Source organism: Reyranella sp., assembly GCF_030651995.1.
In the GTDB taxonomy this organism is placed as follows: domain Bacteria; phylum Pseudomonadota; class Alphaproteobacteria; order Reyranellales; family Reyranellaceae; genus Reyranella.
Genome location: NZ_JAUSBN010000056.1, coordinates 1 through 108,285, shown reverse-complemented (window position 1 = coordinate 108,285; position 108,285 = coordinate 1). Strand labels below are relative to the sequence as shown.

114 protein-coding genes and 2 tRNA genes are annotated in these 108,285 nt (G+C 66.8%); 57 read left to right on the top strand and 59 right to left on the bottom strand.

Annotation, left to right across the window (positions count from 1 at the left end):
- Nucleotides 1–157: 157 nt before the first annotated feature.
- Together Q7V45_RS18130 and Q7V45_RS18125 are read right to left on the bottom strand one after the other, a co-directional pair.
- On the bottom strand, nt 158–739 hold the full coding sequence (locus tag Q7V45_RS18130) for a YoaK family protein (protein WP_304854545.1): 582 nt from the start codon (nt 737–739) through the stop codon (nt 158–160).
- A 35-nt stretch (nt 740–774) separates the two neighbouring features.
- A complete protein-coding gene (locus Q7V45_RS18125) occupies nt 775–1,794 on the bottom strand; it encodes a ferredoxin--NADP reductase (protein ID WP_304854540.1) in 1,020 nt (339 codons plus the stop codon).
- Between the two features lie 145 nt (nt 1,795–1,939).
- On the opposite strand from Q7V45_RS18125, the gene Q7V45_RS18120 reads away from it, so the two are divergent.
- Nucleotides 1,940–3,007 carry a ferritin-like domain-containing protein gene (locus Q7V45_RS18120; protein WP_304854538.1) on the top strand — a complete coding sequence of 356 codons (1,068 nt, stop codon included), beginning with the start codon at nt 1,940–1,942 and terminating at the stop codon, nt 3,005–3,007.
- 203 nt (nt 3,008–3,210) lie between these two features.
- Here Q7V45_RS18120 and Q7V45_RS18115 read toward each other — a convergent pair whose 3' ends face one another.
- From Q7V45_RS18115 to Q7V45_RS18105, 3 genes are all read right to left on the bottom strand, one after another.
- Entirely contained in the window at nt 3,211–3,870 is a 660-nt protein-coding gene (locus Q7V45_RS18115; protein ID WP_304854537.1) for a hypothetical protein, read from the bottom strand.
- Between the two features lie 12 nt (nt 3,871–3,882).
- A complete protein-coding gene (locus Q7V45_RS18110; RefSeq protein WP_304854535.1) occupies nt 3,883–4,548 on the bottom strand; it encodes a hypothetical protein in 666 nt (221 codons plus the stop codon).
- A gap of 80 nt (nt 4,549–4,628) precedes the next feature.
- Nucleotides 4,629–4,704, bottom strand: a tRNA-Ala gene (locus Q7V45_RS18105).
- A 115-nt stretch (nt 4,705–4,819) separates the two neighbouring features.
- On the opposite strand from Q7V45_RS18105, the gene Q7V45_RS18100 reads away from it, so the two are divergent.
- From Q7V45_RS18100 to folD, 6 genes are all read left to right on the top strand, one after another.
- Nucleotides 4,820–5,212, top strand: coding sequence for a RidA family protein (locus Q7V45_RS18100; protein ID WP_304854533.1), 393 nt, complete (start codon nt 4,820–4,822; stop codon nt 5,210–5,212).
- Nucleotides 5,199–5,456: a hypothetical protein gene (locus Q7V45_RS18095; RefSeq protein WP_304854531.1), complete on the top strand. Its 258-nt coding sequence runs from the start codon at nt 5,199–5,201 to the stop codon at nt 5,454–5,456. Before Q7V45_RS18100 ends, Q7V45_RS18095 begins: the two co-directional genes overlap by 14 nt.
- A 3-nt stretch (nt 5,457–5,459) precedes the next feature.
- Entirely contained in the window at nt 5,460–6,113 is a 654-nt protein-coding gene (locus Q7V45_RS18090) for an FHA domain-containing protein (RefSeq protein ID WP_304854529.1), read from the top strand.
- Nucleotides 6,114–6,191: 78 nt separating this feature from the next.
- Nucleotides 6,192–6,485 (top strand): YggT family protein, encoded by a 294-nt coding sequence (locus tag Q7V45_RS18085; protein ID WP_304854527.1) that lies wholly within the window; start codon nt 6,192–6,194, stop codon nt 6,483–6,485.
- A gap of 58 nt (nt 6,486–6,543) precedes the next feature.
- Nucleotides 6,544–6,816 carry a DUF167 domain-containing protein gene (locus tag Q7V45_RS18080; RefSeq protein ID WP_304854524.1) on the top strand — a complete coding sequence of 91 codons (273 nt, stop codon included), beginning with the start codon at nt 6,544–6,546 and terminating at the stop codon, nt 6,814–6,816.
- Nucleotides 6,809–7,711 carry a bifunctional methylenetetrahydrofolate dehydrogenase/methenyltetrahydrofolate cyclohydrolase FolD gene (gene folD / locus Q7V45_RS18075; RefSeq protein ID WP_304854522.1) on the top strand — a complete coding sequence of 301 codons (903 nt, stop codon included), beginning with the start codon at nt 6,809–6,811 and terminating at the stop codon, nt 7,709–7,711. The genes Q7V45_RS18080 and folD overlap by 8 nt, the downstream gene beginning before the upstream one ends.
- A gap of 7 nt (nt 7,712–7,718) precedes the next feature.
- On the opposite strand, the gene Q7V45_RS18070 is transcribed toward folD, so the two are convergent.
- The 3 genes from Q7V45_RS18070 to Q7V45_RS18060 all read right to left on the bottom strand — a co-directional run bounded on the left by Q7V45_RS18070 (nt 7,719) and on the right by Q7V45_RS18060 (nt 10,953).
- Complete coding sequence (locus Q7V45_RS18070; RefSeq protein ID WP_304854521.1) at nt 7,719–9,446, bottom strand: GSCFA domain-containing protein; 1,728 nt, start codon at nt 9,444–9,446, stop codon at nt 7,719–7,721.
- An 83-nt stretch (nt 9,447–9,529) separates the two neighbouring features.
- Complete coding sequence (locus Q7V45_RS18065) at nt 9,530–10,441, bottom strand: metal ABC transporter solute-binding protein, Zn/Mn family (protein ID WP_304854520.1); 912 nt, start codon at nt 10,439–10,441, stop codon at nt 9,530–9,532.
- 17 nt (nt 10,442–10,458) lie between these two features.
- Nucleotides 10,459–10,953 (bottom strand): prolyl-tRNA synthetase associated domain-containing protein, encoded by a 495-nt coding sequence (locus tag Q7V45_RS18060; protein ID WP_304854519.1) that lies wholly within the window; start codon nt 10,951–10,953, stop codon nt 10,459–10,461.
- A 111-nt stretch (nt 10,954–11,064) separates the two neighbouring features.
- Here Q7V45_RS18060 and Q7V45_RS18055 point away from each other — a divergent pair.
- Nucleotides 11,065–11,139, top strand: a tRNA-Gly gene (locus Q7V45_RS18055).
- A 164-nt stretch (nt 11,140–11,303) separates the two neighbouring features.
- Complete coding sequence (gene panC / locus Q7V45_RS18050; protein WP_304854518.1) at nt 11,304–12,167, top strand: pantoate--beta-alanine ligase; 864 nt, start codon at nt 11,304–11,306, stop codon at nt 12,165–12,167.
- 161 nt (nt 12,168–12,328) lie between these two features.
- On the opposite strand, the gene Q7V45_RS18045 is transcribed toward panC, so the two are convergent.
- Nucleotides 12,329–13,213, bottom strand: a complete 885-nt coding sequence (locus Q7V45_RS18045) for a TauD/TfdA family dioxygenase (protein ID WP_304854516.1) — start codon at nt 13,211–13,213, stop codon at nt 12,329–12,331.
- A 54-nt stretch (nt 13,214–13,267) separates the two neighbouring features.
- On the opposite strand from Q7V45_RS18045, the gene Q7V45_RS18040 reads away from it, so the two are divergent.
- Nucleotides 13,268–14,263 carry a D-2-hydroxyacid dehydrogenase family protein gene (locus tag Q7V45_RS18040; RefSeq protein WP_304854515.1) on the top strand — a complete coding sequence of 332 codons (996 nt, stop codon included), beginning with the start codon at nt 13,268–13,270 and terminating at the stop codon, nt 14,261–14,263.
- Here the strand turns inward: Q7V45_RS18040 and Q7V45_RS18035 are convergent.
- Complete coding sequence (locus tag Q7V45_RS18035; protein ID WP_304854514.1) at nt 14,250–15,188, bottom strand: hypothetical protein; 939 nt, start codon at nt 15,186–15,188, stop codon at nt 14,250–14,252. The two genes, Q7V45_RS18040 and Q7V45_RS18035, sit on opposite strands and share 14 nt — an antisense overlap.
- A 22-nt stretch (nt 15,189–15,210) precedes the next feature.
- Complete coding sequence (locus tag Q7V45_RS18030) at nt 15,211–16,461, bottom strand: bifunctional 2-polyprenyl-6-hydroxyphenol methylase/3-demethylubiquinol 3-O-methyltransferase UbiG (RefSeq protein WP_304854512.1); 1,251 nt, start codon at nt 16,459–16,461, stop codon at nt 15,211–15,213.
- An 83-nt stretch (nt 16,462–16,544) separates the two neighbouring features.
- Between Q7V45_RS18030 and Q7V45_RS18025 the strand changes: the two genes are divergently transcribed.
- Nucleotides 16,545–17,111: an RNA methyltransferase gene (locus Q7V45_RS18025; protein WP_304854510.1), complete on the top strand. Its 567-nt coding sequence runs from the start codon at nt 16,545–16,547 to the stop codon at nt 17,109–17,111.
- Nucleotides 17,112–17,164: 53 nt separating this feature from the next.
- Nucleotides 17,165–18,313 carry a 23S rRNA (adenine(2503)-C(2))-methyltransferase RlmN gene (gene rlmN, locus Q7V45_RS18020; RefSeq protein WP_304854508.1) on the top strand — a complete coding sequence of 383 codons (1,149 nt, stop codon included), beginning with the start codon at nt 17,165–17,167 and terminating at the stop codon, nt 18,311–18,313.
- 132 nt (nt 18,314–18,445) lie between these two features.
- Here the strand turns inward: rlmN and Q7V45_RS18015 are convergent, their stop codons facing one another.
- Nucleotides 18,446–19,474 carry a class I SAM-dependent methyltransferase gene (locus tag Q7V45_RS18015; RefSeq protein WP_304854507.1) on the bottom strand — a complete coding sequence of 343 codons (1,029 nt, stop codon included), beginning with the start codon at nt 19,472–19,474 and terminating at the stop codon, nt 18,446–18,448.
- A 109-nt stretch (nt 19,475–19,583) separates the two neighbouring features.
- On the opposite strand from Q7V45_RS18015, the gene Q7V45_RS18010 reads away from it, so the two are divergent.
- The 9 genes from Q7V45_RS18010 (at nt 19,584) to Q7V45_RS17970 (ending at nt 27,790) form a co-directional block, all read left to right on the top strand.
- On the top strand, nt 19,584–20,840 hold the full coding sequence (locus Q7V45_RS18010) for an argininosuccinate synthase (RefSeq protein WP_304854506.1): 1,257 nt from the start codon (nt 19,584–19,586) through the stop codon (nt 20,838–20,840).
- A 56-nt stretch (nt 20,841–20,896) separates the two neighbouring features.
- Nucleotides 20,897–21,556, top strand: a complete 660-nt coding sequence (locus Q7V45_RS18005; protein ID WP_304854505.1) for a rhomboid family intramembrane serine protease — start codon at nt 20,897–20,899, stop codon at nt 21,554–21,556.
- Between the two features lie 17 nt (nt 21,557–21,573).
- The gene (locus tag Q7V45_RS18000; protein ID WP_304854503.1) at nt 21,574–22,968 is read left to right on the top strand and encodes an ATP-binding protein; all 1,395 of its coding nucleotides are present in this window, start codon (nt 21,574–21,576) and stop codon (nt 22,966–22,968) included.
- Between the two features lie 79 nt (nt 22,969–23,047).
- A complete protein-coding gene (locus tag Q7V45_RS17995; protein WP_304854502.1) occupies nt 23,048–23,266 on the top strand; it encodes a hypothetical protein in 219 nt (72 codons plus the stop codon).
- A 181-nt stretch (nt 23,267–23,447) separates the two neighbouring features.
- A complete protein-coding gene (gene phnC, locus Q7V45_RS17990; protein WP_304854501.1) occupies nt 23,448–24,260 on the top strand; it encodes a phosphonate ABC transporter ATP-binding protein in 813 nt (270 codons plus the stop codon).
- 46 nt (nt 24,261–24,306) lie between these two features.
- Complete coding sequence (gene phnD, locus Q7V45_RS17985) at nt 24,307–25,245, top strand: phosphonate ABC transporter substrate-binding protein (protein ID WP_304854499.1); 939 nt, start codon at nt 24,307–24,309, stop codon at nt 25,243–25,245.
- Between the two features lie 30 nt (nt 25,246–25,275).
- Nucleotides 25,276–26,163, top strand: a complete 888-nt coding sequence (phnE, locus tag Q7V45_RS17980) for a phosphonate ABC transporter, permease protein PhnE (protein ID WP_304854497.1) — start codon at nt 25,276–25,278, stop codon at nt 26,161–26,163.
- Between the two features lie 50 nt (nt 26,164–26,213).
- Nucleotides 26,214–27,035, top strand: a complete 822-nt coding sequence (phnE, locus tag Q7V45_RS17975; RefSeq protein ID WP_304854495.1) for a phosphonate ABC transporter, permease protein PhnE — start codon at nt 26,214–26,216, stop codon at nt 27,033–27,035.
- Nucleotides 27,032–27,790, top strand: a complete 759-nt coding sequence (locus tag Q7V45_RS17970; RefSeq protein ID WP_304854494.1) for a DUF1045 domain-containing protein — start codon at nt 27,032–27,034, stop codon at nt 27,788–27,790. Before phnE (Q7V45_RS17975) ends, Q7V45_RS17970 begins: the two co-directional genes overlap by 4 nt.
- Here the strand turns inward: Q7V45_RS17970 and phnN are convergent.
- Genes phnN through phnG form a run of 8 tightly spaced genes read right to left on the bottom strand, consistent with a single transcriptional unit; the run spans nt 27,738 to nt 33,979 of the window.
- The gene (gene phnN / locus Q7V45_RS17965) at nt 27,738–28,313 is read right to left on the bottom strand and encodes a phosphonate metabolism protein/1,5-bisphosphokinase (PRPP-forming) PhnN (RefSeq protein WP_304854492.1); all 576 of its coding nucleotides are present in this window, start codon (nt 28,311–28,313) and stop codon (nt 27,738–27,740) included. The two genes, Q7V45_RS17970 and phnN, sit on opposite strands and share 53 nt — an antisense overlap.
- A 14-nt stretch (nt 28,314–28,327) precedes the next feature.
- Complete coding sequence (locus Q7V45_RS17960) at nt 28,328–29,473, bottom strand: alpha-D-ribose 1-methylphosphonate 5-triphosphate diphosphatase (RefSeq protein ID WP_304854491.1); 1,146 nt, start codon at nt 29,471–29,473, stop codon at nt 28,328–28,330.
- Nucleotides 29,470–30,189, bottom strand: coding sequence for a phosphonate C-P lyase system protein PhnL (gene phnL / locus Q7V45_RS17955; protein WP_304854489.1), 720 nt, complete (start codon nt 30,187–30,189; stop codon nt 29,470–29,472). The genes Q7V45_RS17960 and phnL overlap by 4 nt, the downstream gene beginning before the upstream one ends.
- 7 nt (nt 30,190–30,196) lie before the next feature.
- Nucleotides 30,197–30,970 carry a phosphonate C-P lyase system protein PhnK gene (phnK, locus tag Q7V45_RS17950; protein WP_304854486.1) on the bottom strand — a complete coding sequence of 258 codons (774 nt, stop codon included), beginning with the start codon at nt 30,968–30,970 and terminating at the stop codon, nt 30,197–30,199.
- The gene (locus Q7V45_RS17945) at nt 30,967–31,824 is read right to left on the bottom strand and encodes an alpha-D-ribose 1-methylphosphonate 5-phosphate C-P-lyase PhnJ (RefSeq protein WP_304854484.1); all 858 of its coding nucleotides are present in this window, start codon (nt 31,822–31,824) and stop codon (nt 30,967–30,969) included. Before Q7V45_RS17945 ends, phnK begins: the two co-directional genes overlap by 4 nt.
- Before the next feature lie 3 nt (nt 31,825–31,827).
- Nucleotides 31,828–32,931 (bottom strand): carbon-phosphorus lyase complex subunit PhnI, encoded by a 1,104-nt coding sequence (locus tag Q7V45_RS17940; RefSeq protein ID WP_304854481.1) that lies wholly within the window; start codon nt 32,929–32,931, stop codon nt 31,828–31,830.
- A gap of 2 nt (nt 32,932–32,933) precedes the next feature.
- Nucleotides 32,934–33,524 carry a phosphonate C-P lyase system protein PhnH gene (gene phnH, locus Q7V45_RS17935; protein WP_304854479.1) on the bottom strand — a complete coding sequence of 197 codons (591 nt, stop codon included), beginning with the start codon at nt 33,522–33,524 and terminating at the stop codon, nt 32,934–32,936.
- Nucleotides 33,521–33,979, bottom strand: coding sequence for a phosphonate C-P lyase system protein PhnG (gene phnG / locus Q7V45_RS17930; protein WP_304854477.1), 459 nt, complete (start codon nt 33,977–33,979; stop codon nt 33,521–33,523). Before phnG ends, phnH begins: the two co-directional genes overlap by 4 nt.
- A gap of 257 nt (nt 33,980–34,236) precedes the next feature.
- Between phnG and pstS the strand changes: the two genes are divergently transcribed.
- The 6 genes from pstS to phoB are packed head-to-tail and all read left to right on the top strand — an operon-like array spanning nt 34,237 to nt 39,552.
- On the top strand, nt 34,237–35,280 hold the full coding sequence (pstS, locus tag Q7V45_RS17925) for a phosphate ABC transporter substrate-binding protein PstS (protein WP_304854475.1): 1,044 nt from the start codon (nt 34,237–34,239) through the stop codon (nt 35,278–35,280).
- 50 nt (nt 35,281–35,330) lie between these two features.
- Nucleotides 35,331–36,347 carry a phosphate ABC transporter permease subunit PstC gene (gene pstC / locus Q7V45_RS17920; RefSeq protein ID WP_304854472.1) on the top strand — a complete coding sequence of 339 codons (1,017 nt, stop codon included), beginning with the start codon at nt 35,331–35,333 and terminating at the stop codon, nt 36,345–36,347.
- Nucleotides 36,348–36,351: 4 nt separating this feature from the next.
- Nucleotides 36,352–37,224, top strand: a complete 873-nt coding sequence (gene pstA, locus Q7V45_RS17915; protein WP_304854470.1) for a phosphate ABC transporter permease PstA — start codon at nt 36,352–36,354, stop codon at nt 37,222–37,224.
- 5 nt (nt 37,225–37,229) lie between these two features.
- Complete coding sequence (gene pstB / locus Q7V45_RS17910; RefSeq protein WP_304854544.1) at nt 37,230–38,054, top strand: phosphate ABC transporter ATP-binding protein PstB; 825 nt, start codon at nt 37,230–37,232, stop codon at nt 38,052–38,054.
- A gap of 32 nt (nt 38,055–38,086) precedes the next feature.
- Nucleotides 38,087–38,812 carry a phosphate signaling complex protein PhoU gene (phoU, locus tag Q7V45_RS17905; RefSeq protein WP_304854468.1) on the top strand — a complete coding sequence of 242 codons (726 nt, stop codon included), beginning with the start codon at nt 38,087–38,089 and terminating at the stop codon, nt 38,810–38,812.
- Nucleotides 38,813–38,859: 47 nt separating this feature from the next.
- Nucleotides 38,860–39,552, top strand: a complete 693-nt coding sequence (gene phoB, locus Q7V45_RS17900) for a phosphate regulon transcriptional regulator PhoB (RefSeq protein WP_304854543.1) — start codon at nt 38,860–38,862, stop codon at nt 39,550–39,552.
- Between the two features lie 188 nt (nt 39,553–39,740).
- On the opposite strand, the gene Q7V45_RS17895 is transcribed toward phoB, so the two are convergent.
- Genes Q7V45_RS17895 through Q7V45_RS17880 form a run of 4 tightly spaced genes read right to left on the bottom strand, consistent with a single transcriptional unit; the run spans nt 39,741 to nt 43,297 of the window.
- Nucleotides 39,741–41,132: an MFS transporter gene (locus Q7V45_RS17895; RefSeq protein WP_304854466.1), complete on the bottom strand. Its 1,392-nt coding sequence runs from the start codon at nt 41,130–41,132 to the stop codon at nt 39,741–39,743.
- Entirely contained in the window at nt 41,129–42,106 is a 978-nt protein-coding gene (locus Q7V45_RS17890) for an adenosine kinase (RefSeq protein WP_304854464.1), read from the bottom strand. The genes Q7V45_RS17895 and Q7V45_RS17890 overlap by 4 nt, the downstream gene beginning before the upstream one ends.
- Nucleotides 42,107–42,122: 16 nt before the next feature.
- A complete protein-coding gene (locus Q7V45_RS17885; protein ID WP_304854462.1) occupies nt 42,123–42,512 on the bottom strand; it encodes a DsrE family protein in 390 nt (129 codons plus the stop codon).
- A complete protein-coding gene (locus tag Q7V45_RS17880) occupies nt 42,509–43,297 on the bottom strand; it encodes a molybdopterin-synthase adenylyltransferase MoeB (RefSeq protein ID WP_304854460.1) in 789 nt (262 codons plus the stop codon). The genes Q7V45_RS17885 and Q7V45_RS17880 overlap by 4 nt, the downstream gene beginning before the upstream one ends.
- Nucleotides 43,298–43,350: 53 nt before the next feature.
- Between Q7V45_RS17880 and Q7V45_RS17875 the strand changes: the two genes are divergently transcribed.
- The 6 genes from Q7V45_RS17875 to Q7V45_RS17850 all read left to right on the top strand — a co-directional run bounded on the left by Q7V45_RS17875 (nt 43,351) and on the right by Q7V45_RS17850 (nt 52,179).
- A complete protein-coding gene (locus Q7V45_RS17875; RefSeq protein ID WP_304854458.1) occupies nt 43,351–44,556 on the top strand; it encodes a Bcr/CflA family multidrug efflux MFS transporter in 1,206 nt (401 codons plus the stop codon).
- Nucleotides 44,557–44,732: 176 nt separating this feature from the next.
- Entirely contained in the window at nt 44,733–45,332 is a 600-nt protein-coding gene (locus tag Q7V45_RS17870; protein WP_304854457.1) for a hypothetical protein, read from the top strand.
- A 206-nt stretch (nt 45,333–45,538) separates the two neighbouring features.
- Nucleotides 45,539–48,673, top strand: a complete 3,135-nt coding sequence (locus Q7V45_RS17865; protein WP_304854456.1) for an AAA family ATPase — start codon at nt 45,539–45,541, stop codon at nt 48,671–48,673.
- Between the two features lie 26 nt (nt 48,674–48,699).
- Nucleotides 48,700–49,386 carry a Crp/Fnr family transcriptional regulator gene (locus Q7V45_RS17860; protein WP_304854455.1) on the top strand — a complete coding sequence of 229 codons (687 nt, stop codon included), beginning with the start codon at nt 48,700–48,702 and terminating at the stop codon, nt 49,384–49,386.
- A 104-nt stretch (nt 49,387–49,490) separates the two neighbouring features.
- A complete protein-coding gene (locus Q7V45_RS17855; RefSeq protein WP_304854453.1) occupies nt 49,491–51,059 on the top strand; it encodes a heme peroxidase family protein in 1,569 nt (522 codons plus the stop codon).
- A gap of 28 nt (nt 51,060–51,087) precedes the next feature.
- Nucleotides 51,088–52,179, top strand: coding sequence for a hypothetical protein (locus Q7V45_RS17850; RefSeq protein ID WP_304854451.1), 1,092 nt, complete (start codon nt 51,088–51,090; stop codon nt 52,177–52,179).
- A gap of 9 nt (nt 52,180–52,188) precedes the next feature.
- On the opposite strand, the gene Q7V45_RS17845 is transcribed toward Q7V45_RS17850, so the two are convergent.
- Nucleotides 52,189–53,232 (bottom strand): WD40 repeat domain-containing protein, encoded by a 1,044-nt coding sequence (locus Q7V45_RS17845; RefSeq protein WP_304854450.1) that lies wholly within the window; start codon nt 53,230–53,232, stop codon nt 52,189–52,191.
- Nucleotides 53,233–53,236: 4 nt separating this feature from the next.
- On the bottom strand, nt 53,237–54,202 hold the full coding sequence (locus Q7V45_RS17840; protein WP_304854448.1) for a GTP-binding protein: 966 nt from the start codon (nt 54,200–54,202) through the stop codon (nt 53,237–53,239).
- Between the two features lie 119 nt (nt 54,203–54,321).
- Between Q7V45_RS17840 and Q7V45_RS17835 the strand changes: the two genes are divergently transcribed.
- A complete protein-coding gene (locus Q7V45_RS17835; protein ID WP_304854446.1) occupies nt 54,322–55,539 on the top strand; it encodes an MFS transporter in 1,218 nt (405 codons plus the stop codon).
- A gap of 71 nt (nt 55,540–55,610) precedes the next feature.
- On the top strand, nt 55,611–56,075 hold the full coding sequence (locus tag Q7V45_RS17830; protein ID WP_304854444.1) for a hypothetical protein: 465 nt from the start codon (nt 55,611–55,613) through the stop codon (nt 56,073–56,075).
- Here Q7V45_RS17830 and Q7V45_RS17825 read toward each other — a convergent pair.
- Nucleotides 56,072–57,331: a UbiH/UbiF/VisC/COQ6 family ubiquinone biosynthesis hydroxylase gene (locus Q7V45_RS17825; RefSeq protein ID WP_304854442.1), complete on the bottom strand. Its 1,260-nt coding sequence runs from the start codon at nt 57,329–57,331 to the stop codon at nt 56,072–56,074. The two genes, Q7V45_RS17830 and Q7V45_RS17825, sit on opposite strands and share 4 nt — an antisense overlap.
- A gap of 62 nt (nt 57,332–57,393) precedes the next feature.
- Complete coding sequence (locus Q7V45_RS17820; RefSeq protein ID WP_304854441.1) at nt 57,394–58,161, bottom strand: TorF family putative porin; 768 nt, start codon at nt 58,159–58,161, stop codon at nt 57,394–57,396.
- Between the two features lie 276 nt (nt 58,162–58,437).
- On the opposite strand from Q7V45_RS17820, the gene Q7V45_RS17815 reads away from it, so the two are divergent.
- The 8 genes from Q7V45_RS17815 (at nt 58,438) to Q7V45_RS17780 (ending at nt 68,725) form a co-directional block, all read left to right on the top strand.
- A complete protein-coding gene (locus tag Q7V45_RS17815; protein ID WP_304854439.1) occupies nt 58,438–58,776 on the top strand; it encodes a P-II family nitrogen regulator in 339 nt (112 codons plus the stop codon).
- Between the two features lie 38 nt (nt 58,777–58,814).
- A complete protein-coding gene (locus Q7V45_RS17810) occupies nt 58,815–60,146 on the top strand; it encodes an ammonium transporter (RefSeq protein WP_370692623.1) in 1,332 nt (443 codons plus the stop codon).
- A 190-nt stretch (nt 60,147–60,336) separates the two neighbouring features.
- Nucleotides 60,337–60,675 (top strand): P-II family nitrogen regulator, encoded by a 339-nt coding sequence (locus tag Q7V45_RS17805; RefSeq protein WP_304854437.1) that lies wholly within the window; start codon nt 60,337–60,339, stop codon nt 60,673–60,675.
- 232 nt (nt 60,676–60,907) lie between these two features.
- Complete coding sequence (locus Q7V45_RS17800) at nt 60,908–62,113, top strand: aminotransferase class I/II-fold pyridoxal phosphate-dependent enzyme (RefSeq protein ID WP_304854435.1); 1,206 nt, start codon at nt 60,908–60,910, stop codon at nt 62,111–62,113.
- A gap of 14 nt (nt 62,114–62,127) precedes the next feature.
- Nucleotides 62,128–64,998 (top strand): DNA translocase FtsK, encoded by a 2,871-nt coding sequence (locus tag Q7V45_RS17795; RefSeq protein WP_304854434.1) that lies wholly within the window; start codon nt 62,128–62,130, stop codon nt 64,996–64,998.
- Between the two features lie 157 nt (nt 64,999–65,155).
- Nucleotides 65,156–66,769, top strand: coding sequence for an intermembrane transport protein PqiB (locus tag Q7V45_RS17790; RefSeq protein ID WP_304854432.1), 1,614 nt, complete (start codon nt 65,156–65,158; stop codon nt 66,767–66,769).
- Nucleotides 66,766–67,356, top strand: coding sequence for a membrane integrity-associated transporter subunit PqiC (locus Q7V45_RS17785; protein ID WP_304854430.1), 591 nt, complete (start codon nt 66,766–66,768; stop codon nt 67,354–67,356). Before Q7V45_RS17790 ends, Q7V45_RS17785 begins: the two co-directional genes overlap by 4 nt.
- Before the next feature lie 4 nt (nt 67,357–67,360).
- Nucleotides 67,361–68,725: a paraquat-inducible protein A gene (locus Q7V45_RS17780; protein WP_304854428.1), complete on the top strand. Its 1,365-nt coding sequence runs from the start codon at nt 67,361–67,363 to the stop codon at nt 68,723–68,725.
- Between the two features lie 248 nt (nt 68,726–68,973).
- Here the strand turns inward: Q7V45_RS17780 and Q7V45_RS17775 are convergent, their stop codons facing one another.
- The 10 genes from Q7V45_RS17775 to Q7V45_RS17730 form a co-directional block, all read right to left on the bottom strand.
- Nucleotides 68,974–69,798 (bottom strand): hypothetical protein, encoded by an 825-nt coding sequence (locus Q7V45_RS17775; protein ID WP_304854427.1) that lies wholly within the window; start codon nt 69,796–69,798, stop codon nt 68,974–68,976.
- Between the two features lie 25 nt (nt 69,799–69,823).
- The gene (gene hisH, locus Q7V45_RS17770) at nt 69,824–70,465 is read right to left on the bottom strand and encodes an imidazole glycerol phosphate synthase subunit HisH (RefSeq protein ID WP_304854426.1); all 642 of its coding nucleotides are present in this window, start codon (nt 70,463–70,465) and stop codon (nt 69,824–69,826) included.
- A gap of 22 nt (nt 70,466–70,487) precedes the next feature.
- The gene (gene hisB / locus Q7V45_RS17765; RefSeq protein WP_304854424.1) at nt 70,488–71,117 is read right to left on the bottom strand and encodes an imidazoleglycerol-phosphate dehydratase HisB; all 630 of its coding nucleotides are present in this window, start codon (nt 71,115–71,117) and stop codon (nt 70,488–70,490) included.
- An 8-nt stretch (nt 71,118–71,125) separates the two neighbouring features.
- Nucleotides 71,126–72,043 (bottom strand): DMT family transporter, encoded by a 918-nt coding sequence (locus Q7V45_RS17760; protein ID WP_304854421.1) that lies wholly within the window; start codon nt 72,041–72,043, stop codon nt 71,126–71,128.
- A gap of 214 nt (nt 72,044–72,257) precedes the next feature.
- Complete coding sequence (locus tag Q7V45_RS17755) at nt 72,258–73,529, bottom strand: acyl-CoA dehydrogenase family protein (protein WP_304854420.1); 1,272 nt, start codon at nt 73,527–73,529, stop codon at nt 72,258–72,260.
- A 91-nt stretch (nt 73,530–73,620) separates the two neighbouring features.
- Nucleotides 73,621–74,064 carry a hypothetical protein gene (locus tag Q7V45_RS17750; RefSeq protein WP_304854419.1) on the bottom strand — a complete coding sequence of 148 codons (444 nt, stop codon included), beginning with the start codon at nt 74,062–74,064 and terminating at the stop codon, nt 73,621–73,623.
- 102 nt (nt 74,065–74,166) lie between these two features.
- Nucleotides 74,167–75,294 (bottom strand): glycosyltransferase family 2 protein, encoded by a 1,128-nt coding sequence (locus Q7V45_RS17745; protein ID WP_304854418.1) that lies wholly within the window; start codon nt 75,292–75,294, stop codon nt 74,167–74,169.
- Between the two features lie 30 nt (nt 75,295–75,324).
- Nucleotides 75,325–75,597, bottom strand: coding sequence for a hypothetical protein (locus Q7V45_RS17740; RefSeq protein ID WP_304854417.1), 273 nt, complete (start codon nt 75,595–75,597; stop codon nt 75,325–75,327).
- Between the two features lie 13 nt (nt 75,598–75,610).
- Nucleotides 75,611–76,327: a hypothetical protein gene (locus Q7V45_RS17735; RefSeq protein WP_304854416.1), complete on the bottom strand. Its 717-nt coding sequence runs from the start codon at nt 76,325–76,327 to the stop codon at nt 75,611–75,613.
- 107 nt (nt 76,328–76,434) lie between these two features.
- The gene (locus Q7V45_RS17730; RefSeq protein WP_304854415.1) at nt 76,435–76,689 is read right to left on the bottom strand and encodes a PqqD family protein; all 255 of its coding nucleotides are present in this window, start codon (nt 76,687–76,689) and stop codon (nt 76,435–76,437) included.
- 82 nt (nt 76,690–76,771) lie between these two features.
- Here Q7V45_RS17730 and Q7V45_RS17725 point away from each other — a divergent pair, with 82 nt between their 5' ends.
- The 3 genes from Q7V45_RS17725 to Q7V45_RS17715 are packed head-to-tail and all read left to right on the top strand — an operon-like array spanning nt 76,772 to nt 80,314.
- Nucleotides 76,772–78,295 carry a hypothetical protein gene (locus Q7V45_RS17725; RefSeq protein ID WP_304854413.1) on the top strand — a complete coding sequence of 508 codons (1,524 nt, stop codon included), beginning with the start codon at nt 76,772–76,774 and terminating at the stop codon, nt 78,293–78,295.
- Nucleotides 78,210–79,058, top strand: a complete 849-nt coding sequence (locus tag Q7V45_RS17720) for a hypothetical protein (protein ID WP_370692622.1) — start codon at nt 78,210–78,212, stop codon at nt 79,056–79,058. The genes Q7V45_RS17725 and Q7V45_RS17720 overlap by 86 nt, the downstream gene beginning before the upstream one ends.
- A 32-nt stretch (nt 79,059–79,090) precedes the next feature.
- Nucleotides 79,091–80,314, top strand: a complete 1,224-nt coding sequence (locus Q7V45_RS17715) for a glycosyltransferase family 4 protein (RefSeq protein WP_304854410.1) — start codon at nt 79,091–79,093, stop codon at nt 80,312–80,314.
- A gap of 12 nt (nt 80,315–80,326) precedes the next feature.
- Here the strand turns inward: Q7V45_RS17715 and Q7V45_RS17710 are convergent, their stop codons facing one another.
- The 3 genes from Q7V45_RS17710 to Q7V45_RS17700 form a co-directional block, all read right to left on the bottom strand.
- Nucleotides 80,327–81,580: a HAMP domain-containing sensor histidine kinase gene (locus tag Q7V45_RS17710; protein WP_304854408.1), complete on the bottom strand. Its 1,254-nt coding sequence runs from the start codon at nt 81,578–81,580 to the stop codon at nt 80,327–80,329.
- Nucleotides 81,581–81,701: 121 nt separating this feature from the next.
- Nucleotides 81,702–82,394: a response regulator gene (locus Q7V45_RS17705; protein WP_304854407.1), complete on the bottom strand. Its 693-nt coding sequence runs from the start codon at nt 82,392–82,394 to the stop codon at nt 81,702–81,704.
- A gap of 56 nt (nt 82,395–82,450) precedes the next feature.
- Entirely contained in the window at nt 82,451–82,933 is a 483-nt protein-coding gene (locus tag Q7V45_RS17700) for a Spy/CpxP family protein refolding chaperone (protein WP_304854406.1), read from the bottom strand.
- A 104-nt stretch (nt 82,934–83,037) separates the two neighbouring features.
- Between Q7V45_RS17700 and Q7V45_RS17695 the strand changes: the two genes are divergently transcribed.
- Nucleotides 83,038–83,586: a GNAT family N-acetyltransferase gene (locus Q7V45_RS17695; protein ID WP_304854404.1), complete on the top strand. Its 549-nt coding sequence runs from the start codon at nt 83,038–83,040 to the stop codon at nt 83,584–83,586.
- Here Q7V45_RS17695 and hisN read toward each other — a convergent pair.
- Nucleotides 83,553–84,323, bottom strand: coding sequence for a histidinol-phosphatase (gene hisN / locus Q7V45_RS17690; RefSeq protein ID WP_304854402.1), 771 nt, complete (start codon nt 84,321–84,323; stop codon nt 83,553–83,555). The two genes, Q7V45_RS17695 and hisN, sit on opposite strands and share 34 nt — an antisense overlap.
- Nucleotide 84,324: 1 nt before the next feature.
- On the bottom strand, nt 84,325–84,855 hold the full coding sequence (locus Q7V45_RS17685; RefSeq protein ID WP_304854400.1) for a cytochrome c family protein: 531 nt from the start codon (nt 84,853–84,855) through the stop codon (nt 84,325–84,327).
- Between the two features lie 174 nt (nt 84,856–85,029).
- Between Q7V45_RS17685 and Q7V45_RS17680 the strand changes: the two genes are divergently transcribed.
- From Q7V45_RS17680 to Q7V45_RS17670, 3 genes are read left to right on the top strand one after another with little or no spacing between them, the layout of a single operon-like run.
- Nucleotides 85,030–85,938: a prephenate dehydratase gene (locus Q7V45_RS17680; protein WP_304854398.1), complete on the top strand. Its 909-nt coding sequence runs from the start codon at nt 85,030–85,032 to the stop codon at nt 85,936–85,938.
- An 8-nt stretch (nt 85,939–85,946) separates the two neighbouring features.
- Nucleotides 85,947–86,609 (top strand): ribulose-phosphate 3-epimerase, encoded by a 663-nt coding sequence (rpe, locus tag Q7V45_RS17675; RefSeq protein WP_304854396.1) that lies wholly within the window; start codon nt 85,947–85,949, stop codon nt 86,607–86,609.
- A complete protein-coding gene (locus Q7V45_RS17670; RefSeq protein WP_304854394.1) occupies nt 86,606–87,529 on the top strand; it encodes a glutathione S-transferase family protein in 924 nt (307 codons plus the stop codon). The genes rpe and Q7V45_RS17670 overlap by 4 nt, the downstream gene beginning before the upstream one ends.
- A gap of 169 nt (nt 87,530–87,698) precedes the next feature.
- Here Q7V45_RS17670 and Q7V45_RS17665 read toward each other — a convergent pair whose 3' ends face one another.
- The gene (locus Q7V45_RS17665; RefSeq protein WP_304854392.1) at nt 87,699–88,592 is read right to left on the bottom strand and encodes a sugar phosphate isomerase/epimerase; all 894 of its coding nucleotides are present in this window, start codon (nt 88,590–88,592) and stop codon (nt 87,699–87,701) included.
- A gap of 62 nt (nt 88,593–88,654) precedes the next feature.
- On the opposite strand from Q7V45_RS17665, the gene Q7V45_RS17660 reads away from it, so the two are divergent.
- Nucleotides 88,655–90,340, top strand: a complete 1,686-nt coding sequence (locus tag Q7V45_RS17660; protein ID WP_304854390.1) for a helicase HerA-like domain-containing protein — start codon at nt 88,655–88,657, stop codon at nt 90,338–90,340.
- Between the two features lie 25 nt (nt 90,341–90,365).
- Here the strand turns inward: Q7V45_RS17660 and leuB are convergent, their stop codons facing one another.
- From leuB to ffh, 9 genes are all read right to left on the bottom strand, one after another.
- Nucleotides 90,366–91,484, bottom strand: a complete 1,119-nt coding sequence (gene leuB, locus Q7V45_RS17655; protein WP_304854389.1) for a 3-isopropylmalate dehydrogenase — start codon at nt 91,482–91,484, stop codon at nt 90,366–90,368.
- A 145-nt stretch (nt 91,485–91,629) separates the two neighbouring features.
- Nucleotides 91,630–92,244, bottom strand: coding sequence for a 3-isopropylmalate dehydratase small subunit (gene leuD / locus Q7V45_RS17650; RefSeq protein ID WP_304854387.1), 615 nt, complete (start codon nt 92,242–92,244; stop codon nt 91,630–91,632).
- A gap of 61 nt (nt 92,245–92,305) precedes the next feature.
- On the bottom strand, nt 92,306–92,800 hold the full coding sequence (locus tag Q7V45_RS17645) for an RDD family protein (protein ID WP_304854385.1): 495 nt from the start codon (nt 92,798–92,800) through the stop codon (nt 92,306–92,308).
- A gap of 121 nt (nt 92,801–92,921) precedes the next feature.
- Nucleotides 92,922–94,367 carry a 3-isopropylmalate dehydratase large subunit gene (gene leuC / locus Q7V45_RS17640; RefSeq protein ID WP_304854383.1) on the bottom strand — a complete coding sequence of 482 codons (1,446 nt, stop codon included), beginning with the start codon at nt 94,365–94,367 and terminating at the stop codon, nt 92,922–92,924.
- A 7-nt stretch (nt 94,368–94,374) separates the two neighbouring features.
- A complete protein-coding gene (rplS, locus tag Q7V45_RS17635; RefSeq protein ID WP_304854381.1) occupies nt 94,375–94,860 on the bottom strand; it encodes a 50S ribosomal protein L19 in 486 nt (161 codons plus the stop codon).
- Between the two features lie 16 nt (nt 94,861–94,876).
- Nucleotides 94,877–95,596, bottom strand: coding sequence for a tRNA (guanosine(37)-N1)-methyltransferase TrmD (gene trmD / locus Q7V45_RS17630; RefSeq protein WP_304854380.1), 720 nt, complete (start codon nt 95,594–95,596; stop codon nt 94,877–94,879).
- Nucleotide 95,597: 1 nt separating this feature from the next.
- Nucleotides 95,598–96,137 carry a ribosome maturation factor RimM gene (gene rimM, locus Q7V45_RS17625; RefSeq protein WP_304854379.1) on the bottom strand — a complete coding sequence of 180 codons (540 nt, stop codon included), beginning with the start codon at nt 96,135–96,137 and terminating at the stop codon, nt 95,598–95,600.
- Between the two features lie 16 nt (nt 96,138–96,153).
- Nucleotides 96,154–96,528 (bottom strand): 30S ribosomal protein S16, encoded by a 375-nt coding sequence (gene rpsP, locus Q7V45_RS17620; protein ID WP_304854378.1) that lies wholly within the window; start codon nt 96,526–96,528, stop codon nt 96,154–96,156.
- Nucleotides 96,529–96,599: 71 nt separating this feature from the next.
- Nucleotides 96,600–98,000 carry a signal recognition particle protein gene (ffh, locus tag Q7V45_RS17615; RefSeq protein ID WP_304854377.1) on the bottom strand — a complete coding sequence of 467 codons (1,401 nt, stop codon included), beginning with the start codon at nt 97,998–98,000 and terminating at the stop codon, nt 96,600–96,602.
- Between the two features lie 206 nt (nt 98,001–98,206).
- On the opposite strand from ffh, the gene Q7V45_RS17610 reads away from it, so the two are divergent.
- Nucleotides 98,207–98,800, top strand: coding sequence for a CPBP family intramembrane glutamic endopeptidase (locus Q7V45_RS17610; protein ID WP_304854376.1), 594 nt, complete (start codon nt 98,207–98,209; stop codon nt 98,798–98,800).
- A 9-nt stretch (nt 98,801–98,809) separates the two neighbouring features.
- Here the strand turns inward: Q7V45_RS17610 and Q7V45_RS17605 are convergent, their stop codons facing one another.
- Entirely contained in the window at nt 98,810–99,412 is a 603-nt protein-coding gene (locus Q7V45_RS17605; protein ID WP_304854374.1) for a 2-hydroxychromene-2-carboxylate isomerase, read from the bottom strand.
- 71 nt (nt 99,413–99,483) lie between these two features.
- Here Q7V45_RS17605 and Q7V45_RS17600 point away from each other — a divergent pair, with 71 nt between their 5' ends.
- Genes Q7V45_RS17600 through Q7V45_RS17585 form a run of 4 tightly spaced genes read left to right on the top strand, consistent with a single transcriptional unit; the run spans nt 99,484 to nt 103,010 of the window.
- The gene (locus tag Q7V45_RS17600; protein ID WP_304854373.1) at nt 99,484–100,383 is read left to right on the top strand and encodes a hypothetical protein; all 900 of its coding nucleotides are present in this window, start codon (nt 99,484–99,486) and stop codon (nt 100,381–100,383) included.
- A 6-nt stretch (nt 100,384–100,389) separates the two neighbouring features.
- Entirely contained in the window at nt 100,390–101,238 is an 849-nt protein-coding gene (gene dapF, locus Q7V45_RS17595; protein WP_304854372.1) for a diaminopimelate epimerase, read from the top strand.
- A 9-nt stretch (nt 101,239–101,247) separates the two neighbouring features.
- On the top strand, nt 101,248–102,417 hold the full coding sequence (ftsY, locus tag Q7V45_RS17590; protein WP_304854371.1) for a signal recognition particle-docking protein FtsY: 1,170 nt from the start codon (nt 101,248–101,250) through the stop codon (nt 102,415–102,417).
- On the top strand, nt 102,414–103,010 hold the full coding sequence (locus Q7V45_RS17585; RefSeq protein ID WP_304854369.1) for a septation protein A: 597 nt from the start codon (nt 102,414–102,416) through the stop codon (nt 103,008–103,010). Before ftsY ends, Q7V45_RS17585 begins: the two co-directional genes overlap by 4 nt.
- Before the next feature lie 392 nt (nt 103,011–103,402).
- Here the strand turns inward: Q7V45_RS17585 and Q7V45_RS17580 are convergent, their stop codons facing one another.
- Genes Q7V45_RS17580 through hemC form a run of 5 tightly spaced genes read right to left on the bottom strand, consistent with a single transcriptional unit; the run spans nt 103,403 to nt 107,286 of the window.
- On the bottom strand, nt 103,403–104,017 hold the full coding sequence (locus Q7V45_RS17580) for an NUDIX hydrolase (protein WP_304854368.1): 615 nt from the start codon (nt 104,015–104,017) through the stop codon (nt 103,403–103,405).
- Nucleotides 104,018–104,027: 10 nt separating this feature from the next.
- The gene (gene pgk, locus Q7V45_RS17575; protein ID WP_304854367.1) at nt 104,028–105,233 is read right to left on the bottom strand and encodes a phosphoglycerate kinase; all 1,206 of its coding nucleotides are present in this window, start codon (nt 105,231–105,233) and stop codon (nt 104,028–104,030) included.
- A gap of 45 nt (nt 105,234–105,278) precedes the next feature.
- On the bottom strand, nt 105,279–105,506 hold the full coding sequence (locus tag Q7V45_RS17570; protein ID WP_304854365.1) for a sulfurtransferase TusA family protein: 228 nt from the start codon (nt 105,504–105,506) through the stop codon (nt 105,279–105,281).
- Nucleotides 105,503–106,315, bottom strand: a complete 813-nt coding sequence (locus tag Q7V45_RS17565; RefSeq protein ID WP_304854363.1) for a M48 family metallopeptidase — start codon at nt 106,313–106,315, stop codon at nt 105,503–105,505. Before Q7V45_RS17565 ends, Q7V45_RS17570 begins: the two co-directional genes overlap by 4 nt.
- A 44-nt stretch (nt 106,316–106,359) precedes the next feature.
- Nucleotides 106,360–107,286: a hydroxymethylbilane synthase gene (gene hemC / locus Q7V45_RS17560; RefSeq protein WP_304854361.1), complete on the bottom strand. Its 927-nt coding sequence runs from the start codon at nt 107,284–107,286 to the stop codon at nt 106,360–106,362.
- A gap of 122 nt (nt 107,287–107,408) precedes the next feature.
- Between hemC and Q7V45_RS17555 the strand changes: the two genes are divergently transcribed.
- On the top strand, nt 107,409–108,059 hold the full coding sequence (locus Q7V45_RS17555; RefSeq protein WP_304854359.1) for a TIGR02466 family protein: 651 nt from the start codon (nt 107,409–107,411) through the stop codon (nt 108,057–108,059).
- The last annotated feature ends 226 nt before the right edge of the window (nt 108,060–108,285 follow it).

The following is a 108,285-nucleotide window of genomic DNA, read 5'->3' as shown; positions in this document are numbered from 1 at the left end:
CGGCCCTATTTGTACGCACTTTGTCATCCCGAGCGCAGCGAGGGACCTTTGTCGGTGGCTCTAAAGGTCCCTCGCTGCGCTCGGGATGACAATTTTCCCCTATCCGAAGTCGCGCGTCATTTTCCCCGGACAGCCCTGCATCTGAATGGGGAAGCAATCAGAGAAGAGGCAGCATCAGGATCAGCAACGCGGCCGGCACGAGCAGCGGCCAGGCGAGTACCGGCAGCAGAAGCCCGCCGATCACGGCGCCCACCAGGTAACCCGTCCAGGTCAGCGCCAGCAGCCCGGTGTTCAGCGCCGAGGGCGGAGTGATCGCCGCGCCGCGCCACAGCCGGTCGACGGCGGCGTCGGCGGTGCGCGCCAGGGTGCTGGTGACGACGACGGTACTGACCGAATGACCGGCGAAGCTGGTGATCGTCGAGGCCTGCAGTCCCATCGCGAAAGCGACGATCATCACTGCATTTTCCTCCCCAATGGGCAGGAAGCCCACGGCCGCGAGGAGCGTGGCTTCGAGCAGGATGCCGGCCGCAGGCCCCTTGAAAAGGCGCAGCATCGCGCGGGCGAGCATGGCGCCGGGGAAGAAGGCGACCAGCGGCGTGAGATGGTTCCAGGCGCCGAGATGGTTGCCCTTGGCGATGTCGATGCCGGCCAGCACCGTGTTGCCGGTCATGTTGGCGGCGAACACGCCTCCCATGGTGACGAAGCCCACGGCGTCGGCGATGCCGGCGACCAGGGTCAGGATGGTCGCCTGGGCGAGGGGACGGGCGCTGATCGCTACACCACGTCGTAGGTGATCTCGACCTCGGCCCCGAAACAGTGGCCCTGGCAGGTCAGGATCCAGTCATTGGCGAGATCTTCGGGCGTATAGATATCGTTCTTGGCGAGGATGACCTTGCCCTTGATGCGCTTGGCGGCGCAGGAGGCGCAGAAGCCTTCCTCGCAGGAAGACAGCGGGTTGAGCCCGCCCGCACGCGCGGCCTCGAGGATGGTCTGGCCCTTGGCATAGGCCACCTTGTGCACCTTGCCCTCGAAATGGATCGTGATCTCGCCCGGGATCACGTCGCCTTCCTCGCTGGGTTCGATCGGGACCGCGTCGTTGCCCGAGGCCTCGAACCGCTCGATGCGCACCTTGTCGTGCGGCATGCCGTGTTCGAACAGCGTCTCCTCGACCAGTTTCATGAACGGGCCAGGGCCGCAGAGATAGACGTCGCCCGCCTCGAAGCCCTTCATCGCGGCGACGATCTCCTCGGGCTTGATGATGCCCTGCGTCGAATCGAGATGATGGACGATTTCCAGCCGGCCGGGATGGGCCCCCAGGAGCGCCTCGAACTCGGCGTCGAAGATGACGGATTGTCTGTCGCGGTTGGCGTAGAACAGGCGGATGCGGCGCGGTCCCCTGAGGGCGCTCTTGATCAGCGACATCATGGGCGTGATGCCGCTGCCGCCGCCGAACAGCAGGAGCGGGGCATCGCCCTCGCCCAGCACGAAACGGCCGGCCGGCGGCAGGACTTCCAGCGTGCCGCCCTCCTTCACCGAGTCGTGGAACCAGTTCGAGCCCTTGCCGCCGGCGACCCGCTTGATCGTGACCTTCGGCAACCCGTCGGTCTCGGGGGCGCTGGAGAGGGAGTAGCAGCGGTTGAAGGCGCCGTCTGCGTGGGGGACGCGGAAGGTCAGGAACTGGCCGGCACGGTAGCGGTACTTTTCGGCCAGGTCGGGCGGAATCTCGAGGACGAAGGAGCGGGCGTCCGGCGTTTCCTGGATGATCTTGGCGATGCGCAGCTGATTATAGGACATCAAAAACTCGTCTTCAGAGGCCCGATTTCCGGGCGGACTCTCCTAGCAGACTGTGCTAGCGTCCGCCGAGAAAAATGAGCGGAGCGTCATTGTTCCGACGCTCCTAAGGGATGGGACAGGGTTCAGGGCCAGGAGGCAAGAGCCGATGACGACGCAAAAAATTTACCAGCTGCCGGTCGAAATCACGAACTGGAAGTTCGATGGCGCGACCGAGATCGCCTTCAACTGGGAGTACGAGGACGGCTCCGCCGACCTGCTGAACCTCTATGAGAAGGGCAAGCAGCAGCAGTGGGACACCAGCACCCGTATCGACTGGTCGCAGGAGTTGTTCGAAGGCAACCCGATGGGCATGGCCGACGAGACGATCCCGATCTACGGCTCGCCCTTCTGGGACAAGATGACCGACAAGGAGAAGGACTGGCTGCGCTTCAACCTGCAGTGCCATTCCATCTGCCAGTTCATGCACGGCGAGCAGGGCGCGCTGATCGCCACCGCCAAGATCGTCAACACCGTGCCGGACATGAACGCCAAGTTCTATGCCGCGACGCAGGTGATGGACGAGGCCCGCCACGTCGAGAGCTACAAGCGTCTGATCCACGAGAAGTTCAAGTCGGCCTATCCGATCACGGACTCGCTGAAGAACCTGCTCGAGCAGACGCTGACCGACCGTCGCTGGGACATGACCTATCTCGGCATGCAGGTGCTGATCGAAGGCCTGGCGCTCGCCGCCTTCCAGCGCATCCGCGACACCGCCAAGAACAACCTGGCCGGCTCCGTGAATGCGTATGTCATGCAGGACGAGGCGCGGCACGTCACCTTCGGCCGCATGGCGTTGCGCGAATACTATCCGCACCTCTCCGATGCCGAGCGCGCCGAGCGTGAGGAGTTCGTCGTCGAGGCGCTCTACTTCATGCGCGACCGCTTCAACCAGGGCGAAGTCTGGATGCGGTCCGGCCTGCCGGTGAAGGAGATGCTGGAGCACGCCTATCATTCGGGCGCCATGCAGCAGTTCCGCACCCGCCTCTTCACCCGCATCGTGCCGATCCTCAAGGAGATCGGCCTGTTCGGGCCGAAGGTGCAGAAGGCGCTGGGCGACATGGGCGTGCTGGGCTACGCCGAGATCGACATCGAGAAGCTGATCGGCAACGACCTCAAGGTCGCCGAGGACTTCGACGCCAAGAAGTTCGTGCACGACCAGATCGCCGCCGAGTAGCGCAGCGATCGCAGTTGGAATCGGGAAGGGGGCCTCGCGGCCCCCTTTCTTTTGCCTTCTCCCGTCATCTCGACCGGAGCCGCGCGCCGTGCGGCGGAGTGGAGAGATCTTCTCTCCACGATTTGCCGGCATTTGGTGGATGGAAGGTCTCTCCGCTTCGCGCCTTCGGCGCTTCGGTCGAGACGACGGCTATTTCTGGTTTTTTACCGACACGCCTCGATGCGCGGCGGAGCGCCGAGCACCGTGGCGACTTTCGAGATGTCGAGGCAGCGCGGGCCGATCCAGGCCTTGGTCTGCACGAGGATCGCGAAGCGGGCGAAGGTGTCGGCCTGTGCCTCGGGTGTCGGTCGCTTGCGCGCCAGCAGCCAGGTGAGCGCATAGAGGTTGCCGGTCGCGAAGTCGGCCGATGGGACGTCGGGATCCTTGCCCCAGAGGGCCACGTTCTTCTGCGCCGCACCCGTCGGATCGGCGAGGCCGGCCAGCCAGGCATGGGCGTTGGAGGCCAGCGCATAGGACCCGCCATTCTGGGCGATCAGCGCCTTCACCTGCTCGGCCACGGATATGTAGCCCTGGCCCTCGATCGTGCTGCCGGCGCAGCCGAGGCGGCAGAGCGCCACGAACGTCAGATACTCGGCGAGGATGATCTCGATGTTGCCGTTGTTGTGCCGCCGCCAGGCGCGCGCGAGGTTCCACCCTTGCGTGAGCTCCGCGCCGGTCCACGGCTTGGCGGCCTGCGGCGTGTCGCGTTCCAGCTCGCCGATCACGGCCTGGGCGGCGGCCTGCCATTCGGGAGGGATCTGGGCGGCGGCCGGCGTGGCGGTGCCCAGCAGCATCAGCAGCAGGATCGAGAGGAGTCGTTTCATCGCAGGCTCCCTTCAGTATTTGCGCGCCGTCGTGCGGTCGCGGCTTTCGTATTGGACGAGGTCGTCGGCCCGCAGCACGGTTGCGTCGGGCGGCATCAACCAGCGCCTCTGCGCTGGCCTGATCAGCGGGTAGTGGCGCGCATCGTCGAGCGCGGCGCCGACCTCCCAGCAATCCTCTTCACTGGTGATCCAGGTGTCGGGCGCGAAGCGGCGCAGGTCGATCGAGACCGAATAGGTCCGCAGCGTCTTGCGGCCCTTGGCGAAGTACTCGTGGAAGTACGACATCGCGAGCTCGCGCAGGCTGCGATAGACCGGGTCGCGCCAGCGCAGCCAGACATGGTTGCTCTTGGAGATCGCGCCCCAGCAGCCGTCGCGGCGGAACAGGGTGACGACGTGATCGGCATCCTCGCGCGTGGACGTGAGGTCCATGACCAGGGGCGGCTCGCCCTGCAGCCACAGCGCGCAGGCCGCCACGAACGCCGCCTCGAGGCAGTGGGCCTCGCGATGGCGCAGCACGCCGCGCACGGAACGAAGGCAATCGCCGTCCGGCTCGAAATTGGCCGGCAGGGCCGTGATGTATTCCTGCACACGCTGCGGCGTGCGCAGCGACGTGAGGATACGACCTTCCGCGGCGGTGAGGCCGAGTTCTGCCGGGGTGGGGCGTTTGCGTCTGCGCATCGAGTGCAATTGTGCCGTGATGCGCCGCGACAGGCCAGCGAATGAAGGCCGGATGGCAACGGCAGGGGGTCGGGGGTGGTTGGTGGAGCTGAGGGGGATCGAACCCCTGACCTCCTCATTGCGAACGAGGCGCTCTCCCAGCTGAGCTACAGCCCCCTCCGACCCTTGGAGAACCGCGCGGATAATGGTTGCCGGGCCCCCTGTCAAGCAAACCGGCCTGTGATAGCGTCCGGCCGGCAATTCGACCCGCATTTTCGATGGAGAGTAAACGATGGCCCACGCCAAGAAGGTCGTTCAGACCGACGCCGCCCCCAAGGCGCTCGGCCCCTATTCGCAGGCGGTCGTGGCCAACGGGCTGGTCTTCTGCGCCGGCCAGATCCCGCTCGACCCCGCGACCGGCGAGATCGTCGCGGGCGGCATCGCCGAGCAAACGCATCAGGTGCTGAAGAACCTGCGCGCCGTGCTGAAGGCGGCGGGCAGCGATCTCGGCCATGCGGTGAAGACGACGGTGTTCCTGAAGAGCATGGACAGCTTCGCGGCCATGAACGAGGTCTACGGGCTGCCTGAATATTTCGGCAGCTCGACGCCGGCGCGCTCGACCGTGGAAGTCGCCCGGCTGCCGCGCGACGTGATGGTGGAGATCGAAGTCGTTGCCCTCGTCTGACGTCATGGCCAGCCTGGTGACATGGATGCTGGCCCTGGGCTCCCTCACGGTGGCCTTCATGCTGGTCAGCTACGTGCTGGTGTCCCTCATCCTCATCATCCCGACCTGGCGCATCTGCACGCGGGCCGGCTTCTCCGGGGCGCTGTCGCTCTTCCACCTGGTGCCGTTCATCGGTTCCTTCATCGTCATGGGCATGCTGGCCTTCAGCACCTGGCCCGCCGGCGAAGCGTCGCCGAGGTGCTAGCCGATGGGCGTGGAAATCGCGGCTCTCACGAGCTTCTTCGGCCTGACCGGCGCCTTCGCGCTGGTCGGCACGGTGCTGGCGGCGTGGATGGCGTGGCGCATCGTCGAGAAAGCCGGCCTGCCGGGCTGGACGGGGCTCGGCGCCATCCTGCTCACGCTGACCGGTGTGGGAACGATCGTGCCGTTGATCCTCCTCTGGATCTTCGCCTTCATGCGCTGGCCGCGCGACGAACCTGCGGCCGGGGGCGGGGCTGGTTATGGCTTCACGCCTTCGCCCAGGCCCGCGCCGGCGACCGGGCCGGTCGCTCTGGGTGGCCCGTCGATGGCCCTGCCCGATGCGCGCGGCTGGCGGCTCTCCGGCACGCTCGGCAACGGCGGGACCGTGTCGCTCGCGGTCGCCGGCCCGTCGGGCACCTATGCGCTGACAGGCGCCCCGGGCGGCGCGCCGACCGATCTCAGCGTGCCCGATCCCTCGGTCGGCCGGCCCCATGCCCGGCTGATGCTCTCGGGCCATCGCCTGGGGCTCGAGGATCTCGGCAGCCCGGGCGGGACCTTCATCGACGGCGCCCGGCTGCTGCCCGAGCATGGACCGCGCGACATCAGCGCGGTGCGCTCGATCCGCCTCGGCAGCGTCGAACTCGCCCTTTCGCGGGCCTGAATGGGCTTGTGATCGGCAAGGCCCGCCGAGTAGGGTGCCGCGGCCGGCGGTGGGCCGGCCTTAAGGCGCGGGGGCCAGATGCGGTCGTTGGCGGTGCTGATCGACAATATTATCGACATCTACACCTGGATCGTGATCGCGAGTGCGATCATGAGCTGGCTGGTGGCGTTCGGCGTGGTGAACATTCGCAACCGCTTCATCAGCGTCGTGGTCGACATGCTCTTCAAGTTGACCGAGCCGGTCCTGCGCCCGATCCGCCGCATGCTGCCGAACCTCGGCGGCGTCGACATCTCGCCCGTCATCCTCCTGCTTGGCCTGTTCTTCATCCGCAGCCTGCTGTGGGAGTATGTCTGGCCGGCCTTCATGCACTGACGAACGCCTGAGCCCTCCACCGGCCGACCCCGTCTTCCTGCGCCGAAATCCCGGCGGCGTGACCATTCAGCTGCGCGTGCAGCCGCGGGCCCGCCGGATGGCGCTCGAACGTACGCCCGAAGGGGCGCTCAAGGCCGCAGTGACGGCGGCGCCCGAGGATGGCAAAGCCAACGACGCCGTCGTCGCGCTGCTGGCGCAGGCTTGGCGCCTTCCGAAATCGACCTTCGAGATCGTGCGCGGTGGGACGGCGCGAGAGAAGACCCTCATGGTTGCGGGCGATCCTGCCGTGCTCGCCGACCGGATTGCCGAATGGATGCGCAAGAATGGCTGATGCGAAACTGATCGATGGAAAAGCCTTCGCGGGCGGACTGCGCCAGCGCGTGGGCGCGGAGGTTGCCGACTTCGTGGCCAGGGGCGGGCCGAAACCCGGCCTGGCCACGGTGCTGGTCGGCGACGATCCGGCAAGCCAAGTCTATATCCGCAGCAAGGGCAGGCTCGCGGTCGAGCTCGGCATGGCGAGCTTCGACCATCAGCTGCCCGAGGACACGACGCAGGCCGAACTGCTGGAACTGATCGGGCGCCTCAACGCCGATCCCGCGGTGAACGGCATCCTGGTCCAGCTGCCGCTGCCCAAACATCTCGACACGGCGCAGGTCCTGGTCGCCATCGATCCCGCCAAGGATGTCGACGGTTTCCATCCGGTGAATGTCGGCCGCCTCGGCTCGATCGCCCCGGGGGCCCCGCTCGACTTCCCGGTCCCCTGCACGCCGCTCGGCGTCTCGATGCTGCTGCAGGATGCGCTGGGCTCGCTGTCGGGCCTCAATGCGGTGATCGTCGGCCGCTCCAACCTCGTCGGCAGGCCCGTGGCGCAACTGCTGCTGCGCGCCGATTGCACGGTGACCATCACCCATTCGCGCACGCGCGACCTGCCCGGCATCTGCCGCCAGGCCGATATCCTGGTGGTGGCGATCGGCCGGACCGAATTCGTGAAGGGCGACTGGATCAAGCCCGGCGCGGCGGTGATCGACGTCGGCATCAACCGCATCCCGACGGCCGAGGGCAAGAGCCGGCTGGTCGGCGACGTGGCCTTTGCCGAGGCGCAGAAGGTGGCGGGATACATCACGCCGGTGCCGGGCGGCGTCGGCCCCATGACCGTGGCCTGCCTGATGTTCAACACGCTCCAGGCCGCACGCCACAAGGCCGGATTGGCGATGGCGGCCGCCTGAGCGGCGTTCAGGCTTTTCCGACGGCCCGCCGGATCAACGCGGTCGACCAGCGCACGGCGCTCTGGAGGGGACGTTCTGCGAAAGGCGCCGCAGTGCCGGCCCGGCGCACCGGCAGACGGGCTCTTCTGATCTCGGCGCGCAGGCGCAGGGCGGTGGTTTCGTTCGGGTCGAGGAGCAGGGCCCGGTCGACCCATTCGGCGGCCTCCGGCCAGCGATCGTGGGCCGCCAGGAATTCGGCGAATCCGGCCATGTAGGCTGGAATTTCAACGAGACCGTTGCACTCCCGCCAAAAGGCTTCGGCATCCGCGGGCCGCCCCAGCCTCTCGCAGTATCGCGCCTTCCAGTGAAGCAGCAGCGATTTGCGCTCGAGGGGCCAGCGGATCTTGTCGAGTACGGCGAGGCCCTCCTCGAACCGGCCGAGATGATAGTAGGCCTCGACGCGCTGGAGGGACGCGTCGAGCCGCGCCTTGCCGTGCTCGCACGCCTTCTCGGCGTGCAGCGCGGCTTCCTCGTGGCGGCCGGTCTCGTTGTAGTGGCGCGCGAGGAGAGAGCGCGCGGCCACGTTCTCCTGTGTTTCCAGCTGCTTCAGCAGCAGGCCTTCCGCCGCCGCGCCGCCGCCCGCCCTGAGATGCGCGCGCGCCAGCGCGACGGTGAGGTCTGGACTTGCGGGGTCTGAGGCCCAGGCGCGCTGCAGGCGCTTGAGCCCGGCCGGGAAGCGGCCGGCCGCGGCATCCTCGCGGGCGCTTGCGATCACGTTGGCAACAGTAGCGTCGCCGGTCGCGACATAGCGGTTGATCATGCGGTCGACGTTGAAGCGCACCATCGACGTCTCGATATGGACCTGGTCGTCGACGAAGGCGATCGACCGGTCGGTCAGGACCACACTCTCGTAGGACGGGAAGTACTCGATGTGGGGATGGTCGGCGACGAACGGCTCGACCGCGGCCCGCAGGACCGACTTGCTGTAGCAGTTCGCCACCGCAACGTCGGACGAGGTGAAGGTCGCCTGGAGCGGCACGGGCGACACGGTGAGGATGATGCGATGGTCGCGGGGACAGACCTGACCCAGCAGATCGACCAGGTCGGCGAGCGAGCGCGTCACGTCCTCGTAGTCGAGGACATGAAGCTCGAAGCGCGAGGGATCGGTCCGGACGATGCCCTTGGGCGGCGGGCAGTTGATGTAGAGACCCGAGCGATTGTCGAACCATGCCTCGATCAAGCCGAGGGTGATCAGCACAACATGGCTGCTGGCGAGGTGACGGTAGATCGCACTGATGTCGTCGCGCCGCCTGATCAGCGCTTCGGCCGAGACGGGCCGGAACCCGAGTGTAAGCTGCGGGTCCATGTATCGCCCCGCCGCGACCTCGACCGCATGCCGCTGGATGTCGAATTCGTCCAGGTCGAACGCCCAGCGGATTTGCGGCGCGATCGCCGGCGGCACGTAGTTGTTCAGGATCGTGGTCGGATCACCGCTCCACCCCGTCTTGTCGACCTGCAGGGTCAGGGTGGGGATGTCGAAACCGCGACTGGCGAGCGTCCTTTCGATGCCGCGGGCGAAGCAGGAACCGATGGTGAAGATGCGCTGGCCCGGCTCCAGCATGAAGCGCGGCTTGAACGAGGGGTCGGCGAAGTGGGCGAACCGGTTGGCGGGATCGTCGCGACGCGGCCAGTCTCTGTCGGGGTTGGTCTTTAGCGTGCCATAGGCATCGGCAGCGCTGATCCGGCGAATTGGCATCGTGTCCCTGGCTCCCCCGGACACATGGCTAGCATTCCGGAGCGGCCTGGGGAAAGCCGGCTTCTGTCCGCGACCGCGTGCCGTCAGTTCTTCAGCATGCCCGCGACGAGGGCCGTCACGTTGTGGCGCATCATCTTCTCGTAGGTCGGGGCAGGCCCGTCCGGGCCCGACAGCGCATCGGTGTAGAGGCGCGGGCCGACCACGGCGCCGGATTCGCGCGCGATCTGGTCGATCAGGCCGGGGTTGGTCATGTTCTCGACGAACAGCGCCTTGATGCGCTGCTCGCGCACCTCGCGGATCAGCGTCGCGACGTCGCGCGCCGAGGGCTCGCTGCTGGTGTTGTAGCCGCGCGGCGACTGGAACTTCACGCCGTAGGCGCTCGAGAAGTAGCGGAAGGAATCGTGGCCGGTGATCGCCCGTCTTTTGTCCGCCGGCACCTTGGCGATCTCGGCCTTCACCCAGGTGTCCAGGTCGACCAGCCGGCGATCGAAGGCCTGGGCACGGTCGCGATAGTAGGCGGCGTTGGCGGGATCGGCTTCGGCGAGCCCCTTGGCGATGTTGGCGACGTAGGTGCGGACCCTCTGGACGTCCTGCCAGCAATGCGGGTCCGGCCCGTGGCCGTGCGAATGTCCATGGGAATGGCCGTGGCCCCCGCCGGCCTTGAGGGTGGCGACGCCGGCGGTTGCCACGATAGCCTTGCCCTTGAAGGGCGCCGCCTTGGCCAGCCGGTCGATCCAGCCCTCGAAGCCCAGCCCGTTGCTCACCAGCACCTTGGCATCGGCGAGCGCGCGCGCGTCGGTGGGACGGGGCTGGTAGGCATGGGCGTCTATGTCGGGGCCGACCACGACCGACAGCTCGACCTTGTCGCCGGCCACTTCGGCCAGCAGGTCGCCCAGGATCGAGAAGGTCGCGACGGCCTTCATCGGCGCCTGCGCCGAAGCGGGCAGGGCGACGGCGAAGAGAGTGGGGGTCAGGAGGAATGCACGACGGAGCATTCCGTTATAATATAACGCTATACGGGAAAGTCGAGCCACTCCGGCGTGTGGCCGGTCGTCGCGAAGAAGTGCAGCAGGTCGGGGAGGGCCAGCGCCGTCGTCATGCTGTTGACCAGCGGGTGGGCATTGACCGGCCCGTCGCCCTCGGCGAGGCCCCGGTCGAGGACCAGCCGGACCTGGTGTTCCGGGTCGTTGATGACGGCGAGCGGCGTCACCGAGCCCGGCTCGACCCCGAGATGGCGCCGCAGCCGGTCCGGACTGCCGAACGAGAACTTGCCGGCGCCCAGCCGCTCGCCAAGCCGCTTCAGATCGATGGCGCGATCCTCCAGCGCCACCACCAGCCACATCTCCTCCTTCCGGTTGCGCAGGAAGAGGTTCTTGATGTGGTGGCCGGGCAGGTCGCCGCGCAGCGCCTTGGCCTCCTCGACCGTGAACACGGGGGGATGTTCGACGGTGCGGTGGGCGATGCCGAGCGCGTCGAGGCGGGTGAGCAGTTGCTGCGGATCAAGCATGGTGCGTGACGGCTCTACCCATGAAAAGAGCCGTTCGCCAGCCCCTTGCCAAGGGATCGGAAAAGCCCTATCAACGCCGCCTTCCGGCCACCTACCCAGCCGGATCGGAGCGCGGGCGTAGCTCAGGGGTAGAGCACGACCTTGCCAAGGTCGGGGTCGAGGGTTCGAATCCCTTCGCCCGCTCCAATTTCTACCAAGGTATCTTGCCTGAACCGGTCACCGGTTCGCATCCCGGTCCCGGACCGGGGTGAGGCCTGATGCTTTTGGTCCTCTTCCGATAGATTGCGCGTCCTATTTTCGCCGCTTGCATTGTCTATGCGGTGGGCTCGTCCACGCCTAAGAGGCCTCAAATGAACACATCGACCGATCAGGGGCTTCTCGTCGTCCGCACCGTGGCGGATCTGCGCCGTGCCGTGGCCGACTTCCGCAGGGCCGGCCGCACGATCGGGCTCGTGCCGACCATGGGTGCGCTGCACGAGGGCCATGTCAGCCTGGTGAAGGGTGCGCTCGATCGGGGCGACGTGCCGGTGACCAGCATCTTCGTCAATCCGACGCAGTTCGGCCCGAAGGAGGATTTCTCCGCCTACCCGCGCGACGAGGAGGGCGACTTCGCCAAGCTGCGCGAGGCGGGCTGCCGCATCGCCTACGCGCCGACCAAGGACGAGATGTATCCCGGCGAGCAGCTCACGACCGTGACGGTCGCCGGCATCACCGATGGTCTGTGTGGTCCGCTGCGGCCCGGCCATTTCCAGGGCGTCGCCACGGTGGTGAGCAAGCTCCTGCTGATGGCGATGCCCGACCGCGCCTTCTTCGGCGAGAAGGACTACCAGCAGCTCCAGGTCATCAAGCGCATGGTGCGCGACCTCTCCATGCCGTTCGAGATCGTCGGCATGCCGACGGTGCGCGAGAAGGACGGTCTCGCGATGTCGTCGCGCAACCGCTACATGAGCGCGGACGAGCGCACCCAGGCGCTGGGCATGTACCGGCAGCTCGTGAAGGTCGCCGACACGGTGCGCGACGGAAAGAAGTCATGCGCCGAAGCGACGGCAGCGGCGTCGCAGGCGCTGCGCGACGGCGGGTTCGACATCGTCGAGTATTTCACCGTGGTCGATGCCGAGAGCCTGAAGCCGCTCGAGCGCGTCGCGGGTCCGGCGCGCGTGATCGCCGCCGCCCGCCTCGGCCGCACGCGCCTGATCGACAATCTGGCGGTTTGAAGTAAACAAACCACCTCACCCTGAGGAGACGCGCGAAGCGCGGCGTCTCGAAGGGTGGGCAACAGACATGGTGCTCGTGCCCATGCTTCGAGACGCGCTCCTGCGGAGCGCTCCTCAGCATGAGGTTGGTATTGGTGAACCGATCGTTACTCGGAAAGACCCTAGGCCGCCTGTTCGAGCGTCGAGGCGACGTCGCGTGTCGTCACGCGGCGCAGGTCGCGCACCCGGGTCGTGTCGAACGGCCGGGCGCGATGCATGGTGCAGCGATTGTCCCAGATGACGAGATCGCCCTTCGCCCAGCGATGGGCATGCACGAAGCGCGGCTGGGTCGCGTGCTCGATCAGGTCGAGGATGATCAGGCGCCCGTCGGCCACCGGCATGCCGAGAATGTGCGAGGCGTGGGCGGCGAGATAGAGCGTCTTGCGATGCGAGCCGGGATGGGTACGCACCAACCGCTGTGGCACCGGCGGCAGCGACGCGCGCTCCTCGTCGGTGTACTGCACGACGCCGAGCTGTTCGCGCGAGCGCCAGATCGAATGTTCGGCGATCAGCCCTTCCAGCTCCTTCTTCTTCGCCTCGGGCAGCGCATCGTAGGCCGCGCGCATGTCGGCGAATTCGGTGTCGCCGCCTTCCTCGGGAATGACGTGCGCGTAGAGCATCGACAGGGCGCCGGGTACGGCGCGGAACGAGGCATCGGTATGCCAGAGCCGGTTGGCCAGGCCATCGAGCCGGCGGCGTGCGTCGGGCTCCAGCACCTTGCCGTCGCTGTCGAGGTTGGAGATGTCGGCGACCTCGTCCGAATCGATGCGGTGCTTGATGTCGCGATGCCTGAGCCTGAGCGCGGAGGATGCGACCGGGCCGAAGTTGCGCGCAAAGGCGACCTGTTGCTCGTCGACCAGTTTCTGGTCACGGAACACGACGACCGCATAACGGTCGATCGCATCCTCGATGGCCTGCCGGTCGGACGGGCTCAGCGGCCTCGCCACATCGACACCGCCGATCTCGGCGACGAATTCAGGATGCACTGGCGTTACGGTGATGCTCATGACCGCCTCCCGCGGCTATAGTGCGTTTCCAATCATTGTCCCCCAGGAAACGCCATGCCGCAAACGATGAAGCTCGCTTTGCTCGACGATTACCAGAAGGTCGCCCTGCGCATGGCCGATTGGGATCGCCTGAAGAAACGCGGTGTCGAGATCACGGTCTTCCACGAGCCCTTCGCGTCGGTCGAGGATGCGGCGCAGAAGCTGGCACCCTTCGACATGCTGGGATTGCTGCGCGAGCGAACCGCCTTCCCGCGGGCGCTGATCGAGAAGCTGCCGAACCTCAAGTTCATGGTGCTGACCGGCGCCCGTGCCGCCAGCCTCGATGACAAGGCGGCGGCCGAGCGTGGCATCCCGATCTCGACGACGCCCGGGAGCACCTCCAACGCGCCGACCGCGGAATTGGGTTGGGCGCTGCTGATGATGTGCGCGCGCGACCTCGCCAAGGCCGAGCGGCTGGCACGCCAGGGCAAGTGGCACGACGGCATCGAGCAGATGGTCGTGCTCGAGGGCAAGCGGCTGGGCATCCTCGGCCTCGGCAAGCTGGGCAGCCGCGCGGCGCACTATGCCAAGGCGTTCGGCATGGAGGTCGTGGCCTGGAGCCAGAACCTCACGCCCGAGAAGGCGGAAGCGGGTGGCGCGAAGTACGTGAGCAAGGACGAGCTGCTGGCGACCTCGGACTTCGTGTCGATCCACCTCGCCCTCTCGGATCGCACGCGCGGCCTGATCGGCGCCGCCGACCTCGCGAAGATGAAGAAGACCGCGATCCTGGTGAACACCTCGCGCGGACCGATCGTCGACGAAGCGGCGCTGATCGAGGCGCTGAAGAACCGCACGATCCTGCACGCCGGCCTCGACGTCTACGACAGGGAGCCGATGTCGGCCGACCATCCCTTCACCAGGCTCGACAACGTCACGCTCATTCCTCACCTGGGCTACGTCGTCGAGGAGAGCTACCGGCACTTCTACGAGGGCACGATCAAGGACATCGAGGCCTGGCTCGACGGCACGCCGATCAACGTCCTCAACCCGGACGCGCTCAAGAAGGCGTAGGCGTCCGCACGCGTGCGACGATCAGCCAGACGGCGCCGGCGAGGATCACGCCGGCGGCCAGCCATTCATGGGTCGTCAGGGCCGCCGGGGTCAGCCAGCCGAGCTGAGCGAACACGGCTTCCAGCGCGATGGCGAAGAACGGCATCGCGGTGAGGGCGATCAGGTAGGTCTGCACGCCCGAATGGTTGATGGTCCAGAAGCCGAGCCAGGTGCCGGGCGCGCGGAACAGCAGGCCCGCCAGGATCGCATAGAGCCAGAGTTCGATCCGGCCGAAGGCGTCGCCGCCGCCCGCCCAGGGCGAGGCCATCGCGCCTACCAGCCCAGCCAGCGTCCAGACGAAGATCAGCGCCAGCGACGCGGCAACCAGAATCTCGCCGGTGAAGCGGCTGCGCGCCGCCGGATCGGCCGCGCGATTGCGCGGATGGTAGGCGATCATCCACGAGGCCGCGACCGCCACCGCCTCCGAGGCGACCAGCCAGGCGACGCCGCGCCAGGCCGTCTCCGATCCCAGCGCGGCGGCGAAGGCCGCGATGCCCAGCGCCAGCAGCGCGAGGCCCGGCCAGTCGCGCCGTGACGGCGCCTGGCGCGTCAGGGCCCAGCCCGCGCCCGCGCCGATCAGCACGCTCATCGTCGAGAGCAGCGTGCTCTGCGTGACGGCCAGCCAGACGATGGCGGCGGCCGTACAGCCGTTGATGATCACGCGCATGAAGGCGTAGCAGACCGTCCAGGGGACCAGAAGATCGGCCCAGCTTCCCGGTGTGCGGCGGCCGACCCAGAGCATGGCGAGGCCCGCGCTCAGCAGCTGCACCAGCGTATAGGCCCAGGCGTCGAGCTGCGCGCCGCTCACGACATGGCGGGTCAGCAGGAGATAGACCGACCAGAGGAGGGAGTTGCCGAGCGCGATGATCAGGACGTGGCCGCTCATTGCGGATCCTGCAAGCTTGGTTTCAGGTGCGGAAGCGCAGCAGCAGGTGATTGACGCCGTTCAGCTTGACGTAGAGGTCCTCGAACTGCGTGTAGAAATCCTCCCATCGCGGCAGGCCGCCCTGGCTGCCGAGCGAGGTATAGATTTCCGCGACCGTCCGGCGGCCGTCGATCTGCGAGATGATGCGCGGCGCCAATGCCGGTAGCTGGGCCCGCCAGGGAAAGCCGTCGAGGTTGGCGACCAGCGGGGAGCCCGGCTGCAGGCCCGCGGCGAACTTCTGCGCATCCATCTCGCGCAGCACCGGGATGGCCGACGTATCCTCGGGCCGCGCCACCGTGTCGAAGCCGGCGCGCGTGGCATAGAAGACGTGGGTGCGCAGGTTGCCGGCCAGGCGCTCGGCGAAGGCCGCCCGCTCGAGCAGCGGCAGCGAGCTCATCTGGCGGGCGATCACGGGATCGCTCATGTAGGTCGCGGGCTCGTAGCGCACCGGCTCGAGGAAGGCCACGACACGCAGGCCGGACGCGGCGGCCATGCTGCCGATCTGGGGTACCGTGAAGGCGCGGTCGCAGCTGTGCAGCAGCAGGTCGTAGAGGCCGGCGTCGCCCCCCGTCACATGGTCGTTGAGATAGGGATTGCGGCGGAACAGGTTGGTGGTCGGCAGGAAGCGGATCAGGCGCTTGGCCATCGCCAGCCGGTCCTCGATCGCCATCGACGGCGGCGCCAGGGTCTGCAGCATTTCCTGGAGGGGGTAGACGCCGCTGCGGCCATATTCGCCGTAGAGCATGACGCCCATGCCGCCCTCGGCGTGCAGCACGCTCGCCAGGGCCTGCATGCCGGCCGTCGGGTCGGGCAGGTGATGCAGCACACCGGTGCAGTCGATGTAGTCGAAATGGCCGATGTTCATCGTCGGCAGGTCGAGCAGCGAGCCGGTCAGGAACGTGATGTTGCGCAGGCCGCGCGCCTTGGCGCGGGCCTCGCAGATCTGTCGCGAGGCCGTCGACAGGTCGAGATAGAAGACCTCGCCGGGACAGCGGCGATCCACGAGCTGCTGGGCCAGCATGATGCAGGCATCGCCCGTGCCGCCGCCGGCGACCAGTGCGCGGAAGGGCCGGATGAAGTTCAGCCGGCCGGCGTACAGATAGTGGTTGATCTCGAGGACGTGGCTCGGCGTGCCCGTGATCAGGCGGATCGCCTCGTCGCGCGGGTCTCGGGAAGGATAGGGCAGCGCCTCGTACTGGGCGCGAACACTGTCCAACGGCGAGGAAACGGTCATCAGGGCCTTGTTTGACGGCAGGCTGGGCGCTACCGGAGGGATGGCAACGCCTGCCAATCATTTCTGCAACAAATCGAAGGGCCATGAAAGGCTATTTCGGCATCGGCATCGAGGGTCCGAGCAAGTCGATGAACGTCGGCACCCTGTTCCGGACGGCCCATGCGTTCGGCGCCTCGTTCGTCTTCACCCTGCGGGCCCAGTACGACGCGCGGGCCGGCGCGCTCGCCGACACGTCGGACACGCCCCTGTCGGTGCCGACCTACCGGTTTGCCGACCTGGAGAGCTTCCGCCTGCCGCTGGGCTGCCGGCTGGTCGGCATCGAGATCACCGACGAGGCCATCGAGCTGCCCAGCTTCCGGCATCCGCGCCAGTGCGCCTATATCCTGGGCTCCGAGCGGGAAGGCCTGTCGCCCGAGGTTCAGTCGACCTGCGACTACGTCGTGAAGATCCCGACACGGTTCTCGGTCAACCTGGGCACCGCCGGGGCGCTGGTCATGTACGACCGGCTGATCAGCCTCGGACGCCACGCTCCGCGGCCGGTCGGCGAGGGCGCTCCGACCGAGGCGCTGGAACTGCCGGTGTTCGGCGAGCCGCTCTACAAGCGCAAGGAGCGGCGGCGGCTGCGGCAAAAAGAGCAATCAAAACAATAGATTGGCCCAGCGCGGTTGCGCAGACCGAGTGCGACGACTATCTCGGGCGCTCCATGTCCGTTCTGCCCACCGAACCGCTGCAGATCCTCGAGCCCGGCGCCCCCGCGCACGGCCGCAACGACCTGCGCCGCAACCTGATCGGCCTGTCGCGCGACGGGCTGAAGACGGCGCTGGCCGAGGCCGGGCTGGAGCCGTTCCGCGCGGCGCAGATCTGGCAGTGGATCTACTGGCACGGCGTCACCGACTTCGGGCGCATGACCAACATCGCCAAGAAAGCGCGCGATCGCCTGGCCGACCAGTTCGTGATCGAGCGGCCCTCGATCGTGACCGAGCAGCGCTCGGTCGACGGCACGCGCAAGTGGCTGCTGCGTTTCGCCGACGGCAACGAGGCCGAGACGGTCAACATCCCGGAGACCGATCGCGGCTCGGTCTGCGTCTCCAGCCAGGTCGGCTGCACGCTCACCTGCACCTTCTGCCACACCGGCACCCAGCCGCTGGTGCGCAACCTCACGCCCGACGAGATCGTCGGCCAGTTCATGGTGGCGCGCGACAGCTACGGCGAATGGCCGACGCCGACCGCCGATGCCCAGCGCATGCTCAGCAACATCGTCATGATGGGCATGGGCGAGCCGCTCTACAATTTCGACAACGTGGTGACGGCGCTGAAGATCGTCATGGACGACCAGGGCATCGCGCTCAGCCGCCGCCGCATCACCCTCTCGACGTCGGGCGTCGTGCCGATGATCGCGAAGGTGGGCGAGGCGCTCGACGTCAATCTCGCGGTATCGTTGCACGCGGTCAGCGACGAGGTGCTCGACACGCTGGTGCCGATCAACCGGAAGTGGCCGATCGCCGAGCTGTTGAAGGCCTGCGCCGACTATCCCGGCGCGCGCAACAGCCGGCGCATCACCTTCGAGTACGCGATGCTGAAGGGCGTCAACGACAGCGATGCCGATGCGCGCGAGCTTGTGCGAATCCTGACGCCGATCCACGCCAAGGTGAACCTGATCCCGTTCAATCCCTGGCCGGGCGCGCCCTACGAGTGCAGCTCCAACAACCGCATCCACCGCTTCGCCGAGATCGTGAACGATGGCGGCCTGAGCGCCCCGGTGCGCACGCCCCGCGGCCGCGACATCTCGGCGGCCTGCGGCCAGCTCAAGAGCGCCAGCCTCCGCCAGCGCGGTGTGAAGGTCGCGCTTTAAGACCCGCACCACCTCATCCTGAGGAGCGCGCGCAGCGCGCGTCTCGAAGGATGTGCAACGGACGTGGTGCGTGTAGCCCATGCTTCGAGACGGCTGCTGTGCAGCCTCCTCAGCATGAGATTGGGTGTGGTTCTACCTCGTGAAGGCGGCGATCTTCGACAGGAAGGCGAGTTCCGTCGAAACGGGCTGAAGCCCGGCCGCGCGGAAGCAGTCTTCGAGGCTGCCTTCGGTGTATTCCGCGTAGTACGGCTCGTGGAAGTAATGCGGGAAGAGGTCGAGCAGGCCGTTCCATTCCGGCCGGTCGCCCTTCTGCAGCGATTCGACGATCACGACCAGGCCGCCGGGCTTCACGACTCGCACCATCTCGGCGATCGCCTTTGCACGGATCTCTTTGGGCAGTTCGTGCAGCAGGAACGAGGAGATGACGAGGTCGAGGCTCGCGTCGGCGAACGGCAGCGATTCGGCTGCCGCTTCGTCCAGCTTGACCCGCGCCGTGCGGCCGATCAGGCGGCGCGCCTCGTCGAGATAGGGGCGGCTGAGGTCGATGCCGGTGAGCCTCATCCCCGGCCAGGCGCCGTGCAGGGCGGCGAGCAGGCGGCCGGTGCCGCAGCCGACATCGAGACCGCGCACCTCGCGCTGGTTGCGGTCCGCCAGCCAGGCGGCGATCGGCGCCAGGGCCCGGCGGCGCATGACGTCGGCGGCGCCGGTGAACAGGACCTCGACCTGCGTGTCGTACAGGGCGGCCGAATGGTCCGAGAGCCAGCCGTCGCTCTGGAAGTGGAAGTTCTGGCGGTAATAGTCGGGCAGGCCGTCGGCCTGGGTGCCGGGCGGCATCTCGTCGTCGAGCTGGCCGTGCCGCCGCAGGTCGACCTGCGGCAGGTCGCGAAAATAGAGCAGGCTGCGGCGCAGGAACTCGGCGGGTTCGGGGCCCAGCAGGCGCGGGGCCGGGAAGAGGCCGGCGGCGACGTCCCGCCATTCGCGCTGGAACAGGGCGCGCATGTCGGCGGTCAGCTCGGCCCGGCCGGGGGTCGGCCCGATGGCAAAATCGGGCTTGGGCATGGGCTTCAGCAGGCGGCGGCCGGCGGCATAGTGGCCGGCATACCAGGCGACCCGGGCGGTCTGGCGGGCGGCGTAGGAGAGGCGATCGAGGGGGGAAACCATGGGATGCTATTCTCGCCCCGATTATAGCGTCTTTGCGGCGCCCTTGCCCCGGTGGGGTCGACCGCTATATTCCGCGCGCCTTTACAGAATTGACACGAAAGCGGCCAGCATGAGCGTTTCTTATACCGGGCCCTACAAGAAGGGCGACATCAAGAAGGTCGTCCTGGCCTATTCGGGCGGCCTCGACACCTCGGTCATCCTGAAGTGGCTGCAGACGGCCTATGGCTGCGAGGTGGTGACCTTCACCGCCGATCTCGGCCAGGGCGAGGAACTGTCGCCGGCCCGCAAGAAGGCCGAGCTGTTGGGCATCAAGCCCGAGAACATCTACATCGAGGACGTGCGCGAAGAGTTCGTGAAGGATTTCGTCTTCCCGATGTTCCGCGCCAACGCGCTGTACGAAGGCCAGTACCTGCTCGGCACCTCGATCGCGCGGCCCCTGATCTCCAAGCATCAGATCGACCTCGCGCTGAAGACCGGCGCCGACGCCGTCTGCCATGGCGCCACCGGCAAGGGCAACGACCAGGTCCGCTTCGAGCTCTCCTATTACGCGCTGAAGCCGGACATCAAGGTGATCGCGCCGTGGCGCGAATGGGAACTGACCTCGCGCACCAAGCTGCTCGAGTTCGCCGAGGAGCACCAGATTCCGATCGCCAAGGACAAGCGCGGCGAGGCGCCGTTCTCGGTCGACGCCAACCTCCTGCACTCCTCCAGCGAGGGCAAGATCCTCGAGGATCCGTGGGAAGAGGCCGACGAGATGGTCTACCAGCGCACGATCTCGCCCGAGGCCGCGCCCGACAAGGCGACCTACATCGAGATCGAATTCGAGAAGGGCGACGCCGTCGCCATCGACGGCGTCGCGATGTCGCCCGCGACCCTGCTCACCAGGCTCAACGAGCTGGGCAAGGCCAACGGCATCGGCCGTCTCGATCTGGTCGAGAACCGCTTCGTCGGCATGAAGAGCCGCGGCATCTACGAGACGCCGGGCGGCACGATCCTCTACGCCGCCCATCGCGGCATCGAATCGATCACGCTCGACCGCGGCGCCGGCCACCTCAAGGACGAGGTGATGCCGAAATATGCCGAGCTGATCTACTACGGCTTCTGGTACTCGCCGGAGCGCGAGATGCTGCAGGCGCTGATCGACAAGAGCCAGGAGAACGTCACCGGCACGGTGCGGCTCAAGCTCTACAAGGGCAACACGACCGTCGTCGGCCGCAAGTCGCCCGTGTCGCTCTACTCGATGCAGCACGTGACCTTCGAGGACGACCAGGGGGCCTACAACCAGCGCGATGCCGAGGGCTTCATCAAGCTGAATGCGCTCAGGCTGCGCCTGCGCGCCCTGGGCCAGGGCGGTCCCAAGAGATAGCGGCCCGAAGAGCGGAGCCACCCGACCTGCCTCACCTGACCTGACGGGAACGGCGCATGCCATTCGACGACGACGAGCGCCGCCTCCCCGGAGGGCGCGGAACGGGCGAGCGGGCGATCAACCTGCCGCCCGCCGTGCTGTGGCTGATCGGCATCAACGTCGCCGTCCATCTGCTGCGCCAGATGCTCGGCGAGCAGGCCGACCTGGAGATCATCCTGCAGTTCGGCCTGGTGCCGGCCGCCTATACGACCGACAGCGGCCAGGATCTCTTCTCCCTGCTCGTGGCGCCGGTCACCTACCAGTTCCTGCACGGCGGCTGGATGCATCTGGGCATCAACATGCTGACCCTGGCGGCGTTCGGCGCGCCGGTCGAGCGGCTGCTGGGCGTGCGCCGCTTCGTGCTCTTCTATCTCCTGTGCGGCGTCGTCGCGGGCTTCGTGCACATCCTCGTCTATCCCGATTCGCCCGATCCGGTGGTCGGCGCGTCGGGCGCCATCAGCGGTGTCTTCGGCGCCGTGCTGATGCTGATGCGCTATGTCGGCAGCCTGACCTCTCTGCTGCCGGTGGCCGGCATCTGGATCGGCCTCAACATCTTCTTCGGCATCTTCGGCGGCACGCCGGGCGCCGGCGGCGAATCGGTCGCCTGGGTCGCACACATCGCCGGCTTCGTGTTCGGCATCGTGAGCATACGCTTCTTTGCGCCACGGATGAGCTGAGCCGCTATAGTCGGCGCATGGCCGACAACGCGATCCCCCTTCGTCGCACGCTCGTCGCCAACGCCGTGGCGTTGGCGCCGTCCTGGGGGGCGCTCGCCATTCTCTTCGGCCTCGGCGAACTGTCGGGCCGGACGACGCTGATCGCGATGGCGGGCATCGCCGCCGTCACGACCCTCCTGATCCAGCGCTATCTCAGCTCGCTGGCGAGCTTCGCCCGTTTCGTCGGCGAGCTTTCCGACGAACGCGAGCCGTTGATGCCGCGGCTCTCCTTCGCGCCCGCGACCGAGGAACTGGCGAGCGCGGCCGCGACTCTCTCGATCGGCTGGCGGCGCCAGCGGGCCTCGATCGACAATCTGGCCGCCTCTGCCCAGGCGATCGTCGACGGTCTTCCCGATCCCCTCGTGTGCCTCGACCGGCAGCGCCGCATCGTGCGCACCAACCTCGCCGCCGCCCTGCTGCTGGGCAGTCCCGGCGGTTCCGAGCGCGACGTCTCGACGGTGCTGCGCCACCCGCAACTCCTCACGGCCATCGATGCGCTGCTCGAGACCGGTCCCGACGGCAACTTCGCACGGCCCGACCAGAGCGTGGTCGAACTGGTGCTGGCCGGGCCGCCGGAGCTCGACATGGTGGCCCATCTGCGACGCCTGCCGCGGGCCGCCGCCGACGGCTCGCTGGCGCTGATCGTGCTGCACGATACGACGGCGCTGCGTCGTGCCGAGCGCATGCGCGCCGACTTCGTGGCCAATGCCAGCCACGAGCTGAAGACGCCGATCGCGGGCCTGGCGGGATTCATCGAGACGCTGCGCGGCCCGGCGCGGGAGGATTCTGCGGCGCGCGAGCGCTTCCTGGGTATCATGGCCGAGCAGGCCGACCGCATGCGCCGCCTGGTCGACGACCTGCTGATGCTGTCGCGAATCGAGCAGCACGAGCACGCGAGGCCCGCCGCCGCCGTCGATCTCGACAAGGTGCTGCGGTCGGTGCTCGACCTGCTGCAGCTCAAGGCCTCCTCGCGCAAGGTGAGGATCGAACTCGACCTGCCGCCCGATCTGCCGCGTGCCATCGGCGACCACGACGAGCTGATCATCGTTTTCCAGAACCTGATCGACAATGCGGTCAAGTATGCGCGCCCGGCCACGTCGGTCCGCGTCGAGGTGCGTCCGTCGGGCAAGGACCGCGTTGCAGTCGCGGTGAGGGACGAGGGCGACGGCATTCCCGCCGCACACCTGCCGCGGCTCACCGAGCGCTTCTACCGGGTCGACACCGCGCGCTCGCGCCAGCTCGGCGGCACCGGCCTCGGTCTCGCCATCGTAAAGCATGTGGTCAACCGCCACCGTGGCCGGCTCGACATTCAGAGTGTGCCGGGCAAGGGCTCGACCTTCACCGTGACCCTGCCGGCTTTGGACGTGGCCTGAGGAGCGCGTCGGTCGTGGCGAAAGCGCGCTGTAAGGATTCTGCCGCATAGTCCCGGGCACCGAGTGCGAGTGCAGGCCCATGACGTCCAAAGCCAGCGAACCGAGCGAAATCGTGGTGACAGCCCAGATGATCCGGGCGGGTCTCGCGGTCGTGAAATCGTGGCCGTCGCCCGCGGACGGCGTGGCGCTGGCCATGGCCTACCGGGCCATGGCGGCGGCGGCGCCTCCCGAAAGCCTCGCCCTCGGCATGCCGACGCCGACGATGCTGCAGGCCCTGCGGATGCTCGGCCACAAATAGGCGACGACCGGCAGAATCACCGGGTACCTGGGCGATGATCCGTCCCTGGAGACGCGCGGCACGAACACGGGTTCGCGGGATGTGACGTTCTTCTCCACCGCTGTCTTCGGCCTGTAACCCAAACGTCGCACGGAAGAAGCCTGCAGCCGGTACCGAGCCTCCCGTGGGAATCGGAGGCGGGATGCTACGACTGGAAGGCGTTACCAAGAGCTTCGGGGGCAACAAGGCCGTCGACAGCGTCTCGCTCGTCGTGCCGACGGGCCAGATGGTCGGCGTGATCGGCCGTTCCGGCGCCGGCAAGTCGACCCTCCTGCGCATGATCAATCGCCTGGGCGATCCGACCACGGGCCGTATTCTGTTCGGCGACACCGACGTCACCGCGCTGCGGGGACGGCCGCTGCGGGCCTGGCGCGCCCGTTGCGCCATGATCTTCCAGCAGTTCAACCTCGCCGGCCGCCTCGACGTGCTGACCAACGTCATGATGGGCCGCCTCAGCTATGTCGGCACCTTGCCGGCCCTCCTCAATCTTTGGAGCGAGCACGACCGCGCGATTGCGCTCTCCAGTCTCGATCAGTTCGACATGGCGGGTCTGGCGGCTCAGCGAGCCGACACATTGTCGGGCGGCCAGCAGCAGCGCGTCGCGATCGCGCGGGCGCTGGTGCAGGAGCCCGACATGATCCTGGCAGACGAGCCCATCGCCTCTCTCGATCCGCGCAACACCAGGATGGTCATGGATGCGCTGCAGCGCATCAACAAGCAGTTTGGAATCACGGTGATCTGCAACCTGCACTCCCTCGACACCGCGCGGGCCTACTGCGATCGGCTGATCGGCATGGCTCAGGGGCGTGTGGTTTTCGACGACGTGCCGCAGGCCCTCACCGACGAGGTCGCCCGCGGACTGTACGGGCTGGATGCCGGAGAGATCATGGATACGGCGGGCACGGCGTTGCCCGCTCCGGCCGCCCCCTATCAACCCTCGCTCGCGGTCGCCTGAAGCTGCGACACCGCGCCAAATCACGCTTTCCAGACGGAGTGACATCATGATCAAGCGTCGTTCAGTTCTCGCCTCTGCGGCGGGTGTGCTTCTTGCCGTCCCCTTCGCTGCGAATGCGCAGGACTGGAAAGCCAAGTATCCCGAGATCGTCATGGCGATCGTTCCCGCCGAGAATGCGGGCGGCGTCGTCGACCGGTTTGGACCGTTCGTCAAATATCTCGAGAAGGAACTCGGCACGAAGGTCACTCTGCGCGTTGCCAACGACTACACGGCGGTGATCGAGGGGCAGAAGAACCGCCAGATCCACATCGGCTTCTACGGTCCCGGCTCCTATGCCCGGGCCTATGCCGTCTCGGGCGGCAACACGGTGGCTTTCGGAACCACGCAGAACCAGGACGGCTCGATCGGCTACTATTCGGTCGTCTATGTGAAGGCTGACAGTCCCTACAAGAACCTCGACGACCTCAAGGGCAAGAAGCTCGGGCTGGTCGATGTCGAATCGACATCAGGCTACAAGGCGCCGGTCTTCTTCATGAACCGAGAAGGCAAGGCGCCCGACAAGTTCTTCTCGGTGGCGCAGGTGACCGGCAGCCATGAGAACGCGGTGCTCGCCATGACCCAGGGCACGGTCGATGGGGCCACCAACTGGTGGAATTCCGATACCGACTCAAACCTTACGCGCATGATCAACAAGGGCATGCTCAAGAAGGCCGACGGTTCGCCGATGAAGTACGAGGACTTCCGCATCGTGTGGAAGTCGCCACTGCTTGCCGGATCCCCCTTCGCCTATCTCAACGACATGCCCGACGACCTCAAGAAGGCAATCGCCGACGCCTTCTACAACGCCCACAAGAAGGACAAGGCTGCGTTCGACAAGCTGTCGGACGGCAAGGACCTCGCCTTCGTTCCGGTCGGTCACAAGGACTATCTGGAGTTCATCGAACTCAACAAGTACCTTGAGGAACTGCGCCGCAAGAAGGGCTGATCGTTCGTCGACCGAGATGTGACGAATCAGATGGCGAAAACCCTGGCGATCTTGCCGTCGGCGCAGCTGGCGCCGCTGGCCGATGCCTATCGTGCCGCGATGGCGGTCAAGCGACGCTGGACCATCGGCGGTCTCGTGCTGCTGGCGGTATTCACATTCCTGTCGGCGTGGGCAGGCCAGGTCGACCTGGTGAAATTCTGGGCAGGGCTGCCGCGGTTCGCCAGCTACTTCCACGACATCGTGCCGCGGCTGCGGTTCGAGACGTTCGCCGCCGACATGGTCGAGTGGTTCTGGAACTTCGATGGATGGCTTGCCCTCCTGTGGGACACGCTGCTGGTTGCCTATGTCGGCACGCTGGCCGGGGCGCTGGCGGGATTCGTCCTCTGCTTCCTTGCTTCCGCAAACCTGACAAAGTCGACTCCGGTGCGGTTCATCGCCCGGCGTTCGCTCGAGTTCTGTCGGACTTTCCCTGAGATCGTCTTCGCCCTGATGTTCGTGTACGCCTTCGGCTTCGGTCCGATGCCGGGGGTTCTCGCCATCGCGATCCACACCGCCGGTGCGCTGGGCAAGCAGTTCTCGGAAGTCGTCGAGAATGTCGACATGCACCCGGTCGAAGGCCTGACGGCGAGCGGCGCGAACTATGTCGAAGCCATCCGCTTCGGCGTGGTGCCGCAGGTGCTGTCGAACTTTGTCAGCTATTCTCTGCTGCGGTTCGAGATCAACGTGCGCGGCGCGACCGTGCTCGGGTTCGTCGGCGCCGGAGGGATCGGCAAGGAACTGATCTCGTCCATCCGTCAATTCTACTACGCCGATGTGAGCGCGATCCTCGTCATCATCATCGGCACGGTCTTCCTCATCGACTGGTTGACCGAGATGCTGCGTCATCGGCTGCTCGGGATCGTAGGAGACGCCCGGTGAGCAAGCCTGCAGGAAAGATTCGTGGCCTCGGAGAGGCCGACAGGTCCGAAATGAGGCGACGTTATCCGCAGGCGTTCCGGGCACCGGTCGTCGAGCGGTGCCTTTCGCTGGCGATCGTCGTCGGCGGAGCCGCTCTCGCGATCTACACGCTGTGGCGCTTCGGCTTCTCGCCGGCGAAGTTCGTCGACGGGCTGGACAAGCTGGGAATCGTCGTCGTGCTGATGATGCCGCCCGATCCCGGCAGCCAGCTCTGGCACTACGCCTCGGCGCTCGCCGAAACCCTGGCCATTGCCTTTCTCGGCACGCTGGGCGCGGCGATTCTCGCCCTTCCCATGAGCATGCTCGCCGCGAAGAACGTCGTTGCCAATCGTATCCTTCATTTCGCGAGCCGACGGTTCCTCGACACGATCCGCGGTGTCGATACGCTGATCTGGGCTCTCATCTGGATCAACGTTGTCGGCCTCGGACCCTTCGCGGGCATCCTGGCCATCATGACTTCGGACTTCGGCTCGTTCGGCAAGCTGTTCTCGGAAGCGATCGAGGCGTCGGATCGCAAGCCGGTCGACGGCGTGCTGTCCGCCGGTGGATCGGAAGTGCACAGCTTCCGCTTCGGCATTCTGCCGCAGGTGATGCCCGTGCTCATGAGCCAGGTCCTCTACTACTTCGAAAGCAACACGCGCTCTGCCACCATCATCGGAATCGTGGGCGCGGGTGGCATCGGTCTCTACCTTGCCAACGAGATCGCCCAGGCGGAATGGCAGAGGGTGGCTTTCATCATCCTGATGATCCTGGTTACCGTCTCCGTCATCGACTGGGTCTCGAGCAGGCTCCGTCTCGCCATGATCGGTCGTCGTGCCGGAGCAACCGCTTGAGCGAACACGTGCACGAGACGCAGGCGCTTCCCCGCTACGCGCTCTATTACGCGCCGCGCGCGGAGGAGCCGCTGGCCGTGGCCGCCAGCCGATGGCTCGGCCGGAATCCGGAGACGGGCGAAGCCCGCGAACTCGTCCCGGTGAGCGGCGTTCCCCATGAGCGTCTGTCGGCGATCGTCGCCGAGCCGCGGCTCTATGGCTTTCATGGCACGCTGAAACCGCCGATCGTGCTCGCCGAGGGCGCGACCGAGCGCGACTTCATCGAAGCCGTCGGCACCTTCGCCGCGACGGAGCGCCAGATCGACGTGCCGGCGCTGGCCCTGGCCGAGGTGCAGGATTTCCTGGCGCTGGTGCCGGCCGCGCGCTGCGCGGCGCTCCAGGATTTCTCGGATCGCTGCGTCGTGGAGTTCGATGAGTTTCGTCGTCCCGCCGACGAGGCCGAGCTCGCGCGCCGGCGCGCGGCCGGCCTGACCCAGAGGCAGGAGGATCTGCTGCTGCGCTGGGGCTATCCCTACGTTCTCGAGCAGGGACGCTTCCACCTGACCCTCACCGGGAGGGTGACGGAGCCGCGCGAACGCGCCGCGATCCTCGACGAGCTGCGCTCGCGCTTCATGGCCGTCGTCGACCGGCCGCTGGCGGTGCGCGACCTCTGCGTCTTCCGTCAACCGGCGCCCGGGCGGCCCTTTTCGGTCGCGGCGCGGTTCAGGCTCGGCGGAGGGCGGCGTCTGGCCACCCAAGTCTGGAGAGCAGCCTGACGAAGGAAGAGGCGGCGTCATCGATCGTGGCGTCGTTCACGATCGTCACGAGCCGCGGGTCGTCGACCTCGTAGGCCTCGGCGCGCTCCAGGCGCTTCGCCGCCTCGATCGTGGATTCGCGACCGCGGCCGGCGAGGCGCTGCTTCAGGCGCTCGGCGGGCGCGGTGATCAAGACCGGACGGGCCTGCGAATCGAGGCCGCCGGTCCTCAGGAAATGGTCGCGCGAGCCGCTCACGACGACGGTCAGGCCGGCCGCCCGCCAGTCGTGGATCTCCCGGCCGACGGCATAGTCATTGCCGTGCGCGTGCCAGTGATAGGCGAACAGGCCATGGGCGCGCCGCATGGCGAACTCGGCGCGCGTCACCGCGACATGGTTCTCGCCCCCGGTGTCGGCCGGCCGCGTGATGTAGCGATGGGCGAACACCACGGGCGCGTCGGGCGGCAGCAGAGCCCGGGCGCGCCCCAGGACCGAATCCTTGCCGGCGCCGGAAGGACCCATGACATAGACGAGAGAGCCTTCCATGACCGGTTCCCGCCTCACACCACGCGTTCGCCTTCGCGCCACACGGCGCGCACGATGGCGGCGCCGTCGACGGTGCGAACGCGCGCGAGGTCGGCGCGGCGATCGGGCGCGATCTCGCCGCGGTCGTGGAGGCCCACTGCGCGCGCCGGATTGAGCGTCGCCAGCCGCACTGCCTGCGGCAGGGAAATGCCGATGCCGGAGGAGGGCAGTCTGAACACGCTCTCCATCAGACTCGCCGGCACATAGTCCGACGACAGGATGTCGACATGGCCGGTGCGCAGCAGGTCGATGGCGGCAATGTTGCCGGAGTGGGAGCCGCCGAGCACCAGGTTCGGCGCGCCGACCAGGACAGCGAGGCCGGCATCACAGGAGGCCTGGGCAGCCTCGCGGGTGGTCGGGAATTCGGCGATGGTCATGCCGTTGGCGACGGCTTCCTGGACGTGGCCGTGGGTCGCATCGTCGTGGCTGGCGATCGGCAGGGCGCGGGCCTGGGCACGGCTCACGATCTCGCTGCGGTGCTTCACGGCATTGCGATGATGAAGCTCGGTGACGCGGGCCGAGAATTCCTCGAACTGCGCATCGGTCATCGCGTACTTGCCCTTGTAGTATTGCTTCAGCTTGTTCGGATCGAGGAACTGGCGCTGGCCGGGCGTATGGTCGTTGATCGACACCAGGCCGACCAGCGGCAGGTCGATCCACTTGTCGACGGCCTCGACGGCATCGTCGGCCGTGATCTCGCAGCGCAGGTGGATGCGGTGCTCCGCCCGCGTCATGCGGCGATCGGTGGCAAGGCACACGGCCTCGATCATGCGTTCGCGATTGCTCACCCGGTCCGACTTGTCGTGGACGTCGCCCAGGGCCATCGAATCGAACACCGTCGTGATGCCGGCGGCGCTGACCTGGGTGTCATGCGCCATCACCGCCGACACGCTCGGCCATTTCACGCCCGGTCGCGGGGCGAAGTGCTTTTCCATGTTGTCGGTGTGCAGCTCGACCAGGCCGGGCACGAGATAGTCGCCTTCGAGGTCGACGGCGCCCGCGGCATGCGAGCGTTCCGTGGCGATCTCGACGATGCGTCTGTCGCGCACGACGACGGTGCCGTCGAACTCCGCGTCGGCGGTGACCACGCGGGCGTTGGTCAGGATGGTCTCGAGGCTCATGGGGAAACTCCGGCCAGCAAGGCAGGGGGAAGGACTTCGTGCACCCGGGTCGCGACCGCATCGCGCACCTCGGTATCGTGGAAGATGCCGACGATGGCGGCGCCGGCATCGCGCCGCTGGCAGATCAGCTCGACCACGCCGTCACGGTTGGCGGCGTCGAGCGACGCCGTCGGTTCGTCGAGCAGGAGGATCGGATAGTCGACGATCAGCGAGCGGGCGATGTTGACCCTCTGCTGTTCACCGCCGGAGAAGGTCGCGGGCGGCAGCGTCCACAGCCGCGCGGGAATGCCCAGCATGGCCAGCAGGAATTCGGCGCGCTGTCGCGCTTCGGCCGGATCGGTGCCCCGCCGCCTGAGCGGCTCGGCCACGACATCGACGGCCGAGACCCGCGGGATCACCCGCAGGAACTGGCTGACGAAGCCCATCGTGCGGTGACGCACGTCGAGCACTGTGCGCGGCTCGGCGCCGACCAGCTCGGTCCAGACATCGTCCTGGCGCACGCGGATCGAGCCGCTGTCGGCGCGATAGTTGCCGTAGAGCGAGCGCAGCAGGGTGCTCTTGCCGGCGCCCGACGGGCCGACCAGCGCCAGGCATTCGCCGGGCGAGACCGCCAGCGCCACGCCGCGCAACACGGGAAGCGACAGGCCGCCCTGGGCGTGGACGGTGAACGATTTGGCGAGGCCGGAGACGCGAAGGGCGGGTTGGGAGGAGGTCATGTTCGCGTCACACCGGCAGGATCGAGGCGACGAGCATCTGGGTGTAGGGATGCTGCGGATCGTCGAGCACCTGGTCGGTGAGTCCCTGTTCCACGACCGTGCCGCCCTGCATCACCATCAACCGATGCGTCAGCAGCCGGGCGACGCCGAGATCGTGGGTCACCAGAACGACCGACAGATGCAGCCCTTCGACCAGGCCGCGCAGCAGGTCGAGGATGCGGGCCTGCACCGAGACGTCGAGGCCGCCGGTCGGCTCGTCCATGAAGACCAGTCGCGGATTGCTCACCAGGTTGCGGGCGATCTGAAGGCGCTGGCGCATGCCGCCGGAATAGGTGGTCGGCCGGTCGTCGAGACGCTCGACGTCGATCTCGACCCGACCCATCCAGTCCGCGGCCTGGCCGCGGATCTCGCCATAGTGGCGCGCGCCCACCGCCATCAGCCGCTCGCCGATATTGGCGCCGGCGCTGACGCCCATGCGCAGTCCCTCGCGGGCATCCTGGTTCACGAATCCCCATTCGGTCCGCGCCAGCAGGCGGCGGCGGGCTTCCGAGAGACGGTGGACGTCGACGCTGCCGGCTGACCGTGTCTCGTAGGTGACGGAGCCGCCATCGGGCAGGAGGCGGCCGGCCAGGCAGTTGAGAAGGGTGGTCTTCCCAGAGCCCGATTCGCCCACGATGCCCAGCACCTCGCCGGGCCACAGGTCGAAGCTCACGTCGCGGCAGGCGACGCGACCGCCGAAGCGCTTACTGACGTCGCGTGCGGAGAGAAGCGGCGTGCTCATCGCCGACTCTCGCAATAGTCCGTGTCGGAACAGACGAACAGGCGCTTGCCGGTGTCGTCGACGATCATCTCGTCGAGGAAGCTCTCCGTCGAACCGCAGAGCTCGCAGCTCTCGGTCCAGGTCTCGACCTCGAACGGATGGTCGTCGAAGTCGAGGCTATTCACCGGCGTGTGCGGCGGCACCGCATAGATCCGCTTCTCGCGGCCCGCGCCGTAGAGCTGCAGCGCGGGGCTGCGGTCGAGCTTGGGATTGTCGAACTTCGGGATCGGCGAGGGGCTCATGATGTAGCGCCCGTTCACCATCACCGGATAGTTGTAGGTCTTGGCGATGCGGCCGTGGCGGGCGATGCTCTCGTAGAGGCTCACCTGCATGACGCCGTATTCCGACAGGGCATGCAGCGTCCGCGTCTCGGTCTCGCGCGGCTCCAGCATCCGCAGCGGCTCGGGGATCGGCACCTGGAAGACCAGGATCTGGCCGTCCGTCAGCGGCGTCTCGGGCACGCGGTGCCGTGTCTGGATGATGGTGGCTTCTTTCGTATGCGTCGTGGTGGCGACCTGGGCCACCCGCGCGAAGAAGCGGCGAATCGAGACGGCGTTGGTCGTGTCGTCGGCGCCCTGGTCGATCACCTTCAACGTGTCTTCGCGACCGATGATGGCGGCGGTCACCTGGATGCCGCCGGTGCCCCAGCCATAGGGCAGCGGCATCTCGCGGCCGCCGAACGGCACCTGGTAACCTGGCACCGCCACCGCCTTCAGGATGGCGCGGCGGATCATCCGCTTGGTCTGCTCGTCGAGATAGCCGTAGTTGTAGGCAGCGTCCTGCGAGGGCGTGTCCTGGATCGTCGCGTCAGGCATGGTTCACTCCGCCGCTTGGGCGAGGGCGGCCTGCTCGCGGCGCTTCTCGACCTCGGCGCGCAGCATCCGCACCACCACCAGCTCGGACTGGAAATCGACGTAGTGCGGCAGCTTGAGGTGCTGCACGAAGCCCGAGCCTTCCACATTGTCGCTGTGGGCCAGCACGAATTCCTCGTCCTGGGCGGGCGAGGTCACGGCTTCGCCCAGCTCGTCGGCGCGCAGGGCACGGTCGACCAGGGCCATGGCCATCGCCTTGCGCTCGGCATGGCCGAAGGCCAGGCCATAGCCGCGCGTGAACTGCGGCGGCACGTCGTGCGAGCCGGCGAACTGGTTGACCATGTCGCACTCGGTCACTTCGATCTCGCCGATCTCGATGGCGAAGCCCAGCTCCTCCGGCACGAACGAGACCGGCACGTGGCCGTAGCGGATCTCGCCGACGAAAGGATGGTTGTTGCCGTAACCGCGCTGTGTCGAATAGCCGAGCGCCAGCAGGAAGCCCTCGTCGCCGCGCGCCAGGTTCTGCAGGCGCAGCGGCCGGCTGGCCGGCAGCACCAGCGGGTCACGCGTCAGGTCGCGCGCTTCGCCGTCATCGTTGGACGGCGGCGGTTCGAGCAGCCCGTCGCGCTGCAGGATGTCGCCGACGCGCGGCAGGGCGTGGGTGGCATCGGCCGGCGCGGTCGGTGCTTCGGGGCGCTCGCCGGACGCGGCCAGCGAGAAGTCGAGCAGTCGGTGGGTGTAGTCGTAGGTCGGTCCCAGCACCTGGCCGCCCGGCACGTCCTTGAAGGTCGACGAGATGCGGCGCTCCGCCACCATGCGGGTGGTGTCGAGCGGTTCCGACGCGCCGAAGCGCGGCAGGGTGGTCCGATAGGCGCGCAGCAGGAAGATCGCCTCGATGAGATCGCCACGCGCCTGCTTGATGGCCAGCGCCGCCAGGCTGCGGTCGTAGCAGGAGCCTTCCGTCATGACGCGGTCGACCGCGAGGCCGAGCTGCTGGTCGATCTGGTCGAGTGACAGCTCGGCGACGTCGCGATCGCCGCGGCGCTTGTCGGCCACCAGATCCAGCGAATGGGCGATGGCGGTCTCGCCGCCCTTGACTGCGACGTACATGGTCAGGCCTCCACGGCGACGCTGCGGGGCAGCGCGATGAGTCGGGATCCGGAGGCGAAGACGAGATCGACGCCGCAGGGAAAGAGCGCATGGTTGGCGGTCCAGGCCGGCCAGAAGCCGTCGCCCAGCCCGTCGATCGCGACCTGGACCTCGCCGTCGACGCCGGGTCCCCGCCAGGTGGTGATCGGACCGCCGTCGAGCGCCGGCACCTCGATCACCAGGGTGGCGGCGCGGTCGGGATAGGTGTCGGTGCCGATGGCGAAGCCGGCGAAAGGCTCGCCGCCGCCGCCGATGATCACGGCGAAGGTCGCGGCCTCGCGGGCCTGGACGAGCGGCGTGCCGGCATGGAAGCGCAGGAAGTCGCGGACCTCCTGCCTGTCGACTCCGGCTTCGAGCCAGAGCGGCGTCTCGCGATCGGCGAAGGTGAGCAGGAAGGCCGAGGCTGCCGGGCTGAGCGTGCCCGGTCCGGCCGGCGCATCCGGCAATTCGACGATGCGGCCGGGATGGGAGAAGGCGTCCAGCACGCCGCGGAACAGGCGCTGCGCATCGTGCGACGGATCGGCGAAGCCAGGGGCGAGGAGCGTCGTGCTCATGCGCCGGCCTCACGCGCGACGGTGAAGAAATCCACCCGGGTGGCGGCGGCGCGGGCGGCGATCAGGCGATGGCGCGCCTCGGCTTCGAGGGCGAGCGGCGTCACGATCGCGGCTTCGAGCTTCTCGACCCAGTCGGCGCGCTGGCCCAGCGCATCCACCGCGGCGACGATCTCGGCGTGCCGTGCATCGCGGCCGCGAACGTAGCCGAAGCCCATCTCGCCGCTGTCGAGACGCACGGCGGCGCGCGTCACCGTCATCTCGCCGGCGCAGAAGGGAGCGCCGGTGCCCGAAATGCGACCCTGCACCATGACGAGCCCGATCTCGGGGCGGCGTAGGACGGTGTACGAGGGTCGCGCCCCGAGCCCCTGCCAGAGGGACGTGAGCCGCGCGCCGGGGGCCTTTGCGAGCACGGAAAGCCAGCGCTGACGGCGCGCGATCATGAGGTCGGAGGACATGGGGTGCTCTCGAAAGAGGCGCACCTTCGGGGCGCTGCGTTACCGTTCCGAGGGCGCAGCGTTAAATTCGTGTGACGCTCGCCGGGCTCCTGCCCTGGCGGCCAACCCCTTGATTTGGATCAAATATTCAAGCCGGGCCGGCAGTTACCCTGCGCGGTGGGCCACCCTGTAACCGGATTGTCATATTTCCGTCATATGAGGGAGACGTACGGCTCCTAGATGACGGGCGCTTCGACATTCAACGAAGGAGAAACCCCGTGAACCTGACCAAGATCGTCCTCGCGACAGCTTTCGCGTTTTCGCCGGCGGCTGCCTATGCCATCGACATTTCCGGTGCAGGCGCCACCTTCCCCTACCCGATCTACGCCAAGTGGGCCGACGCTTACAAGAAGGAGACCGGCAACAGTCTCAACTACCAGTCGATCGGCTCGGGCGGCGGCATCAAGCAGATCAAGGCCAAGACCGTGACCTTCGGCGCCACCGACGCCCCGCTCACGGGCAAGGACCTCGATGATTCCGGTCTCGTGCAGTTCCCGATGGTGATGGGTTCCGTGACCCCGATCGTCAATCTCGAAGGCATCAAGCCCGGCGAGATTGTGCTCGACGGCCCGACGCTGGCCAGCATCTACCTCGGCCAGATCAAGAGCTGGGACGATGCGGCGATCGCCAAGCTCAACCCCAACCTCAAGCTGCCGAAGCAGGCCATCGTGGTGGTGCGTCGCTCGGACGGATCGGGCACGACCTATAACTTCGCCTTCTATCTGGCCGAGGTGAGCCCGGACTGGAAGACGAAGGTCGGCGTCAGCACGGCGCTGCAATGGCCGGTGGGCATCGGCGCCAAGGGCAACGAAGGCGTGGCCGGCAACGTGGCGCAGACCAAGGGCTCGATCGGCTATGTCGAGTACGCCTACGCCAAAGAAAACAAGATGACCTTCACCAAGATGATCAACAAGTCGGGCAAGGCGGTCGCCCCGGGCTCGGATACGGTGCAGGCCGCCGCGGCGAACGCCGACTGGATGTCCAAGCCGGGCTTCGGCGTGATCCTGGCCAACCAGCCGGGCGACCAGTCCTGGCCGATGGCGGCCGCGACCTGGATCCTGATGTACAAGAAGCCGGAGAAGCCGGCGGAGTCGGCCGAGGCGTTGAAGTTCTTCGCCTGGGCCTACGCCAAGGGCGACGCCATGGCGGACTCGCTCGACTACGTGCCGATGCCCCAGAACGTCGTCAACGACATCAAGAAGATGTGGCAGGCCGAGATCAAGGGCGCGGACGGCAAGCCGCTGTACTCGCCGACGAACTAGAATGGTGACGGGGCGGGTGGTGACACCCGCCCCTCTTTCTTGGGGGGCTTATGGCTTCGGGGGAGCGGGACGTGAGTGAAGTTGCATTGAAGGGCGCAAGCGCGCCGGCGGCCGTATCCGCCTCGCGGGCGGCCGTGCTGCGACGCCTGAGATTGACGGACTCCATCTTCCATGGCCTGACACGCGGGGCTTCGCTCGCCGTGCTCGCCCTGCTGAGCGGCGTCATCATCGCCCTCATCTATGGCGCGGCTCCCGCGCTCAGCACGTTCGGCTTCGGCTTCCTGTTCGACGAGTCCTGGAACCCGGTGACCGAGCGGTTCGGCGCCCTGGCGCCGATCTTCGGCACCCTGGTCACGTCCTTCATCGCGATGCTGATCGCGGTGCCGGTCGGCCTGATGGTCGCCTTCTTTCTCACCGAACTCTGCCCGAAGATGCTGCGCCGCCCCATCGGCATCGCCATCGAGCTGCTCGCCGGCATCCCCAGCATCATCTATGGCATCTGGGGCCTGTTCGTCTTTGCGCCGTTCATGCAGGAGCACGTGCAGCCGCTGTTCATCGACACCTTCGCCAATGTGCCCATCCTGTCGACGCTGTTCGCGGGCCCGCCCTACGGCATCGGCATGTTCACCGCCGGCCTGATCCTCGCGATCATGGTGCTGCCCTTCGTCACCTCGATCTCGCGCGACGTGTTCGACGCCGTGCCGCCGGTGCTCAAGGAAGCGGCCTACGGCGTCGGCTGTACGACGTGGGAAGTGTTCCGCTACGTCGTCCTGCCGTTCACGCGGGTCGGCGTCATCGGCGGCTTCATGCTGGGACTCGGTCGCGCGCTGGGCGAGACGATGGCCGTCACCTTCGTGATCGGCAACGCCCATCACATCTCGGCCTCGCTGTTCGCGCCCGGCACGACGATCTCGGCCTCGATCGCCAACGAATTCACCGAAGCGGTGGGCGACCTCTACACATCTTCGCTGGTCGCGCTCGGCCTCATCCTCTTCTTCATCACCTTCTGTGTGCTGGCGATCGCGCGCTACCTGCTGATGCGCCTGCAGCAGCAGGGGGGGAGATAACGTCATGGCTACTACTGCATCCAAGACGGCCGCCCTGGATAGTCCGCTCTACGCGGGCCGCCGCCGCCGCAACGCCATCGCCAAGGGCCTGGCGTTTGCGGCCACGATCTTCGGCCTGGGCTGGCTGATCCTCATTCTCGGCGTCCTGATCTACAAGGGCGTCGGCGGTCTCTCGCTCGCGGTATTCACCGAGAACACGCCGCCGCCGGGTGCTGCCGGCGGCCTGCTCAACGCCATCATGGGCAGCATCATCATGACCGTACTGGCGGTGATAATCGGCACGCCGATCGGCATTCTGGCCGGCACCTACCTCGCGGAGTATGGCCGCCACGACAAGCTCTCGAGCGTCGTGCGATTCATCAACGACATCCTGCTCAGCGCGCCGTCGATCGTGATCGGCCTGTTCGTCTACGAGATCCTGGTCGCCCCGATGGGCCACTTCTCGGGATGGGCCGGCGCCGTCGCCCTGGCCGTCATCGTGATACCCGTCGTGGTCCGAACGACCGAGGACATGCTGACCCTGGTACCCGACACGCTGCGCGAGGCCGCCGCCTCGATCGGCCTGCCGCGTGCCCACATGATCGTGCGCATCGCCTATCGCGCGGCGCAGGCGGGCATCGTCACCGGCATCCTGCTGGCCATCGCCCGCATCAGTGGCGAGACCGCGCCGCTCCTGTTCACCGCCCTGAACAATCAGTTCTTCAGCCTGGACATGGGTGCGCCGATGCCCAGCCTGCCGGTGGTCATCTTCCAGTTCGCCCTGTCGCCGTACGCCGAATGGCAGAAGCTCGCCTGGACCGGCGCGCTCCTGATCACCGTCACCGTGCTGGGCCTCAGCATCCTGGCCCGTTCGCTCACCTCCGCGAGGAAATCCTGATGTCCATGCAATCCACGGAAACGCCCAACGTCGCCGTTCCGATCGCCAGCCACGCCAAGCTCGACGTCTCGAAGCTGACGCCCAAGATCACGCTCAAGAACCTCGATTTCTTCTACGGCGACAGCCGGGCACTCAAGTCCATCACCATGTCGCTCTACGCCAACAAGGCCACGGCGTTCATCGGACCCTCGGGCTGCGGCAAGTCGACCCTGCTGCGCATCCTGAACCGCATGTACGACCTTTATCCCGGCCAGCGCGCGACCGGCGACGTGATGTTCGACGGCGACAACCTCCTGCGCGAAGGCCAGGACATCAATCTGTTGCGCGCGCGCATCGGCATGGTGTTCCAGAAGCCGACGCCGTTCCCGATGACGATCTACGAGAACATCGCCTTCGGCATCCGTCTCTACGAGAACCTGCCCAAGTCGGAACTCGACGGCCGGGTCGAGCAGGCGCTGCGCCGCGGCGCGCTGTGGGAAGAGGTCAAGGACAAGCTGAACGCCAGCGGCCTCAGCCTGTCGGGCGGCCAGCAGCAGCGCCTCTGCATCGCCCGCACCGTGGCGGTGAAGCCCGAAGTCATCCTGTTCGACGAGCCGTGCTCGGCGCTCGATCCGATCTCGACGGCCAAGATCGAGGAGCTGATCGACGAGCTGAAGCAGGACTACACGATCGTCATCGTCACCCACAACATGCAGCAGGCGGCCCGCGTCTCCGACTTCACCGCCTTCATGTATCTGGGCGAGCTGGTCGAGTTCGGCGCGACCGCGACGGTGTTCACCACCCCGACCGACAAGCGGACCCAGGCCTACATCACCGGCCGGTTCGGCTGATCGGCGACGAGAACGAGAAGAAGGGACAAACGATGCCCGAACATACCCTGAAGCGCTTCGACGAGGAGCTGGAGCGGCTGAGCGCTACGATCAGCGAGATGGGCGGCCTGACGGAAAGCCAGCTCGCCCAGTCGCTGCGGGCGCTGCGCGACCGCGACACGGAGATCGCCGAGAAGGTGATCGTCGACGACCCCCGCGTCGACGCGCTGGACGAGGCGGTGCAGGAGCAGACCGTGCGGCTGCTGGCCCTGCGCCAGCCGATGGCGGTCGACCTGCGCGTCATCCTGTCGTCGATCAAGATCGCCGCGGCGCTCGAGCGCATCGCCGACTATGCCAAGAACACCGCCAAGCGCAGCATCGTGCTCAGCCAGACCGCGGCGCCTACTTCGGCCGTCGCCGGCATCGATCGGCTGGGCCGGCTGGTGCGCACGGCGCTCAAGGACGTGCTCGACGCCTTCGCCCAGGGCGACGTCGCCAAGGCCCGCGACGTGTGGGAGCGCGACGAGGAGATCGACCAAGTCTACACCGGCCTGTTCCGCGAGCTGCTCACCTACATGATGGAGGATCCGCGCACGATCACCGGGTGCACGCATCTCATGTTCATGGCCAAGAACATCGAACGCGCCGGCGACCATGTCACCAACATCGCCGAGCTGGTGAGTTTCCGTGCGACCGGCCACGGCTTCGAGGAGGACCGGCCGAAGGGCAGCGCCGCGATGTACGCCACGACCGGCGCTGCGGTGGGTCCGACGCCGTGACGATGGTCGCCACCAGTCCCGCGCGGCGCGACGCGCACACCTCCTCGATGAAGCCTCATGTGCTGGTCGTCGAGGACGAGACGGCGCTGGTCGAACTGCTGCGCTACAATCTCGAACAGTCGGGTTTCCGGGTCGCCGTCGCCTATGACGGCGAGGAGGCGCTGCGCGCCGTGCAGGAGGACGTGCCCGACCTCATCCTGCTCGACTGGATGCTGCCTCTTATGTCGGGCATCGAGGTCTGTCGCCAGCTTCGCCGCCAGACGTCGACCGCCAACGTGCCGATCATCATGCTGACGGCGCGCGGGGAGGAGGGCGACCGCGTGCGCGGCCTCGACGCCGGGGCCGACGATTACGTGCCGAAGCCCTTCTCGCCCACCGAGCTGATCGCGCGCATCCGCGCCGTGCTGCGCCGCATCCGGCCGGCGCTGGCCGACGAGGCGCTGTCCTATGCCGACATCGTCATGGACCTGGTGGCGCATCGCGTGACACGCGGTGGCAAGCCGCTCCATCTCGGTCCGACCGAGTTCCGCCTGCTGCGGCACTTCATGGAACATCCTGGCCGCGTCTTCTCGCGCGAGCAGCTGCTCGACTCGGTGTGGGGCAAGGACGTCTATGTCGAGGCCCGCACCGTCGACGTCCATATCCGACGCCTGCGCATCGCGCTGAACGGCGACAACCACGCCGACGTGATCCGCACGGTTCGCGCCGCCGGCTACGCCCTGGATTCGACGCCGGGCTGATCCGTCACGTCGTTGTATGCCAGTTGTGCTGCCGGGTTTTCCACACACGCAGTAACGGTTTTGTAGCGTCGGGCGCCTAGAGAGAGCTTGCCCGTTCCCTGCAGGCCCCCACGCCCCGCTCCCCGGAACGGGCCGGTTCCCCGGCTCGGAGACGACGACCGCAGCCGAGCCACTGACCCCTCCTTCCGTCAGGAAGGAGGGGTTTCTTTTTCGAAGTGACGGCGCACGATCGCCGCCAGCACGAGTGCGGGCAGGCCGAGCAGCGCGGTGTAGACGAAGAAGATCGCGTAACCGCCGAACTTGTGGGTGGCGGTGAATTCATCCTGCAGCCTGTCCACGACCCATCCCGAGGATCCGCCCAGCAGCTTGCCGGGCAGGGTCATGATCGAGGTGAACAGCGCGTACTGCGTCGCCGTGTAGGCCGTGTTGGTCAGTCCCGACAGGAAGGCGATGAAGATCGAACCGGACATGCCGCCCACCAGGTTGTCGACGCTGATGGCGACCGTGAGGATTCTCAGGTCGGGCTCGCCCACCCAGGCCAGCCAGGAGAAGGTGAGGTTGCTCGCCGCGATCAGGAACACCGCCGGCATCAGCAGCCGCGCCGCGCCCACGCGGAACACCAGCGCCCCGCCCAGCAGCGCGCCCAGGATCGTCATGACGAAGCCGTAGATCTTCGACACGTCGGCGATCTGGTCCTTGCTGAATCCCATGTCGATGTAGAACGGGTTGGCCATGACGCCCATGGCGATGTCCGACAGCCTGAACAGGCCGATGAACAGCAGCAGCAGGACGGCCATCCAGCGGAAGCGCGCGAAGAAGTCGACGAACGGGCAGACGATGGCGCCGTAGACGAAGATCAGCGCCTTGCGAGCCCAGCCGGGCATGGCCCCGAGACCCGCGGCGAAGGCGGCGACCTTGCCTTCGAGCTCGGTCGTTCCTGCTGTGGTGAGACGCTCCGGCTCCGAGATCAGGAGGGTCGTCAGGATGCCGACGAGGCCGAGCGCCGCCATCGTCTGATAGGCCGCCGTCCAGGAAACGAACTGCGCCACGTACAGGGCGCCCGCACCGGCGGCCAGGACGGCGATGCGGTAACCGAGCTGATAGGTCGCGGCCGTCGCGCCCTGCAGGCTCGCATCGGTCGCTTCGATGCGGCAGGCATCGAGGGCGATGTCCTGGGTGGCCGAGGAGAAGGCGACGACCAGCGCGAACACGACCATCCACCACAGGTCGGTGCGCGGGTCGCAGAACGCCATGGCGAGCAGGCCGCCCGCGATCCCGCTTTGGGCCAGCAGCATCCAGGAGCGGCGTCGCCCCAGCCACCGTGTCAGCAGTGGCAGGGGGACGCGATCGACGACCGGCGACCAGACGAACTTGAACGAGTAGGTGATGCCGATCCAGCTGACGAAGCCGATCGCGGTGCGGCTGATGCCGTACTCGCGCAGCCACGCCGACAGCGTCGAGAAGACAAGCAGGAAGGGCAGCCCGGCCGAGAAGCCGAGAAACAGGAACTGGACGACGCGCGGATGGCGGTAGGTCGCGAGCGACTCCCGCCATCCCCTCGCCGGAGCGTCAGCGCTCAAACCAGGCCCTTCAGCGCCTGTTCCGGCCGCGCGCCGACATGGGAGATCACCTCGGCGGCGGCGATGCCGCCCAGACGCGCGCATTCGGCCAGCGGCTTGCCGTGGGTGAGGCCGAACAGGAAGCCCGCGGCGTAGAGATCGCCGGCACCGGTCGTGTCGACGACCTTCGAGACCGGGGCCGCCGGGACCTCGTGGGTCTCCTCGCCCTTGATCACGACCGAGCCCTTCTCGCTGCGGGTGAGGGCGGCGATCTTGGCCTCCTTGCGCGCTTCGGCGAGCGCCTGCTCGAAGGTCTCGACCTCGTAGAGCGCTTTGATCTCGGCCTCGTTGCCGAACAGGATGTCGACCTTGTTGCGGATCAGGTCGCGGAACTCGTCGCGATAACGATGGACGCAGAAGGAATCCGACAGCGTGATCGAGACCTTGCGGCCTGCGGCGCGGGCGGCGTCGAAGGCCTTGAGCACCGCCTGCTTGGCGGCCGGCGCATCCCACAGATAGCCTTCGACATAGGTGACCTGGGCCGAGGCGACGAGTTTGGCGTCGATGTCTGCCGGGCCGAGGCCGGTGCAGGCACCCAGATAGGTGTTCATCGTCCGCTGCGCGTCGGGCGTCACGAGGATCAGGCAGCGTGCGGTCGCCGGTCCGTCGGTCGCGGGCGGCGTTTCGAACGACACGCCGGTTGCCTTGAGATCGTGGCCGAACACGCCGCCGAGCTGGTCGTTGCGCACCTTGCCGATATAGGCGCCCTTGCCGCCGAACGAGGCGATGCCGGCCATCGTGTTGCCGCAGGAGCCGCCGGATACCTCGATGCCGGGGCCCATGCCCGCATAGAGCTGCTCGGCGCGCTCCTCGTCGATCAGCATCATGCTGCCCTTCACCAGGCCGTGCTTGCCGAGGAAAGCTTCGTCGGAGCGCGAGATGACGTCGACGATGGCGTTGCCGATTCCCAGCACGTCGAAGGGGGCGGATGTCATGAAGTCTCCCACAAGGTCACAATGAAACCAGGTGCATGCCCGGCTTGGTTTCTTCCAGCAAGGTCACGATGCCGGCGACCGTAAACGGCACGTCGGCCCGCAGGCTCGCGCGATCGATGTCGAGCGACCGCAGGCCCATTTCGCACACGATCAGCCGCGCGCCAAGCTCGACGCAGGCCTGCAGCAGCGTCTCGAAGTCGCCGACGCCGCGTGCGCGGTTGAGGGCGTCGCGCTCCCAGTCGCGCAGTGCCGGCGGAGAGCCCTGCAGGGCGCGGATGCCGCCCATGGTGAGGAACAGGACGGCCGGCTTGTTGACGGCCAGCGCGGCCGCCGCGAGGGCCAGCCCGTAGTGGGCGCTCTCGTAATCGTCGGAGCGCAGGATGACGGAGACGCCGCCTTCGCTCATGGGCTCGCCCTCGACGACTCGCCGCAGGTCGGACACCCGGGTCGCTTGGTGACCGCCAGCGTCTCGAAGGAGGCGTTGAGCGCGTCGTACATCAGGAGCGACCCCGAGAGCGAGCGGCCGACTCCCAGGATCTCCTTCACGACCTCGGTGGCCTGCAGCGTGCCCAGGGTACCGGCCAGGGCTCCCAGCACGCCGGCCTGGGCGCAGCTCGGTACGGCGTCTTCCGACGGCGCTTCGGGAAAGAGGCAGCGCAGGCAGGGATGTCCCGCGCCCTGCCACGCCTTGTAGGTCGAGATCTGGCCGTCGAAGCGCAGGATCGCCGCCGAGACCAGCGTCTTCTTCAGTTTGAAGCAGACGTCATTCAGCAGATAGCGCGTGGCGAAGTTGTCGCTGCCGTCGGCCACCAGGTCGTAGCTCTCGATGACACGCCGGGCATTCGCCGCCGTGAGGCGTTCGTCGTGCGTCTGCACGCGCACGTCCGGGTTGATCTCTTCCAGCGCACGGCGTGCGCTTTCGACCTTGGAAACACCCACGTCGGACGTGCGGTGAATCACCTGGCGCTGCAGGTTCGAAAGATCGACCGTGTCATGGTCGATCACACCCAGCGTGCCGATTCCGGCTGCCGCCAGATACTGCAGGAGGGGTGCGCCGAGACCACCGGCGCCGACGACCAGAACTTTCGCCGCGATCAGCTTCGACTGACCGACGCCGCCGATCTCCGCCAGCACGATATGTCGCGCGTAGCGGCGGATCTGCGTTTCCGACAGGTCAGGCAGGGACGTCATGGTCCGCTTATAGCATGGCGAGATGGCATGGATGCCTGTAGAGCCACCGCGCAATGAACACCACGACTCGTCCGACCCTGACGCCGCTCCTGCTGGCGGTGCTCGCGCTGTTGTCGGCCTTCACCCCGCTTTCGATCGACATGTACCTGCCGGCCCTGCCGGCGATCGCGGTCGACCTCCAATCCTCGGCCGGCGACATCCAGCTCACCCTGTCGGCCTTCATGATCGCCTTCGGCGTGGGGCAGGTCTTCTACGGCCCCGCGGGGGACCGGTTCGGCCGCCGCCCGGTGATCCTGATCGGCCTGGCGGTCTACGTGCTGACCAGCATCGGTTGTGCGTTTGCCGCTGCGGCAGGCCATCTCATCACCCTGCGTTTCCTGCAGGGCCTCGCCGCCTGCGGCGGCGTCGTGCTGGCGCGCACGATGGTCCGCGACCTGGCTGAAAAGGATCACGCCGCGCGCGCCATGTCGCTCATGATGGCCTGCACCTCCATCGCGCCGATGCTGGCGCCGGTGATCGGTGGCCAGGTGATGTGGTTTGCCGGTTGGCGTGCCATCTTCTGGGTGCTGGCAGGCGCCGGTGTGATTGCCTTCGTCGTCGCATGGTTCCAACTGCCCGAGACGCTGAAGCCGGAGTATCGCCAGCCGCTGGTCTTCACCCAGATCCTGAAGCGCTTCGGCGAGTTGCTTGGCACGCGCACCTTCATCGGCTACGCCCTGACCTCGTCCTTCATGTTCGCCGCCCTGTTCTCGTACATCTCGGGATCGCCGTTCGTCTTCATCGAGCGCTACGGGATTTCGCCCCGCTTCTACGGCGTGGTGTTCGGCGGCATGGTGGTCTTCATGACCATCGGCAGCCTGCTCAATGCGCGGTTCGTGCGCCTCCTGGGCGCCGGGCGCATCCTGCGCGTCGCGGTGATCGTTCCGGCCGTGTCGGGCGCGGCGGCGATGGTCATGGGCTGGATCGAGGCACGCTACGGCACGATCGGCCTGTGGCCCTTCCTGGTTTGCATGGTCTTCCAGATCGCGACGCTGAGCCTGATCGCACCCAATTCGACGGCGATGGCGATGCAGCACTACCCGCACATGGCGGGCACGGCGTCGTCGCTGATGGGCGTCATGACGTTCGGCGCCGGCGCGATCTTCGGCGCCATCGTCGGGCAGACCTTCGATGGCACCATCGCGCCGATGACGACCGCGATGGGCATCGCGGGCATCCTCTGCCTTGTTTCTCACCGCACGCTGGTGCGGCGAGGGTAGGGCCGGAAGCAGATGGTTAAAGGCGGGATGGACGACGGGCTGGCCTAGTCGCGCCTAGTGTATTGAGTGGACGCTCATTTTAAGAATCGATCGCGGCCAGCCAAATGTGCATGTGCCGTGTGGATGACGCTCGAATACGTTGATAAGATCGAGTAATCCACACGGGGAGGGCGAACATGAGCACAGGCCACTCAGAACTCGAAATTCTCAAGAGACTCGCGTTCGGAGGACAAACTCGCGCGGAAGCGATCAAGCAGGTCGAAAGCGCGCCGATGCCGGCGCGGCTCAGAACGTTCCTACTCGAAAGCCTTGGGAATCCAACCTTGGAAATTCTGGGCGCGAGACATGCACAAGTGACTCACGAACTGAACACCAAATTTGATGCCCAGCACATCAAAGCTACGATCGAAGTGCTTCGCTGTAAGTTTGGAAAAGATTTGGAGTGTTACGAGTTCTCCGGTTTCGTGGCGCCGGCGGAGGGCGATGCGAACAACCCGTACTTCCCCGATCCAAAGCAGAGTACGCCCGGACAATTCAGGCAGGACGCCGCCGAGTTTCCCGCCGACGAGAGAAGACAGTTCAAGGCGGGAATGCAGGAAAACTGCGCAGAGACTTTCAACGGCAAGCCTGGGCTCGGCTGGCCGATGGCTTTCTTTATTTGCGTCAAGGTGAGCGAGGACGAAAAGGGAGCCCATCTCTATATCCATAAGGACGAGGCCCAGCAGCTTTGGTACGGCAAAGCCCTTTGCTTCGTGCCGCCAAGCACAAAGCCGTGATCTCGCAGCGTCCGATATGCAGGACGCGGTAGCGCGTCGTGCGTAATCCGGAAGCTCACGGCGTCACTACACCGCATTCGGTGTTGCGCTGCCCATCGTGCGCGAAGGAGGCATCCTCTGATGCCAATTTCTGCTCGCAGTGTGGGATCAGGCTGAACCCGGGGCAGATCGGCAGATCCGCCCAGAGGCCGCAACAGCCGGTCGGCATGCAGATCCGCGAAATCCTTGCGGCGCAGGCGGCGGCAAACCCCTTCGCGGGAGACTACGAATGGAAGTTCGTCACCATCTTGTTCGTGGATATCGTGGGTTCGACCGCGATGATCGACGGACTCGATCCTGAAGACGCTTGGGATCGATTGGCGCCGCCACTCACCGTCATGAGGCAGGTCGTCCGCCGATTCGGCGGTACCTTCTGTAAGGAGCAGGGCGACGGGGCGATGGCATTGTTCGGTGCCCCTGATGCGGACGACGATCACGCTGTTCATGCCTGCTTGGCAGCGCTTGAAATCGTCGCTTCGCTTCGGCGGATGGCTCCCTATACGTCACGCGCGGGATTGCATTCCGGCGAGGTCATGGTGCGGCCCGTGGCGACTGATTTCTCCGTCGTATACGACGCGGCGGGACCCGCCGTGCATCTGGCAAGCCGTCTGGAATCCTTTGCGGAACCAGGCACCGTTCTTATCTCCGGAGAAACGCAGAAGCTCGTATCGGCCTACTTCGACTTCTCGCCGCCGGTGATGCACGTTCCGAAAGGCGTGTCGCAACCGGTGCGGACCTTCGAAGTCACGGGTCGTCGTCGCGTAACTCGCTGGTTCGCGCGTCGAAATCGGAGAGCCAGGCAATTCGCTGGACGCACCGGCGAAATCGAAAGACTGCGGGGCCTTGCCGATGAGGTCATAGGCGGCGCCCGTCGGGCGCTGACAGTGGTCGCACCGCCGGGAATCGGGAAATCGCGGTTGGTCAGGGAATTCGTGTCGGAGCTCCTCGCGGCGGATTGGTCTGTCGTGGAAGCTGAATGTGAGTCGATCGATCGCACCACGCCCTACAGCACCCTCAAGACGCTCGCCACCTCTGCACTGAATCTCGGGGATGCGGATCCGCCCGATGCCATTCGCGGCGCGATCGCTTGTGTACAGGCGAGCGTGCCTGAGATGCCAAAGTTCTTCGTCGAGGCATTGAGTACGTTGCTCGATCTTTCCGTAGAGACACCGGAGTGGCGCGACGCGGAGCCCCTTTTCAGGCGGCGACGCACAATCGAGGCGTTGACGTGTTTGTTCGCCGCCGCCGCCCAGCGTCCTTTGGTCGTTCTCGTCGAAGACTTGCATTGGATTGATGCAGAATCGGCAAGTGTTCTGGAAGGCGTTGCGAGGGCGCTTTCCGGGCGGTGCCTATTCTTCATTGGCTCGACGAGGCCCGAGCACATCTCGCCATGGGCCAGTGTCCCCGGCGCTACCGATCTCGTTCTCGGCCCTCTCGATCACGAAGCGACGAACACGATCCTGGCGTCGCTCGTCGGCACCGATCCCAGTCTCCTCAACTTGAAGCAGAGAATAGTCACTCAAACCGGTGGTGTGCCGTTGTTCGTGGAAGAGATTGTCCGGCGTTTGGTCGAGTCTGCGGCATTGGCGGGCGACGAAGGCGACTATCGGCTCGTCGTGGATGTAAAATCTGTGGGTATCCCGTCGACCGTTCAGGCGATCATTGCGGCCCGCATTGATCGGCTCCCGGCGCCAGCCAAGAAACTGCTCCGCTCGGCCGCTGTCATAGGCGAGCGTGTCACGCGCCCTCTTTTGTCGGCCATGAGCGATGCAGGTGCTTCGGAAATCGCCGAGGCTCTGAGTTCACTCGACGCCGCTCAATTGCTGTTGAACTCCTCCAATTCGGACGAAATGGCCTTGGAGTTCCCCCATGATCTCGTTCGGGAGGTTGCATATGGCTCCTTGATACGGGATCACCGGCGGCAGTTGCATGGGCGAGCGTTGAGAGCCCATCTGGCACTACTTGCCGACCACACGCGTGAGCATTCGGAAGTCCTAGCTCATCACGCGACTGAAGCACAGGAATGGCGAGAAGCGATTCTCTATTCCCGTATCTCCGGTGCCAGGGCGCTGGATCGCTCTGCTTATGCAGACGCCGAGACGTTCTTGAAGAAAGCAATTTCGTTCCTTGACTATGTCCCTAGAGATCGGGAAGCCATCGAAACTTCCATTGATCTCAGACTTCAGCTCCGGACAGTCTTCAGCGCCACTTCGCAACTAGCCAAATGGATTGCTCATGCCGTCGAAGCCGAGGCAATTGCCGAGGAGATCGGCGATGAACGCCGCCGCTTGATGTCCAGCCTGTTTCGAGCAGCCGCACTCAACTTCGCCGGATCGCCCTCGGAATCCATTGCCATTTGCAAGCCCGCCCTTCCGAAAGTCACTGCAACCAGTTTCGAACCGCTGCGTGTTCTCGCTGAGTATACGCTCGGCCAAGCGTATTACGCCGGAGGCGATTTTTCCAATGCCGCAAGAATTCTGACGATCCCTTGCGATCGGTTGCGCGGGCGACATGCTTTGACCCGCTTCGGTACGCCCGGCACGACGCGTGTGATGTGCTTGAGCATGTTAGCGATTTCACAGGCCTCGCTGGGACGCTTTGACGAGGCAGGCAGCTGCATCGCGGATGCCGAGCATAGTTCGCTTCTGACAAAGCACGCATACGATGACATCGCCACGGCCTATGCAAAGGGACTAACCGCGCTGTACCGGGGGGCAACAGACTCCGCGATCGGCAGTCTGGAAGTCGGTCTCGGCCGGTGCCGCGATCATGCTGTAGACATTTATGTGCCCGTGGTCGGCGGCCAGTTGGGTTGCGCACTCGCAATTGCCGGTCGTTATGAAGAAGCCGCTGCGTTGTTGGACCCTTTGGTCGACCAAGCGACCCATTTGGGCCAGGGAGCAGCGACCAATGCGGCTAGAGCGTATCTAGCGATCGCGCTATCGGGGCTGGGTCGTCACGCAGCGGCGGAAGCGGAGGCGGAGGCCGCTTTGCAGGCGGCTCAGTCGCGTGGATATCGCGGCGTTGAGCTGATGGCGTTGAGGGCTCTGGCGGTGGTGGAAATGGCGAAAAGTCCGAAGGCCTTCTCGAAAATCCATCGCCTGCTCGCTGCGGCGCTGGCGCTTGGCCGAAAGCTCGGGGCGAAGCCTGCGCTGGCGCAGACCTACAGAATGTTGGCGGAAGTAGCGATGTGGAAAAGCGATCATGCGGAAGCAGCGAGGTTCAAGGGTAAGGCGGAAAGCCTCCTTCCCGCAATCTCCGGCGACGGTTTCGCCGGATCCACCTCCCCCCATTCCCACTAAGGACTTCCAAAGAGGGGGCACAGCGCGTGGATCCGGTCCCAACATTCCGCATCATCTCTCTGTTCGAGGACATGCCGGAGAGTGAGTTGAGACACATTGCCTCAATGTGCACGGTGCGCGCCTATCAGCGACACGCACAGATATTGAGTGAGCACGAGGAGACGAACGACATATTCTTCGTCTTCTCCGGCAATGTCCGGATCGCCAGTTACACGGAAGGGGGGCGTGAGGTCATCTTCCATGACATATCCGATGGTGGAATCTTCGGAGAGTTCTCGGCGATTGACCGGCTTCCCCGTTCGGCGACTGCGGTAGCTCAGACCGATTGCCTTCTGGCGCGGATGCGTGCGGCCCAGTTTCATGAAGCTCTCGTCAGGAACAACGGTCTCGCCATCAGTCTGATCGAGCTGCTCGTGGCAAAGATGCGTGCGATGTCCGAGCGAGTCGTGGAAGTGAGCGCTCTTGCCGTCAGGGAACGGGTGCGACGGGAACTCCTGCGCCTCGTGACGACGCGGGGGGTTGTCGTGCATGGAGGCGTCACGATCAGTCCGGCTCCGACGCACTACGAGATCGCGTCGCGAATAGGATCGCATCGAGAGGCGGTGACGCGCGAGTTCAGTCGCCTGGAAGTAGAGAAAGTCATCGAAACAAGTCGTCGCCAGATCCGTATTCTCAATATCGCGCAGTTGAAGGCAGAAGTCGTCGGTCAATAGTTTTGTGCGTCCGAATGTGGGAAACGCCACATATCCAAGACGCGTACTTCTGGAAACTCCCCCTGCTCGCACACTCTTGGCGGGCACAACTGAGGGGAAGGTCCATGCCCGATACCAAGCCAGGCACTCACGGTCATCAGCCACGACACGATGTGGTTCCGCCGCTAGGCACGTCGTTCCGAGCCGGTCGATTCGGCCGCATGGTTCCGGAATTAACATCGCCATTCGCCGCGCCCGACGACGCGCTGATCGACCTCGGACTCGCAATGGTGGACAAGAAGAAAAGCGACCCCGCGAGAGATAACGCCAACATTCCGGCGTGCTTTACCTATCTCGGCCAGTTCATCGATCATGACATCACGCTCGATACGACCACACTGGCGGAGGTTTCTCAGGATCCGACGGCGATCATGAACTTTCGCACGCCGCGGCTCGATCTTGACAGTGTTTACGGCCTGGGGCCGCGAGTGCAACCGTCGCTTTACGACCGGCATAGCCCGGGCCATGCGAAGCTCTTGCTCGGCAGGACCACCATTGGAGGGAAGGAAGCCATCAAAGCGGGGCTGCCGCACGACCTGCCGCGAAATCCGCAGGGCATGGCGATCATCGGTGACGAGAGAAACGACGAGAATTTGCTTGTGGCACAGACGCATGTTGCCTTCCTGCGGTTCCACAACGCGATCGTCGACCGGTTGGCGGGCACCGTCGCCGAAGACGACCTCTTCGATACGGCACGCCGCGCTGTGGTCGACCTCTACCAGGCAATGGTGATTCGCGACTTCCTGACGAAGATCTGCGACGTCAACGATGTCGAGGCGGTGCTGCGCGATGGCCGCCACTTCTTCCGGTTTGAGACTTTCGGAAGTTGCGGCCAGCCTTATATGCCGGTCGAATTCTCAACCGCCGCCTATCGCCTTGGGCATTCGATGGTGCGCGAGGAGTACAGCCACAACCGGATCTTCGATCCGGCGACTTTCGATTTGCTGTTCCTGTTCACGGCGAAGTCCGGCGCGCTCGGGACGGATGGTGTCGGGCCGGCCAACAAGCCGACATTGCCGTCCGACTGGATCATCGATTGGCGGCGCTTCGCAGATTTTGGCGCTACCGGTGTGCCACTCAATCTCAGCCGCAACATCGATCCATACCTTACGCCCGCACTGCATGATATCGGTCCGCCGCCCCCGGTGCCGCCCACGACCCCGCAGGAAAAGGCGATGCGCAGCCTCGCGGTCATGAACTTGCGGCGTGGCGTGAAGATGATGCTGCCGTCGGCGCAGGATCTCGCGAATTTCATGGGTATAGCGTCGCTCACACCCGCACAGATCGGCGATCCCGGTAGCGACGACGGCAAGGCCGCGAAAAAGCATGGCCTGCACGTGAGCACGCCGCTCTGGTACTACATCCTGAAGGAAGCGGAAGTGCTCCATGGCGGCGCGCATCTCGGTCCGCTCGGCAGTCGGCTGGTCGCAGAGACGTTCATCGGCCTGCTCCAGGGCGACCCCGAAAGCATCCTGTCCCGGAACAAGCATTGGCGCCTCGGGCAGCCCCTCCATGGGCTCATCTTGCCCGGCGCAGACGAGTCGTTCGGGTTCAGCGACTTGCTGGAGATTGCCGCCGGCGGCACTGCCACGGGCGAGCTCAGCCCTGTCGACGATCCGGCAAACCAGCCCTGAACCTTCATCAGATCGGGAGGAGTTCCAAATGCGGATGATAGCGTTTGCGATTAGTCTCGTCGCGACTGGTTGCGCGGCGGTTTCCAGCGGTCCATTCGAGACACCGAGGCCAGGGCAGCTGGCGTTGGCGGGTCTCCCCTATTCGCTACCCAAGGCGGTCGTGCCAGTGAAGGTCTTCAAGGGAAGGGGGGACGTCGTCGGTCTGGCGATCGAAGAACCGCAGATTGTCGCCGATCCGGCGGTCGGGATGTTGGTCGCCCGCTTGCAGCCGTCACCCTTCAACAAGGAGAACATGAAGCTGACGGCCAATCCGGCGACCGGCCTTCTGATCTCCGTGTCGTCCGAATCGGAGGCGAAGCTGTTGGCCATCATCGAGGAACTCGCCAAGACCGCCGGCCGGGTTGGCGTGAAGGGTGGCATGAGGTCATTCCTCGAGGAGAATCCCGCGATCTTCGAGGATACTTTCGATCCGCTGTCCAGGGACGACACCCTACGTGTCGATAAAGCCATAAATGCCGCCCTGGCACGGGCGACGGCCGCTCGTCCGGCTGTGACCGGCGGTCATGCGATCAGCCTGACGGTTCAGATGGCTGACGAAGACTGGCTGAATCCGAGCCCCCTCAGGAAGAGACAGGAAACGCAGCCGGCCAGTTTGGCGAACTGCCAAACCGGCGTGTGTGTCCGCGCGATGACCTCGCGCGTGATCCGCGTGTCATCGGCCGACGGGGCAACGCTCGCCACCAAGCCAATCAGTGTGCCGTCCCGGGAGGCCATTGCCGTTCCTGTCCCGCAGACGATTTTGGCAAATCAGAAGGTCACGATTGCCATAAAGGACGGCATCGCAAGCGGCTACGATTTGGAGCGCGATTCCGAGCTACTGGGCATCGCCAAGATAGCACCCGCCATTCTGAGCGGTGTCGTAGCCGGCGTGACCCAGGGATTGACCGACCAGAAGAGCATTGCCGATCAGCTCAAGGCCCTTGCTGATGCCGAAGCCGCTCTCGCCGACGCGGAGAAGAAGCGGCGGGACGCTGTCGACAAGAGAGACGATTCTGGTCCGGCTGCCTTGCCAGCGTCGACGACGTTGGTCTATCCGTTCGGCGCTCCACCTCGCCGATGAGGCCTGAATCTACCGCCGCAGATCGATCGTCAGCAGATCGCCGCGGTCGTTGCCGACGGCCAGCTTGAAGCCGTCGGGCGACCAGGCGAGGCAGGTGATGGCCGCGCCGTCGGCCATCTTCAGCACGACCGAGCGTCTCGTCCTGATGTCGCCGAGCTGCAGCTCTCCCGAATCGTAACCGCCCGCCACGAATTCTGCAGACGGGTGGGCGGCGACCACGGTTATCAGGCCGGCGCCTTCGTCGCCGAACTGCAGCGGCGGCTTGCCTTCCGGTCCCTTCCCCGAGAATGGCCAGGCGGTGAACACCGGCTGAGAGGAGGTGTAGAGCCAGCGCGCGTCGGCGGTCCACGACAGCGACTTCACCTTGGCGGGATAGCCCTGCATGCGCATGTCGGTGGCCTGCGCCACGCGCCAGACATGGATGTCGTTCTCCTGTGTGCCGGTGGCGATGAACTTGCCGTCGGTGCTCCAGCGCAGCGCCACGTGGCTGCCCTGCCAGGCGAAGCGCCGCGGCGGCAGGGCGACGTCCTTGCTCAGGCTCCACACGGTGATGCCGCCGTAATGCGCGCAGGCGACGCGGCTGCCGTCCTTGCTGAAATCGAGGCCGGCCACCGTGCTCGGATGCGGACCGAACTCGCGGACCTCGCCGTCGCGGAACAGGAACATGCTCTTGCCCGCGGAGGCTGCGACCGCGCCCGTCCTGTGGGCGACGAGATGCTCGAACCACTTGCCCTTCAGCGCCAGCAGTTCCGTTGCCGTACCGTCGGCGGCGATGCGCAGCACGCGGCCGTCGTCGCCGCCGCTCACGAACCCGTCGCCTGCCGGATCACCGACCAGCGAGAGCACGACGCCCTTGTGCAGCGGGTCCGCCGCATCGGGCGTGGCCGCCTTGATGTCGGCGGGCAGGAGGCGGACCTGGCCGTCACCCAGCGCGAAGCCGACGATCGTGCCGTCGCGGTTGAAGGCGCAGGCTGCGACGGGCGCGGCGGTGGCGAGGGAGCGGGCCGGCGGCAGCGTCTGCTGCCAGGCCGGATTGGCGAGATCGATTTTCACGGTCCTACTTCAGGCAGTCGTCGAAGCCGCGCTGGAGATTGTCACCGTCGAGGTTGCGGCCGATGAAGACCAGCTTGCTCGAACGCTTGTCGCCGTCTTTCCACGGCGTGCCCCAGTCGCTGTCCATCATCATGTGGACGCCCTGGTAGACGTAGCGGCGCGGGGCGCCGTCGATGGCGAGGATGCCCTTGCTGCGGAAGATGTCGCCGCCCTTGATCTGGAGCAGCGCGCCCATCCACTTCTGGAACCTGTCGGGATCGACCGGCCGGTCGGCGGTGATCGACAGGCTGCGGACCTCGTCCTCGTGGTGATGATCATGGCCGCTGTGCAGGAAGTCGGGCTCGAACTCCAGGATGCGGCCGAGGTCGAACGCGCCCTTGTCGAGGATCGCGTCGAGCGCGATCTGGCTGTTCTGCGTGTGGAAGATCCGGGCGTAGCGGTTGATGCCGCGGATCCTGTCTTCGACCTTCGCGAGTTCGTCGGGGCTCACCAGGTCGGTCTTGTTGAGCAGGATCACGTCGGCGAAGGCCACCTGCTGCTCGGCCTCGCTGCCCTGCTCGAGCTGGCCGAAGAAGTGCTTGGCGTCGATCACGGTGACGATGGCGTCGAGCCGCGTCCTGGCCTTGACGTCCTCGTCGGTGAAGAAGGTCTGCGCCACCGGTCCGGGGTCGGCCAGGCCGGTCGTCTCGACCAGGATGCCGTCGAACTTGTCCTTGCGCTTCATCAGCCCTTCGATGATGCGGATCAGGTCGCCGCGCACGGTGCAGCAGATGCAGCCGTTGTTCATCTCGAAGACTTCCTCGTCGGCATTCACCACGAGATCGTTGTCGACACCCAGCTCGCCGAACTCATTCACGATGACGGCGTATTTCTTGCCGTGCTGCTCGCTCAGGATCCGGTTGAGCAGGGTGGTCTTGCCGGCGCCGAGATAGCCGGTCAGCACGGTGACGGGGACTTGGGACTGCGCCATGTTTTTCCTCGAGTTCGGCCCCTGAAATAGGGACTTTGGCCAGAGGGTGCAACCGCCCGTCGCCGGCACGCTTCGGCAGGGACCGAACCGTCGAGGCCCGGCCTGTGCTAACGAGGACCATGTCCCGCCCCTTCTACGGCTGGCGCATCGTCGCCGTGTGTCTGATCGCGGGCATGTTCGCCAATGCGTTCGGCCTGTTCGGTGCCGGCGTCTATTTGCACGAGCTGGTCTCGATCCGCGGCTGGCCGACCGGACTGGTCTCGGGCGCGATCACGACCTTTTATGTCACGAGTGCATTGCTGCTCATTCCCGTCGGCAGCCTGATCGGTCGCCATGGTGGCCGGCTGTCGACCGTGATCGGTGCCCTTGCGATGGGCGCGGGCATTGCCGCCATCGGTAGGGTCGAAGCGCCGTGGCAGGCCTATGTCGCGTTCTTCGTCATGAGCTTCGGTTGGGCCTGTCTCTCGCTGACGGCGGTCGCGACGACGCTCGCGCCATGGTTCGAGCGCCATCAGGGTCGCGCCGTCTCGATCGCGTCGCTCGGCGCCAGCGTCGGTGGCATGACCGGCGTGCCGGTCCTGCTCTTCTCCATCGGCATCATGGGCTTTGCGGCAACGACGACTGTGGCGGCTGCCGTGATGCTTGTCGTGATCCTGCCGCTCGGCTGGTTTGTGATGCGCCGCCGCCCGCAGGATCTGGGCTTGCTGCCCGACGGGGTGGCGGTCGCAGCGCCCTCGACGGCGGCACGCCCCGCAGGATGGACGCGCCGTGCGGCGCTCGGGACTTGGGCATTGCAGAGCGTGATGCTGGCCTTTGGCCTGGCAATGCTGGTGCAGGTGGGATTCATCACGCATCAGGTGACGCTGCTCTCGTCCGCGCTCGGTGCGGCGGGCGTCTCGCTCGCCGCGTCGGGTGCGGCGCTGGCCGCTCTGCTCGGCCGCCTGCTGCTGGTGCGCTTCGCCGACCAGATCAGCCCGCGCGCGACGGCATGCGCCGTGATGGGGCTTGCCTCCCTGTCGCTGCTCATCCAGGGCCTGCTTCCGACACCTTCTGTCCTGTTCGTCGGCAGCCTGGTGATGGGCCTCACCATTGGCAACGTGACGACGCTCTCGCCCATCATCGTCCGCCGTGAATTCGGGGCAGCGACGTTCGGCGCGGTGTTCGGTGTCGCCTCCTGTGGCATCCAGCTCGCCGCCGCGATGGGGCCGAGCGGCTACGGCCTGCTGTATGACGCGTTCGGTGGCTATCGCATGCCGCTGCTGCTGGCCGCCGCATTGGACGTGGTGGCCGCTTTCATCGTGGTGTCTGGCGCGGCGCCTAAGGCCGCTCGCCTCTAAGAGGTGTTTGGCGGGGTGCACAACCTCGGTTCCCGTGCTAGCCTGTGCAAGTTCACGTGGAGGTTGCGGGCTTGCCGGACACAAACCGTTACAGGGTCCTTGCCAGCTATCACCCGGACTACTGCCGCAAGATCGCGCGCCGGACGGCTGCCGGATGCCTTGCCGTACTCGTTGTCGAGATTCTAATTCTCCTGCTCGTCGATCCGAGTACCAGCCGCTGCCCAGGATGGATTGTACCGCTCCAGGACACGGCGGATTCGCTGTGGACGATGGTGGCGCTAGTCACTGGGCTGCCTACCGCGTGGATATGCTACATCGCGCTCCGCTGGGACCAGAAGTTTTCCGCGGAGATCTACGACAGCATTCTCCGCCCGCGATCCTCGATGTTCGGTCTCGGCAATGTGGTGGAGGCACCCTTGGTTGATTTCGATCATCTGTTTCTGTCGGTGTGCGTTTGCTGGTGCCTGGCGTCGGCCATCCCGTTGGGCGTGATGCTCTTCGGATGCACGAGCCTGCCGAGATATCTTGGGTACTAAGGCCGCTCGCCCCGGATCAGCTTGGGCAGGTCGCCGACCAGCCCCATCGCATGACGCACGAAGAACTTGCGCAGCGCCGGCACGCGGTTCACGGCGGCGAGGCCCATGTCGCGGGCCAGCCGCAGCGGCGCGATATCGTTGGAGAACAGCCGGTTCAGCAGGTCGGTGGCGGCGACCATCGTGAGATTGTCCGCCCGGCGCCATTGGGCGTAGCGCTCCAGCGTATCGGCGCCGCCGACGTCGAGGCCGAGGCGCTTGGCGTCGACCATCACCTCGACCAGTGCCGCGATGTCGCGAACGCCGAGATTGTAGCCCTGGCCCGCGATCGGATGGATGCCGTGCGCGGCATCGCCCACCAGCACCAGGCGCGTGTCGATGTAGCGCTCGGCATGGACCAGGCGCAGCGGATAGGACCAGCGCGGCCCCTCCGCGACGACCGGCCCGAGATGGTCGCCGAACCGCCGCGCGAATTCGGCCTGGAAGCGCGGCTCGTCGAGTTCGAGCAGGCGGCGCGCGAGATCGGACCGTTCGGTCCAGACGATCGACGAGCGGTGCTCGCCGCCGGGACTGTCCGTCATCGGCAGGATGGCGAACGGACCGCCGGGCAGGAATTTCTCCTGGGCGACGCCGCGATGGGGCTGGTCGTGGTGCGCGACCAGGACGATGGCGATCTGCTCGTACGACCAGCTGCGCGCGCCGATGCCGGCCTCCTCGCGCATCGAGCCGAAGCGTCCCTCGGCCGAGGCGATCAGGCGGGCGGCTAGGCGCCGGCCGCTCTTCAGCACGAGACCGGCGCGATCCGGCCCGCGCTCGCTCTCGACCACCTCGTCGGGCGAGACGAGTTCGACCTTCGGGCAGGCGGCGAGCCGGCGCAGCAGGGCGGCGCGGAGGAACCGGTTCTCGACAATCCAGCCCATCGGTGCGGCCGTCTCGGGGTCCTCGGCGGCCTCGCGATGGTCGAAATGGAGGAAGAACGGGCTCGCGCGCCCGTCGTGGCCGGCATCGGAGATCCGGATGTCGCGGATCGGCTCGGCTTCGGGGGCGATCTCGTCCCAGACGCCGAGCGCGGCGAACAGGCGCTGGCTGGTGAAGGCAACGGCGGTGGTGCGGCCGTCGAAGCCCGGCTGGGTCAGGGTGGCGAGCGGGACGCGGTCGATGAGGGCGGTCGACAGACCCGCTTCGCCGGCCGCCAGGGCGAGAAGGCTGCCGTTGAGGCCCGCGCCTACGATGGCGAGGTCGAAAGGATGACTATCCATGGGCCATAGATGGCAGCCGCCCCGAAGGGCGGCAACCCTCTATGGCTGCATGGATCGATTGATCAGAATGTCTTTGAGATACCGACGATGACGCGGCTGGCGCAATTCTGGGTGCCGAGGCAGTCCTGAACGCTGAGGTTCGTGCCGGTGTAGGCGGCGGAGAGGTCGAAGCCGTAGACGGAGACGACGAGGCCGAGCTGCCAGTCCCAGTAGTTGTCGTTGGGAATGCCGTAGTTGGTGAAGCGTTCGACATACTGGTTGCCGATGGTGCCGAAGGCCTTGAACGCCACGTTTTCGTTGACGTGGAGGAACGGCATCGGAACGGTCACCGAGGCCCACTTGTACCAGGCATTGCCGGAGTTGGCGAAGAAGTTGGGGCTGTAGCGGACCGCGGCGGCGACCTGGGCGACGCCGAAATCGTAGCCGGCGACAAGGCCGAACTCGTTGAAGTCGTAGAACAGGTTCGAGGGCGCGCCGAGGTAGTTGTAGCGGATGTAGCCCACGTCGAAGGTGAGCTTGTTGTCCATCAGCTTGAGCTTGAGGCCGGTGAGGACGTCGATCTCGGCCCAGGTGCCGGTGTTGGGGAAGTCGACGTTCGAGCCCCAGGCGCCGACATAGGCGCTGAGCGGAATCTTCTCGCTGACGGTGGGGGTCTCGTAGCCGAGCGAGGCTTGGACGGCGACCTGGCGCTGGGTCTGCGAGATACCGCGGTAGGAGTACTCGTTAAGAACCGCAAAGCCGGCGGTGAAGGCGCCGCCGAACGGAGCCTTCCAGGTTTCCTTCTCCGGCGCTGCCGGCGTGGTCGCCGCATCCGGCGTGCCCTGCGCCACCTGTTGATCGTGCGTGACCGCAACGGTCTGCGGATCTGGCGTGCCCTGTGCATGGGCGGCACTCGCTGCACAAATTGTAATCAGTGCGGTAGCCAGAACGGCGGAATTTTTAAGCAACACGACCACCCCCAAAGACTTATGACTTGTTTCCGCCTCAATCGACGCAAGTGGCGTGCCAAGTCGGTCTGGCGATCATGCGGCGGCACTTGGCACGGTGCTTGCTCTCGACAAATTGAACTTTGGGGGCGGGTGCCGCCCGTTGGAGGACAGGCGCAAATGAAAATGATCGTGGCAATCTTCAAGCCCTTCAAGCTGGACGAGGTCAGGGATGCCCTGACATCGCTCGGCATCCAGGGATTGACCGTGAGTGAAGTGAAGGGGTTCGGTCGGCAGAAGGGCCAGACCGAGATCTATCGTGGCGCAGAGTACGCCGTGAGCTTTCTGCCGAAGGTGAAGATCGAGGTCGTGATCGACGACACCATGGTCGAGCGCGCGGTCGAGACCATCCGCAAGGCGGCGGGCACCGGCAAGATCGGCGACGGCAAGGTGTTCGTCATGCCGGTCGAGCAGGCGATCCGCATCCGCACCGGCGAGTCCGGCACCGAAGCGCTGTGATCCGACACCACAACCAACTCGAGAACCAGGGGACAACGATGAAGTTCAAGACCAACTCGGTGCTTGCCGGCGCGGGGGCGGCCGCAGTGCTGTTCCTGCCGGCGCTGGCGCTGGCCCAGGCCGCCGCGACGCCGGCTGCGGCGGAAGCACCCAAGCTCGATACCGGCGACACGGCATGGATGCTGACTTCGACGCTGCTCGTGCTGATGATGACCATTCCGGGCCTCGCTCTCTTCTACGGCGGCATGGTCCGCAAGAAGAACGTGCTGTCGACGGTGATGCAGAGCTTCGCCATCACCTGCATGGTCTCGGTGCTGTGGCTGATCGTCGGCTACAGCCTGGCCTTCTCGCCGGGCAGCACGATCGTCGGCGGCCTCGGCCGCATCTTCATGTCGGGGCTCACCCTCGACGGCGTGCATGACCTCGCCAAGACGGTTCCCGAGACCGTCTTCATGATGTTCCAGCTCACCTTCGCCATCATCACGCCGGCCCTGATCGCCGGCGCCTTCGCCGAGCGCATGAAGTTCTCGGCCATGATGTGGTTCATGGCGCTGTGGTCGCTGATCGTCTATGCGCCGATCGCCCACTGGGTGTGGGGCGGCGGCTTCCTGGGCGACTGGGGCGTCCTCGACTTCGCGGGCGGCACCGTCGTGCACATCAATGCCGGCGTCGCGGGCCTCGTCTGCGCCCTCGTCATCGGCAAGCGCAAGGGTTTCGGCACCGAGAACATGGCGCCGCACAACCTTGTCTACTCGGTGATCGGCGCCTCCCTCCTGTGGGTCGGCTGGTTCGGCTTCAACGCCGGCTCGGCTGCCGGCGCCAGCCCGAACGCCGGCATGGCGATGGCCGTGACGCAGTTCGCTGCGGCCGCGGCGGCGCTGGCCTGGATGTTCGCGGAGTGGGTCACGCGCGGCAAGCCGTCGGTCCTCGGCATCATCTCGGGTGCCGTCGGCGGTCTCGTCGCCATCACACCGGCCGCGGGCTACGTGACTCCGATGGGCGCGCTGGCCATCGGCATCATCTCCGGTCTGGTCTGCTTCTGGGGCGCCACCGGCCTCAAGAAGGCGATGGGCTACGACGACTCGCTCGACGCGTTCGGCGTGCACGGCATCGGCGGCTTCGTCGGCGCCCTCCTGACCGGCGTGTTCGCCGTCGAAGTGATCGGCGGCGCGGGCAAGAAGGGACTGATCGACGGCAATGCCGGCCAGGTCCTGACGCAGCTCTGGGGCGCGCTGGTCTGCATCGCCTGGTGCGCGGTCGCCACCTTCATCATCCTCAAGATCGTCGATGCCCTGATCGGGCTGCGCGTGACGACCGAGGAAGAGGTCGAAGGTCTCGACATCAACCTGCACGGCGAGACGATCCACTAGGACCGTCTCCTCCTCGAGATCGGGAACCCTCCTCTCCTCCTGGTTCCCTCTCATCCGCCGCACCGTGTCGCGGCGGACCCTCGGGCCCGGCGAGCCTCTCGCCGGGCCCTCTTTCTGTCCGGCGTTTGACGCCGCGAACGCGAGGCGCCAGTCTGTCGGGCAGAGCCGCGAAGGCAGGAGGGGAAAACAGATGAAGCTCGTGTCCGCCATCATCAAACCGTTCAAGCTCGACGAGGTGCGCGACGCGCTGACCGGCGTCGGCGTGTCGGGTCTGACGGTGAGCGAGGTCAAGGGCTTCGGCCGCCAGAAGGGCCAGACCGAGATCTATCGCGGCGCCGAGTATCTCGTGAGCTTCCTGCCCAAGGTCAAGATCGAAATCGTGGTCGACGACGCCCAGGTCGAGCGCGCCGTCGAGGCCATCCAGAAGGCGGCGCACACCGGCAAGATCGGCGACGGCAAGATCTTCGTCACGCCGGTCGAGCAGGCCGTGCGCATCCGCACCGGCGAATCGGGATCCAACGCTCTTTGAGCGAGAGCGCCTGAACGTGGAATGGCCATTTCCGGTGCGCCTGCGACGCCATGACCGGACTAGTGCTTGTGGTTGGCCAGAAACGGGGCGCAAGCCCTCATTTCATCTCAAGAAACAAGCCTATTCCATTGTTGTGATTGGTTAATTTGTTCCCTAGAATGTGGCGATAGGCTGGTCGCTCTCGGCCGGCACCGTGGCATTTTTCCGGCCGATTTGGCCATTGGGAACGAGAATGTTCAATCCGCGCCTGACCGAGACGCTGACCGATTTCCCATTCGCGCGGCTGAACGCCCTCATCGCTCCCATCACGCCGCCGGCGCATCTGTCGATGATCAACATGTCGGTGGGCGAACCCCAGGGGGCGATGCCCGCCTTCGCGCGGCAGATCGTGATCGACGAAGTCGATGGCTGGAATCGCTATCCGCCCAACCAGGGCCTGCCTGACCTCAATCTCGCGATCTGTGAATGGCTGACGCGCCGCTACAAGCTGCCCCAGGGCCTGCTCGACCCGAACCTGCACGTCCATCCGACGGCCGGCAGCAAGGAAGGCGTCTACATCATCTCCACCGTGGCGACGCCGCAGGAGAAGGGTGGGGGCAGGCCGATCGTCGCGCTGCCCAATCCGTTCTACCAGGCCTATCTCGGCGGTGCGGTCCTGTCGGGCGGCGAGCCGCTGCTGGTCAACGCCGAAGCCTCGAACGGCTTCCTGCCCGACTATGAGAGCCTCGACGAAGCGACCTGGCAGCGCCTGTCGGTGGTCTATCTCTGCTCGCCGGCCAATCCGCAGGGTGCGATCGCCAGCAAGGAATATCTGCAGAAGCTGCTGAGGCTCTGCCGCAAGTACGACACCGTGCTGGCCGTCGACGAGTGCTACGCCGAGATCTACACCGGCGCCCCGCCGCCGGGTGCGCTCGAGGCGGCGCTCGAGATCGACGAGACCGGCGGCAAGGACCCGTTCCACAATCTCGCGGTCTTTCATTCGCTGTCGAAGCGGTCGAATGCGGCGGGCCTGCGCTCGGGCTTCATGGCCGGCGACCCGAAGCTCGTTGCGATGGTGCTGCGCTGGCGCAGCTATGGCGGCCCGCAGATTCCCTTCGCCGTCCAGAAGGCGTCGGCCGCGCTGTGGCGCGAGGAGACGCATCCGATCCAGACGCGCGAGTGGTACGTGAAGAACTTCCGGATCGCCGAGCAGATCCTGCACAACCGTTTCTCCTACTACACGCCGGGCGGCGGGTTCTTCCTGTGGCTCGACGTCGGCGACGGCGAGGAAGCCACGCGCAAGCTGTGGGGCGAGGCGCACGTCAAGGTGCTGCCGGGGGCCTATGCCTGCCGCGAGACTAACGGCATCAACATTTCCCAGCGCTACATCCGCGTGGCCCTGGTGCATGACGAGAAGACCACCCGCGAGGGGCTCCAACGCCTCGCGACCGTGTTGTAGGAGCGCCACCGCGCATGGCCATGCTGAGCCTCTCTTCAGCGTTGCAGCCCAGGACCTCCATCCTGCCGGAGGGCGGGCGCGATTTTCTGCGCCGCCGCATGATGGAGATCGTCGGCGTTGCCACGGCAGGCTTCGGCCTCGCGCTGATGATGGCGCTGTTCACCTATAGTCCGGGCGATCCCTCGCTCAATCACGCCACGGCGCGGGCGCCCAACAACCTGCTCGGCCTGCCCGGCGCCTACATCTCGGACCTGCTGCTGCAGACCTTCGGCCTCGCCATCATCCTGGCGCCGGTCGCCTTCATCACCTGGGGCGTGCGCATGGTGCGCACCCATCATCTCGGCTTCTTCGGTCTGCGTCTCTCACTGCTCCTGCTGGCGCTGCTGATGATGAGCGTGGCCTGCGTGGGCCTGGGCGACGTCGGCGGGGCCGCCACCCATGCCGGACCGGGCGGGCTGGTCGGGCTGGCCCTGGTCGGCCGCTTCCGCGAGCTGGTGCTCACCCATTCGAGCGGCGGCGCGCTCACTTTCATCGAGCCTGCCGCGGCAGCCCTCGCCTTCATCGCGATGGCCCCGGCGCTCGGCATGAACCGTACCGACCTGCCGCTGATCTTCCGCATCCTGCGTGCGCCCTTCCTGTGGGTCGTGTGGGGCATGCGCGCGGCCGTGGGCCTGTGGCGCGGCAAGCCGCAACCGCTCGACGAGGAGAACGAGCCGCCGGCGCCTCACATCGGCTATGCCGAGATTCCGGGCGAGATCGATGCCAGCCAGTACGATCCGGCGCGCTTCGAGAACCGCTACGAGCAGATCCCCGACGAAGGCGCGGTGCTGCCGGCGCGCGACTCGCTGATGGTCGATGCGCCCTATGCCCCGATCGAGCGGCCGGCCGACGACATCCCCGAGGCGCCCGGTGGCCTGCGCATGCACTCGCCGGTGCTGGACGAGGCCGCGCCCTCCCGCGTGCAGGAGCGCACCTTCCTCAGTCGCCTGACCGGCGGCCTGCGAATCGAGCCCTTCATGCGGCGCCCGGCGACGGCCACTGCGGCCACGGCGGAACGTATCGAGCCGGGCTTCGGCGGTTACGAGGCCGCGCCGCCGCCTTCGCCGGCGCACTACCGGCAGCCGATTGCCGATGAGGAGTTCGAGGCGCCGGCTGAAGTTGCGCCGCCGCCGCCACCCGTCGCCGAAGAGAGGCCGGACGAAGAGACCGACGAGAATCCGTTCACGCCCGACAATGCGCTCGACGTCGAGCTGCCGTCTGCCGTGCCGCCGACACCTGCGGGCGTGAAGATCGTGCCGCGCAAGTCGGCCGCGCCGCAGGGCAAGCGCGCCGCCAAGGCCGGACAGCGCGAGCTGGCCCTCGGGGCCGAGTACCAGCTGCCGCCGCTCGACATCCTGTCGCTGCCCTCGCGGGTCAATGCCCAGCCGAAGATCGACGAGGAAGCGCTGGAGCAGAATGCGCGCCTGCTCGAGACGGTGCTCGACGATTTCGGCGTCAAGGGACAGATCGTGAAGGTGCGGCCGGGTCCGGTCGTGACCCTCTACGAACTCGAACCGGCGCCCGGCACCAAGTCCAGCCGAGTGATCGGTCTCGCCGACGACATCGCCCGCTCGATGAGTGCGGTCTCGGCGCGCGTCGCCACCGTGCCCGGCCGCAACGTCATCGGCATCGAGCTGCCCAATGCCAAGCGCGAGACGGTGTTCCTGCGCGAGCTGCTGTCGACCAAGCACTACGAGGATGGCCGCCTCGGCCTGCCGCTGGCACTGGGCAAGGATATCGGCGGCGATCCGGTCATCGCCGACCTCGCGCGCATGCCGCATCTTCTGATCGGCGGTACGACCGGCTCGGGCAAGTCGGTGGCGGTCAACACCATGATCCTGTCGCTGCTCTACCGGCTGACGCCGAATCAGTGCCGCTTCATCATGATCGACCCCAAGATGCTGGAGCTGAGTGTCTACCAGGACATCCCGCACCTGCTGACGCCCGTCGTCACCGAGCCGCGCAAGGCCATCGTCGCCCTGAAGTGGGTCGTGCGCGAGATGGAAGACCGCTATCGCGCCATGAGCGCGGTCGCCGTGCGCAACATCGCGGGCTACAACGAGAAGCTCGCCGAGACGGCGCGCAAGGGCGGGGTGCTGACCCGCAAAGTCCAGACCGGTATCGATCCCGAGACGCGCAAGCCCACCTTCGAGGACGAGGAGATGGACTTGAGGCCGCTACCCTTCATCGTCGTCATCATCGACGAGATGGCCGACCTGATGCTGGTCGCGGGCAAGGAGATCGAGGCGACGGTGCAGCGCCTGGCGCAGATGGCGCGTGCCGCCGGCATCCATGTGGTGATGGCCACCCAGCGGCCGTCGGTCGACGTCATCACCGGCACCATCAAGGCCAACTTCCCGACCCGCATCTCCTTCCAGGTGACGTCCAAGATCGACAGCCGCACCATCCTGGGCGAGCAGGGCGGCGAGCAGCTGCTGGGTCAGGGCGACATGCTCTACATGGCCGGGGGCGGCAAGATCGCCCGTGTCCATGGCCCCTTCGTCAGCGACGGCGAGGTCGAGGAGGTCGTCCGCCACCTGCGGGCCCAGGGCGCGCCGGCCTATATCGAGTCGGTCACCGACGATCCCGACGGCGACGGCTCGGGGACCGGGCTGCCGGGCGACGCTGAGGAGGCCGAGAGCGACCAGCTCTACGACCAGGCCATCGCCCTGGTCGCCCGCGAGCGAAAGTGCAGCACGTCTTTCATCCAACGTTACCTCCAGATCGGCTATAACAGGGCCGCCCGCATCGTCGAGCGCATGGAGCGCGAAGGCGTGGTCAGCGCCGCGAACCATGTCGGCAAGCGCGAGGTCCTGGCCCGCGACATCGACGACCGGGAACGCTGAGCGTCCCGTCTGACTGAGGGGCGAACGAGGTACGATGAACGAGCAAGCCCCGCCCGGATCCGCCTCCGGGACCCCAGCCTCGGATAGTCCCGGCGCGCGAAGTGCCGTGGGGGCGGCTTCGGTTCGGCGCCGCCGCCGTTTCCCGCTGGTCTGGCTCGTGCCCATCGTGACCGCGCTGATTGCCGGCTGGCTGGCCTGGGACGCCTTCTCCAAGCGCGGTCCCGTGATCACCGTGTCCTTCGACACGGCCGCCGGCCTCACGGCCGGTCAGTCCCAGCTCAAGTACCGCAATGTCGTCATGGGGACGGTGAAAACCATCACAATCCCGCCCGACCTGTCGAAGGTGCTGGTGACGATCGAGACGGTGAAGGAAGCCGAGTCGCTGCTCACCGACAAGACGATCTTCTGGGTGGTGAAGCCGCAGCTCTTTGCCGGCAACATCTCCGGTCTCGAGACCATCCTGTCCGGCTCCTATATCGGCATGCGTCCGTCCTCCGAACCGGGCGTCGCCAAGCGCGATTTCGTGGGCCAGGAGGATCCGCCGATCCTGCAGGCCTCGGTGAAGGGCACCACGTTCCGGCTCGATTCGCGTCGGCTGGGCTCGATCAGCCTCGGCGCCCCGATCTTCTTCCGCGACATCGAGGTCGGCACCGTGCTGGGTTGGGATCTGCACGATCTCGCCAGCCGAGTCGCCATCCATGCCTTCGTGCGCGCGCCCTACGACCGCTACGTGCGCAACGACTCCAACTTCTGGAACGCCTCGGGCCTGTCGATCTCGCTCGGCGCGAACGGCATCAACATCGAGATGGAATCGCTGCGTGCCATCCTGCTGGGTGGCATCGCCTTCGATACGGCGCACGATTCGACGGCGCCGGTCAGCCCGCCCGGCCAGCGCTTCAAGCTCTACGCCAACATCGAGGAAGCCAAGTCGGCGGGATTCGGCCAGCAGATCAAGCTGATCTCCTATTTTCCGGGCTCGGTCGCCGGCGTGACCGAAGGCGCCGAAGTCAGGTTCCACGGCTTGAAGATCGGCGAGGTGACGAGCGTCGGGCTGGTCTACGATCCGAAGACCGACCGCGTCGTCGCCCCGGTCCACTATCGGGTCGAGGCCGGCAGGGTCAGCAACCTTGCAAAGGCGCAGGGGATGGAGCCCATCAACGTCGCCGAGGAGATGATCAAGCGCGGCCTGCGCGCCACGTTGCAGGCGCCGAGTCTGATCAGTCCGCAGAAGATCATATCGCTGGAGGTCGTGCCCGGCGCCACAGGGGGCGAGCTGACACAGGAAGGCGGCCACTATGTCATTCCGGCCGCGGAAGTCGGCGGCTTCGACAGCATCACGGCGTCGGCCAGCGAACTGTTGAGCAAGATCAACCGCATCGACTTCGACAAGATCGGCAACAGCCTGGTCAGCGCCGCCACCGGCATCGACCAGACGGTCAACGGACCGCAGATCAAGGCGACCCTGGCTGCGCTGGAGAAGGCCATGATCGACGTGCAGGACATCGCCCGAAAGCTCGACGTCGACGGGACGCCGGCGCTCAAGCGCCTGCCCGCGATCGCCGCGCAGTTCCAGGACGCCGTCACCAAGGCCAATCGCCTGATCGGTTCCGTCGAGAAGGGCTACGGCGACACATCGAAGTTTAACCGCGAGCTCGATCGCCTGCTGCCGCAGCTCACCGACGCCGCGCGCTCGATCCGAGCCCTGGCCGATCTTCTGTCGCGTCAACCCGAGGCCCTGATCAAGGGCCGCACCAGCACGGGCAAGGAATGACCAGCACTCGCCTCGGCCGCCGCCAGTTCGGCCTCCTCGCCCTTCCGGTCCTCGCGTCCCCGGCGCTCCAGGCCTGCGGTTCCTCGCCGGAACCCGTGCTCTACACGCTCGCGGTGCGGCCGGGTCCGGTGCTGACGCGCGGACCACGGATCGTGCAGGTCCGCGACGTCGGCCTGCCGGGCTATCTCGACCGCAAGGAGATCGTCCGCTCGACGGACGACCTGAAGCTCGACGTCCGAGCGAACGCCTGGTGGGGCGAACCGCTCGGCGGGATGCTGGGACGGACCATCGTGCTGGAACTCTCGCAGCGTTTGCCCGCCAGCCAAGTCTACAGCGAGTCCGGTTCGATCACGATGGATCCCTACGCTACGGTCGGCATCGACTTCCAGCGCTTCGACGCCGACAAGGCCGGTACCGTCATCCTGCTGGCGCAGGTCGCCATCCAGTTCAACCGGCCGACAAGAACGGCCTCACGCAACTTCTCGATCTCGAAGCCCGTACCGACGGCAGACACGCCGGGCCATGTCGCCGCCATGAGCGATGCGCTCGGCGAGCTGTCGGACGGCATCGCGACGCTGCTTCAGTAGCGCCATGCTGCGGGCCTTCGCCGTCCCACGCGACCCGGGTCCCCTGGTGACGGCGCCGCAGCTGCGCGAATGCCACGGCTGCGGGCTGTTCCAGATCGTACCTGCGATGGCGGCCAACATGGGCTCCGACTGCGAGCGCTGCGGCACGCGGCTGCGATCGACGCGCGCCGACCCGACCGGCCGTTGCCTCGCCCTCACCTTCGCCTCGCTGGTGCTGTTCGCCATCCTGTGGCTTGCGATGCTGATGAAGGTCTCGACCGCCGGCATCGTGCACGAGACCACGATCCTCTCAGGCCCCGCGGAGCTGGTGCGGCACGGACTGTGGCCCCTGGCCATCGCCGTCGCCTTCACCACGGCGTTCGCACCGCTCATCAAGTTCGCCGGCACGCTCTACGTGCTGATCGGCCTGCGCATGCGGACCCTGCCGCCCAACCTGCGCGGCGTCTTCCTCATCGCTCGACGCATGGGGACCTGGGCGATGCTCGAGGTGCTGCTGCTGGGCGTGTTCGTGGCCTACACCAAGCTGGGCGACCTCGTGACGATCCAGCTCGGACCAGCGGTCTATGCGCTGGCGATCCTCACCGTGGTGATCGTCTGGGCCGAGCTGTCTCTGGATCCGCAGGCGGTCTGGGAGGAGATCGAGCGACGCGGCCAGACCCATGCGCCGATGCCGCCGGCCGCGCCGCTGGAGTACAGGCAGGGTGCCGCCGGCTGCGAGGAGTGCAAGCTCGTCTGCGTTCCGGCCGAGCATGACGGGCGTTGCCCGCGCTGCGGTGCGCGGGTCCACGAACGCAAGCCCGACAGTCTCAACCGGACGCTGGCGCTCGCGCTCGCCGGCGCCATCCTGTACATCCCCGCCAACGTCTATCCGGTGCTGACGGTGATTCAGCTGGGCTCCGGCGCGCCCAGCACCATCATGGGCGGCGTCGAAGAGCTGGTCTCGTCCAAGATGTATCCGCTGGCGTTGCTGGTTTTCTTCGCCAGCGTGCTGGTGCCGCTGTTCAAGCTCATCGGCCTGCTCGGCATGATCTCGGTGACGTCGTTGCCCGCCACGGCCGAGACGGCCGGCGTGTTCCTGCGCCAGCGCACGCGTCTCTACTTCATCGTGGCCTGGATCGGCCGCTGGTCGATGGTCGACATCTTCATGGAGTCGTTGCTGGGGGCGCTCGTGCAGTTCGGTCGCGCGGTGACCATCGACCCCGGCATGGGCGCGCTCGCCTTCTGTGCCGTGGTCATCGTCACGATCTTTGCCGCCGAAGCCTTCGATCCCCGTCTCATGTGGGACGCCGCGGCCCGCAATCCTCACCGGCAGGGGCGGCCGTCGGCGGCGAGTCGCACCAGTAACGCGACGGCGATCACTGCGGGTTGAAGTTTGATGTTCGGCGTGATGCAGTCGATGTTGCGGAAGCCGTATCGGTCACGCGATGTCAGGAGCGCGTCGCCTGGCAAGCCGCGCTCCAGGCATCGATCTGACCGTTCGAACCCGCCGCAGGCGCGATTGTCCGCAAAGCCCGGCAGGCAGGCCCGCCCCTTCGGCTCGTCTCCTCGTCGCCGGCCTCGAGCGCTGCACGACAGAAGGGTCCTCGGGACGTTCCGGAGCGGATCAGCGGGCCGTGGTCACTTCGGCGGCCCGAATCCCTGAAGCGTCCAGACGAGCGGGGCGGGATCTATGCGGACCTGGCCGCTCTGCGGCCGGTCGATGTCGATGATCAGCACGATGGCGAGCGTCCAGACGCCGAGCAGCAGCACGGAGAGCCCCGGTTGGCGGCTGTTGACCAAGCCAAACCCGTAACCCACGGCGCCCACGGCGAAAAGCGAGACGGTCAACAGGAGCCGCAGGACGTAGGGCGGCACATGGCTGGTGAAGTTGCGCCGGTTGGTGAGCGACAGGTCGATCATCTCGTTGAGCGAGGAGAGCAGCAGGCCCGAGATCGGCGTCGGCGAGCGCTCGGCGACCGTGCGCGCCAGCTGCCAGAGTTCGTTCTGAAGGCTGTTGCTCCGCTGGTTGAGCCGGTCGGTCTCGGCCGGGTCGGAACTGCCACGGACCAAGGCGATGCGTGTCTCGGTATAGTCGCGCAGCAGGCGCTGCATCGCCTCGCCCTCCGCCCCGGTTGCCACCGCCGCGCGCAGCCAGGCCGTTCCTATGGCGTTGGCTTCGGCCAGGACGGAGTCGCGGCGCTGCTGGTAACGGTCCGAGGCCATGGAGAGGGAGACGCCCAGCAGGAAGGCCAGCAAGCCCATCACGCCGGCGGTCGCGAAGTTGACCGATGATTTCTGGCCGTCGGTCGGCGGGTGAAGGCGCGCGATGAACTTGCCGAGCTGGACGCCGACTTCGAGTGCCACCAGGAGAAGCAGCAGGACGAAGAGTCCGGCGAGGTGGAGATTGCCGCTGGCCAGTCCGTTGAGGGACACGAACAAGGTGTCGAAGGGGCCGAGGGACATGGTTCGATCGCTCGCGGTCGGGGGGTCAGGGCTTCCAGCGCAGGAAGTTGGCGATCAGCCGAAGTCCGGTCGCCTGGCTCTTCTCGGGATGGAACTGCGTGCCCGCGAGATTGTCGCGACCGACGATCGCGGTGACCGGTCCACCATAGTCGGTCAGGGCCAGCACCGTCTCGGGCTTGCTGGCGGCGAGCTGGTAGGAATGCACGAAATAGGCATGGGCGCGCGGCGCGATGCCCTCGAGCAGGGCATGCGGCTTGAGATCCGTCAGCTCGTTCCAGCCCATGTGCGGGATCTTGAGATGGTCCTTGCCGGGTTCGATGCGCACCACGTCGCCCGCGATCCAGTCCAGCCCGGCATGGATGCCGTACTCGACGCCGCGCGTGGCCATCAGCTGCATGCCGACGCAGATGCCGAGGAACGGCTTGCCGCGCTCGATGACCTCGCGCTGCAGCGTGTCGACCATGCCCGGCACGGCGTAGAGACCGGCGCGGCAGTCGGCGAAAGCGCCGACGCCCGGCAGCACGATGCGGTCGGCGGCGGCGACCTCGGCGGGCGACGACGTCACCAGCACGCGCTCATGCGTGCCGGCCTCGCGCGCGGCGCGCTCGAAGGCCTTGGCGGCGGATCGCAGGTTGCCCGACCCGTAGTCGACGATGGCAACAGTCATGGGGCAACGGTCATGTTGAAGCCTAGAGCACGCCCTTGGTGCTGGGCACGGCCGTCGTCTGGCGCGGGTCGATCTCGACCGCGACGCGCAACGCCCGGGCGATGCCCTTGAAGCAGGTCTCGACGATGTGGTGGTTGTTCTCGCCGTAATGGTTCCACACGTGCAGGGTCAGGCCGCCCAGCTGGGCGAAGGCCTGGAACCATTCCTTGAACAGCTCGGTGTCCATCGTGCCGAGCTTGTCCCGGGTGAAATTCACCTTCCAGATCAGGTACGGCCGGTTCGACACGTCGAGCGCGACCTCGGTCAGCGTCTCGTCCATCGGGATGGTGGCGCTGCCATAGCGGCGGATGCCCTTGCGGTCGCCCAGCGCCTTCGACAGGCACTCGCCCAGCACGATGCCGGTGTCTTCCGTCGTGTGGTGGTAGTCGATGTGCAGGTCGCCCTCGGCGCGCAAGGTGATGTCGATCAAACTGTGGCGCGAGAGCTGCTCGAGCATGTGGTCGAGGAAGCCGATCCCGGTCTTGATGTCGTAGACACCGGTGCCGTCCAGGTTGATGGCGGCGGAAATGCGGGTTTCCTTGGTCGCGCGGTCCACGGACGCGCGGCGTCCGCCGCTGCCGGGCGTCTTCAAGGGGATGGTGGTCGTGGCCATGGGGAGGTTCATACAGGAACGCGGGCGGCCCGGTCGAGCGCCACACGCGTCAGAATGACGCCGGCCAGCACGACCAGCCCGCCCAGCACGCGGGCCGCGGTCAGCGGATCGCCGAAGAAGGCGGCCGACAGGCCGACGCCGGCAATCGGGATCAGGTACATGTAGACCATGACCCGGCTGACCCCCAGCCGGTCGAGCCCGGCCGTCAGCCCGAGGAAGGCGACGCCCACCGGAAAGATGGCGGTGTAGAGCCAGAAGCCCAGCAGCCGGTCGTCGAGCCGGGCGAATTCGTCCAGCGATTCGAAGAGGAGGGCGATCGGCACCAGGACCAGGGAGCCGAACAGGGTCGTCCAGGCCATCACCGGCAGCGCCCCGAGGCGCTGATTGTAGGGGGCGCAGCGCTCGACATAGAGGGCCCAGGCGAAGGCCGCGAGCATCCAGAGCAGGGTGCCGTCGAGGCTGCCGAACGACAGCGTGACCGCCGTCAGGCTGTTGTTCACCACCAGCACGACGCCCGCGAAGGCGAGCCCGATGCCGGCCCAGCCCAGCGCCGGCAGCCGGCGCCCGCCGAACCAGGCGAGGATCGCCGAAAAGGCGGTGGTGGTGGTCATGACGATCGAGCCAACGCTCGGCGCCGTGCGTGTCATGGCGAGGCCCCAGCAGGCCTGGAACAGGGTGACGCCGATCAGCGACAGCAGGAACAGCGGCAGCCAGTCGCGCTGCGCCAGCCCGAGCGGCCGGCGCAACAGGGCCATGGCGGCGAACAGGAAGAGGCTGGCGACCAGATAGCGCGAGCCGCTGTAGAGCAGCGGGCTCATGACCTGCAGCACGTCCTTGGCGAAGGGATAGCTCGATCCCATCAGCATGGCCGTGCCGAACATGATGAGGTCGCCGGTGTAGCGGCGACCCGATGACGTTGAAGCCACCTCGCGACTCAAACGTCCTCTCCGCCCGCGCAGCGGGGGGAGAGGAAGGGGACCCGCGCAAAGCGCGGGGTAGGTGAGGTGGGTCTTCGTCCTCTCAACACATGAATCTCGCTTGCGTCAGGCACCACCTCACCTTCCCATTGCTGCGCAATGGGCCCCTTCCTCTCCCCCACTCCGGCGCTGTTTACAGCGCCTGTCGTGGCGGAGAGGAGGTTTAAGACTTCGCCGCCGTCGACGTCTTCTGCGCGCCCCAGAAGCCGAACAGGGCGCCGGCGACGCGGCGGATCTGGATCTCCTCAGAGCCCTCGGTGATGCGGTAGCGGCGGTGGTGGCGGTAGATGTGCTCGAACGGCGTGTGACGCGAATAGCCGATGCCGCCATGGACCTGCATGGCGCGGTCGGCCGCATCGCAGACCAGGCGGTTGGCACGGTAGTTCGACATCGCCACCCATTCGCTGACGTTCATGTGATGCTCGCGGTCGAGATGCCACGCCGTCTTGCGCACGAGGCCGCGCGTCATTTCGGCCTCGGTGTGCAGCTCCGCCAGCGGGAACTGGATCGCCTGGTTGGTCGCCAGCGCCTTGCCGAACACCTTGCGGTTCTTGGCGTAGGCCACCGACAGGTCGATGCAGTATTGCGCCGCGCCGAGGCTGGAGGCGGCCTGGCGGATGCGGTTCTCGTGCACGAAGGTCTGCGCCACGTCGAGGCCGCGGCCTTCCTCGCCCAGCATGGTCGAGCCCGGCACGGTGACGTTGCTCAGCGACACCTCGGCATGGTCGGACGGCATGTTGAACGTCCACCACATGTACTCGATCTTGAAGCCCGGGCTCTTCACCGGCACCAGGAACGCCGAGATGCCGCGCGCGTCGCCGGCCTTGCCGGAGGTGCGCGCGAAGACGAGGTCGACGGTCGCGGTATGCATGCCGGTGTTGAACCGCTTCATGCCGTTGATCACCCAGTCGGAGCCCTGCTTGACGGCCGTGGTCTCCATGAAGGTGGCGTCGGACCCGTGCAGCGGCTCGGTGAGGCCGAACCCGATGCGCTCGGTGCCCTTGAACATGCCCTCTATGTAGCGGTCCTTCTGCTCCTGCGTGCCGAAGCGATGCAGCAGCAGGGCTACCGGGAAGTTGCCGACGATCGAACTCTCGTTCTGCAGGTCGTTGTGCAGGCCGAGCCCCTTGTGCGCCAGATGCTCGCGGATGATCGCCATGGCGAGGTTGGAACCGTCCTTGCCGCCCAGCGCCTTCGGGAGCCCGAAGCGCAGGTGACCGGCCTTGTCGGCACGACGCTTCATCTCGGCCAGCAGCTCTTCCCACTCGTGCCGCGGCTGGCCGTCATTGTCCCAGTCGGTGCGCGCATGCTCGCGGCGATGGTCGAAGAAGCGGATATTGTCGTTCTCGCGCTCCAGCGGCCGGATCTCGCGCTCGATGAACTCGTCGAGCTCGACCAGATAGGCCGCGATCTCCGCGGGAATGTTGAAATCCATGGCGCGCTTCCTCGGTAAACGGTTGTTCACCGCATTCTAGGCCCGCCTCCGGCTTTCGGCATCTCCCCCGTTTCGGAGGACGGTGCCGCGCTCAGCGTGGCGTCGGGCGGGGCCCGCCGGGCTGTCCCAGCGGCGATGCTTCGCGGCAGGTCTGCTGTCCGTTGACCATCATGGTGACGACCGGCTTGACCGCGATGAGTGAGCCCGCCATCGCCGACGACTGGTTCGATATCTGCGGTGCCCACTTGACGATGAGGCGATAGTTGCCGGCGTTGGCCAGGCGGAACGGAACCTCGGTGTTCGGATGGATCAGGCCGAGCGTTCGATCCTGCGCGACCTGCTGGGTCGTGGCTTCGCTGAAGATGAAGCGATAGTGGCCAACGTTGGGCCCCACCTTGACGAGCACGTTGTAGGCTTGGTCGCCTCGGATGAAGCAGCCGCTCTGTACGCCGAGAATCTGCGGGTCGGGCATCTGGGCCAGACTCGCGGTCGGCACCAGGCCGATGATGCACAGGACCGCCGTCCGGTTGAGCACTTTGCGCCCCGGCCATGCGCGACGCGTTTCTGATGTCATGTTTCCCCACACGCCGCTGTCCAATACTGGCGGCCTGAGAATGTTGCACAGCCACTGCGGCGGTCAAAGGTCCAAACGGTGGTGCTTCTGCGTCAGTTGCTCCGCTCGCGCCATTGCGAGTTCGAAGCGGGCACGGAAGGAGAGATTGTCGGGCTCACATGCAACGGCGCGACCGAACCAGTGCGCGGCGTCGCCGTAGCGTTCGAGACGGAAAAGGCACAGCCCGCCTTCCGCCAGCGCACCGGCGCCGAACAGCGCGCGATCGTAGGCGAAGTCGTCGACCAGCGCGTCGGCGTCGATGTTAGCCAGCCTTTCGAAGATCGCCAGAGCCTCCTCCCAGAGGCCCGTTGCGGCGAGAGAACGGGCCTCGAGGCAATCGAGCAGGAAATTGCCGCCTTGCAGGGTGCGGGCCTCGGCGATCAGCGCCAGCGCTTCGCCGTTCCTGCCATCGATCCCGCACTGACGCGCAAGTTCCGCGAAGCACATCGTCTTTTCGGCCAACCGGATGGGCGACCGCCGCGCTGCCTTGATACCCTGCCGCCAGGCCCGCTCGGCCGCCGCCGGGTCGCCGCGCTCGCGCTCGATCGACCCGAGGTGCCACCACAGGTATGTGCGATCCGGCGTGGCCGCGATCTGCCGCTGCAGCAGGCCGAGATCGCGCGTGTGCTTGCGCACCGTTCCCCCGTCATAGCCGAGATGGTCGATGGTCAGGGTCGAGGCGCCGATCGCCTTCCCACAGCCACCGGTCAGTCGGTTGAGCGAGGGAACGATCGTCTCGTGCATCGCGCCCTCGAAGCGGATTTCGGGATGACGGCGAAACAGCCGCAGTTCGCGATAGGCCGTGTATCCCGTCTGCGGATGGAAGCGCACCGTGGCCGCCCGCAATCCCGGCATCGACAGTTCACGCTGGACCGTCGCACGGTCGAGCGGGCGCAGGCGCTCGTCCGCGTCGATGTAGAGAATCCAGTCACCACTTGCCTGATCCAGCGCAAAGTTGCGGGCAGCGGAAAAGTCGTCACACCAGGTGAAGTCATGCAGCCGCGCACCGTGCGCGCGGGCGATCGCCGGCGTTGCGTCGCGCGACCCCGTGTCGACGACGACAATCTCGTCGACCAGAGGCTGAATCGACTGAAGGCAGTCGTCGAGGAAGCGCTCCTCGTCGCGGACGATCAGGGTGGCGGTAACGCGCACGCTGCCCTGGCAGTGAGCGCGCCGCGCGTCTCAGCGCCGCGCTGGACCGGCCGGGTTGCCAGTTCCGGGAATTGTCGTCGGATTGGCGGGTTTGACCGCCCCGTCGGGATTGGTTCGGTGATGAACGTCGCCCGATCCAGTATTGAGGGTCCGCACAGGCGCCTGTGCCTGGGCCAAGGAGTCCATCGGAAACGAAGCGATGGCAGGCAGGACGAAAGCACTGCCGAGAACCAGCCTCCGTACGATGTCGCGGCGAGTTTCGTCGACACTGGTCAGGACGCGCGGATCGACATCGTTGGTCATGCGACGATCTGTATCAAACGCGGTCGGCGACCGCAACGCAGGTTGAGGCGACGTCGCCCATCTCGACACGGAAAGTTCGCGCCGCCTCGACCAGGCGCGTGATGTCGCCCAGCCAGCCGCTGCGTTTGGACGGAGGCGCCGTCGTTTGCGAGAGCAGGCGGCGGGTCATGTCGAGCTTGCCGATCTCGATCACGACGCTTCGTGAGCCGTGGCCAGGCTCCAGCCAGAACACCGATTCAATCGCCGCCGGTCGGATGTCCCAAGGCTGGCCGAATGCGGTCGGATCGGTTGCGAACCACCAGTCGCGCGCCAGCGCCCCGCCACGAGCGACGACCGGCGGCAAGGCACGCAGGGGCGGCAGCAACGCGACGCTCGGCTCGTTGACCATGAAGCGCCACGGAAAGGCCACTGCCTGCCCGTCGCGCAGAAGCACGAGTTCGTCGCCGCTCACCTCGCAGCCCGCTAACAGCAGGCCGAGTGCCAGGGTCGTCTTGCCAGAGCGTCGAGGGCCGACCACCAGGAAGCTGCGCCCTCCGGATCGGCCGATCACCGCACGAAAGCGCACATGGTCAGGCAAGGCGGCCAGCGCTTCACGGTGCATCCGTCGCAGCAGGTTCTCGCCGGCCTGAACCGCGGTCAGCTCGAAGTCGACATCCTGCCCATCGACCGTGAGGCGAATTTCGCCATCGTTGTTCCAGGCGCCCAGCTCCCGATGTCGTTCGATCGCCATGGCCTGGCGGGCCTGCGGCGCGACCTCGCGAACCCGCCGACGTGCGCCGTCGCAATCACCGACGACGGTGAAAGCGCTGGTGAGAAGCTGGAACCGGTCTCCTGCCGTCAGCGGACGAGACCTTCTCGCATCAGCGTTGCGAGGCATTCGGAGACTGCATCGTGCGGTGGCTTGCCGAGATCGAAAGCAAGCTGCAGCAGCGCTGCCAGCTCGTTCGCGTCGTTGCGGCCGTTGCACAATTCGAGGACGACCGCAGCGGTCGCATTGAGATAGTGGATGCGATCACGGTCCGGTTGATAGACGATGTAGCCGTCCGAGACGGGATTTATCTCGAGGCCGGCGGCGCAGGACGGACGGCCCAAGGGAGATCGTGTCATTGTAAACGAGCATGCCCAAGCTCCCGAAGGCGGGCAACAAGAGCCTGTCGCCGGTGCGACGGCGCTCATGAGCCGCAGCGAACTGTCGGCCGCTCTGGCGGAGGCCGCTGCCACTCCCGACGAATTCCCGGAAGCTCGCTTCGACGGCCGCGGCATCGTCATCTGTGCCGGCGGCCCGCGCCTGTTCACGTGCGCCTGGATCTGCATCGGCAGGCTGCGGCAACTAGGCTGTACCTTGCCGATCGAGGTCTGGTTTCTCGGATCACAGGAGATGAGCATGCCGATGCGTGGCCTGCTCACCGACCTTGGCGTCGATATGGTCGACGCCTTCGAGGTAGCGCGGCGCCATCGGGTCCGGCGGCTCGGCGGCTGGGAACTGAAGCCCTATGCGCTGCGCCACTCGCGCTTCCGCGAGGTGCTGCTGCTCGACGCCGACAACGTGCCTGTCAGGGATCCGTCCGACCTGTTCGACCACGCGGCCTTCCGCACGACCGGGGCGCTGTTCTGGCCCGACCTGCTGCGGCTGTCGCGGTCGAACCCGATATGGCGTCTCGCGGGGCTGGAGCCGAGGGATTGCCCTTCGTTCGAATCGGGACAGCTGCTGCTCGACAAGTCACGCTGCTGGCGCGCGCTCGGCCTGGCGCACTGGATGAACCAGCGATCGGACGAGTTCTACCGACTGCTGCACGGCGACAAGGACACGTTCCTGATCGCCTGGCTGATGCTGGCCCAGCCGCACCATCTCGTGGCCCATCCTCCCAAGCAGCTCGAGGCCACGCTGTGCCAGCGTGATCCGTCGTCCGGCGCCGTACTGTTCCAGCATCGCAACGGCGCCAAATGGGTGCTCCAGGGCGAGAACCCCGTCATCGAGGGATTCCGCTTCGAGGCCGAGTGCTTCGCCCTGCTGGCGGCGCTGGGCGAGCGCTGGGACGGGAACGTCTTTCATCCGCCGGCCCGGTCGGCGGCCGCCATCGCGATCGAGCGCGAGCTCGCGCAGACGCGCCGGTTCCTCTACGTGCGCGTCACGTCGGATGAACGGAGCATCGAGTTGCTGCCCGATCATCGCCTTGGCGGCGCCCCCGGCGAGTCGTTCTACTGGCATGTCGCCGAGGATGCGGCCGGGCCCGCCGTGGTGCTTTCGGGCAATGGCGCGATCCACACGCGTCTGCGCCGGGCGAGCGACGGGACGTGGCGCGGCAAGCTTCTGCATCCGCCGTACAGCCCGACCGCGCTGCTTCAGGGGGAGCCTATCGCCGATCCGCGGCCGGCGGCGGCGGTGATCGCGACCGGGTCGCTCGATGAACTGCTCGAACGCACTCTGGCGCACTACGAAATGCTGCCCGGCGATGGCGAGACCCTGCGCGATTTCGCGGGCTTCCTGCGCACCCTCGCGACCCTCGATCCGTCCGCGCGGGAGCGGCTCGATGCCATCGCAGGCAACGCGGCAAGCCCCGGGCGCGCGCGGCTGCTCCAGGTCGCTTTCGACGGCTGGTCTGCACCTTCCGATGGTCCTGCGGGCCACGGCATTGCGCCGGGACATGGCTGGAACCGCCATGCCTTTCCACTTGGCGGCTATGACCCCGCCCTCTAGTCCGCCGGCCATCCTCATCCTCACCCCGGTGAAGGATGCGATGCCCCATCTCGATCGCTACTGGAACAACCTTCATCGCCTGGACTGGCCGCTTGAGGCGCTCTCCGTCGGCCTGCTCGAAAGCGACAGTCTCGACGATACGTTCGGACGATTGGCGCAACACGCCGCCGCAGCCCGGTCGCGCTTTGCGAATGTCGGCGTCTGGAAGCGTGACTTCGGCTTCCACCTGCCGGCCGGCGTGCCGCGCTGGAGCCATCCGTGGCAATTGCAGCGCCGGCGTGTGCTCGCGCGGGCGCGCAACCATCTGCTTTTCCAGGCCCTGGCCGACCACGACTGGGTGCTGTGGCTGGACGTCGACGTCGTCGAGTATCCGACCGACCTGTTGCAGCGCCTGATCGCGGTCGGGCGCGATATCGTTCACCCGCATTGTGTCCACGACTATGGTGGACCGACCTTCGATCGCAATGGCTGGCGCGATCGCGGTACCGTCCACATGGATGCGCTGCGCGGCGGGCCCGACCTGGTGCGTCTCGACAGCGTCGGCGGCACCGTGCTGCTGGTACGCGGCGACATCCACCGCGACGGGCTCATCTTTCCGCCGTTCCCCTACCGGCCGGGCCATCCCGCGGCCCGGCGGCCGGGGCCGTGGGGCCCGCAGATGGAAGGCGAGATCGAGACCGAGGGGCTCGCCCTGCTTGCCGCCGACATGGGCCACCAGTGCTGGGGGATGCCAAACCTCGAAGTTCTCCACGCCCGCGACTGATGCGGCGACGGGTGCTCCTCGTGACGCCGGTCATGCCGCGACACACCGGCAGCGGTCTCGCCCGACGCGCTGCGATGACGCTCGCCGCTCTCGCCCGTGACGACGAGGTCGACTTGATCGTGGTGCCGGTGGTCGGCGGCGAGCTGTCGCCTCCCGACCACGTTCTCCGCGAAGCGGCGCGGGTCCACATCCTGCCGCTTGGGGAGCATCTCGATCCGCATGTCGCACTGATCTCGCGCCTGACCGATCCGCTGGAGAGGGCACGTGCGATGGAGCGCTATCCGAAGCCGTTCCTCGCACGGTTCTGTACGGTGGCCAGCGCAGGAGCGGTGTTCGATTGGGCGCGGATCCGTCCGCCGTCGATGGTCCACGTGATGCGGCTCTACCTTGCACCCCTGGTCGATCCATTCCTGCGGCTTGCCCCTGCGGCGCGCCCGGAAATGGTTCTCGATCTCGACGACGACGAACTGGAGACGCGAACGAGGCTGGCCGATCTTCGCCGCTTGCGCGGCGAGGAAGAGGCGGCGCGGCACGAGGAGTGGGAGCGCGCCAAGTACGAGACCTACGCCCACCGCTACCTGGCGGCGTTCGACCGGGTGTCGCTTGCCAACCCCGTCGATGCCGAGCGGCTCGGCCGTCAGTTCCCCGCTGCGCGAACGGCGGTCGTGCCCAACGGCGTTCTGCCGCCGGACCACGTGCCGCGGCATGAGCCGTCGATCGAGGGTCCGCTTCGCCTCCTGTTCGTGGGCACGCTCGAGTACCTGCCCAATGCCGACGCGGTCGATTTTCTGTGCACGACCATCCGCACGGCGCTGCATCGCCTGTCTTCGTACGAGATCGCCATCGACATCGTCGGTGCGGGTGGCGACCATCTCGCAGGCCGGTTTGGCCGTCTGGAGGATGTGCGGCTGCATGGATACGCGCCCTGCCTCGCGCCGTTCTACGCGGCAGCCGACGTTGCGATCGTTCCGATCCGTGCCGGCGGTGGGACGCGGCTCAAGATACTCGAGGCCTTCGCCCACCGTGTACCGGTCGTCAGTACCGCGCTCGGCGCCGAAGGACTCGGCGCTGCCGACGGTGGGGAGCTGCTGATCGGCGACAGCGCGGCATCGATCGCCCGCGCCTGCCTGAGGATCAAATCCGATCCCGCCCTCGCGCGGCATCTTGCCGGCCGGGCGGGCGTCCTGGTTGCACAGTCCCATGGCCTCGACGCTGTCGCGGCTGCGCTGCGGCGCCTCCGTGGGGCCAAGGTTTGAGGAAGCCGAACTTCACGCCGCCGGCAGATCAACTCTGAAACGGCTGCCACCGCCCTCGGCCTCCAAACACACCACATCGCCGCCGTGGCGGCGGGCAATATCGAGCACCAGCGCGAGGCCGAGGCCGCTGCCGCGGCCGCTCTCCGACGCGCCGGCCAGGCGGTAGAAGGGCTCGAAGATGCGCTGGCGTTCGGCCTCCGGCACGCCGGGGCCGTGATCGATGACGTCGAGCACGGCGCGGTTGCCTTCGCGCGTGACTGAAACCTCGATCGGGGTGCCGCCGCCGTAACGCTGCGCGTTCTCGACCAGATTGCGCACCAGGCGGCGCAGCAGGGTGCGGTCGCCGGAGACGGTGACCGGCTCGCCGTTCACCTCGACGTCGTAGTGCGAGGCTTCCTCGGCGGCCAGCGCCAGCAGGTCGACAGGCTCGTGCTGCTCCAGCGTGGGCAGCGCCTCGAGGCGGCTCGCCAGCAGGATCTGCTCGATCAGCTCGTTGAGTTCGGCCACGTCCCGCTTCAGCGATTCGCGGGTCCTGGGATCGGCGGCATCGCCCAGCAGGGAGGCCGCGACCGAGATGCGGGTGAGCGGCGTGCGCAGCTCGTGACTGGCGTTGGCCAGCAGCAGGCGGTGGGCCGCCACCAGCGCCTCGATGCGCTCGGCCGAACGGTTGAAGCTGGCAGCCAGCGCTGCCACCTCGTCGCGGCCCTCGACCTTCACGCGGGCGCCGAGATCGCCGCCGCCCAGCCGGTCGACGCCGGCCTTGAGCCGCTCCAGTCGTCGGCCGAGCCCGCGCACCACCGGGAAGGCGGCGATCGCGACGGCGACGGCGACCAGACCCAGCGCCGCGGCGATCCAGAAAATCGGGTTGGGCCGTTCGCGCACCTGCCGTGCCACCAGCCAGCGTCCGTCCGGCAGTTGCAGCACGAAGTTCGGCCCGCCGGGCCCGCGCCGCCAGCCGGTGCGCGCGCGGTTGGGATCGAAGCGCGGCGGCGGCTTGCCGGCCATGGCGATCATGTCGCCGTCGGGCTCGTAGAGTGCGATGTCGAAGCGCAGCTTGCGCTGCAGCCCCTCGATCGCGCGCTGCTGCTCGGGACGCGGCGCCGTCGCGTCCGGCAGCAGCGCGCCGGTCAGTTCGGCCGCGACGTCGAGATATTGCGGCGTGCGATTGTCATCGTCGGCCACCCGCCACAGCAACACCGCCGCGCCGACGAACACCGCCAGCACGACGAGGATGGTGACGTAGAACTGGAGGTAGAGGCGCTGCATGGTCAGCGGGCTGCGGGCGACACAAAAATTGTCATCCCGAGCGTAGCGAGGGACCTTTCCTGTGGCCTCAAAGGTCCCTCGCTACGCTCGGGATGACAGGGGGTTCGTTGCGATGACATTCCTAGCGATCCTGATCCCTGGCGAAGACATACCCGGTGCCGCGCAGGGTGAGGATGCGGCGCGGCTTCTTGGGATCGTCCTCGATGGCGGCGCGGATGCGGCTGACATGGACGTCGACCGAGCGGTCGAAGGCTTCGAGCTTCTCACCCTTCAGCACATCCATCAGCGCATCGCGCGAGAGCACGCGGCCAGCGCGCTCGGCCAGCGCCAGCAGCAGCGCGAACTGGTAGGAGGTGATGGGGCGCTCCTCGCCGTCGACGCGGACCACGCGGGCGCCCTTGTCGATTTCCAGGCGGCCGAAGCGCAGCACGTCCGACTTCGGCGCCGACGATCCCTTGCGGCGCAGGATGGCGCGCAGGCGGGCCTGCAGCTCGCGCGGTTCGAACGGCTTGGCGAGATAGTCGTCGGCGCCAAGTTCGAGGCCGACCACCCGGTCCATCGGCTCGCCGCGGGCGGTCAGCATCAGGATCGGCACGTCGCTGGTGGTGCGCAGGCGGCGGCAGAGATCGAGTCCGTCGGCATCGGGCAACATCAAGTCGAGGATCACCGCGTCGAAGGTCTCGCGCTTGAGCTGGGCCTCGCCGTCGCGGCCGGTGTTGGCCACGGTCACGCGAAAGCCCGCCCCGCCGAGATAGTCCGAAACCATCCCGGCGAGGCGGTCGTCGTCGTCGATCATCAGGATGCGCTCGGCCATCGGCTCAGTATCGGACCGGCGCGGTCCCGATGTCATCTTTCGTCAGCCCTTGTCGCTTAGCCCTTCTTGGGGCCGTGCTTGTGATCGCCCCAGCTCTTGTCGCCCCAGGTCTTGAAGAAGGCCTGGCGCTGGCTGGCGTTCAGCACGTTGCCGGCGTCCGTCAGCGCCTTGGTGAAGCGCTTCGAGCTCTCGTCCGCGATCTTCATCTGCTCGACGCGAATCTGCTCGATCTTCGCCGGGTCGATGGTCGGGGCCTCGAGCGCCGCGCGCATCGCGGCGCGGTTCTCGGCGCGCTGGGCGTGCAGCGGCTTCATGTCGGCGAAGACGGTCTTCAGGATGCCCACGATCTGCTTCTTCTGGTCCTGCGTCGCGTCCGTGCCGTTCAGCGCCTTGTCGACGCGCTTCTCGATGCGCTCCTGGAACTTGGCCGGATCGACCGACCCGCCATCCGCCCGCGCAAAGGCCGGCATGCCGGCGGTCGCCGCCAGGCTGCCCGCGAGGAGGGCGGCCAGTGCCGTCTTGATGCTGAGGTTCGTCATGTCTGTCTCCATCTGGTTCGGGTGCTGTCCCCGTGAAGCCAAGATGGTGGGTCCCGGTTTCGCGCCCATCTCGCGCCGGTAAAGTTGTGTAAAGTGCCTCCACAATGACGATCGTGACGACCGAGCGCCTGTCGCTCAGGCCCCTGCTGCCGGCCGACGCCGAAGACTATGCCGCCATGCGCTTTCATCCTGAGGTCGCCAAGTGGCTGCCGCCGGCCCCTGGCAAGGCGCAGGAAGGCGATTTGGTGGCGGCGGCCCATGCCGCGATCGAGCGCTTCGCCGCGTCCTGGCAGCAACGCCGCCTGGCCCCCTGGGGCGTGTTCTGCGAGGGACGGCTGATCGGCCATGCCGGGCTGAATTTCATCGAGCAGTTCGACGGGGTCGAGGTGCTGTGGTCGCTGCATCCCGATGCCTGGGGCCAGGGCTACGCGACGGAAGCGGCGCGCGCGGCCCTTGCCTACGGCTTCGAGACGCTGGGACTCGACTCCATCTTCGCGATCACGCTGGAGGAGAACCGCGCGTCGCGGTCGGTCATGGAGCGGATCGGCCTCACCTACCGCAAGCGCGTCGACTACAAGGGCTTCACCGACATCGTCTGGTACGATGTCGACCGGGCCACCTACGCGGAGAGGATGTCCAGCGCGGCGCGGTGAACCGCGGGGTCGCCGGCGGCGACGACGGTGCCGTCGGACTGCATGTCGAGGGCGTTGCCCTTCCAGTCGGTGATGGTGCCGCCGGCGCCGGTGATGACGGGAATGAGCGCGGCATAGTCGTAGAGCTTGAGATCCGCCTCGACGACCAGGTCGACATGACCCGACGCCAGCAGCCCGTAGGCGTAGCAGTCGCCGCCCCAGCGGAAGAGCTTCACCTTTTCGGTGAGGGCCTGGTGCGGCTTGGCGTAGCCGCCGGCGAACATGGCCGGCGCGGTCGAATACATGTAGGCGCTCGCGATGGCCGCGCAGGCCCGCACCGAGATCGGCTTGCCGTTCAGGGTCGAGCGCTCGCCGTCGACGCCCAGCCAGCGTTCCTGCAGGATCGGCTGGTCGATGATGCCGAGCACCGGCTTGCCGCGATGAAAGAGGCCAATCAGCGTGCCGAACAGGGGCAGGCCGGTGATGAAGGCCTTGGTGCCGTCGATCGGGTCGAGCACCCAGACATACTCCGCGTCGGTGCGGACCGCGCCATGCTCCTCGCCGAACACGCCATGGTCGGGCATGTGGCGGTCGAGCAGCTCGCGCATCGCCGTCTCCGCTTCGCGGTCGGCGATGGTGACGGGGCTTAGGTCGGACTTGTCGTCGACCGTGACACCGGTGCGGAAGTAGCGGGCCGCGATCGGCCGGGCGGCGTCGGCCAGCTGGTGGGCCAGCGCGACGAGATCGGGCGGAACCACCCTAGGGCAGCGGTGCCGGCGTGTCGGCCATGGTGCGCATGTAGGCGATGATGTCGGCGCGATCCTGCTCCTTGGGAAGGCCGGCAAACGCCATCTTCGTGCCGCGCAGGTAGGCGGTCGGCTTGAAGATCAGATGATCGATGTCCTCATAGTTCCAGTCGCCGCCCTTGGCGGTCATCACCGACGAATAGCTGAAGCCTGCATGGCTCGCCTTGGGACGGTTGACGATGCCCCACAGGTTCGGTCCGACCTTGTTGGCGCCACCCTTGTCGATCGTGTGGCAGGCGACGCACTGCTTCTGGAACAGGGCCTTGCCGGCGTCGACATTGGCGCTGGCGAGCTTCGGACCGATCGGCGGAATCTCGATGGCGGCCGGCGCGGCGGCCGTCTGCGTCGGCGCGTCGTCGGTGACGGCGAGCGCCGGCTTGTCCAGCTTGTGCGGATGCACGACGGCATTGGAAACCTTGCCGACCACCATCGCGAAGAGGGCGGAAGCCAAAACGCAGCCTGCAATCGTGTTGAAACTGGCCATGTCAAATCCCGAAGCGGCGAATTCTACGGACGCTGCTGTAGCATGCCCGCACGGCCGCCAGTAGTATTCCATCACGTCCGGAGGATCGCGCGGCGGAACGTCGCAAGTGCCGGATATTACGGGGTTTTTCGCCTATCGATGGGCCTCGGATCGCGGCACGGGAGAGTTCGGCAAATGGCAAAAGGTCGGGGCGAGAAGCGGCAGGGCAAGGCCGCCGCCAGCAATATCATCGCCTTCCAGGGCGAGCCGGGCGCCAATTCCGACATGGCCTGCCGGGCGGCCTTTCCTTACATGACGACCCTGCCGTGTCCGACCTTCGATGCCGCCATGGGCGCCGTCCAGGCCGGCAAGGCGGAGCTGGCCATCATCCCGGTCGAGAACTCGATCGCCGGCCGCGTCGCCGACCTGCACAGCCTGCTGCCGCACACCAAGCTGAAGATCGTGGCCGAGCACTTCCAGCGGGTCGAGCATTGCCTGGTGGCCCTGCCGGGGGCGTCGCTGAAGTCGATCCGGACGGTCAAGAGCCACGTCCAGGCGCTGGCCCAGTGCCGCAACTTCCTGAAGAAGAACCGGCTGCAGCCGGTGGTCCACGCCGATACGGCCGGCGCCGCCCGCGAGATCGCCGAGATCGGCGACCCCAGCGTCGGCGCCATCGCGTCGTCGCTGGCCGCCCGCATCTACGATCTCAAGGTGCTGGCCAAGAACATCGAGGACGCCGACCACAATACGACGCGCATGCTGGTGTTCTCGCGCGAGGAGGCCCATCCCGACTGGCGCACCGTGCAGTGCATGACGGCCTTCCTGTTCCGTGTGAAGAGCCGCCCGGCGGCGCTGTACAAGGCGCTGGGCGGGTTCGCGACCAACGGTGTCAACATGGTGAAGCTGGAAAGCTATCTCTCCGGCGCGCGCTTCGAGCAGGCGTTGTTCTATGCCGAGGTCGAGGGCCATCCCGAACAGCGCAGCGTCCTGCTGGCGCTCGAGGAGCTTGGGTTCTTCTCCGAGGAGCTGAAGATGCTGGGCTCCTTCCCGGCCAATCCCTTCCGCCGCAAGGGCTGGGAAGCCCCGACCCGCCCCGGCACCTGAGGCCCACCATGCCGCAACAGCCCGTTCGCATCGCCCCCTCCATCCTGTCGGCGGATTTCGCCGCCCTTGGCCGCGAGGTCGAGGCGATCACCGAAGCCGGCGCCGACTGGATCCATGTCGATGTGATGGACGGGCATTTCGTGCCCAACCTCACGATCGGCCCGATGGTGGTGAAGGCGCTGCGCAAGCACAGCAAGCAGCCCTTCGACGTCCACCTGATGATCTCGCCGGTCGATCCGCTGGTGCCGGCTTATGTCGATGCCGGTGCCGACGTGATCTCCTTTCACCCCGAGGCCGGTCCGCACGTCCATCGCACGATCCAGCTCATCAAGGGCCTCGGACGCAAGGCGGGCGCGGTCCTCAATCCGGCGACGCCGCTGGCCGCCATCGAGCATGTGCTGGGCGATCTCGACCTCGTCCTGGTGATGAGCGTCAATCCGGGGTTCGGCGGACAGGCCTTCATCGAGAGCCAGCTCGCCAAGATCGCCGCCCTGCGCAAGGCGATCGACGCGCTGGGCAAGCCGATCGATCTCGAGGTCGACGGCGGCGTCAACGTCGAGACCGCGAAGCGCTGCATCCGTGCCGGCGCCGACGTGCTCGTCGCCGGCACGGCCGTGTTCAGCGGCGGTCCCGAGCGCTATGCGGCCAACATTGAGGCATTGCGTTCATGAGCGACATGATCCTGCATCACTATCCGAATTCGCCCTTCTCGGAGAAGGTGCGGGTGGCCTTCGGCGTCAAGCAGGCCGCCTGGAAGTCGGTCGTGATCCCGAACATGCTGCCCAAGCCCGACCTGATGCCGCTGACCGGCGGCTATCGCAAGACGCCGGTGATGCAGGTCGGCGCCGACATCTACTGCGACACGCAGCTCATCATGCTGGAGATCGAGAAGCGCGCGCCGACGCCGCCGCTGCTGCCGAAGGGCAGGGAAGGCGAGGCGCGGGCGCTCGCCATGTGGATCGACCGCAACATCTTCTGGGCCGCCGTCGGCGTCGTGATGGGCGCCCTCGGCGACAAGCTGCCCGAGGCCTTCCTCAAGGACCGCAGCGCCTTTACCGGCCGCTCGTTCGATGCGGCGGCGTTGAAGGCTGCGGCGCCGGTGGCACTGCAACAGACCTACGCCCAGCTCGCGCTGGCCGAACAGATGCTGGCCGACGGGCGGCCGTATCTGCTGGGCGATGCGCCCTGCCTGGCCGACTGCGCGCTCTACAATCCCGTGTGGTTCATCAAGGAGCGGCTGGGTGGCGGCAAGCCGGTTGCGCCGCTCGACCGGCTGCCCCTGATCACGGCCTGGTCGGAGCGCATGAAGGCCGTCGGCAGCGGCAAGCCGAGCGAGATGGGTGCCGCCGATGCCATCGCCATCGCGAAGGCCGCGACACCCGAGGCGACCCGCGTGGAGGCCGACGATCCCAGCGGCCTGAAGGCCGGCCAGACGGTCAGCGTCACGCCCGACGATACCGGCAAGGTGCCGGTGAGCGGGACGCTGGTCGGGCTGACGAACGACCGCGTCTCGATCAGGCGCCATGACGAACAGGTCGGCGACGTAGTGGTCCACTTCCCCCGCGCCGGCTTCATCATCACGCCGGCGTAGCGCACTGAAATAAGCCCGTCGTCTCGACCGGAGCACCGAAGGTGCGGAGCGGAGAGACCTTTTTTCCTGCTCAAGCCGTCAAATCGGGGAAAAAAGATCTCTCCACTCCGCCGAGCTACGCTCGGCTCCGGTCGAGATGACGGAGTACTTTTGTATTCAGGGCATCGTTCTAGACGACCTCGACGCCGATCTCGGCCGCGATCCTGCGCAGCGCGGCGACGGAGCGTGCGGTCGCGTTGCGCGCGTCCTGCGGGCAATGCGTCTCGATGCTGGCGTGGATCTGCCCGATCGGCCTGGGAGCCTTCGCCGCCTCGGTCAGGAGCCGCGTGAGTTCCGCGGCCCAGGGGACGTTGCCGTCGCCCAGGGGCACGGTCCGGTTGGCCGCCGTATCGCGGTCCTTGAGGTGGATGAGATCGACGAGCGGGGCCAGGGACGCGATCTCGGCGTCGGTCGGCGGCGCACCCATCGCCCAGGCGTTGCCGATATCGACCAGGGGGCGCAGCTGGACCGGCAGCGGAATGGGAGCCATGGCCTCTTCCATCGACGTGAAGAACTGGGCGAGGTCGCCGACCGAGCCGATGTTGCAGACCGGCTCGTTCTCGATCTCGACGTTGATCGAATAGGTGAGGGCGAGATCGGCCAGCCGCTCGAAGCGTCCGAAGAGATCGGACGGCCTGTAACCGGGATAGCGCAGGTGACTGAAGACGCGGATCTTCTCGGCGCCGAACACGGTGGCCATGTCGAACGCATGCACCAGTGGATCGTCGGCGGGGCAGTCGGCTGGATCGAAGGCGAAGTCGACCTTGCCGCCTTCGCTGCCCTTGCCGGGCGCGGGCCATTTCAGCAGCGGCGAGACGAAGGTCGGCACGGTGAGACCGGCCTGCTCGATCCGGCGCGCGATCACGCCGCCCTCCTCGAGCGACATGGCGAGCAGGTTCCTGCCTTCCACCGTGCGCATGTCGAGGCGCCGTACCTCGTGTTCGGCGCAGAAGGAGATCATTTCGTCGAGGGAGGGACCGATTTCGTCGCCGATGACGGCGAGCGCGAGACGAGGCAGGAGCATGCGGCTAACCTACTATGGACGGACCTCTTTGGCTAAAGTGGAGGGCGAGCAAGGGAGACGGCATGAGCGACGACGCGGCGATTTTCGTGGGGGCCAGCACCGCCGACCAGTATCTTCTCCTGAAGTATGCCAACCGTCACGGTCTGGTCGCCGGCGCCACGGGAACGGGCAAGACCGTAACCCTGCAGACCATCGCCGAGGGCTTCTCGGCCTACGGCGTGCCGGTTTTCATGGCCGACGTGAAGGGCGACCTGTCCGGCGTCAGCCAGCCCGGCGGCAGCAATCCGCGGGCGCTCGAGCGTGCGAAACAGCTCGGCATCGACGGCTATGGCGGCCGCGCCTTCCCGACGATCTTCTGGGACCTGTTCGGCGAGAAGGGCCATCCGATCCGCACCACGGTGAGCGAGGTCGGGCCGGTGCTGATGGCCCGCCTGCTGCAGCTCAACGAGACCCAGGAAGGGGTGCTCAACATCGTCTTCCGGATCGCCGACCAGCAGGGGCTTCTGCTGCTCGACTTCAAGGACCTGCAGGCGCTGCTGCAGTGGGTGGCCGAGAATGCCGGCTCGCTCACGACTGAATTCGGCAATGTCAGCAAGCAGTCGGTCGGCACCATCCAGCGCCAGCTCCTGACTCTCAGCCAGCAGGGCGGCGAGGGGTTCTTCGGCGAGCCGGCCCTGGTGCTGACCGACATGATCCGCTGCGATCCGTCGGGCTATGGCGCCATCAACATCCTGGCGGCCGACCGGCTGATGCAGAGCCCGCGCCTCTACGCGACCTTCCTGCTGTGGTTGCTGTCGGAGCTGTTCGAGTCGCTGCCCGAGGTGGGTGATCTCGACAAGCCGAAGTTCGTCTTCTTCTTCGACGAGGCGCATCTGCTGTTCGACGACGCGCCCAAGGCGCTCCTGTCGCGCATCGAGCAGGTCGTGCGGCTGATCCGTTCCAAGGGCGTCGGCGTCTACTTCATCACCCAGAACCCGCTGGACCTGCCGGAGACCGTGCTGGGCCAGCTCGGCAATCGCGTGCAGCATGCGTTGCGCGCCTTCACGCCGCGCGACCAGAAGGCCGTGAAGGTGGCGGCCGAGACGTTCCGCCCGAACAAAGGCTTCAATGCCGCGCAGGCCATCACCGAGCTCGGCGTCGGCGAGGCGCTGCTGTCGTTCCTCGATACCAAGGGCGTGCCATTCCCGGTCGAGCGATGCTTCATCGCGCCGCCGCAGGGCCGCATCGGGCCGGCCACGGCGGAGGAGCGTGCGGACGTGATGGCGGCGAGCCCGCTGGCCGGCAGATACGACAAGGTGGTCGATCGCCAGTCGGCCGACGAAATCCTGACGGGTCGGGTTGAGGCGTCGGCAAACCCCGACCCTGCGCCGGCCCCGCGCCGCCGCGGTCAGTACGGCTCTGTGCCGCCCACCGTTCCCGCAACGACCGGACCCTGGGGGCCGCGGACCGATCCGCGACCGGCCGAGGTCGAACAGCCGGTCCCGCCGGCGCCGCGGCCGGAACCGCGTCTGAAGAAGGCACAGCCCCAGCCACAGCCGCCCACGCCGGCGCCGAAGAAGGTGCCGGCAGGCCGTCAGCGCGATTCCGTGGGCATCACGGTCGCCAAGGCGGCCGGCCGCAGCATGGCCACCATTGCCGCGCGCGAGGCGGCGAAGGCCGTGTTCGGCAGGGGCAAGGCCGCATCGATCGGCGCCAGCGTCGGCGGCGCCGTGTTGCGCGGCGTACTGGGCTCGATCCTCAGAGGCTGATCCGCCGGGTCCGGCGGCCGCCCGGTCAGCTCAGGCGGTCGAGTTCCTTGACGATGGCGTCGCCCATTTCCTGGGTGCCGACCTTCTTCACGCCGTCGGTGTTGCCCACCAGCAGGTCGCCGGTGCGGTAGCCCGCCTTCAGCACGTTCTCGACCGCGAGCTCGACCATGTCGGCGTCCTTGCCGAGGTCGAACGAATAGCGAAGCATCATCGCGTAGCTGAGCGTCTGGGCGATCGGATTGGCCAGGCCCTTGCCCGCGATGTCGGGCGCGCTGCCGTGGATCGGCTCGTACAGCGCCTTGCGGCGGCCGGTGGCGTCGGGCGCGCCGAGCGAGGCCGACGGCAGCAGGCCGAGCGAACCGGTCAACATCGAGGCTTCGTCCGACAGGATGTCGCCGAACAGATTGTCGGTGACGATGACGTCGAATTCCTTCGGCGCGCGCAGCAGCTGCATGGCGAGCGCGTCGGCATACATGTGATCGAGCTTCACGTCGGAGTACTTCTCCTTGTGCAGCTTGGTCGCCTCCTCGCGCCACAGGACGCCGGTGTGCATGACGTTGGCCTTCTCCGAGGAGAGGACCTTGTTCTTGCGCTTGCGCGCCAGCTCGAAGGCGACGGCGCAGACGCGGCGGATCTCGGGCGCGGTGTAGCGCTGCGTGTCGAAGGCCTCGACCTCGCCCGCGGCGTTGACGTGGCGGCCGCGCGGCTCGCCGAAATACACGCCGCTGGTCAGCTCGCGGATGATCATGATGTCGAGACCCTTGACGATCTCGGGCTTGAGCGACGAAGCGTCGACCAGCGCGTCGAACACCTTGGCCGGGCGCAGGTTGGCAAAGAGGTCCATCTCCTTGCGCAGGCGCAGCAGGCCGCGTTCCGGCTTCTTGCTGAAGTCGGCGGTGTCCCACTTCGGACCGCCGACCGAGCCGAACAGCACGGCATCGGCCTCGAGGGCGTTCTTCATGGCGTCGTCGCTCAGCGGTACGCCGTGCTTGTCGAGGGCGGCGCCACCCACGAGGTCTTCCTTGATGTCGAAGCCGATCGCACGCTTCTTGCCCATCCAGGCAATGATCTTGCGGACCTCGTTCATCACCTCGGGGCCGATACCGTCGCCGGGCAGCACGAGCAGATTGCGATTGGACGCCATGATGGTCACGTCTTCCGTTGGTTGTATGGCTTGTGGTTCAGGAACCCGCTGTCATCCCGAGCGCCGCGAGGGACCCTTGCTCAGACCCTGGAAAGGTCCCTCGCTGCGCTCGGGATGACACCGTGCGGGCGTTACAGTGTGGCGTTCAGGCGGCGCTGTGCAGCCAGGGCTGCGACTCGCTCTGGCGACGCTCGAAGTCGTCGATGTCCGACTTCTTCTCCATCGTTAGGCCGATATCGTCGAGACCTTCCATGAGGCACTTCTTGCGGAAGGGATCGATCTCGAAATGGACGGTGCCGCCGTCCGGACCCTTGATCTCCTGCTTCTCCAGGTCGATCTCGATGACGGCGTTGGAGCCGCGGCTCGCATCGTCCATCAGCTTGGCGACGATCTCTTTGGGCATCCTGATCGGCAGGATGCCGTTCTTGAAGCAGTTGTTGTAGAAGATGTCGGCGAAGTCCTCGGAGATGATGCAGCGGATGCCGAAGTCGAGCAACGCCCAGGGCGCATGCTCGCGGCTCGAGCCGCAACCGAAGTTGGGGCCCGCCACGATGATCTTGGCGTTCTGGTAGGCCGGCTGGTCGAGGACGAAGTCCTTCTTCTGGCCGTCCGCCGTCCAGCGCATCTCGTAGAACAGGCCTTCCTTCAGACCCGTGCGCTTGATGGTCTTCAGGAACTGCTTCGGAATGATCATGTCGGTGTCGACATTGACCATGGGCAGCGGCGCAGCGACGCCGCTCAGCGTCGTGAATTTTTCCATGAGACCTCCCGGAAAGGCGGGAATAAACGGGCTTTCCGGGCCGGGGTCAAGCCGCCCGATTCTAGCGCGTCTTGATGACCAGCGTATTGGCGATCATGTCGTGCAGGCCGCGCTTGCGGTCGGTGAACGCGATCATGATGAAGCCGATGCAGAAGATGATGGCCGATAGGATCTTGGCGAAGTACCGCCCTGTGGCATTCATGAAGCTCAGGCGCTTGCCGTCGTTGGTCACCACCCGCAGCCCCATCGCCATCTTGCCGACCGTGGCGCCCCGCTCGGAACTCTCCATCAGGGCGAAATAAAGCCACGCGACGGCCAGGGAGAGAAGGTTCACCGTCGGATCGATCTGGCTCATGTCGTCCATGTCCATGTAACTGACGCCGAAGATCGACGTCACGAGGCCCAGCACGAGACTGATCAGGATGGCGTCGATGATGTAGGCCACCACGCGGATCCAGAAGCCACCATAGGCGACCTGGGCCGTGCCCACCGGGTGGGCATCCCAGACGGGCGGCGGAGGCGGGGCGGCGGGGCCTGAATTGGGGACGCTGGCCATGTGTCTCTCCCACGATCGGGTGAAAGTGAACGCTACATTGGCCACGAGCGTTCCTGACTGCAATTGGAAACGGGCGGTGCCTTGCGGCACCGCCCGTCTCTCATCCGTCATGAGACTTCGATTACTGGAAGTCGCGAACGTCGGCGAGCGTGCCGCGGATGGCGGCGGCTGCCGCCATGGCCGGGCTCACCAGGTGGGTGCGTCCGCCGCGGCCCTGACGGCCCTCGAAATTGCGGTTGGAGGTCGAGGCGCAACGCTGGCCGGGCTCGATGCGATCGGCGTTCATCGCCAGGCACATCGAGCAGCCCTGCAGGCGCCATTCGAAGCCGGCCTCGAGGAAGATCTTGTCGAGACCTTCCTTCTCGGCCTGGGCCTTCACCAGGCCGGAGCCCGGAACGACCATCGCCGACACGGTCGAGGCGACCTTGCGGCCGCGCGCGATCTCGGCGGCGGCGCGCAGGTCCTCGATGCGGCCGTTGGTGCAGGAGCCGATGAACACACGGTCGATCGGCACGTCGACGAGGCGCGTTCCCGGCGTCAGGCCCATATAGGCGAGCGACCGGGTCCAGGCCTCGCGGCGGTTCTCGTCCGGCGCGTTGGCCGGGTCGGGAACGACGTCGGTGATCGGCAGAGCGTCCTGCGGGCTCGTTCCCCAGGTCACCATCGGCGGAATGTCCGCGGCGTTGAGGTCGAGCTGCACGTCGAAGTGCGCGCCCTTGTCCGACGGCAGGCGGCGCCACTGGCTGAGCGCCAGGTCCCACGCACCGCCCTTGGGCGAGAACGGACGACCCTGGAGATACTGGAAGGTCGTCTCGTCGGGGGCGATCAGGCCGGCGCGGGCGCCCGCCTCGATCGACATGTTGCAGACCGTCATGCGGCCTTCCATCGTGAGCTCGCGGATGGCGCGGCCGGCATACTCGATCACGTAGCCGGTGCCGCCGGCCGTGCCGAGCTTGCCGATGATGGCCAGGATGACGTCCTTGGCCGTGACGCCGAGCGGCAGGCTTCCTTCGACCGACACGCGCATGTTCTTGGCCGGCTTCTGGATCAGCGTCTGCGTGGCGAGCACATGCTCGACCTCGGAAGTGCCGATGCCGAAGGCCAGTGCGCCGAACGCGCCGTGCGTCGAGGTGTGGCTGTCACCGCACACGATCGTCATGCCGGGCAGGGTCAGACCCTGCTCGGGACCGATGACGTGCACGATGCCGCGGCGCGGGTCGTTCAGGTCGAAGTACGGCACATGGAAGTCGGCGACGTTCTTCTCGAGCGTCTCGACCTGGACGCGCGACTCGTCGTCCTCGATGCCCTGGCTGAAGTCGGTCGTCGGCGTGTTGTGGTCGGCGACCGCAATCGTGGCGTCGGGGCGGCGCACCGGCCGTCCCGCCATGCGCAGGCCCTCGAAGGCCTGCGGGCTGGTCACCTCGTGGACGAGGTGACGATCGATGTAGATGACACAGGTCCCGTCGTCCTGGCGATGGACGACGTGGCTGTCCCAGATCTTCTCGAACAGGGTCCGCGGAGGCGGCGGCGCCGCCGGCGGGGTGGCCGACTTCTTGCGGAACGCCATGGTGCGCCTACTTCTTCCCGCCGCCCTTGGCGTTGCGGACGCTCTTCTCTTCCTTGGGCTTTTCCTTCTTGAGCTTCTCGCGGCGCGGACGCTTGAGAGCCTCTTCGGCCTGCACGGCGAGCAGCGCGCGCTGGGCCTCGGTGTCCTCGGCGATACGGCTCGCCTTGCCGCGCAGCTCGCGCAGGTAGTAGAGCTTGGCGCGGCGCACGACGCCCTTACGGACGACCTCGATTTCCCAGATGCTCGGGCTGTAGAGCGGGAACACGCGCTCCACGCCTTCGCCGAAGCTGATCTTGCGCACCGTGAACGAGGAGTTCACGCCGGCATTCTTGCGGCCGATGCAGAGGCCTTCGTAAACCTGAAGGCGCTCGCGATTACCTTCCTGCACCTTGACGTGCACCTTGAGGGTGTCGCCCGATTCGAAATACGGAACGGGCCGCTCTTCCTGCACCTTGTCGATCGTCGTCTGGCCGATCGCGTCGAGAATGTTCATCGCATCCATCCTTTCGTCACTTCTCATCGTTTCCCGCCGCGGTCCGGCTGCGGGCCCAAAGATCGGGCCGCCGCCTCCGCGTGATCTCTTCCCGCTGCTTCATCCGCCACTCGGCGACCTTGCCGTGATGACCCGAGAGCAGAACCTCCGGCACGCGCCGTTCGATTCCGTCGGGTCCTGCCCAGGTCGCGGGCCGGGTGTAGTGCGGGTACTCCAACAATCCGTCCTCGAAACTCTCCTCGTGCGCCGAATTCGCCGCGCCCATCACCCCGGGCAGCAGCCGAACGCAGCAATCCATCATCGCCATGGCCGCGATCTCGCCGCCCGAAAGCACGAAATCGCCGACCGAAATCTCCTCCAGCGCCTGGGCCTCGATGACCCTCTCGTCGACGCCCTCGAACCGACCGCACACCAGCAACACGCCCGGCCCCGCCGCCAGCTCCCGCCCGCGCGCCTGACTGAACGGCGCGCCGCGCGGCGAGAGCAGGACCTTCGGCACCCCCGGTACGGCAACCGCCTCGATCGCCGCCGACAGCACGTCGGGCTTCATCACCATGCCGGCGCCGCCCCCGAAGGGAGCATCGTCCACCGTGCGATGCCGGTCTCCGGCGAACCGCCTGATGTCGACGGCCTCCAGCGACCACACGCCTTCCTTCAGCGCCCGGCCGGCCAGGCTCTCGCCCAGCGGGCCCGGAAACATCTCCGGGAACAGCGTCAGCGCGGTCGCGCGCCACACGTTAGTCCTCCGCCTCCTTCGCCGGCCCACCCGTCAGCAAACCTGCCGGCGGATCGACCGTAACCTTGCCACCCTCGACGTCGACCTCGGGCACCGCGGCATCGGTGAAGGGCAGCATCACCGAATGCCTCGATGCGCTGCCTCCCGACACTTCCATCGTCCGGCCGGCGCCGAAATCGTGGAAGGCCATGACCTTCCCCCAATCCCGGCCCTCCCGGTCGAACGCGGCGAGCCCGATCAGGTCGGCCTCGTACCACTCCCGCTCGCCCGTCTCGGGCAGGCGCTCGCGCTCCACATAGAGCCGCAAACCGCGTACTGCCTCGGCCGCCGTGCGATCGGCTACGCCTTCGATCCGGGCCAGGACCGCGCCCTTTACGGAGCTCAGCGCCTCGACCCGGTACTCCTTCGTTCCCTTCTCGTCCGACAGCGCGCCGTAGGAGGCAATCGCCATCGGGTCCTCGGTAAAGCTCCTGATGCGCACCAGACCGCGGACCCCATGCGGCGCCGCAACGACGCCCAGCAGGACGCGACCCTTGCTCATCGAAGCAGCCACCCGATCAGGTGGCCGCGGCTTCCCCGGCGGCCGGTGCGGCGGCAGCGGCCGCTGCAGCCTCGGCCTTCATGCGCTCCTGCGCCTTGGCGCGCGGCAGGGGCTTCTTGGTCTGGTCGCGGCGCTCGCGCGGCTTCATCAGCTCGGCCTGCGACAGGAACTTCGCGACGCGGTCGGACGGCTGCGCGCCGACCTTCAGCCAGTGCGCGATGCGCTCCTTGTCGAGCGTCAGGCGCTGGGCATGATCGCGCGGCAGAAGCGGATTGTAGGTGCCGAGCTTCTCGATGAAGCGGCCGTCGCGCGGGCTGCGCGAATCGGCCACGACGATGTGGAAGAACGGGCGCTTCTTGGCACCGTGCCGGGTCATGCGGATTGCGATCATTCTCTCAGGTCCTCTCTTCGATATCGGTTCGTGTGATCTGTCTGACTAAATCTGGCTGACTTCTTGAAACCTCAGCGCGGAAACCCCGGCGGGCCGCCCATGCCGCCAAGGCTGCGCATGAATCCCTTCTCGCCGAGCTTGTTCACCCGCTTCATCATCTTGAGCATGTCGGCATGCTGCTTGAGCAGCTTGTTGACGTCCTGCACCTGCACGCCCGAGCCCTTGGCGATGCGCTTCTTGCGCGAGGCGTGGATCAGGTCGGGGTTGCGGCGTTCCTTCGGCGTCATCGACAGGATGACGGCCTCCTGGCGCTTGAGCTGACCCTCGTCGATCTTGGCCTTGGACATCGCGGCCTTGGCCTGCATGGCGCCCGGCAGCATGCCCATCAGTCCCGACAGGCCGCCCATCTTGCGCAGCTGGCGCAGCTGGTTGAGCAGGTCGTCCATGTCGAACTGGCCCTTGCGGACCTTGGCCGCCAGCTTCTCGGCATCTTCCTTGTCGATCGTCTCGGCGGCGCGCTCGACCAGCGAGACGATGTCGCCCATGCCGAGGATGCGGGACGCGATGCGGTCGGGATGGAACGGCTCCAGCGCGTCGAACTTCTCGCCGACGCCGATCAGCTTGACCGGGCGGCCGGTGACCGCCCGCATCGAGAGCGCCGCACCGCCGCGCGCGTCGCCGTCGACGCGGGTCAGCACGATGCCGGTGACGGCCAGCCGGTCGTTGAACGCCTTGGCCACGTTCACGGCGTCCTGGCCGGTCATGGCGTCGGCGACGAGCAGCGTCTCCGTCGGCTTGGCCAGCGCGCTGATGTCGGCCACTTCCTTCATCAACTCTTCGTCGATGGAGAGGCGACCGGCGGTGTCGAGGATCAGGACGTCGAAGCCTTCGCGCTTGGCCGTCTCGAGGGCGCGCCGGGTGATGGCGAGCGGCATCTCGAGCGGGACGATCGGCAGCGTCGGGACGCCGGTCTGCTCGCCCAGGATCTTGAGCTGCTGCTGCGCGGCCGGGCGCCGGGTGTCGAGCGAGGCCATCATGACCTTGCGCTTGACCGAGAACGAACCGCCGAATTCGGCGGCCATGCCCTGCGGTCCCTGGCTGAGGCGATAGCCGATCTTGGCGCTGGACGTGGTCTTGCCCGAGCCCTGAAGGCCGACCATCAGGATGACGACCGGGGGAATGGCGTTGAGGTCGAGGTCCGAGACCGTGCCGCCCAGCATCTCGACCAAGTGGTCGTTGACGATCTTGACGACCATCTGGCCCGGCGTGACCGAGCGGATGACGTCGGCGCCGATCGCCTTCGGGCGGACCTCGTCGATGAACTGGCGGACGACGGGCAGCGCGACGTCGGCCTCGAGCAGGGCGGTGCGGACCTCGCGCAGGGCCGCGTCGACATCGGCCTCGGAAAGCGCGCCGCGCCCCCTCAGCTTGTCGAATACGTCGCCCAGACGCTTGCTAAGACCCTCGAACATCGTGCTCCCGTTCGCTCAAAGACGTATCGCGCCGATGCGCGAACCTTCGCGGATCAGCGGAGCTCCCCGAAGGGGGAACCTAGTAAATCGGCACGACCGATTGAGCCGGCGGGGTATAAAGCCTGCCGCGTCAGGAGTCAAAACGCTTGGACGAGCCTGCTAACCCCTTGATCGATAAAGGTTCCCGACGCCTTCCGGGCTGGTCCATGCTGGCCTTCCTGGTCGTCGCGCCGCTGATCGGGCTGGTCGCTTTCTGGCTTTTGCCCGAGCGGACCAACCTGTCGGTGCTGTCCGCCTTCTTCGGCACCTGCCTGCTGGCCCTCTTCATCGCCGTCCTGCCGCTGGGCCGGGACGCGCCGGCCGCCCTGGGGTTGCGACCCGTCGGCTGGCGCCCGATCGTGCTGGCGGTGCTCGGCACCACGGTCCTGTCCTTCGTCGTCAGCCAGCTCGGGCCACAGCCTGAAGGAGTGCGGGAGGTCACGCAGGGCCTCCAGGGAGTACAGGCGCTGCAGACCCTGGCCGTGCTGGGTCTGCTGGCCCCGATCGCGGAGGAACTGGTCTTTCGCGGCCTGCTCTATGGCTGGCTGGCCGGTCGCTGGAGCAATCTCGTCGCCTTCATCCTCAGTTCGCTGGCCTTCGCCGCCGCCCATACGGAGCCCCTGCACATTCTCATGGTGCTGCCGCTGGGCTTCTGGTTCGGCTGGCTGCGCTGGCGCACCGGCTCGCTGGTCCCGACGATCGTGGCGCACATCATCAATAACACGATCGCGGTGTCGGCGGCGGTGTTCCTCAGTCCCTGATCGGGAAGGTCAGGACGCGAGCTTGCGCTCGACGAAGTCGAGCCGGTCCTGGCCCCAGAAGATCTCGCCGTCGATGACGAAGGACGGCGCCCCGAACACGCCCTGCGAAATGGCGTGCTTGGTGTAGGCCTCGCGCTTCTCGGCGATGCCCGGCGCTTCGCTGGCCTTCAGGACGGCGGCGCCGTCGAGGCCGCATCCGGCGATGATCGCCTCGAGCGTCGGCAGGTCGCCGGTGTTCTTCTCCTCGGCCCACAGGCCGGTCAGCACCGCGTGGGCGACCTTGATCGCGTCCGCCATGCGGCCCTCCTCGCGCAGCGCGATCACGCACTTGGCGGCCGGTACCTCGTTGGCGGGAAAGAACTTGGGCTCGAGGGTCGTCTTCACGCCGAGATGATCGCGCCAGCGCTTCAGCTCCATCATGCGATAGGCCTGACGCTGCGGCGCGCGCTTGGGCAGGGGCAGGCCGCCTGACACGGCGAACACCGAGCCGAAATCGACCGGCCAGATCGTGACCGTCGCGCCGTGCTTCTTCACCATGGCGTCGAAGCGCGCGGACCCGAGATAGGTCCACGGCGAATTCAGCGAAACATAGTAGTCGACATGCTTGCCCATGAGTTCCCCCGGAATGGCGTTCGTTGGCGCGGACTGTGGCGCAAAGCCTGTCGATACGCCATCTTCGCTACGTGAGCAGAAACCCCGAGTCCGAGCGAGCCATCGTCATCACCGGCGGCGATGCCGCCTATTTCGACCTGATGCGCGACTGCATCGAGTCCTTGCAGGCGACCGGGCAGGGCCGGGCGCTGGCGCTGGGCGTCCTCGATTGCGGACTGACCGAAGAGCAGCGCGACTGGTGCCGTGAGCGCGGCGCCACCCTGGTGGTTCCGCAATGGGATTTCGACTTTCCCGGCCGCGAGTCGTTGAAGGACGGCTACAAGGCGCTGACGGCCCGGCCTTTCCTGCCGCGCTATTTCCCGGGCTACGACCTCTATCTCTGGATCGACGGCGATTGCTGGGTGCAGCAGGGCGATGCGGTCGCCTTGTTCCTCTCCGCTGCGCGTACGGGCGCGCTGGCTGTGGCGCCCGAGATCCACCGCTCGATGCGCCACTACCGCCATGCCTGGAAGGAATTCTCCACGATCAACGGCGCGGCGTTCGAAGCGTGCTTCGACCGGGAGACGGCCGACCGGCTGATCCGCTACCCGCTGATCAACGCCGGGATCTTCGCCCTCGCGGCCGACGCGCCGCACTGGCAGGGCTGGGCCGCCCTGCTCGGCGAGGCGCTGCAGCGCTCGACCAACATGACCGACCAGGTCGCGCTCAACGTGCTGGTCTACGACCGCGGCTTCTCCTGCGAGCCGCTGCCCAGCCGCTGCAACTGGCCGGTCCATCACGCCACGCCGGCCTGGGATGCCGGCCGCGGCCTGTTCGTCGAGCCGGCCATGCCGTACGAGGCGCTCGGCATCCTCCATCTCACCATTTATACCAAGCGCTTTGCGACCCTCGACGTGCGCGAGATCGGCGGGGCGCACCCCGGGCAGGTCCGGGCGCGCTCGTTGCGCTGGCCGGGCCGAACCGCCATATAGCGCCGCATGGCCGGAACGCCTTTCCTCAAGATGCACGGGCTGGGCAACGACTTCGTCGTGCTCGACGCGCGCGGGCATGCGCTCGATCTCACCGTGCCGCGCCGGCGCGCCATTGCCGACCGTCGGCTGGGCGTCGGCTGCGACCAGCTCATCGTGCTGGAGCCGCCGACCGAATCCGACGCCGACGTCTTCATGCGCATCTACAATCCCGACGGGTCGGAGGCGCAGGCCTGCGGCAACGCCACGCGCTGCGTCGCCTCGGTGGTGATGGACGAGCGCAAGTCGGACGATGTGACGATCCAGACGGTCGCCGGCCTGCTCGAATCGCAGAAGGTCGGTCGTGGCGCCAACGGCCTGCCGGTGATCTCCGTCGACATGGGGCTGGTGCGCATGGACTGGCGCGAGATCCCGGTCGCCAAGGCCTGCGACACCAGGCACATGCCGGTCGGACTCGGACCGCTGCAGGACCCGGTCGGCACCAACGTCGGCAATCCGCACGCCACCTTCTTCGTCGACGATCTCGCCGCGATCCCGATCACCGAGCTCGGCCCGAAGCTCGAGCACGATCCGTTTTTTCCCGAGCGAGTGAATGTCGGCGTTGCGCAGATCGTCGGCGAGAACAAGCTGAAGCTCAGCGTCTGGGAGCGAGGCGCCGGCCTGACGCTCGCCTGCGGCTCGGGCGCCTGCGCGGCCGGGGTCGCCGCCGCGCGGCGCGGCCTCACGGGGCGCAAGGTCGACGTCGTGGTCGAGCACGGCACGCTCACCATCGAGTGGCTGCGCGACGACCATGTGTCGATGACCGGCGGCATCGCGCTCGCGTACAGGGGCGAGCTCGACCGCTCCCTGCTTTCCTGAGGTGGCGCGGTGAGCGAGACGGAACCCGAGAAGAAGGGCTGGTTTGCGCGGTTGCGCTCCAAGGTGGCACCGACCGTCGAGCCGCCGAAGCCGGCCGAACCTGAGGTCGCGCAACCTGAACCGGTAGAGCCGGCCGTTGCGACCGAGCCCGAGTTGCCGGCCGGCCCGCCCCCGATCGAAGCGGCGCCGGTACCCGAGCCGGTCCTCGTCGAAGTGGTGGCCGAGAAGGAACCCGAGCCCGAGAAGCCCGAGCCCGAAAAGAAAGGCTGGCTGTCGCGCCTGCGCGAGGGCCTCTCGAAGTCGACCAGGAAGGTCGCCGAGAGCATCACCAGCCTCTTCACCAAGAAGAAGCTCGACCAGCAGACGCTCGACGATCTCGAGGATGTGCTGATCCAGGCCGATCTCGGCGTCACCGTCGCCGGCAGGCTCGTGGCCAAGCTGAGCAAGGAACGCTTCGGCAAGGAAGTCACCGACGAGGAAGTGCGCGCGGCCTTTGCCGAAGACATCGCCGAGATCCTGCAGCCGGTCGCCGTCCCCTTGACCATCGACGCCGCGCGCAAGCCGCACGTCGTGCTGGTGGTCGGCGTCAACGGCAGCGGCAAGACCACGACCATTGCCAAGCTCGCCGGCCTCTACAAGGGCGAGGGCCGTTCGGTGATGCTGGCCGCGGGTGACACGTTCCGCGCCGCCGCCGTGGAGCAGCTCAAGGTCTGGGGCGACCGCGCCGGCGTGTCGGTCGTGTCGAAGCAGACCGGCGCCGACGCCGCGGGCCTCGCCTACGAGGCGCTGGAGCGGGCGCGCGCCGAGAAGACCGACGTGCTGCTGATCGACACCGCCGGCCGCCTGCACAACAAGACCAACCTGATGGAAGAACTCGCGAAGATCGTGCGCGTCATCCGCAAGCTCGATCCCGAGGCGCCGCATTCCTGTCTGCTGGTGCTCGACGCGACCACCGGCCAGAACGCCCACGCCCAGGTCGAGACCTTCAAGACGATGTCGCCTGTCGATGCGCTGGTCGTCACCAAGCTCGACGGCAGCGCCAAGGGCGGCGTGCTGGTGGCGCTGGCCGAGAAGTTCAAGCTGCCGGTGGTGGCCATCGGTGTCGGTGAAGGCATTGACGATCTTCAGCCGTTCGAGGCTCGCGCCTTCGCGCGCGGTTTGATGGGATTGCCGGCATGAGCGAGAAGAGCGGCGACGACAACGGCATGCGCCGGCTCTACGCCACGGCGCTGGAACTCGGGCCGCTGGTCCTGTTCTTCGTCGCCAACGGGCGCTGGGGCATCTACTGGGGCACCGGCCTCTTCATCGTCGCGACCGCGATCGCGCTGCCCTGCTATCGCTGGCTGGAGAAGCGCTGGCCGGTCATGCCGCTGGTCGGCGGTTTCTTCGTGCTGGTGTTCGGCGGCCTCACCATCTGGCTGCAGGACGACACCTTCATCAAGCTGAAGCCCACCATCGTGAACTGCCTGTTCGCCGTCATCCTGGGTGGCGGACTCGTGCTGTTCAAGAAGCCGCTGCTGAAGCCGCTGTTCGGCGCGGCCTTCAGGTTGACCGACGAGGGCTGGTACCAGCTCACGATGCGCTGGACGATGTTCTTCTTCGTCCTGGCCATCGTCAACGAAGTGATGTGGCGCAACTTCCCGACCGACACGTGGATCGCCAGCAAGATGTTCCTCAGCTTCCCGCTGACGATGGTCTTCGCCTTCATGCAGATCCCGCTGCTCAGGCGCTACTGGGACGGCGACGACAATCCCTTCGCGCGCGGCAGCTGAGGCCGAGCAGAGCTCGGCCAGGGAGCGGCAGGACATTGCTTGCAATGTCCGGGAGCGCCGAAAAAAGAGCGATCAGCTGATGACCCCTCCGTCGCGTATGACGCGACACCTCCCCATTTGAATGCAGGAGTGTCCGGGGAAAGATTAAAGAGGTCCCTCAAATCGCTAGCAGCGGCAACGCTACGTTACAATCCAGGGAGTGTCCGACAGAGGCCCCCGAATTTTGTCCAGCCGGCTCGATTTGTACGCACTTTGTCATCCCGAGCGCAGCGAGGGACCTTTATCGGTGGCTTTAAAGGTCCCTCGCTGCGCTCGGGATGACAATTTTCCCTATCCCAAATCGCGCGTCATTTTCCCCGGACAGCCCGCCATTTGAATGGGGAGGAAAGCGCCTAAACCCCCTCGGGCTTGCGTGGCGGCCACATGCGGGCGAGGTCGCCGGTGGGGTTGGAATAGGTCGAGAAGTCGGTCTTGTCGCGCGATTCGTGGAAGTGCGCGAGCGCCCAGACCACCGTTGGGAAGGCGAGCTGGTCCCACGGGATGTCGGCCCAGTCGACCAACGCCACTTCCTCGCTTTCGACGCCACAGGCGATGTCGGCCGTGACCAGCCGGGCGCGATACATGATCTGCACCTGGCCGATGCGCGCCACGCTGTACATCGCGAGCAGCCGGTCGATCTCGATGGTGGCGCAGGCCTCTTCCAGCGCCTCGCGCCGGGCGGCCTGCTCGGTCGTCTCGCCCAGTTCCATGTAGCCGGCCGGCAGGGTCCAGAAGCCCTTGCGCGGCTCGATGGCGCGCTTGGCCAGGAGGATCTTGTCCTCCCCCTTGTCGTCGCGCCACGTACAGACCGCGCCGGCGACGACCTTGGGGTTCTGGTAGTGGATGAACTCGCAGCGGCCGCAGACCAGCCGTTCGCGATTGTCGCCGTCGGGGACCCGCTTCTCGAAATGCTCGGGCGGATCCCACGGCAGGCGTGGGCGATCGGGGGGTGTCGGGGGGGCGCTCATGGCGCCGACGCTACGCCGCCCGTATCAGCGCTGCAACGCCGGGCAGGGTCTTGCCTTCCATCCATTCGAGGAACGCGCCGCCCGCCGTCGAGACATAGGAGAATTTCTCCTCGACGCCGGCCGCGGCAAGGGCCGCCACCGTGTCGCCGCCGCCGGCCACCGACAGGAGCTTGCCCATGCCGGTCAGCCGGGCGACTTCCTGGGCCAGCGCCACCGTACCGGTGTCGAACGGCTTGATCTCGAAGGCGCCGAGCGGGCCGTTCCACACGACGGTCGAGCAGTCGGCCAGCTCCTTCTGGTACAGCGCGATCGTCTTGGGGCCGACATCGAGGATCATCTTGTCGTCGGGGCAGGCATCCGCGTCGACCACGACGTGCGGCGCGCCGGCCTTGAATTCGTCCGCCGCCATGACGTCGACCGGCAGCAGCACCTTGCACCTGGCGGCCTTCGCCTTCTCCAGGATCTCGAGCGCCATCGGGGCGAGGTCCTTCTCGCACAGCGACTTGCCGACATGGATCCCCTGGGCGTGCATGAACGTATTCGCCATGCCGCCGCCGATGATCAGCTTGTCGACCTTGCCCACCAGATGGCCGAGCAGCTCGAGCTTGGTCGAGACCTTGGCGCCGCCGACGATGGCGCAGACCGGGCGCTTCGGGTTGCCCAGCGCCTTGTCGAGCGCCTCGAGCTCCTCCTGCATCAGGCGGCCCGCCACCGCCGGCAGGCGATTGGCGAGGCCTTCGGTCGAGGCATGCGCGCGGTGGGCGGTCGAGAAGGCGTCGTTCACATAGGCGTCGCCCAGCAGCGAAAGCTTGTCGATGAAGCCGGCGTCGTTCTTCTCCTCCTCCTTGTGGAAGCGGAGGTTCTCCAGCAGCAGCACGTCGCCTGGCTTCATGTTGCGCACGGCGGCTTCCGCCAGCGGACCGATGCAGTCCTCGGCGAAGGCGACCGGCTTGCCGAGCACCTTCTCCAGCGGCTCGATCAAGGGACGCAGCGTCATCTCCGGGACGCGCTTGCCGTCGGGCCGGCCGAAATGGCTGAGCACGATCACCTTCGCCCCCTTGGCGGCCAGCTCCTTGATCGTCGGCGCCGCGCGCTCGATGCGCGTGGCATCGGTCACCTTGCCGTTCTTCATCGGCACGTTGAGGTCGACGCGCACCAGCACGCGCTTGCCCGACATGTCCACGGAATCGATCGTCTTGAAGGTGGTTTGCGGCATGATCTCTCTCTTGTGTGTCGGGCGGGCGTCCGGCGTTTCCGCCGTCTAGCGTTTCCGAATCACGAATACCAGCACCTCGCCCTCGCGCGTGGCGGAGACCAGCTCGTGTCCGGTCTGCCGGCAGAAGGCCGGGAAGTCGGCCTCGGCGGCAGGATCGGTGGCGCGCACCGTGAGCAGGCCGCCCACGATGAGCTCGCGCAGCTTGCGGTTGGCGCGCAGCACGGGGAGGGGGCACAGCAGCCCGGTGGCGTCGTAGTCCAGCGTTTCGGTCATCGTGGTTTGTAGTACTGCATGGCTTCGGGCAGCCAGCGCCTGATATCGGCAATGCGCGTGCTGTCGGCAGGATGCGTGCTGAGCCATTCCGCCTGCCGCTTGCCGGAACTGGCGGCACGCATGCGCTCCCACAGGCCGATCGCCTCGCGCGGGTCGTAGCCCGCCATCGCCATCAACACGAGGCCGATCCGGTCGGCTTCGGATTCCTGGGCGCGCGACATCGGCAGGATGTAGCCCACGGTCGCGCCGGCGCCCACCGCGGCCATCATCGCCGGCAGATAGGTGCGGCTGCGGCCGCTCACCGTCGCCGACAGGGCCACCGCCGCGGCGGCGGTACCGACCGACGCCACCATCTGGTCGCTCATGCGCTCGGCGCCGTGCCGCGCCAGGGCATGGGCCACCTCGTGGGCGATCACGACGGCCAGGCCGGCCTCGGTCTTGGTGATCGGCAGCAGACCTGTGTAGACCACGATCTTGCCGCCCGGCAGGCAGAAGGCATTGGGCTCGTTCTTGTCGACGGTCTTGAACTCCCAGCGAAAGCGCGGCGCGCGCCACATTTCCTGGGGCGGATGCTCGGCGGCATTGGCGATGCGACGGCCGACCTTCTCGACCAGGGCGTTGACCTGCGCATCCCGCGACAGCGGCTCCTTTTTCAGCACCTCGCGATAGGCCTGCAGGCCCATCTCGCGTTCCTCGTTTTCGTTCACCAGCATGATCTGGGACCGGCCGGACACCGGGGCGGTTTCGCACGCAGCGAGCAGGGACGCGAGGCCGCACACGATCAGCAGGGAACGCAGGATGGGGTGCATGGGGCCGAAGTCTAGGGGCCGACCCGGGTGCGGTCGAGGGTGCGTCAGTCGGCGAAGAAGCCCGGTCCACCGCGACGCTTCAGTTCTTCGCCGGCGTCGCGGCCGAGGGCGGCGGCCTCGGCGATCGAGCCGCGCCGCTCCGTGGCGATCACTTCCGATCCGTCGGGCCGCGCGATCAGGCCACGCAGATGAACCTCGCCGCCCGTCAGGATCGCATGTCCCGCGATGGGGGTGCGGCAGGATCCGTCGAGCACGACCAGCATCGCATGCTCGGCGCGTACGCAGACGGCGGTGGGCTCGTGATCGATCGCGGCGAGCCAGCCGCGCGTCTGCGCGTCATTCTCTCGCGCCTCGATGCACACGGCGCCCTGGCCGACCGCGGGCAGCATCTCGGCTTCCGGGATGGCCGTGCCGACACCGGTCCTGCCCAGCCGCTTCAGGCCGGCGAGCGCCAGGATCGTCGCCTGCACGGTGCCGTCGGCGCGCCGTGCGAGGCGGGTGTCGACATTGCCGCGCAGCGTGACGATCCGCAGGTCCGGCCGGCGATGCAGCAACAGCGCCTTGCGACGCAGCGCCGACGTGCCGACGATGGCGCCCTGCGGCAATTCGTCGATGCGCGCGAGATCGCCCGCGATCAGCACGTCGCGCGCATCCTCGCGCGGCAGGAAGGCCGCAATCGCCAGGCCGGGCGGCTGCGCCGTGGGCATGTCCTTCATGCTGTGGACGGCGGCGTCGATGCGACCCTGCAGCAGGGCTTCCTCGATCTCCTTGACGAACAGTCCCTTGCCGCCGGCTTCCGAGAGCGGCCGGTCCTGGATCACGTCGCCGGTGGTCCGGATGGCCACGATCTCGATGGCGCCGGGCGCCGCGAGCGCCGGGACGGCCTTGGCGAGCGCATCGCGCACCAGGCCGGTCTGGGTGAGGGCGAGAGGGCTGCCGCGGGTGCCGAGCCGGAGGAGGGGGGCCGTCATGCGCGCTGCTCTAGCGTAGCTCGCTTCGTCACGCCAGAAGCTGTGGTGCCGACAGGTCGCGGCCGCGGGCAGTTGCGGGGCCCGGGGCCGGCAGGCAAGAAGACGGCGAACAGAGCGCGAGCATGAGCCAGGATCTCGAAATCGTACCGTTGTTCGCCACGCCGCTCGTCGTCCACGACGTGCCGGACGCGGCTGCGCTGAATGCCGACCTGCGACGGGTCATCGAGGAGCGCGAGAAGTCCCACCCCGGCACACAGGCTTCCAACGAAGGGGGCTGGCAATCGACCTGGGACATGGAGCGCTGGGGCGGCGTGCCGGCGCTGAAGCTGCTGGCGATCGCCCGCAACACCGCCAATCGCGTGACGATCGACCGCGCGGGCAATGCCGGCGGGGGCCCCCATCCCGGCGTGTTCGCCGTGACGTGGCGCGCCAACATGTGGGCGAACATCAATCGCAGCGGCCACTGCAACCTGCCCCACACCCATCCCGGCGCCTTCTGGTCCGGGGTCTACTATGTCGATGACGGCGGCATCGCCGGCGATCCGTCGCTGGGCGGGGCGCTCGAATTCCTCGATCCGCGCGGAGCCGGCCCGGTGATGTATGCGCCGCATCTCGGCTTCGCGATGAAGGGCGGCCTGTCGGGCGGCGCCAACGAGGTGTTGCAGCCGAAGGCCGGCCGGATGGTCCTGTTCCCGTCGTGGCTGCTCCACCAGGTCCGGCATTATCGCGGCACGGCCGAACGCATCTCGATCGCGTTCAATCTCAATCTCTGACTCCTGAAAGAAGCGAAAGGTCCCTCACTTCGTTCGGGATGACAATTTTGTTGGGATTTGCGCAGTGCGCCAATCAAACAAACGGTGTCATCCCGAACGAAGTGAGGGTGTGGATTCAAGTTTGAAGTGCAACAGTTGAGCGATGAATACCTCGGCCGGGGTCTTGAACCCAAGGCATTTGCGCGGGGTGTTGTTGTAGGCGGCGATGCAGGCGTGGAGAGCCTCG

Bases quoted from the DNA above. Each gene is read 5' to 3' on its own strand.
- Q7V45_RS18125 (WP_304854540.1), bottom strand. From the start codon at position 1,794: ATGTCCTATAATCAGCTGCGCATCGCCAAGATCATCCAGGAAACGCCG.
- Q7V45_RS18120 (WP_304854538.1), top strand. From the start codon at position 1,940: ATGACGACGCAAAAAATTTACCAGCTGCCGGTCGAAATCACGAACTGG.
- Q7V45_RS18115 (WP_304854537.1), bottom strand. From the start codon at position 3,870: ATGAAACGACTCCTCTCGATCCTGCTGCTGATGCTGCTGGGCACCGCC.
- Q7V45_RS18110 (WP_304854535.1), bottom strand. From the start codon at position 4,548: ATGCGCAGACGCAAACGCCCCACCCCGGCAGAACTCGGCCTCACCGCC.
- Q7V45_RS18100 (WP_304854533.1), top strand. From the start codon at position 4,820: ATGGCCCACGCCAAGAAGGTCGTTCAGACCGACGCCGCCCCCAAGGCG.
- Q7V45_RS18090 (WP_304854529.1), top strand. From the start codon at position 5,460: ATGGGCGTGGAAATCGCGGCTCTCACGAGCTTCTTCGGCCTGACCGGC.
- Q7V45_RS18085 (WP_304854527.1), top strand. From the start codon at position 6,192: ATGCGGTCGTTGGCGGTGCTGATCGACAATATTATCGACATCTACACC.
- folD (WP_304854522.1), top strand. From the start codon at position 6,809: ATGGCTGATGCGAAACTGATCGATGGAAAAGCCTTCGCGGGCGGACTG.
- Q7V45_RS18070 (WP_304854521.1), bottom strand. From the start codon at position 9,446: ATGCCAATTCGCCGGATCAGCGCTGCCGATGCCTATGGCACGCTAAAG.
- Q7V45_RS18065 (WP_304854520.1), bottom strand. From the start codon at position 10,441: ATGCTCCGTCGTGCATTCCTCCTGACCCCCACTCTCTTCGCCGTCGCC.
- Q7V45_RS18060 (WP_304854519.1), bottom strand. From the start codon at position 10,953: ATGCTTGATCCGCAGCAACTGCTCACCCGCCTCGACGCGCTCGGCATC.
- panC (WP_304854518.1), top strand. From the start codon at position 11,304: ATGAACACATCGACCGATCAGGGGCTTCTCGTCGTCCGCACCGTGGCG.
- Q7V45_RS18045 (WP_304854516.1), bottom strand. From the start codon at position 13,213: ATGAGCATCACCGTAACGCCAGTGCATCCTGAATTCGTCGCCGAGATC.
- Q7V45_RS18040 (WP_304854515.1), top strand. From the start codon at position 13,268: ATGCCGCAAACGATGAAGCTCGCTTTGCTCGACGATTACCAGAAGGTC.
- Q7V45_RS18035 (WP_304854514.1), bottom strand. From the start codon at position 15,188: ATGAGCGGCCACGTCCTGATCATCGCGCTCGGCAACTCCCTCCTCTGG.
- Q7V45_RS18030 (WP_304854512.1), bottom strand. From the start codon at position 16,461: ATGACCGTTTCCTCGCCGTTGGACAGTGTTCGCGCCCAGTACGAGGCG.
- Q7V45_RS18025 (WP_304854510.1), top strand. From the start codon at position 16,545: ATGAAAGGCTATTTCGGCATCGGCATCGAGGGTCCGAGCAAGTCGATG.
- rlmN (WP_304854508.1), top strand. From the start codon at position 17,165: ATGTCCGTTCTGCCCACCGAACCGCTGCAGATCCTCGAGCCCGGCGCC.
- Q7V45_RS18015 (WP_304854507.1), bottom strand. From the start codon at position 19,474: ATGGTTTCCCCCCTCGATCGCCTCTCCTACGCCGCCCGCCAGACCGCC.
- Q7V45_RS18010 (WP_304854506.1), top strand. From the start codon at position 19,584: ATGAGCGTTTCTTATACCGGGCCCTACAAGAAGGGCGACATCAAGAAG.
- Q7V45_RS18005 (WP_304854505.1), top strand. From the start codon at position 20,897: ATGCCATTCGACGACGACGAGCGCCGCCTCCCCGGAGGGCGCGGAACG.
- Q7V45_RS18000 (WP_304854503.1), top strand. From the start codon at position 21,574: ATGGCCGACAACGCGATCCCCCTTCGTCGCACGCTCGTCGCCAACGCC.
- Q7V45_RS17995 (WP_304854502.1), top strand. From the start codon at position 23,048: ATGACGTCCAAAGCCAGCGAACCGAGCGAAATCGTGGTGACAGCCCAG.
- phnC (WP_304854501.1), top strand. From the start codon at position 23,448: ATGCTACGACTGGAAGGCGTTACCAAGAGCTTCGGGGGCAACAAGGCC.
- phnD (WP_304854499.1), top strand. From the start codon at position 24,307: ATGATCAAGCGTCGTTCAGTTCTCGCCTCTGCGGCGGGTGTGCTTCTT.
- phnE (WP_304854497.1), top strand. From the start codon at position 25,276: ATGGCGAAAACCCTGGCGATCTTGCCGTCGGCGCAGCTGGCGCCGCTG.
- phnE (WP_304854495.1), top strand. From the start codon at position 26,214: ATGAGGCGACGTTATCCGCAGGCGTTCCGGGCACCGGTCGTCGAGCGG.
- phnN (WP_304854492.1), bottom strand. From the start codon at position 28,313: ATGGAAGGCTCTCTCGTCTATGTCATGGGTCCTTCCGGCGCCGGCAAG.
- Q7V45_RS17960 (WP_304854491.1), bottom strand. From the start codon at position 29,473: ATGAGCCTCGAGACCATCCTGACCAACGCCCGCGTGGTCACCGCCGAC.
- phnL (WP_304854489.1), bottom strand. From the start codon at position 30,189: ATGACCTCCTCCCAACCCGCCCTTCGCGTCTCCGGCCTCGCCAAATCG.
- phnK (WP_304854486.1), bottom strand. From the start codon at position 30,970: ATGAGCACGCCGCTTCTCTCCGCACGCGACGTCAGTAAGCGCTTCGGC.
- Q7V45_RS17945 (WP_304854484.1), bottom strand. From the start codon at position 31,824: ATGCCTGACGCGACGATCCAGGACACGCCCTCGCAGGACGCTGCCTAC.
- Q7V45_RS17940 (WP_304854481.1), bottom strand. From the start codon at position 32,931: ATGTACGTCGCAGTCAAGGGCGGCGAGACCGCCATCGCCCATTCGCTG.
- phnH (WP_304854479.1), bottom strand. From the start codon at position 33,524: ATGAGCACGACGCTCCTCGCCCCTGGCTTCGCCGATCCGTCGCACGAT.
- phnG (WP_304854477.1), bottom strand. From the start codon at position 33,979: ATGTCCTCCGACCTCATGATCGCGCGCCGTCAGCGCTGGCTTTCCGTG.
- pstC (WP_304854472.1), top strand. From the start codon at position 35,331: ATGGCTTCGGGGGAGCGGGACGTGAGTGAAGTTGCATTGAAGGGCGCA.
- pstA (WP_304854470.1), top strand. From the start codon at position 36,352: ATGGCTACTACTGCATCCAAGACGGCCGCCCTGGATAGTCCGCTCTAC.
- pstB (WP_304854544.1), top strand. From the start codon at position 37,230: ATGCAATCCACGGAAACGCCCAACGTCGCCGTTCCGATCGCCAGCCAC.
- phoU (WP_304854468.1), top strand. From the start codon at position 38,087: ATGCCCGAACATACCCTGAAGCGCTTCGACGAGGAGCTGGAGCGGCTG.
- phoB (WP_304854543.1), top strand. From the start codon at position 38,860: ATGAAGCCTCATGTGCTGGTCGTCGAGGACGAGACGGCGCTGGTCGAA.
- Q7V45_RS17890 (WP_304854464.1), bottom strand. From the start codon at position 42,106: ATGACATCCGCCCCCTTCGACGTGCTGGGAATCGGCAACGCCATCGTC.
- Q7V45_RS17885 (WP_304854462.1), bottom strand. From the start codon at position 42,512: ATGAGCGAAGGCGGCGTCTCCGTCATCCTGCGCTCCGACGATTACGAG.
- Q7V45_RS17880 (WP_304854460.1), bottom strand. From the start codon at position 43,297: ATGACGTCCCTGCCTGACCTGTCGGAAACGCAGATCCGCCGCTACGCG.
- Q7V45_RS17875 (WP_304854458.1), top strand. From the start codon at position 43,351: ATGAACACCACGACTCGTCCGACCCTGACGCCGCTCCTGCTGGCGGTG.
- Q7V45_RS17870 (WP_304854457.1), top strand. From the start codon at position 44,733: ATGAGCACAGGCCACTCAGAACTCGAAATTCTCAAGAGACTCGCGTTC.
- Q7V45_RS17865 (WP_304854456.1), top strand. From the start codon at position 45,539: ATGCAGATCCGCGAAATCCTTGCGGCGCAGGCGGCGGCAAACCCCTTC.
- Q7V45_RS17855 (WP_304854453.1), top strand. From the start codon at position 49,491: ATGCCCGATACCAAGCCAGGCACTCACGGTCATCAGCCACGACACGAT.
- Q7V45_RS17850 (WP_304854451.1), top strand. From the start codon at position 51,088: ATGCGGATGATAGCGTTTGCGATTAGTCTCGTCGCGACTGGTTGCGCG.
- Q7V45_RS17840 (WP_304854448.1), bottom strand. From the start codon at position 54,202: ATGGCGCAGTCCCAAGTCCCCGTCACCGTGCTGACCGGCTATCTCGGC.
- Q7V45_RS17835 (WP_304854446.1), top strand. From the start codon at position 54,322: ATGTCCCGCCCCTTCTACGGCTGGCGCATCGTCGCCGTGTGTCTGATC.
- Q7V45_RS17825 (WP_304854442.1), bottom strand. From the start codon at position 57,331: ATGGATAGTCATCCTTTCGACCTCGCCATCGTAGGCGCGGGCCTCAAC.
- Q7V45_RS17815 (WP_304854439.1), top strand. From the start codon at position 58,438: ATGAAAATGATCGTGGCAATCTTCAAGCCCTTCAAGCTGGACGAGGTC.
- Q7V45_RS17810 (WP_370692623.1), top strand. From the start codon at position 58,815: ATGAAGTTCAAGACCAACTCGGTGCTTGCCGGCGCGGGGGCGGCCGCA.
- Q7V45_RS17805 (WP_304854437.1), top strand. From the start codon at position 60,337: ATGAAGCTCGTGTCCGCCATCATCAAACCGTTCAAGCTCGACGAGGTG.
- Q7V45_RS17800 (WP_304854435.1), top strand. From the start codon at position 60,908: ATGTTCAATCCGCGCCTGACCGAGACGCTGACCGATTTCCCATTCGCG.
- Q7V45_RS17795 (WP_304854434.1), top strand. From the start codon at position 62,128: ATGGCCATGCTGAGCCTCTCTTCAGCGTTGCAGCCCAGGACCTCCATC.
- Q7V45_RS17785 (WP_304854430.1), top strand. From the start codon at position 66,766: ATGACCAGCACTCGCCTCGGCCGCCGCCAGTTCGGCCTCCTCGCCCTT.
- Q7V45_RS17780 (WP_304854428.1), top strand. From the start codon at position 67,361: ATGCTGCGGGCCTTCGCCGTCCCACGCGACCCGGGTCCCCTGGTGACG.
- Q7V45_RS17775 (WP_304854427.1), bottom strand. From the start codon at position 69,798: ATGTCCCTCGGCCCCTTCGACACCTTGTTCGTGTCCCTCAACGGACTG.
- hisH (WP_304854426.1), bottom strand. From the start codon at position 70,465: ATGACTGTTGCCATCGTCGACTACGGGTCGGGCAACCTGCGATCCGCC.
- hisB (WP_304854424.1), bottom strand. From the start codon at position 71,117: ATGGCCACGACCACCATCCCCTTGAAGACGCCCGGCAGCGGCGGACGC.
- Q7V45_RS17755 (WP_304854420.1), bottom strand. From the start codon at position 73,529: ATGGATTTCAACATTCCCGCGGAGATCGCGGCCTATCTGGTCGAGCTC.
- Q7V45_RS17740 (WP_304854417.1), bottom strand. From the start codon at position 75,597: ATGACCAACGATGTCGATCCGCGCGTCCTGACCAGTGTCGACGAAACT.
- Q7V45_RS17735 (WP_304854416.1), bottom strand. From the start codon at position 76,327: ATGGCGATCGAACGACATCGGGAGCTGGGCGCCTGGAACAACGATGGC.
- Q7V45_RS17725 (WP_304854413.1), top strand. From the start codon at position 76,772: ATGAGCCGCAGCGAACTGTCGGCCGCTCTGGCGGAGGCCGCTGCCACT.
- Q7V45_RS17720 (WP_370692622.1), top strand. From the start codon at position 78,210: ATGGTCCTGCGGGCCACGGCATTGCGCCGGGACATGGCTGGAACCGCC.
- Q7V45_RS17715 (WP_304854410.1), top strand. From the start codon at position 79,091: ATGCCGCGACACACCGGCAGCGGTCTCGCCCGACGCGCTGCGATGACG.
- Q7V45_RS17710 (WP_304854408.1), bottom strand. From the start codon at position 81,580: ATGCAGCGCCTCTACCTCCAGTTCTACGTCACCATCCTCGTCGTGCTG.
- Q7V45_RS17705 (WP_304854407.1), bottom strand. From the start codon at position 82,394: ATGGCCGAGCGCATCCTGATGATCGACGACGACGACCGCCTCGCCGGG.
- Q7V45_RS17700 (WP_304854406.1), bottom strand. From the start codon at position 82,933: ATGACGAACCTCAGCATCAAGACGGCACTGGCCGCCCTCCTCGCGGGC.
- Q7V45_RS17695 (WP_304854404.1), top strand. From the start codon at position 83,038: ATGACGATCGTGACGACCGAGCGCCTGTCGCTCAGGCCCCTGCTGCCG.
- Q7V45_RS17685 (WP_304854400.1), bottom strand. From the start codon at position 84,855: ATGGCCAGTTTCAACACGATTGCAGGCTGCGTTTTGGCTTCCGCCCTC.
- Q7V45_RS17680 (WP_304854398.1), top strand. From the start codon at position 85,030: ATGGCAAAAGGTCGGGGCGAGAAGCGGCAGGGCAAGGCCGCCGCCAGC.
- rpe (WP_304854396.1), top strand. From the start codon at position 85,947: ATGCCGCAACAGCCCGTTCGCATCGCCCCCTCCATCCTGTCGGCGGAT.
- Q7V45_RS17670 (WP_304854394.1), top strand. From the start codon at position 86,606: ATGAGCGACATGATCCTGCATCACTATCCGAATTCGCCCTTCTCGGAG.
- Q7V45_RS17665 (WP_304854392.1), bottom strand. From the start codon at position 88,592: ATGCTCCTGCCTCGTCTCGCGCTCGCCGTCATCGGCGACGAAATCGGT.
- Q7V45_RS17660 (WP_304854390.1), top strand. From the start codon at position 88,655: ATGAGCGACGACGCGGCGATTTTCGTGGGGGCCAGCACCGCCGACCAG.
- leuB (WP_304854389.1), bottom strand. From the start codon at position 91,484: ATGGCGTCCAATCGCAATCTGCTCGTGCTGCCCGGCGACGGTATCGGC.
- leuD (WP_304854387.1), bottom strand. From the start codon at position 92,244: ATGGAAAAATTCACGACGCTGAGCGGCGTCGCTGCGCCGCTGCCCATG.
- Q7V45_RS17645 (WP_304854385.1), bottom strand. From the start codon at position 92,800: ATGGCCAGCGTCCCCAATTCAGGCCCCGCCGCCCCGCCTCCGCCGCCC.
- leuC (WP_304854383.1), bottom strand. From the start codon at position 94,367: ATGGCGTTCCGCAAGAAGTCGGCCACCCCGCCGGCGGCGCCGCCGCCT.
- rplS (WP_304854381.1), bottom strand. From the start codon at position 94,860: ATGAACATTCTCGACGCGATCGGCCAGACGACGATCGACAAGGTGCAG.
- rimM (WP_304854379.1), bottom strand. From the start codon at position 96,137: ATGAGCAAGGGTCGCGTCCTGCTGGGCGTCGTTGCGGCGCCGCATGGG.
- rpsP (WP_304854378.1), bottom strand. From the start codon at position 96,528: ATGATCGCAATCCGCATGACCCGGCACGGTGCCAAGAAGCGCCCGTTC.
- ffh (WP_304854377.1), bottom strand. From the start codon at position 98,000: ATGTTCGAGGGTCTTAGCAAGCGTCTGGGCGACGTATTCGACAAGCTG.
- Q7V45_RS17610 (WP_304854376.1), top strand. From the start codon at position 98,207: ATGCTGGCCTTCCTGGTCGTCGCGCCGCTGATCGGGCTGGTCGCTTTC.
- Q7V45_RS17605 (WP_304854374.1), bottom strand. From the start codon at position 99,412: ATGGGCAAGCATGTCGACTACTATGTTTCGCTGAATTCGCCGTGGACC.
- dapF (WP_304854372.1), top strand. From the start codon at position 100,390: ATGGCCGGAACGCCTTTCCTCAAGATGCACGGGCTGGGCAACGACTTC.
- Q7V45_RS17585 (WP_304854369.1), top strand. From the start codon at position 102,414: ATGAGCGAGAAGAGCGGCGACGACAACGGCATGCGCCGGCTCTACGCC.
- Q7V45_RS17580 (WP_304854368.1), bottom strand. From the start codon at position 104,017: ATGAGCGCCCCCCCGACACCCCCCGATCGCCCACGCCTGCCGTGGGAT.
- pgk (WP_304854367.1), bottom strand. From the start codon at position 105,233: ATGCCGCAAACCACCTTCAAGACGATCGATTCCGTGGACATGTCGGGC.
- Q7V45_RS17570 (WP_304854365.1), bottom strand. From the start codon at position 105,506: ATGACCGAAACGCTGGACTACGACGCCACCGGGCTGCTGTGCCCCCTC.
- Q7V45_RS17565 (WP_304854363.1), bottom strand. From the start codon at position 106,315: ATGCACCCCATCCTGCGTTCCCTGCTGATCGTGTGCGGCCTCGCGTCC.
- hemC (WP_304854361.1), bottom strand. From the start codon at position 107,286: ATGACGGCCCCCCTCCTCCGGCTCGGCACCCGCGGCAGCCCTCTCGCC.
- Q7V45_RS17555 (WP_304854359.1), top strand. From the start codon at position 107,409: ATGAGCCAGGATCTCGAAATCGTACCGTTGTTCGCCACGCCGCTCGTC.